Annotated in this window: 104 protein-coding genes and 1 pseudogene (2 of these 105 only partly in view); 30 read left to right on the top strand and 75 right to left on the bottom strand. The window is 33.8% G+C overall.

The annotated features are described in order from the left end of the window. The 3 genes from pbp4 to AL499_RS07470 form a co-directional block, all read right to left on the bottom strand. Positions 1 to 118, bottom strand: the beginning of a protein-coding gene (pbp4, locus tag AL499_RS07480; RefSeq protein ID WP_002491964.1) for a penicillin-binding protein PBP4. It extends 1,118 nt beyond the left edge of the window; only the first 118 of its 1,236 coding nucleotides appear in the window; the start codon lies at positions 116 to 118; its stop codon lies beyond the left edge, outside the window. A gap of 197 nt (positions 119 to 315) precedes the next feature. Beyond that, on the bottom strand, positions 316 to 1,431 hold the full coding sequence (locus AL499_RS07475) for a low temperature requirement protein A (protein WP_002491983.1): 1,116 nt from the start codon (positions 1,429 to 1,431) through the stop codon (positions 316 to 318). Between the two features lie 121 nt (positions 1,432 to 1,552). Further along, positions 1,553 to 2,245 carry an alpha/beta hydrolase gene (locus AL499_RS07470; protein ID WP_002479088.1) on the bottom strand — a complete coding sequence of 231 codons (693 nt, stop codon included), beginning with the start codon at positions 2,243 to 2,245 and terminating at the stop codon, positions 1,553 to 1,555. A gap of 118 nt (positions 2,246 to 2,363) precedes the next feature. Between AL499_RS07470 and AL499_RS07465 the strand changes: the two genes are divergently transcribed. Further along, positions 2,364 to 3,284: an ABC transporter substrate-binding protein gene (locus AL499_RS07465; protein WP_002460827.1), complete on the top strand. Its 921-nt coding sequence runs from the start codon at positions 2,364 to 2,366 to the stop codon at positions 3,282 to 3,284. A 364-nt stretch (positions 3,285 to 3,648) separates the two neighbouring features. On the opposite strand, the gene ptsG is transcribed toward AL499_RS07465, so the two are convergent. Further along, positions 3,649 to 5,640 carry a glucose-specific PTS transporter subunit IIBC gene (gene ptsG / locus AL499_RS07460; protein WP_238925189.1) on the bottom strand — a complete coding sequence of 664 codons (1,992 nt, stop codon included), beginning with the start codon at positions 5,638 to 5,640 and terminating at the stop codon, positions 3,649 to 3,651. Between the two features lie 462 nt (positions 5,641 to 6,102). Here ptsG and AL499_RS07455 point away from each other — a divergent pair, with 462 nt between their 5' ends. Next, on the top strand, positions 6,103 to 6,702 hold the full coding sequence (locus tag AL499_RS07455) for a hypothetical protein (protein WP_002460829.1): 600 nt from the start codon (positions 6,103 to 6,105) through the stop codon (positions 6,700 to 6,702). A gap of 139 nt (positions 6,703 to 6,841) precedes the next feature. Here AL499_RS07455 and AL499_RS07450 read toward each other — a convergent pair whose 3' ends face one another. Next, a complete protein-coding gene (locus AL499_RS07450; RefSeq protein WP_002479090.1) occupies positions 6,842 to 7,810 on the bottom strand; it encodes an alpha/beta hydrolase in 969 nt (322 codons plus the stop codon). Then, a complete protein-coding gene (locus AL499_RS07445; RefSeq protein WP_002491970.1) occupies positions 7,791 to 8,471 on the bottom strand; it encodes a type 1 glutamine amidotransferase in 681 nt (226 codons plus the stop codon). Before AL499_RS07445 ends, AL499_RS07450 begins: the two co-directional genes overlap by 20 nt. Before the next feature lie 194 nt (positions 8,472 to 8,665). On the opposite strand from AL499_RS07445, the gene AL499_RS07440 reads away from it, so the two are divergent. Next, positions 8,666 to 9,145, top strand: a complete 480-nt coding sequence (locus tag AL499_RS07440; protein ID WP_002460833.1) for a peptide-methionine (S)-S-oxide reductase — start codon at positions 8,666 to 8,668, stop codon at positions 9,143 to 9,145. Between the two features lie 146 nt (positions 9,146 to 9,291). On the opposite strand, the gene AL499_RS07435 is transcribed toward AL499_RS07440, so the two are convergent. Both AL499_RS07435 and AL499_RS07430 read right to left on the bottom strand, forming a co-directional pair. Then, complete coding sequence (locus AL499_RS07435; protein WP_002460834.1) at positions 9,292 to 10,923, bottom strand: APC family permease; 1,632 nt, start codon at positions 10,921 to 10,923, stop codon at positions 9,292 to 9,294. 200 nt (positions 10,924 to 11,123) lie between these two features. Beyond that, positions 11,124 to 11,711, bottom strand: coding sequence for a DJ-1/PfpI family protein (locus tag AL499_RS07430; protein WP_002491950.1), 588 nt, complete (start codon positions 11,709 to 11,711; stop codon positions 11,124 to 11,126). Between the two features lie 212 nt (positions 11,712 to 11,923). Between AL499_RS07430 and AL499_RS07425 the strand changes: the two genes are divergently transcribed. After that, positions 11,924 to 13,237: a M30 family zinc metallopeptidase gene (locus AL499_RS07425; RefSeq protein WP_002460836.1), complete on the top strand. Its 1,314-nt coding sequence runs from the start codon at positions 11,924 to 11,926 to the stop codon at positions 13,235 to 13,237. A gap of 136 nt (positions 13,238 to 13,373) precedes the next feature. On the opposite strand, the gene cntE is transcribed toward AL499_RS07425, so the two are convergent. From cntE to AL499_RS07370, 11 genes are all read right to left on the bottom strand, one after another. Further along, the gene (gene cntE, locus AL499_RS07420) at positions 13,374 to 14,564 is read right to left on the bottom strand and encodes a staphylopine family metallophore export MFS transporter CntE (protein WP_002491945.1); all 1,191 of its coding nucleotides are present in this window, start codon (positions 14,562 to 14,564) and stop codon (positions 13,374 to 13,376) included. Between the two features lie 11 nt (positions 14,565 to 14,575). Then, positions 14,576 to 15,325, bottom strand: coding sequence for an ABC transporter ATP-binding protein (locus AL499_RS07415; protein WP_002491982.1), 750 nt, complete (start codon positions 15,323 to 15,325; stop codon positions 14,576 to 14,578). Next, on the bottom strand, positions 15,318 to 16,133 hold the full coding sequence (gene cntD, locus AL499_RS07410) for a staphylopine uptake ABC transporter ATP-binding protein CntD (protein WP_002460839.1): 816 nt from the start codon (positions 16,131 to 16,133) through the stop codon (positions 15,318 to 15,320). Before cntD ends, AL499_RS07415 begins: the two co-directional genes overlap by 8 nt. Continuing rightward, a complete protein-coding gene (cntC, locus tag AL499_RS07405) occupies positions 16,130 to 16,999 on the bottom strand; it encodes a staphylopine uptake ABC transporter permease subunit CntC (protein ID WP_002460840.1) in 870 nt (289 codons plus the stop codon). Before cntC ends, cntD begins: the two co-directional genes overlap by 4 nt. Then, positions 16,990 to 17,931 (bottom strand): nickel/cobalt ABC transporter permease, encoded by a 942-nt coding sequence (gene opp1B / locus AL499_RS07400; protein ID WP_002460841.1) that lies wholly within the window; start codon positions 17,929 to 17,931, stop codon positions 16,990 to 16,992. The genes cntC and opp1B overlap by 10 nt, the downstream gene beginning before the upstream one ends. Positions 17,932 to 17,943: 12 nt before the next feature. Further along, the gene (gene cntA / locus AL499_RS07395) at positions 17,944 to 19,545 is read right to left on the bottom strand and encodes a staphylopine-dependent metal ABC transporter substrate-binding lipoprotein (RefSeq protein ID WP_002491963.1); all 1,602 of its coding nucleotides are present in this window, start codon (positions 19,543 to 19,545) and stop codon (positions 17,944 to 17,946) included. Positions 19,546 to 20,057: 512 nt separating this feature from the next. After that, entirely contained in the window at positions 20,058 to 20,279 is a 222-nt protein-coding gene (locus AL499_RS07390; RefSeq protein ID WP_002460843.1) for a hypothetical protein, read from the bottom strand. 164 nt (positions 20,280 to 20,443) lie between these two features. Then, the gene (locus AL499_RS07385; RefSeq protein ID WP_002479097.1) at positions 20,444 to 21,802 is read right to left on the bottom strand and encodes an MFS transporter; all 1,359 of its coding nucleotides are present in this window, start codon (positions 21,800 to 21,802) and stop codon (positions 20,444 to 20,446) included. Between the two features lie 129 nt (positions 21,803 to 21,931). After that, positions 21,932 to 22,732: a Cof-type HAD-IIB family hydrolase gene (locus tag AL499_RS07380; protein WP_002491972.1), complete on the bottom strand. Its 801-nt coding sequence runs from the start codon at positions 22,730 to 22,732 to the stop codon at positions 21,932 to 21,934. Positions 22,733 to 22,808: 76 nt separating this feature from the next. Further along, positions 22,809 to 25,421 (bottom strand): AAA family ATPase, encoded by a 2,613-nt coding sequence (locus AL499_RS07375; RefSeq protein ID WP_002491977.1) that lies wholly within the window; start codon positions 25,419 to 25,421, stop codon positions 22,809 to 22,811. Positions 25,422 to 25,434: 13 nt separating this feature from the next. Next, positions 25,435 to 26,163, bottom strand: a complete 729-nt coding sequence (locus AL499_RS07370; protein ID WP_002491961.1) for a zinc ribbon domain-containing protein — start codon at positions 26,161 to 26,163, stop codon at positions 25,435 to 25,437. Positions 26,164 to 26,476: 313 nt separating this feature from the next. On the opposite strand from AL499_RS07370, the gene AL499_RS12670 reads away from it, so the two are divergent. Continuing rightward, positions 26,477 to 26,635, top strand: coding sequence for a hypothetical protein (locus tag AL499_RS12670; RefSeq protein ID WP_002460855.1), 159 nt, complete (start codon positions 26,477 to 26,479; stop codon positions 26,633 to 26,635). A gap of 144 nt (positions 26,636 to 26,779) precedes the next feature. Here the strand turns inward: AL499_RS12670 and brnQ are convergent, their stop codons facing one another. Then, entirely contained in the window at positions 26,780 to 28,138 is a 1,359-nt protein-coding gene (gene brnQ / locus AL499_RS07365; RefSeq protein WP_002491952.1) for a branched-chain amino acid transport system II carrier protein, read from the bottom strand. A 312-nt stretch (positions 28,139 to 28,450) separates the two neighbouring features. Here brnQ and AL499_RS07360 point away from each other — a divergent pair, with 312 nt between their 5' ends. Then, a complete protein-coding gene (locus tag AL499_RS07360) occupies positions 28,451 to 29,953 on the top strand; it encodes an FAD-dependent monooxygenase (RefSeq protein ID WP_002491954.1) in 1,503 nt (500 codons plus the stop codon). A 198-nt stretch (positions 29,954 to 30,151) separates the two neighbouring features. Here the strand turns inward: AL499_RS07360 and thrS are convergent, their stop codons facing one another. The 5 genes from thrS to AL499_RS07335 all read right to left on the bottom strand — a co-directional run bounded on the left by thrS (position 30,152) and on the right by AL499_RS07335 (position 36,996). After that, on the bottom strand, positions 30,152 to 32,068 hold the full coding sequence (thrS, locus tag AL499_RS07355) for a threonine--tRNA ligase (protein ID WP_002491985.1): 1,917 nt from the start codon (positions 32,066 to 32,068) through the stop codon (positions 30,152 to 30,154). Between the two features lie 546 nt (positions 32,069 to 32,614). After that, on the bottom strand, positions 32,615 to 33,229 hold the full coding sequence (locus AL499_RS07350; RefSeq protein WP_002479110.1) for a metallophosphoesterase: 615 nt from the start codon (positions 33,227 to 33,229) through the stop codon (positions 32,615 to 32,617). A gap of 41 nt (positions 33,230 to 33,270) precedes the next feature. After that, positions 33,271 to 34,929 carry an ABC transporter permease gene (locus AL499_RS07345; RefSeq protein WP_002491955.1) on the bottom strand — a complete coding sequence of 553 codons (1,659 nt, stop codon included), beginning with the start codon at positions 34,927 to 34,929 and terminating at the stop codon, positions 33,271 to 33,273. A 1-nt stretch (position 34,930) separates the two neighbouring features. Beyond that, a complete protein-coding gene (locus tag AL499_RS07340; protein ID WP_002491944.1) occupies positions 34,931 to 35,953 on the bottom strand; it encodes an ABC transporter substrate-binding protein in 1,023 nt (340 codons plus the stop codon). Positions 35,954 to 35,958: 5 nt separating this feature from the next. Then, on the bottom strand, positions 35,959 to 36,996 hold the full coding sequence (locus AL499_RS07335) for an ABC transporter ATP-binding protein (RefSeq protein WP_002491988.1): 1,038 nt from the start codon (positions 36,994 to 36,996) through the stop codon (positions 35,959 to 35,961). A gap of 136 nt (positions 36,997 to 37,132) precedes the next feature. Between AL499_RS07335 and AL499_RS07330 the strand changes: the two genes are divergently transcribed. Then, positions 37,133 to 38,002 (top strand): LysR family transcriptional regulator, encoded by an 870-nt coding sequence (locus tag AL499_RS07330; RefSeq protein WP_002491968.1) that lies wholly within the window; start codon positions 37,133 to 37,135, stop codon positions 38,000 to 38,002. Positions 38,003 to 38,265: 263 nt separating this feature from the next. Here AL499_RS07330 and AL499_RS07325 read toward each other — a convergent pair whose 3' ends face one another. Continuing rightward, positions 38,266 to 39,057 carry a hypothetical protein gene (locus tag AL499_RS07325; RefSeq protein WP_002491943.1) on the bottom strand — a complete coding sequence of 264 codons (792 nt, stop codon included), beginning with the start codon at positions 39,055 to 39,057 and terminating at the stop codon, positions 38,266 to 38,268. A 233-nt stretch (positions 39,058 to 39,290) separates the two neighbouring features. On the opposite strand from AL499_RS07325, the gene AL499_RS07320 reads away from it, so the two are divergent. Further along, positions 39,291 to 39,485: a hypothetical protein gene (locus tag AL499_RS07320; RefSeq protein WP_002460876.1), complete on the top strand. Its 195-nt coding sequence runs from the start codon at positions 39,291 to 39,293 to the stop codon at positions 39,483 to 39,485. Positions 39,486 to 39,630: 145 nt separating this feature from the next. Here the strand turns inward: AL499_RS07320 and AL499_RS07315 are convergent, their stop codons facing one another. Together AL499_RS07315 and AL499_RS12665 are read right to left on the bottom strand one after the other, a co-directional pair. Then, on the bottom strand, positions 39,631 to 40,242 hold the full coding sequence (locus tag AL499_RS07315; RefSeq protein WP_002491984.1) for a hypothetical protein: 612 nt from the start codon (positions 40,240 to 40,242) through the stop codon (positions 39,631 to 39,633). A gap of 101 nt (positions 40,243 to 40,343) precedes the next feature. After that, positions 40,344 to 40,505 (bottom strand): hypothetical protein, encoded by a 162-nt coding sequence (locus AL499_RS12665; protein WP_002460879.1) that lies wholly within the window; start codon positions 40,503 to 40,505, stop codon positions 40,344 to 40,346. 664 nt (positions 40,506 to 41,169) lie between these two features. Between AL499_RS12665 and AL499_RS07310 the strand changes: the two genes are divergently transcribed. The 4 genes from AL499_RS07310 to AL499_RS07295 all read left to right on the top strand — a co-directional run bounded on the left by AL499_RS07310 (position 41,170) and on the right by AL499_RS07295 (position 43,891). After that, positions 41,170 to 41,598 (top strand): DM13 domain-containing protein, encoded by a 429-nt coding sequence (locus AL499_RS07310; protein WP_002479118.1) that lies wholly within the window; start codon positions 41,170 to 41,172, stop codon positions 41,596 to 41,598. Positions 41,599 to 41,727: 129 nt separating this feature from the next. Continuing rightward, positions 41,728 to 42,186: a DoxX family membrane protein gene (locus tag AL499_RS07305; RefSeq protein ID WP_037540730.1), complete on the top strand. Its 459-nt coding sequence runs from the start codon at positions 41,728 to 41,730 to the stop codon at positions 42,184 to 42,186. Continuing rightward, positions 42,164 to 42,844, top strand: a complete 681-nt coding sequence (locus AL499_RS07300; protein ID WP_002479120.1) for a response regulator transcription factor — start codon at positions 42,164 to 42,166, stop codon at positions 42,842 to 42,844. Before AL499_RS07305 ends, AL499_RS07300 begins: the two co-directional genes overlap by 23 nt. Then, positions 42,845 to 43,891 carry a sensor histidine kinase gene (locus tag AL499_RS07295; protein WP_002491979.1) on the top strand — a complete coding sequence of 349 codons (1,047 nt, stop codon included), beginning with the start codon at positions 42,845 to 42,847 and terminating at the stop codon, positions 43,889 to 43,891. Positions 43,892 to 44,161: 270 nt separating this feature from the next. Here the strand turns inward: AL499_RS07295 and AL499_RS07290 are convergent, their stop codons facing one another. The 8 genes from AL499_RS07290 to AL499_RS07255 form a co-directional block, all read right to left on the bottom strand. Next, entirely contained in the window at positions 44,162 to 44,740 is a 579-nt protein-coding gene (locus AL499_RS07290; protein ID WP_002460886.1) for a histidine phosphatase family protein, read from the bottom strand. A 122-nt stretch (positions 44,741 to 44,862) separates the two neighbouring features. Next, positions 44,863 to 45,627 carry a DeoR/GlpR family DNA-binding transcription regulator gene (locus tag AL499_RS07285; protein ID WP_002460887.1) on the bottom strand — a complete coding sequence of 255 codons (765 nt, stop codon included), beginning with the start codon at positions 45,625 to 45,627 and terminating at the stop codon, positions 44,863 to 44,865. Beyond that, positions 45,620 to 46,960: an MATE family efflux transporter gene (locus tag AL499_RS07280; RefSeq protein WP_002491949.1), complete on the bottom strand. Its 1,341-nt coding sequence runs from the start codon at positions 46,958 to 46,960 to the stop codon at positions 45,620 to 45,622. Before AL499_RS07280 ends, AL499_RS07285 begins: the two co-directional genes overlap by 8 nt. Beyond that, on the bottom strand, positions 46,944 to 47,804 hold the full coding sequence (locus AL499_RS07275) for a metallophosphoesterase family protein (protein ID WP_002460889.1): 861 nt from the start codon (positions 47,802 to 47,804) through the stop codon (positions 46,944 to 46,946). Before AL499_RS07275 ends, AL499_RS07280 begins: the two co-directional genes overlap by 17 nt. A gap of 13 nt (positions 47,805 to 47,817) precedes the next feature. Further along, positions 47,818 to 48,714, bottom strand: coding sequence for a carbohydrate ABC transporter permease (locus AL499_RS07270; protein ID WP_002460890.1), 897 nt, complete (start codon positions 48,712 to 48,714; stop codon positions 47,818 to 47,820). Positions 48,715 to 48,727: 13 nt separating this feature from the next. Further along, complete coding sequence (locus AL499_RS07265) at positions 48,728 to 50,419, bottom strand: extracellular solute-binding protein (RefSeq protein WP_002491962.1); 1,692 nt, start codon at positions 50,417 to 50,419, stop codon at positions 48,728 to 48,730. 10 nt (positions 50,420 to 50,429) lie between these two features. Beyond that, the gene (locus AL499_RS07260) at positions 50,430 to 51,398 is read right to left on the bottom strand and encodes an ABC transporter permease (RefSeq protein WP_002479125.1); all 969 of its coding nucleotides are present in this window, start codon (positions 51,396 to 51,398) and stop codon (positions 50,430 to 50,432) included. A 27-nt stretch (positions 51,399 to 51,425) separates the two neighbouring features. Next, a complete protein-coding gene (locus AL499_RS07255) occupies positions 51,426 to 52,544 on the bottom strand; it encodes an ABC transporter ATP-binding protein (protein ID WP_002491959.1) in 1,119 nt (372 codons plus the stop codon). 468 nt (positions 52,545 to 53,012) lie between these two features. On the opposite strand from AL499_RS07255, the gene AL499_RS07250 reads away from it, so the two are divergent. The 7 genes from AL499_RS07250 to AL499_RS07215 all read left to right on the top strand — a co-directional run bounded on the left by AL499_RS07250 (position 53,013) and on the right by AL499_RS07215 (position 59,458). Next, entirely contained in the window at positions 53,013 to 53,945 is a 933-nt protein-coding gene (locus AL499_RS07250; RefSeq protein ID WP_002479127.1) for a ketopantoate reductase family protein, read from the top strand. Between the two features lie 553 nt (positions 53,946 to 54,498). Next, positions 54,499 to 54,951, top strand: coding sequence for a MarR family winged helix-turn-helix transcriptional regulator (locus tag AL499_RS07240; RefSeq protein WP_002479128.1), 453 nt, complete (start codon positions 54,499 to 54,501; stop codon positions 54,949 to 54,951). A gap of 17 nt (positions 54,952 to 54,968) precedes the next feature. Further along, a complete protein-coding gene (locus AL499_RS07235) occupies positions 54,969 to 55,475 on the top strand; it encodes a GNAT family N-acetyltransferase (RefSeq protein ID WP_002491942.1) in 507 nt (168 codons plus the stop codon). A gap of 13 nt (positions 55,476 to 55,488) precedes the next feature. Continuing rightward, entirely contained in the window at positions 55,489 to 56,097 is a 609-nt protein-coding gene (locus tag AL499_RS07230; RefSeq protein ID WP_002491974.1) for an FMN-binding negative transcriptional regulator, read from the top strand. Between the two features lie 362 nt (positions 56,098 to 56,459). Then, positions 56,460 to 57,452 (top strand): ABC transporter substrate-binding protein, encoded by a 993-nt coding sequence (locus tag AL499_RS07225; protein ID WP_002460906.1) that lies wholly within the window; start codon positions 56,460 to 56,462, stop codon positions 57,450 to 57,452. A 15-nt stretch (positions 57,453 to 57,467) separates the two neighbouring features. Then, entirely contained in the window at positions 57,468 to 58,463 is a 996-nt protein-coding gene (locus tag AL499_RS07220; RefSeq protein WP_002491989.1) for a FecCD family ABC transporter permease, read from the top strand. Continuing rightward, the gene (locus AL499_RS07215; RefSeq protein ID WP_002491991.1) at positions 58,460 to 59,458 is read left to right on the top strand and encodes a FecCD family ABC transporter permease; all 999 of its coding nucleotides are present in this window, start codon (positions 58,460 to 58,462) and stop codon (positions 59,456 to 59,458) included. The genes AL499_RS07220 and AL499_RS07215 overlap by 4 nt, the downstream gene beginning before the upstream one ends. A gap of 351 nt (positions 59,459 to 59,809) precedes the next feature. On the opposite strand, the gene AL499_RS07210 is transcribed toward AL499_RS07215, so the two are convergent. The 8 genes from AL499_RS07210 to isdC all read right to left on the bottom strand — a co-directional run bounded on the left by AL499_RS07210 (position 59,810) and on the right by isdC (position 67,181). Further along, the gene (locus tag AL499_RS07210; protein WP_002491987.1) at positions 59,810 to 61,306 is read right to left on the bottom strand and encodes a glucosaminidase domain-containing protein; all 1,497 of its coding nucleotides are present in this window, start codon (positions 61,304 to 61,306) and stop codon (positions 59,810 to 59,812) included. Between the two features lie 73 nt (positions 61,307 to 61,379). Continuing rightward, the gene (gene isdG, locus AL499_RS07205; RefSeq protein WP_002460913.1) at positions 61,380 to 61,703 is read right to left on the bottom strand and encodes a staphylobilin-forming heme oxygenase IsdG; all 324 of its coding nucleotides are present in this window, start codon (positions 61,701 to 61,703) and stop codon (positions 61,380 to 61,382) included. Between the two features lie 17 nt (positions 61,704 to 61,720). Then, complete coding sequence (gene srtB, locus AL499_RS07200; RefSeq protein ID WP_002491976.1) at positions 61,721 to 62,443, bottom strand: class B sortase; 723 nt, start codon at positions 62,441 to 62,443, stop codon at positions 61,721 to 61,723. Beyond that, on the bottom strand, positions 62,440 to 63,219 hold the full coding sequence (locus tag AL499_RS07195; RefSeq protein ID WP_002460916.1) for an ABC transporter ATP-binding protein: 780 nt from the start codon (positions 63,217 to 63,219) through the stop codon (positions 62,440 to 62,442). The genes srtB and AL499_RS07195 overlap by 4 nt, the downstream gene beginning before the upstream one ends. Further along, positions 63,200 to 64,174, bottom strand: a complete 975-nt coding sequence (locus tag AL499_RS07190) for a FecCD family ABC transporter permease (RefSeq protein WP_002491948.1) — start codon at positions 64,172 to 64,174, stop codon at positions 63,200 to 63,202. The genes AL499_RS07195 and AL499_RS07190 overlap by 20 nt, the downstream gene beginning before the upstream one ends. Before the next feature lie 21 nt (positions 64,175 to 64,195). Next, the gene (gene isdE, locus AL499_RS07185; protein ID WP_002460919.1) at positions 64,196 to 65,086 is read right to left on the bottom strand and encodes a heme ABC transporter substrate-binding protein IsdE; all 891 of its coding nucleotides are present in this window, start codon (positions 65,084 to 65,086) and stop codon (positions 64,196 to 64,198) included. Positions 65,087 to 65,094: 8 nt separating this feature from the next. Then, positions 65,095 to 66,492 (bottom strand): NEAT domain-containing protein, encoded by a 1,398-nt coding sequence (locus tag AL499_RS07180; RefSeq protein WP_002491953.1) that lies wholly within the window; start codon positions 66,490 to 66,492, stop codon positions 65,095 to 65,097. Positions 66,493 to 66,494: 2 nt separating this feature from the next. Then, entirely contained in the window at positions 66,495 to 67,181 is a 687-nt protein-coding gene (gene isdC / locus AL499_RS07175) for a heme uptake protein IsdC (RefSeq protein WP_002460922.1), read from the bottom strand. Between the two features lie 630 nt (positions 67,182 to 67,811). Between isdC and AL499_RS07170 the strand changes: the two genes are divergently transcribed. After that, entirely contained in the window at positions 67,812 to 69,752 is a 1,941-nt protein-coding gene (locus tag AL499_RS07170) for an NEAT domain-containing protein (protein ID WP_037540707.1), read from the top strand. An 84-nt stretch (positions 69,753 to 69,836) separates the two neighbouring features. Here AL499_RS07170 and AL499_RS07165 read toward each other — a convergent pair whose 3' ends face one another. From AL499_RS07165 to AL499_RS07155, 3 genes are read right to left on the bottom strand one after another with little or no spacing between them, the layout of a single operon-like run. Then, positions 69,837 to 71,297 (bottom strand): ABC transporter ATP-binding protein, encoded by a 1,461-nt coding sequence (locus AL499_RS07165; RefSeq protein WP_062248887.1) that lies wholly within the window; start codon positions 71,295 to 71,297, stop codon positions 69,837 to 69,839. 11 nt (positions 71,298 to 71,308) lie between these two features. After that, entirely contained in the window at positions 71,309 to 72,016 is a 708-nt protein-coding gene (locus AL499_RS07160) for an energy-coupling factor transporter transmembrane component T (protein WP_002460926.1), read from the bottom strand. 1 nt (position 72,017) lies between these two features. After that, positions 72,018 to 72,602, bottom strand: a complete 585-nt coding sequence (locus AL499_RS07155) for an MptD family putative ECF transporter S component (RefSeq protein ID WP_002491958.1) — start codon at positions 72,600 to 72,602, stop codon at positions 72,018 to 72,020. A 309-nt stretch (positions 72,603 to 72,911) separates the two neighbouring features. Between AL499_RS07155 and AL499_RS07150 the strand changes: the two genes are divergently transcribed. Next, a complete protein-coding gene (locus AL499_RS07150) occupies positions 72,912 to 74,984 on the top strand; it encodes an NEAT domain-containing protein (RefSeq protein WP_002491967.1) in 2,073 nt (690 codons plus the stop codon). A gap of 306 nt (positions 74,985 to 75,290) precedes the next feature. Here the strand turns inward: AL499_RS07150 and AL499_RS07145 are convergent, their stop codons facing one another. From AL499_RS07145 to AL499_RS07130, 4 genes are read right to left on the bottom strand one after another with little or no spacing between them, the layout of a single operon-like run. Then, complete coding sequence (locus tag AL499_RS07145; RefSeq protein WP_225306489.1) at positions 75,291 to 75,851, bottom strand: K(+)-transporting ATPase subunit C; 561 nt, start codon at positions 75,849 to 75,851, stop codon at positions 75,291 to 75,293. Positions 75,852 to 75,870: 19 nt separating this feature from the next. After that, positions 75,871 to 77,892: a K(+)-transporting ATPase subunit B gene (locus tag AL499_RS07140; protein ID WP_002460930.1), complete on the bottom strand. Its 2,022-nt coding sequence runs from the start codon at positions 77,890 to 77,892 to the stop codon at positions 75,871 to 75,873. Positions 77,893 to 77,909: 17 nt separating this feature from the next. Further along, complete coding sequence (kdpA, locus tag AL499_RS07135; protein ID WP_002491951.1) at positions 77,910 to 79,586, bottom strand: potassium-transporting ATPase subunit KdpA; 1,677 nt, start codon at positions 79,584 to 79,586, stop codon at positions 77,910 to 77,912. Between the two features lie 20 nt (positions 79,587 to 79,606). Beyond that, a complete protein-coding gene (locus AL499_RS07130; protein ID WP_002491980.1) occupies positions 79,607 to 79,687 on the bottom strand; it encodes a potassium-transporting ATPase subunit F in 81 nt (26 codons plus the stop codon). A gap of 166 nt (positions 79,688 to 79,853) precedes the next feature. Here AL499_RS07130 and AL499_RS07125 point away from each other — a divergent pair, with 166 nt between their 5' ends. Both AL499_RS07125 and AL499_RS07120 read left to right on the top strand, forming a co-directional pair. After that, positions 79,854 to 82,508, top strand: coding sequence for a sensor histidine kinase (locus AL499_RS07125; RefSeq protein WP_002491965.1), 2,655 nt, complete (start codon positions 79,854 to 79,856; stop codon positions 82,506 to 82,508). Positions 82,509 to 82,512: 4 nt separating this feature from the next. Further along, positions 82,513 to 83,211: a response regulator transcription factor gene (locus tag AL499_RS07120; RefSeq protein WP_002491992.1), complete on the top strand. Its 699-nt coding sequence runs from the start codon at positions 82,513 to 82,515 to the stop codon at positions 83,209 to 83,211. Here the strand turns inward: AL499_RS07120 and AL499_RS07115 are convergent. The 8 genes from AL499_RS07115 to AL499_RS07080 all read right to left on the bottom strand — a co-directional run bounded on the left by AL499_RS07115 (position 83,177) and on the right by AL499_RS07080 (position 89,544). Further along, positions 83,177 to 83,389 carry a hypothetical protein gene (locus AL499_RS07115; RefSeq protein ID WP_131512939.1) on the bottom strand — a complete coding sequence of 71 codons (213 nt, stop codon included), beginning with the start codon at positions 83,387 to 83,389 and terminating at the stop codon, positions 83,177 to 83,179. The two genes, AL499_RS07120 and AL499_RS07115, sit on opposite strands and share 35 nt — an antisense overlap. Then, a complete protein-coding gene (locus AL499_RS07110) occupies positions 83,379 to 83,774 on the bottom strand; it encodes a PTS sugar transporter subunit IIA (RefSeq protein ID WP_002491960.1) in 396 nt (131 codons plus the stop codon). The genes AL499_RS07115 and AL499_RS07110 overlap by 11 nt, the downstream gene beginning before the upstream one ends. A 17-nt stretch (positions 83,775 to 83,791) precedes the next feature. After that, a complete protein-coding gene (locus tag AL499_RS07105) occupies positions 83,792 to 84,682 on the bottom strand; it encodes a PTS system mannose/fructose/sorbose family transporter subunit IID (RefSeq protein WP_002491986.1) in 891 nt (296 codons plus the stop codon). Then, positions 84,669 to 85,568, bottom strand: a complete 900-nt coding sequence (locus AL499_RS07100; protein WP_002460936.1) for a PTS mannose/fructose/sorbose/N-acetylgalactosamine transporter subunit IIC — start codon at positions 85,566 to 85,568, stop codon at positions 84,669 to 84,671. The genes AL499_RS07105 and AL499_RS07100 overlap by 14 nt, the downstream gene beginning before the upstream one ends. A 19-nt stretch (positions 85,569 to 85,587) precedes the next feature. Continuing rightward, positions 85,588 to 86,067 carry a PTS sugar transporter subunit IIB gene (locus tag AL499_RS07095; RefSeq protein WP_002460937.1) on the bottom strand — a complete coding sequence of 160 codons (480 nt, stop codon included), beginning with the start codon at positions 86,065 to 86,067 and terminating at the stop codon, positions 85,588 to 85,590. A gap of 199 nt (positions 86,068 to 86,266) precedes the next feature. Next, on the bottom strand, positions 86,267 to 87,199 hold the full coding sequence (locus AL499_RS07090) for a tagatose 1,6-diphosphate aldolase (RefSeq protein ID WP_002460938.1): 933 nt from the start codon (positions 87,197 to 87,199) through the stop codon (positions 86,267 to 86,269). A 484-nt stretch (positions 87,200 to 87,683) separates the two neighbouring features. Next, positions 87,684 to 88,802: an SIS domain-containing protein gene (locus AL499_RS07085; RefSeq protein WP_002491973.1), complete on the bottom strand. Its 1,119-nt coding sequence runs from the start codon at positions 88,800 to 88,802 to the stop codon at positions 87,684 to 87,686. Positions 88,803 to 88,830: 28 nt separating this feature from the next. Beyond that, entirely contained in the window at positions 88,831 to 89,544 is a 714-nt protein-coding gene (locus AL499_RS07080; protein ID WP_002460941.1) for a GntR family transcriptional regulator, read from the bottom strand. Positions 89,545 to 90,254: 710 nt separating this feature from the next. Here AL499_RS07080 and AL499_RS07075 point away from each other — a divergent pair. Next, positions 90,255 to 91,217 (top strand): L-lactate dehydrogenase, encoded by a 963-nt coding sequence (locus AL499_RS07075; RefSeq protein ID WP_002460942.1) that lies wholly within the window; start codon positions 90,255 to 90,257, stop codon positions 91,215 to 91,217. A gap of 417 nt (positions 91,218 to 91,634) precedes the next feature. On the opposite strand, the gene AL499_RS07070 is transcribed toward AL499_RS07075, so the two are convergent. From AL499_RS07070 to AL499_RS12740, 8 genes and pseudogenes are all read right to left on the bottom strand, one after another. After that, a complete protein-coding gene (locus AL499_RS07070; protein ID WP_002491975.1) occupies positions 91,635 to 91,922 on the bottom strand; it encodes a hypothetical protein in 288 nt (95 codons plus the stop codon). 2 nt (positions 91,923 to 91,924) lie between these two features. Next, positions 91,925 to 92,251, bottom strand: a complete 327-nt coding sequence (locus tag AL499_RS07065; RefSeq protein ID WP_037540704.1) for a hypothetical protein — start codon at positions 92,249 to 92,251, stop codon at positions 91,925 to 91,927. Then, a complete protein-coding gene (locus AL499_RS12660; protein ID WP_037540703.1) occupies positions 92,251 to 93,576 on the bottom strand; it encodes an alpha/beta hydrolase family protein in 1,326 nt (441 codons plus the stop codon). Before AL499_RS12660 ends, AL499_RS07065 begins: the two co-directional genes overlap by 1 nt. Further along, complete coding sequence (locus AL499_RS07055; protein ID WP_002460948.1) at positions 93,573 to 94,358, bottom strand: tandem-type lipoprotein; 786 nt, start codon at positions 94,356 to 94,358, stop codon at positions 93,573 to 93,575. The genes AL499_RS12660 and AL499_RS07055 overlap by 4 nt, the downstream gene beginning before the upstream one ends. Positions 94,359 to 94,619: 261 nt before the next feature. After that, positions 94,620 to 95,393: a tandem-type lipoprotein gene (locus AL499_RS07050; RefSeq protein ID WP_037540702.1), complete on the bottom strand. Its 774-nt coding sequence runs from the start codon at positions 95,391 to 95,393 to the stop codon at positions 94,620 to 94,622. A gap of 90 nt (positions 95,394 to 95,483) precedes the next feature. Beyond that, positions 95,484 to 96,269: a tandem-type lipoprotein gene (locus AL499_RS07045; RefSeq protein WP_002492016.1), complete on the bottom strand. Its 786-nt coding sequence runs from the start codon at positions 96,267 to 96,269 to the stop codon at positions 95,484 to 95,486. 259 nt (positions 96,270 to 96,528) lie between these two features. Continuing rightward, positions 96,529 to 96,858 (bottom strand): annotated as a pseudogene (locus AL499_RS12745) (Csa1 family protein); the annotation flags it as partial. Further along, the gene (locus AL499_RS12740; RefSeq protein ID WP_002492017.1) at positions 96,845 to 97,027 is read right to left on the bottom strand and encodes a Csa1 family protein; all 183 of its coding nucleotides are present in this window, start codon (positions 97,025 to 97,027) and stop codon (positions 96,845 to 96,847) included. The gene AL499_RS12740 and the pseudogene AL499_RS12745, both read right to left, overlap by 14 nt. Before the next feature lie 369 nt (positions 97,028 to 97,396). On the opposite strand from AL499_RS12740, the gene ausA reads away from it, so the two are divergent. Both ausA and ausB read left to right on the top strand, forming a co-directional pair. After that, positions 97,397 to 104,578, top strand: a complete 7,182-nt coding sequence (gene ausA / locus AL499_RS07035) for an aureusimine non-ribosomal peptide synthetase AusA (RefSeq protein WP_002492073.1) — start codon at positions 97,397 to 97,399, stop codon at positions 104,576 to 104,578. Continuing rightward, positions 104,575 to 105,201 carry an aureusimine biosynthesis 4'-phosphopantetheinyl transferase AusB gene (gene ausB, locus AL499_RS07030; RefSeq protein ID WP_002460956.1) on the top strand — a complete coding sequence of 209 codons (627 nt, stop codon included), beginning with the start codon at positions 104,575 to 104,577 and terminating at the stop codon, positions 105,199 to 105,201. The genes ausA and ausB overlap by 4 nt, the downstream gene beginning before the upstream one ends. Positions 105,202 to 105,360: 159 nt before the next feature. Here the strand turns inward: ausB and AL499_RS12655 are convergent, their stop codons facing one another. Then, the gene (locus tag AL499_RS12655) at positions 105,361 to 105,525 is read right to left on the bottom strand and encodes a hypothetical protein (protein ID WP_165489580.1); all 165 of its coding nucleotides are present in this window, start codon (positions 105,523 to 105,525) and stop codon (positions 105,361 to 105,363) included. Beyond that, positions 105,513 to 105,638: a hypothetical protein gene (locus tag AL499_RS12790; protein ID WP_256263132.1), complete on the bottom strand. Its 126-nt coding sequence runs from the start codon at positions 105,636 to 105,638 to the stop codon at positions 105,513 to 105,515. Before AL499_RS12790 ends, AL499_RS12655 begins: the two co-directional genes overlap by 13 nt. A gap of 502 nt (positions 105,639 to 106,140) precedes the next feature. Between AL499_RS12790 and AL499_RS07020 the strand changes: the two genes are divergently transcribed. The 4 genes from AL499_RS07020 to AL499_RS07000 all read left to right on the top strand — a co-directional run bounded on the left by AL499_RS07020 (position 106,141) and on the right by AL499_RS07000 (position 110,560). Beyond that, positions 106,141 to 107,022, top strand: coding sequence for an ABC transporter ATP-binding protein (locus AL499_RS07020; RefSeq protein WP_002492029.1), 882 nt, complete (start codon positions 106,141 to 106,143; stop codon positions 107,020 to 107,022). Beyond that, positions 107,019 to 108,134, top strand: coding sequence for an ABC-2 family transporter permease (locus AL499_RS07015; RefSeq protein ID WP_002492023.1), 1,116 nt, complete (start codon positions 107,019 to 107,021; stop codon positions 108,132 to 108,134). The genes AL499_RS07020 and AL499_RS07015 overlap by 4 nt, the downstream gene beginning before the upstream one ends. Before the next feature lie 669 nt (positions 108,135 to 108,803). Beyond that, complete coding sequence (locus AL499_RS07005) at positions 108,804 to 109,469, top strand: response regulator transcription factor (RefSeq protein WP_002460964.1); 666 nt, start codon at positions 108,804 to 108,806, stop codon at positions 109,467 to 109,469. Next, positions 109,457 to 110,560, top strand: a complete 1,104-nt coding sequence (locus tag AL499_RS07000) for a sensor histidine kinase (RefSeq protein WP_002492066.1) — start codon at positions 109,457 to 109,459, stop codon at positions 110,558 to 110,560. Before AL499_RS07005 ends, AL499_RS07000 begins: the two co-directional genes overlap by 13 nt. Before the next feature lie 247 nt (positions 110,561 to 110,807). Here the strand turns inward: AL499_RS07000 and AL499_RS06995 are convergent, their stop codons facing one another. The 6 genes in view from AL499_RS06995 to AL499_RS06970 are tightly spaced (at most 13 nt apart) and all read right to left on the bottom strand, a layout consistent with a single transcriptional unit that may run on beyond the window. Beyond that, positions 110,808 to 111,383 (bottom strand): CPBP family intramembrane glutamic endopeptidase, encoded by a 576-nt coding sequence (locus AL499_RS06995; protein ID WP_225306488.1) that lies wholly within the window; start codon positions 111,381 to 111,383, stop codon positions 110,808 to 110,810. 13 nt (positions 111,384 to 111,396) lie between these two features. Further along, entirely contained in the window at positions 111,397 to 112,722 is a 1,326-nt protein-coding gene (locus tag AL499_RS06990) for a YcaO-like family protein (protein ID WP_002492067.1), read from the bottom strand. Beyond that, a complete protein-coding gene (locus tag AL499_RS06985; RefSeq protein ID WP_002492052.1) occupies positions 112,709 to 113,638 on the bottom strand; it encodes a hypothetical protein in 930 nt (309 codons plus the stop codon). Before AL499_RS06985 ends, AL499_RS06990 begins: the two co-directional genes overlap by 14 nt. 7 nt (positions 113,639 to 113,645) lie before the next feature. Then, positions 113,646 to 114,524 carry a SagB family peptide dehydrogenase gene (locus tag AL499_RS06980; RefSeq protein ID WP_002492035.1) on the bottom strand — a complete coding sequence of 293 codons (879 nt, stop codon included), beginning with the start codon at positions 114,522 to 114,524 and terminating at the stop codon, positions 113,646 to 113,648. After that, entirely contained in the window at positions 114,521 to 114,814 is a 294-nt protein-coding gene (locus AL499_RS06975) for an LlsX family protein (RefSeq protein ID WP_002479178.1), read from the bottom strand. The genes AL499_RS06980 and AL499_RS06975 overlap by 4 nt, the downstream gene beginning before the upstream one ends. An 11-nt stretch (positions 114,815 to 114,825) precedes the next feature. Further along, on the bottom strand, positions 114,826 to 115,343 hold the 3' portion of the coding sequence (locus AL499_RS06970) for an ABC transporter permease (RefSeq protein ID WP_002460972.1). 217 nt of this gene lie beyond the right edge of the window; only the last 518 of its 735 coding nucleotides appear in the window; the start codon falls outside the window, past its right edge — the gene reads right to left on this strand; the stop codon is at positions 114,826 to 114,828.

Below are 115,343 nucleotides of genomic sequence, written 5' to 3'. Positions count from 1 at the left end.
CGATATGTTGCTTTTCCGCTTCAGCGATTTGTGTGGGCGTTTTTGCTGCATAGGTAGTTAATGGACTAAACATCATACATAAGCATAATAGAAGTACAAAGCCTTTTATTTGTCTCACCGTTTAAATCCACCTTTTTATCTCTTTTCTTTAAAATATCATGTTATATGCTGTGACACCATTTAAAAAGGATACAACTACCCTTGTTTTTCTAATTACTTTATCTATCTAACCACTCACGCAAGCCATAATCGTATCTATTAATGAAAAAACTGACAAATGCCCTTAAAGACTTCGTCAGTTTTTGAGTATGCGTACTATTCGGCTACTTTTAAATAATATATCGCTAAAATTAAACACGTCGCAATTGCTGTAACAATTACAAAGACATGTCCTACATTGATAAACACGATACTCATCATATATGCCACAATAATAATTATAATTTGATAGACAATTGGTTTTACTATTTTTAAATGTGCGTGAAAATATGATGAATTAAACCATAGTCCTGCTAAAAATAGCACTATACTTACATATAATAAGTTGATTTCAAAGAAACGATACAGCTCGTTACTATTACTATATACAAGTGCTGTATTTAACATACCTAATGCAATATTAATCACCAAATGTGTATACACAAGTAAAAATCCTATCGACTTATGCTGGTGATTGATATAGTTTTCAGTGACTAGCCAATAAATCCCAAATAGACTAACCAAAATTAGAAATTGAAATATATAAATAATGTCAAAATGTTTAATACTAAAGGTAGATGCTAAACCGACAAGCACTTCTCCAAAAATAATTATCGTTAGTAATGAAAAACGTTCAACTAAGTGCATCATATTGACTGGTGATTGATATAAATATTTTCTAAATGGAATTAAGCCTGTGCCAGCTACAAAGACACCTAAAAAGGCACTATAATAGTGAATATGTGTCGGTAAAATAAGTGATAAGCACGACAATGCTGCTACCGTAAATGCGACGATAGCAAAAGCTTTACACGTTTGGTAGTCATTAGGATAACGCGCATATCTTAGCTGCACTAGATATTGCAACCCAATGCTCATATACATGATTGTGACACATAAAAAGAATGGGAAAAATGTCTTTTCAAAACTTGGATATAAACTATTCGATAGAAAAATCAGCACAAACAAATTAAACATCATGAAGCACACATCGGTCTTAGACGTCTTACCAAAACGGTTCGTAAAGAATGTTTGGTGCGACCATAATATCCATAAGATTAAACTCATCATAATATATTTAAAAAACAAATCGGCAGAAATGGTACCGCCATGTGTGTGTAAAATAACATGCGCAATTTTTTGAATCGCATAGACAAAAATCAAGTCAAAAAACAATTCATGAAAGCCTGCGCGTTTCTCTTCTAAATGTCGTTGTATTGGTTGTCTTTCCATATATTAACTCCTTTATTTACTATTCTCATTATAATAGCACAAGTTAAATATCCATGTCTGACAAGCTCAATAAGAAACGATACTAAATTTACAGTGCTGTGATATTAACTATTTACTCATGTTAAAACACTTCCTTCAAACCACGTTTGAAAAACTTTTTAAAGTATCGCTGCCGATGAATACCACGCTTAGCTGTTTGAAATTTAAATGTCGACGTCTCGTTTGCTAAATCATTCGCTAATATTGCTTTTCCCAACAAACTGTTACCAACCATGTCTTTAACAATCTGTGTATGCTTAATGCCTTCTTTCATCCCTACATACCAGTAGACATGTACTGACGCATTAATCGCCTGCTGTTGCTTCATAAAATCTATGAATTCCGGATACCATACTGAAGGGGAAATCAAAATGTATTTCCCAAATTGTTGCGGCATGGTATACAATGCATAAAGTGACACAAGTCCACCATAAGATGCACCAGCAATGCCAATATCCTGATTATTTAATGATACACGATACTGTTCTCTCACATAAGGTAACAATTGTGTCGTTAACCAAGTGAGATACCTAGACGCTTGGCCTTGATTAAGTCTTGTGCCAACTTTTGCCGGCCACGGTGTAAAGTCTTTTGTACGTTCTTTAGAAAGAATGCCGATAAAAATCATATCTTTATTACACCGTTTAAATAACATATCGCCATCATGAACAATGAGTGCAGCATATCTTTTAACCTTCTGCTTACCATAATCCTTTGGTAATTGAATGGTAATTTCAAAGCCATCCATTTGAAAGACCTGTCGACGTTTATTCATGATAACTCCCCTTTAAAATTCTAATAATTAAATTTATTTAAAAGTTAAATATATTTAAAATTATGCTATAATTGATAACGATTATCAATACACATTTTTTAAAATAAAGGGTGATGAAATGAAAAGATTTATCATATTAACGTTATGTACCATATTATTTTTAGCTGCTTGTAACTCAAATGATAATCATGAGCGCGCTAAAGATCATAGCAATACGAAAGCCATGCGAACAGTAACGATGGATGACGGCAATAAAGTTAAAATACCTAAAAATCCTAAGCGCATCGCTGTATTACATCCCACATATGTAGGTGCTTTAGTAAAATTTGGCCATAAACCGATTGCCGTACCAAAATTTGTTGCTAAAAATAAAGTGTTAAACAAGGCCACAAAAGGCATTAAACGTATAGATAATACTAGTGTAGAGCAAGTTGCCAAAGTAAAACCCGATTTAATTATTACGTCAAAAGGCGATAAAAATTATGGGAAATTGAAAAAAATTGCCCCAACCTATGTGTTCGATGCGAATCAATCATCTTATAAAGACACTACTAAAAAATTAGCACAACTTGTTAACGAGCAACATAAAGCAAACCAATGGCTAAAACATTGGGAAAAACAATTAGCAAAAGATAAGAAAGCATTGGCACCTATGATTAAGGGGAAAACTGCTTCCGTCTTACAACAAACACCTAAAGGCATTATGGCTTTCAGCAATCACATGGGACGTGGAACAGAGATTATATATGAGGGCTATGGCTTGAAACAGCCTAAAGCATTAAAACAAGCAACTCAGAAAAAAGTAGCAACACCAATCAATGAAGAACAATTCCCAGAATATATTGGTGATATTGCTGTTATTGCTCAACAAGGTAACAAGTCACCACAGTTTGAACAAACACAATTTTGGAAGAGTCTCAATGCTGTCAAAAAACATCGTGTCATTAAATTTGATGTCAGTGAAACACAATATAATGATCCTATTTCTTTAGAACGTCAACGAGATATTTTCTATAAAGCATTAAAAGCAATGAAATAGCACAACACTTTAGAACATCAATGTGACGGACTAAAGTTATAGCCCCAAAATCCTTTCTTCGGTATAGTTTGCACCATAACATTTGAATATATTAAAACTAAAGGTTCTATTGGTAGCATATGTTGATTTTATACATAAATCACCTTGTTCATTTAGTTTAATGAGGTTCATTAAATGTTACGAAAATCTCTTATTTTTTGTAAGCATTTTAGTATAACTTCATATACAATTACACAGTATTGATTACAAAAGAAGCACAAAGACGATTTTTAATTTCAAATCATCTTTGTGCTATTATTTTGGAATTTAAATCCAATCCTGTTTTTCTATAAATGATGTTCAAACCGCTTTTATTTCAAGCTGTTTATTTAATGTTAAAAAGGCGGTCACCGAAATGGATACTGTTACCAGCTTTTACAGCTATATCTGTAATGTCACCTTTCGTCACAATAATTGGTGTAATTAAACTTTTCGCATTTTCACCAAGATAGTCTAAATCAAAGGTTACTAATTGTTGACCTTGTTCAATTGTTTGCCCCTCTTCGACATGCATTGTGAAACCTTGTCCTTCTAATTGAACTGTATCTAAACCAATGTGAATTAATAACTCTAATCCTTGATCAGATACTAAACCGATGGCATGCTTCGTAGGGAAAATCATTTGAACCTTACCATTGAACGGTGCTCGAACTTCACCACTAACTGGATCAATCGCTATGCCGTCTCCCATCATTTTCTCACTAAAGACCTGATCCGGAACATCAGCTAAATCGACTACTTTTCCTTCTAATGGCGCAACGACACTTTCACTATGTGTCTCCGCTTGTGCTTTTGTTTCTGTTACAACTACCGCTTCGTCAGAGTCATCTTCAGCTGACATAGGATGTTCGACAACTTCACCATTCATGATTTGTTGCATTTCATGTTTGATTTGATCTGATTTAGGACCAAAAATAGCTTGCATATTATTACCAACTTCTAACACACCTGAAGCCCCTAAATCTTTTAATCCTGCAACATCCACTTTCGCTTTGTCATTCACTTCAACACGTAATCGGGTAATACATGCATCTAAATGTTTAATATTCGTCTTACCACCCATTGCTTCTAATACTGCATATGGCAACTCGCTTGCTGCTGTTTGTTTAGCTGAAGCCATTTTGTCTTCGCGACCTGGTGTCTTAAAGTTTAACTTCTTAATGAGGAATCTAAATATAACATAATAGATAACTGCATAGACTAAACCAACTGGTATGACTAGCCACCAAGCTGTTTTATTAGGTAATACCCCTAAGAGTACGTAATCAATAAAGCCACCTGAGAATGTATAACCTAAGTGCAAATGAAGTAAATATAGAATTAAGAATGATAGTCCATCTAACAGTGCATGGATAACAAAGAGCAACGGTGCCACAAATAAGAATGAGAATTCTAGTGGTTCTGTGATACCTGTTAAAAATGATGTTAAAGCTGCTGAACCCATCAAACCTGCAACAACCTTTTTATTTTCAGGTTTTGCTGTATGATAAATCGCTAGCGCCGCTGCCGGCAAACCAAACATCATTACTGGGAATTCACCTTGCATAAATTTACCAGCAGTCAGATGTGCACCTTCACGAATTTGATCAATAAAGATTAGTTGATCTCCTCGTACTATATGCCCTGCCGCATTTTTCCAAGAACCAAATTCAAACCAAAATGGCGCATGGAAAATGTGATGTAGGCCAAATGGTATTAACAATCGCTTAATAAAGCCAAATAAGAATACGGCCAAACCTGTATTAGAGTCCAATAATCCTTCACTAAATGCATTCAATCCAGATTGAATCATTGGCCATACATATGCCATTGGAAACGCTAAAACAAATGACGTCGTTGCCATCATAATTGGCACGAAACGTTTACCCGCAAAGAAACCTAAGTACGATGGTAACGAAATATTGTAAAATTTGTTATAACACCACGCGGCTAAGCCACCTATAATAATCCCACCAAAGACACCTGTTTGCAACGTAGGAATACCTAATACACTGGCATAACCACTGGCAGCATCTTTTACTTCATTTGGGGTAACATTTAAGATAGCACCCATCGTTTTATTCATGACGATGTACCCAACAAATGCCGCAATCGCAGCTACACCATCACCACCGGCTAAACCGATAGCTACACCTAAAGCAAAAATCATTGGCAAGTTATCAAAGATAATCCCACCTGCCCCTGTCATCATAAGGGCAATATTTTGAATCACACCATTTTTAATAAATGGTAGATAATGCTGTAATGATTCACCCTGCATCGCAGTACCAAGTGCGAGTAACAACCCAGCAGCTGGTAAAATAGCAACTGGTAACATTAATGCTTTACCTATACGTTGCAATTGACCGAATAATTTCTTTCTCACCTTTCTAACCTCCAAGCAAGAACCCAATTAAAATAGTATTCATTATCGATTAACAACAATCTATTCAGACTGAACATGATGTATGGCCTAGCTAGATATATAAAGCACTAATGGTCCTAAAACATAAACATCACACTATCATCTGCACTAATTTGACTACTTTTGATTGAATTCGAATGAATTGTTCCCAGATATTTTAGCACGTTAAAGTAAGCGTTAACAATATAAATTTTAAATTTAATTTAAATGTTGTTGGTTTGACATAATTCAATGTAGTCATTGTTTCAAATAAATCAGTAATATTTCATTTTTAATGCTTGTTTCTATTGATATTTTGTTTATATATTAAATTTGCATAAAACAAATGTTATGCCATAATAGCTTTAAATTAATATAGGTCGGAGGGGTTGTTTGATGAGTGAGTTTATTGCAGCCATTATCGGTGGTTTGTTCACGTTAGCTGGGACATTCATAGCATTAATATTCCAATTTAGAAAAGATGAGCGAGATAAAAGAGAAGATTATCATAATGATTTAGTCAGTTCATTAGATGTTATTGCGTATAAAGCCGCAAAAGTACGCAATAATTATTTAGATTTCAATTATTCCAATTTCAACAAAGACAATACAACAGAGATTTACCAAGAGATTCACACAGATTTCAAAGGTTTAGATAAACAATTACAAAGTTTAATCTTATTGATGAGTCATCACAGTGACAATTCTAATAAAGTGCTAAGACGTTTATTAACCAGCTATGAACCAGTTGAAAATCAGTTTAATAACTTTAAAATTTCTTACAAAATCTATACTCAAAAATATGAGAGTCCTGATTTTAATAAAAACAATATTACTTTTTCAAAACGTAAGCTAGACATTAGTATTGAAGATTTCATCGCACATATTAAAAATTTTGCAAGCGAGAAATATCAACATGATTTATACGAACCTACTTTAAATAACTTAGTCGACCCAAATGATGCGATTAATAACGATAAATACTATCAGAAATAATATCATTATAAAGAGAGCGGGACTACGAATTCATAATGAATTTTGTCCCGCTCCGTTCTTCTACTTATTAAGAACCTGCTACAATCACTTATGTCATATTTTATAAATGGTGTATGTGTATGAAAACATTGTTATGTTGCTATTTCTCAATATTCTTAGCTTTAATAGATGCATCTTCATCTGTTAATGCCTGTTTTAAAGCTTGTAGCGCCGCCGCTTTGGATTGTTTACTAATAGGTGCATCTGGCGCGATAGATTCAAATTCATGATAACAGCCTGGATATAAATGAAACTCAACGGGTACACCCGCTTGAGCCAACGCTTGTACATAATTGATGGTTTCATCTCGATATGGATCCAACGTTCCTACAGAAGTATATGTCGCTGGAAGTTGGCTGAAGTCTGTTTCACGTATTGGGGCTGCATATTTAGGTACATCACCTTTAATATTTTTCAGATACATCGACCAAGCAAATTGATTTAATTCCGAAGACCATACTTTAGAATCTAAAACTTCCTGACTTGAAGGTGTGGCGCACGTATCATCTATCATTGGAAATAACGGCATTTGAAATTTAATGTTAGGCCCTTTTCTATCTCTGGCTAATAGTGTTAAAGCTGCCGTTAGTCCTCCCCCAGTACTGCCACCAACTACAGCTAATCTATCAATATCGATATTTAATGTTTCACGTTCGCTAACAATCCATTGTAATGCGAGATAACAATCTTCTAGTGCTGCAGGATAGGGGTGTTCAGGTGCTAAACGATAATCTACAGAAACGACCACACACGGTACATGTTTAACATAACTTGCACATGTAGCATCGTTACCTTCTACCGTTCCAAAGAACGTACCTCCCCCATGAATATATAGCACGACAGGCAAAGGCTGTTGTTGTGCTTTAGGCGCATACACTTTCACTCTTATAGAGACGTCACTATCTGCATATGTAATATGATGTTCTGTAAACTGTAATGATTCATCCTTATAGGGGCGAATTAACTTTTGATTAATACCTCTGATGAGTGGTAATCGCGCTTCAGTAAAAATCATTGGCGACAAGCGCTTAAATGCCGGTAATAAATCTTTATGAATATGTTTCTCCATAAGTACATCCTCCTATAAGATGATCCATAATCTTGCTTAAGACGATTTGATTGTCAGTTGGTATTTCGTGTTGCAAGATACTGTCACGTGTTTGTTGTAGTACATTCCCTTCAATATATTTGTAGTCAGCTGCAACAAGATCTTGTAATGTCTGAGACGTTGTTTCTAAATGAAATTGCAAACCAATCACACAATCTTTATAAATAAATGCCTGGTTTTCACAATAAGGTGAACAATAAAGTCGTTCTGCCCCAGGAGGTAATGAAAATGTTTCTCCATGCCAGTGTAAAACGTCTAAGGTTTCAGGCAAGAAGTTATAACGAGATGTTGTTTTTTTAATATTTGAAAATCCTACTTCCTTACCTGCTGAATTGGTATAAATTGTTGCGCCGAGCACTTGCGCAATGAGTTGTGCACCTAAGCAAATCCCTAACATTGGTTTCTGTTGCTTAAGCATAGCAATAATAAGCGCTCTTTCTTCTGCTAACCAAGGAATATCGTCATTCACACTCATTGGCCCTCCTAAAATAATAAGCACATCAACTTGCTGAGCATCGGGTATACGGACTGGCGTTTCATATAATTTAATAATATGCGCATCTAAATAAGCTAAACTCCCAGGGGTCTCAAATGGGACATGTTGTAATATATAAACCTTCATTGGCGTTCCTTCTTATCATTTGAGTATATAATCGCATCATTGCGAATGCGACTCATTTCATATTCAAGTATACCATTTTTATTATATGTACTTTGCGGACTGCATTGACAGAAACTGGTTGTATACATTGAATTATCACTACAATTTTACTATAATTCTAATTGATAATGATTTTCAATTATAGGAGGTTGTTTATGGAAACAGTATACTTAGCAGGTGGTTGTTTATATGGCGTTGAAGCATTTATTCGAACACTCCCAGGGGTTATCAATACGACAAGTGGTCGCGCAAATGGCATTACAAAATCTCTAGATGGTGAGTACGACGGTTACGTGGAAGCTGTCAAAACGGAATTTGATCCAAACGTCGTGTCCGTTACGGATTTGATGGGCTATCTCTTTGAAATTATCGATCCTTATAGTCTTCATCAACAAGGTCAAGACATCGGGTTAAAATATAGAACTGGATTCTATAGTGAAAACCCTGAACATTTAAAAGAAGCTCAAGCCTTTATCGATGCTATTGAAGACCATCATCTTATTGCAACGGAAGTCTTACCGCTGACCAATTATATTAAAAGTGCCGATATGCATCAAAATAGATTAGAACGCTATCCTGATGACTACTGCCATTTACCAAAAAGCTTAGTTTATAAATATAAAAACAATGCCTAATAAGTATTGAAATAGATAAAAGGTCTGGACATAAAGTTCTTGGACAAATACAAAGAAGCACTCAGATGAGTTGAAATTCAATTCATCTGAGTGTTATTTTTCTGTGATTTATGTCTCAGACTGTATTAATTTAAAACCTAATTTTTTTACTTGTTATTTAGTTCATTATCTTTTAAGTCTCTTGCCATCTTAGTATTTATTTTCTTCGCATGTCTAAAGTAAATACTTTCAAAATAGCTTGTTGCTCCGATGCTGTAAAAGATCAATGCAACTACGATAATCACGATAAAGTCATATGGATAGTGAATCAAATTGATACCTTTAAATTCTTTACTTCCAATAAATGACAGAATTGCCAATACAATAAGATACACGATAATCCATAAGCTACCACCAATTTGTTTCTTCGTATTTCTCCAATTCATTTTATATTCATAGAAGAAATAAATCGGTAAACCTAAAATAATAATAAAGATAACTTCAGCTGTTGTAGGCCACATTGCCCAATAAATTGCTAGTGAAGCCAAGACAAACGATAATGGTGCCATCACTTTTAGCAATGTTGCACGATATGGTCGCGTCATTTTTGGTGCCATTTTACGTAAGGCGATTACAGTTGTTGGACCAGTTAAATATGCCACAAGTGTCGCTGTTGAAATTACGGCTGCTAATGTTCCCCAATCGCGGAATAACGTTACCATAATTATGCTAATTATTGCGTTAAAAAGAATGGCAACACGTGGAATATTATATGTTTCATTCATTTTTCCTAAAAATTTAGGAATATGCCCATTCTTTTCCATAGCACGTAATACACGCCCTGTCACAGCTACGAATGATACACCAGTACCAAATGGCGAAACAACGGCTTCAATATAAAGTAAAATTGCTAGCCAATTAATGTTTAATAAAATCGCCAAATCAGCAAATGGAGAGTTGAAGTTAATACCACTCCAACCATGTGCATTAATCGTAGATTGAGGCATTGATGTAATAAAGGTACTTTGTAAAATAATATATAATGCAGCACTTAATGATAGTGAAATTGCGATACCACGTGCAATATTCTTTTCTGGATTGCGAATTTCAGACCCCATATTAATGATTGTTTGGAATGCGTTAAATGAAAAGATAATTCCTGATGTTGTCGTTGCCGCAAAAATTGGTGCACTACCATAAGGCATAAACGTACTTACAGAATGACCATAATTTCCTGTGTCAAAGCCAGACAGCATTAACATAATAACTGTTAATAATGGCACACCCAATTTAAACACTGAAATCAAACTTGTAAATGACGTTAAAATTTTAACCGACCAATAATTTAACAGTGAAAAAATGATGATGATGATATAAACTGCAAATAACCCACTTGTACTAATTGAGCCATCTTCCATTAATACCGATGTAAATTTAGCCCAATCCCAAGGCCATGAACTAATGTATTGTACAGCCGACACAGCTTCAATAGGAATAATGGTAACCAATGATACCCAGTTCGCCCAAGCTGCAATAAAGCCTAGCAACGAACCATGCGTATATTGTGCATAGTTACTCATTCCACCTGATTGTGGAAACATAGTGCCGATTTCAATATAGTTATATGAAATAGTTCCAATGACGATAAATCCAATCACCCATGAAATAATTGCTGCTGGTCCTGCGATAGATGAAGCTTCCCACGCTCCAAATAGCCAACCCGAACCAATGAGTGAACCAAGTCCTAATAGCACAAGTTGTGCCAAACTTATCTTATTGCTTTTATTTTCATTACCCATAATAACTCCTTAATTATTGTTATGTTTCATTTTTAATAAACACGTAATCATTATACGCTACTCAAAATAATAGTCAAACTCAATTATTCATATAAATGTTTAATATAGCATTATTATTATTTTGAAAAATCAAATAAACAGACTATATTACAGCGTTCGTTTCAAGTTGAACATATGTTTATCATTTTTAAATTTATATTTTATAAATATGGATTGCCATAACGCTCACAATAATCATAAAATCCAAATTGATTCATATAGGCCTGTCGTTCTATATTGTCATTTGAATCAAAGTCAATCAACTGTTGTACAGCCGCTGTAAAAGGAATGGCCGCTGTACCATTTGCCGTAACTAAATGTTTGTCACGCACCACCTGCGTGGCAATAAATGGATAAGTTGGCTGATAATTTTCGTATTGGTCTAATAACTGTACCGCATTGCCGGTATGTCGATACGTATTCAAATGTCCTTGCCGTGCTAAATAATCTACAGCACCACAAATGGCAGCAATAGGTTTGTGTTGTTCAAATGCCTGTTGAACAAAATGATTTAAAGTCTGATTGTCGATATGCCAACTTTTACCACCAATTAATACCAATAAGTCATACGCATTTACCGCTTCAAGCTGAACATCAATAAGGGTTGTTAAACCACCCATCGAACGCACTTCATCTTGGATAGATGCTGTCATCACTTCCCACGTATCACTTTGATTTAAAGCTGATGCTAAATAACTGCCTTCCCAATCTGCATATTCATCCAATAACAAAAAAATTGCTTTTTTCATATTTTCATCTCCTCTATGCTTGCAATCAATATTTAAAAATATAATTTGTATAACTTAGTCATATTTTTCATTATATATGAAAAGTTTTATTTTATACAGTTAGGCAAATATTTGAACAGTTAAGAGCTAAAAACCCAAATTTTACTACTAGTCCATAGAATAGTATATAGATTTCAAATAAATCTAAATTTTTAAAAAAAGGAGAGTCTGCTATGAACATTTCACATAAATTATTAATCGCCCTTAGCACAACGATTACTATTGCCTTACCGATTTCACAATGCGCACAAGCCGCATCCTACGTCGTTAACAATGAAAATATAGATAAAGATGGCCGCCAAGCTTATACAGGCAGCTATAATCGTGCTGCACTTAAACAGCAAACCGTGAAGCAAATGGGACCACAAAATCGCGAAGCCTTCAAAGAAGATAAATTATTTAAGGCACCAAAGAATAAACAACCGATTCGAAAGAGTGAAAACCGCAGTCAAAATGGTGGCAAACAATATAGCCTAAATGATCAGCGTACCTTTACAACAATTGATAATAGAACTAATCAAGATGAACAAACCACTGCTACATTAAAATACGATGGTAAAAAAGCCCAAGTGTGGGTTGCTGATCAATACATTACTGATAAACAAGCGCAAAACATTGGTAGAGAATTTGATGAACGTATCGACCCACTTATCGAAAACAACTTTGGTGAACCCTCTGATGTTGACAATAATGGTAAAGTAAATATCCTTGTATATGATATTAAAGATAACTATGACCAAACAGGAACGTATATTGGTGGTTATTTCCATCCAAGAGATTTATACAATGTCCGAGGATCAAACCACAGCGAAATCTTCTATATGGATACGTATCCATCAATGGGAACAGATCGTCAACATTTGAATGAATCACAAATCTATTCCACATTAGCGCATGAATATCAACATATGGTCAATGCCAACGAAAATCTATTTAAAGAACAAAGTCAAGAAGAAATGGATCCATGGTTAAACGAAGCATTATCAATGGCTAGTGAACAAATGTACTTGAATGCACCATTGAATTCACGTATCGATTATTATAATAATTCAAAATCCATCGCCTATGGTCATTCATTAATCCGTTGGGACGAACAAGGTGATACATTATCAAACTACTCATTATCTTACCTCTTTATTGAATATCTGAAAAAACAAAGTGACAATGGTGAACAAGTCTTTAAAGAACTCATTAATGATCCAGGTGATACGAATACTGCACTTCAAAATGCAATTCATGAACATGTAGACCCTAATTTATCACTTAGTAAATTCATGACTAACTTTAGAATCGCCCTTGTGAAAAAAGAAAATAGTGGGCCGTATGGTTTCAAAGGAGATGCAGACTTCAATAACGTTCATCCACAACCAATTTCTCAAATTCCAGAGACATTAGCACCTCAAGGATCTGTGTTATTCCAAACAAATCAAGACTTCAACGTACCTAATGACAAAGACGAAGATATCTCATACAATAAAGTCAATTAATCACTTGTCAGAAGTTCATTAGCTAACGATTTAAAAAGGCTACACAGTTGCCATTATACAAACGCAACTGTGTAGCCTCTATATGTTTAAACAATCCTATGCTTCAAGGCATGAGTGATTGTTTAAATTTCGAACACTATCGCTTATGACATTGTTGCTGATTCCAATTACTGACACTGGACACCATAGCAATGACAACAAAGCTCGCACATAGTAAATACATGAATTTAAATCCTAGCCAATCTGATATTGGTCCCATCAGTACACCACCTAGTGAAATACCTAGGTCTGCACAAGCAATAAATAGACCTAACAACATATTACGCTCAACTTTTGATAAGACAAAACTTAAATAAGATGTCAGTGTTGGATAAACGAGTGCTTGAGTAATACCAATACAGACAGCACCAATATAGACAATCATTTGCGGAAGCTGTGGGCCAAACGCTATCACAACGGCTGCAATAACGAGTAATGATAACACACGTAGCATAAAAACTGAATGCCACTGTCCATCAGATGGTATGTATTTGCGTAAATAAAAGCGTGACAATACAACCGCTATCGCTTGAATTGTTAAGAAAAGTCCTGCATGTACAAAGCTATCACGCACCGCATAAAGAGGAATAAATGTATTTACAGCTCCAAAGACGATGGACGTTAAAATCATGATACAACCACTTTGACATAGTGCTTTATTTTTAAATAATTGTCCAAACACAGTCACTGCATTATACGGTAAAGCCTCAATCTTGCTACTCGTATCTGGCTCTTGCTCTCCAAACGTCACACGATAGCCAAATATCGTGGTTGATAATGCAATCATTACCATGATTACTGCAAAAGCAGACATATGATGTATCTGCCAAATACCCACCGCAATTAACGGTCCAATTAAGTTAGGAATCATCGAAAAGAGAGAATATAACGATACGCCTTCAGCACGGTGTTTTTCCGGTAAGGCATCAATAATACCAAGCTGTAAGGACATTGAAAAGAAAGCCGTACATATCCCCTGCATAACCCGGGCAATAAAATAGCCTTCAAGTCCAGTAAAACCATATAAAATCAGTGCCAATGCATTGATAATTAAAATAATGCGCAACACTTTTATGGGACCTACACGAGCAATCATTTGTCCTGCCCAAGGTCGTAGCAACATGGCAGTAAGCATATAAGCGCCCATCACTACTCCAATAACTGTATTCGTTGCACCTAAGTCATGACCACGCAGTGGAATAAAGACATTTAAAATTGCATTAGCACTAAAAAATAATAACGTGAGTAAATATAATCTTAAAAATGGCCCTGATAATGCGCCTTTCATGCTTTTCCTCCTTAAAATGACAATTGTTTATTAATGAGCGCATTGGTATAAGCATTCTCACTACAATGTAATGCTGTCGTTGGCATCTGTGCTTCAATTGCACCATCTTTAAAAATAATGAGTTCATCACACAAATAAGTCGCGGCTTGTATATCATGTGTAATAAAAATATAGCTCAACTGTCTCGTTGCACGTAATGTCAGTAATAAATCCAAGATTTGTGTTTGAATTGACATATCCAACGAACTAATCGCTTCATCAAATAAAATGTATTGCGGATTAATACTGATTGCACGAGCAATGGCTACACGTTGTGCTTCTCCCCCTGACAACATATGAGGATATCGATCCATATAATCAGACGACAAGCCAACTTCAATTAAGCATTCACATGCGCACTCCTCCATCTCTGCTTTAGAGGGTTTGCCACATTGACACATCACTTCAAACATAATGTCTCTGACTGTTTGAAAAGGATGTAAAGACGAACTGTAATCTTGAAATACGGCTGCAATATGATGACGTCTTACTTTTCTTTTATAAATGGGCTGTTGTTCTAATGTCACCGAACCATTGTCTGGCTTTTCAAGTCCTAAAATCATCCTACTAAGTGTTGACTTGCCACTGCCACTTTCACCAATAATTGCAATTGAACTGTTTAATGGGCAGTTAAACGAGACGCCTTTCACAATAGATACTTGTCGATGTTGAAAACCATGCGCCGTTCGATAAGATTTTTCAACATTTGAAATTTTAAGCATTGCATTCACCTCGCATGACGCGTTGAAAGTGGTCGCTGATTTTCTTTTTAGTAGCTAAAAGGTAGGACGTATATGCATGCTGAGGATGATAGAGCACTGCTTCTCTAGTACCTTGCTCAACCAATCGGCCTGCTCGCATGACAGCAACATGGTCAGCTACGTGATTAACTACTGTCAAATCATGTGAAATAAAAATCATTGCACAGCCCATTTGTTGCTTCATATCATTAAACGCTTCTAATACTTCATATTGTGTGATGGTATCAAGTGCGGTTGTAGGTTCATCAGCAATAATCAACTTCGGTTGCAATGCTAACGCTAAAGCAATCATCAAACGTTGTAACATACCGCCAGACAACATATGTGGATACATCGACAATACTTGCTTCGGATTTTGTAATTTCATATACAACATACGTTCTACAAGAATATCTATCACCTGCTGACGTCCTAATGACGTATGTGCCTGCATGGTTTCCATCATTTGCTTTCCTACAGGTGACGATGGATCAAAAGCACGACTGCCTTGTTGCATGATCATAGCAATCTCTTTACCTCGATATTGCTTAAGCTGTTTGTCATGAAGCTTCAACATATCAACACTTTCAAAGTTAATCTGACCTTGTACCTTTAACCGGTCATCATTTAATCCAACAATCGCTTTACAAGTAATAGATTTGCCACTACCACTCTCACCTATAATACCTAAGGTTTCACCGCTGTTAACATTGAAGTTGACGTCGCTAACAAGCGCTTGGCCTGTCCATGAATCAATAATGTTTAAATGGTGAACATTTAATCTTGTCATATGCGTATGCCACCTTTCTTCACGGCCTGACGTCGTTCAACCATTGATAACCTTGGATCAATCGCAAGTTGTATTGCATCCGATAAAAAATTAAACGCCATTACAATGATGACAATCGCTATTGCTGGCGCAAACATCATTTCTGGATGTGTAAACATCACTTTTCGAGCCTCATTTAACATCATTCCCCACTCAGCAGTTGGCGCTTTAACGCCTAAGCCTAAAAATGAAAAGCCAGATATTTGTAAAATCATCGAACACATAGAACTACTTGATATAATAGCAATATCAGCTAAAGTCAAAGGCATAATATGCTTATGAATAATCTTAAAATGACTCATACCAATTGTTTTCGCAAATTGTACATGATGCGCAGTCGTGTATTGCATCACACTCGTTCGAATAACCCGGCAAAACCATGCCCAACGTGTCAAAATAAATGCCAGAATAATATTTTCTGTACCCATGCCAAACATAGCAATAAGCGCTAATGTTACAACATAGCTTGGAAATGCCAGCATAACATCGCATAAGCGCATGATAAGCGCATCGATATATCCTCGGAAATAGCCAGCAATAAATCCAAGCACAGCACCAATAACAACAGAACAAATCAGTGCCACAAAGACATACAACAAGCTTGGTCTAATTGCATAAATCAAACGTGTTAAAATATCACGTCCTAAATGATCCGTACCCAGTAGATGTTGCCAACTGATACTGGCATATTTATGCGCTGTATCAATGTGGTTGGGATCATACCAAGTCACTAAAGGAGCTAATACGCCTAACAACACATATCCCAAAATAATGACTAAGGCTAAAACGGCACCTTTATCATGTAACAAACGCTTCATTACGAGCATGATATATCCTCCCTTAACCTTGGATTCAATAAGGCATTGATAATATCTGCTAACGTGTTAAAGACAATAAATAAAATCGCGACAATTAACACATAAGCTTGAATGATTGGAAAATCATGTTCCAATATAGCTTTTAAACTAAGTTGTCCCAATCCAGGCCAAGCAAAGATATATTCAATTACAACCAGTCCACCCATAATCATTGGAATAGACATACAAAATATAGATACAGCTACTTGTAACGCATTGCGTAATACGTGACAAATTAGTTTCTTTGTAGATATTCCACATGCCCTTAAGTACAGCACATAATCCTCATTTAGTTGTTCAATCATCGAGCGACGTACATTTCTAAAATAGATACCAGCATAGGCAATTGTAATCACTAATACAGGTAAGACATAACTTTCTGGGCCTGTTAACCCTGACGTCGGCAATAGATTTAGTTTAACCGAGATATAAATAACGAATATTGAGGCAATCCAATATGACGGTAATGCCGTAAGTACAAAGGCCATCGAACGTATGCTACGATCAATCAGTGTACCTCGTGTCAAAGCACTAATCACACCAAAGATAATAGATGTCATGATAACCATAACACTAGATATTAATGTTAATTTCAATGTATTGATAAACGCTGGCGTGATTCTACTTGCAACGGGATCACCAGTAATGTAACTTGTGCCAAAATTTAATTGCAGCGCCTGTATTAGCCAATTTTTATACTGAATAAGCAATGGCTGATCTAAGCCATATTTCGCTTTCGTTTCAGCAATAAGTTGTGGTGTAACATGAGGTACGCCTTGCGCATGTAAAATAGTGACAGCTGGGTTTTCATCAGTCAAATAGGTCAGTAGAAACGTTAAAAAACTCACAACAAGCATCAAAGGAACCATCAACGCTATACGTTTTATAATAAATTTGACCATAATGACGCTCCTTTATTTATATTGCATCTCGTTAAATGGTAATTCATATTGTGATTGGGTAAATGAAACCTTTTCTAAATCTTTTGGTGCGACGACAGTCATTCTTCCGTGAGAAATTGGAATGAAAATGCCTTCATCATCCATTTGTTTCAAAATGTGTTGATATTTAGCAGAACGCTGTTTATCATTTTGTATCTTAAATGCAGCGTCTATATCACGATATAATGCATCTTTGTGCGCAATACCTGATGTCGCACTTTCATAACCATTTTTCGCTTTAAATGCAGCAATTGTACTTTGTGGGTCATATAATAAGCCCCATGTTTGATTAAACATTAAATCATAGTCACCTGAAGTTCGGCGTTCCGCAACTTTGTCAGACGTTTCACCATTAATATTTAGCTTGATACCCACCTTTTTAAATTCTGCTTGTAAAAATTCTGCTTGTTCCTTTTGACTTGATGAACCTTTGTCATAGTACAAGGCTAGTTCAAGTGACTTACCCTCTTTTTCACGAATACTACCCTCTTTAGACGATGCTTTCCAACCCGCTTTATCTAATAATTGTTGTGCTTTATGCGTATCAAATTGACGTGTAGGCATATTAAAGTTAATGTCAGTGACATTTTTTGCAAACAATTGTGTGGCTGGCTTTTCTTGTTTATCTAAAATATCTGTCGCAATCTTATTTCTATTTACTAAGTGACCTAGCGCTTGACGTACCGTTTTATCTTTTACAGCACTATCTTTACTACCTGAATTAACAACTAGCATTTTTGTGTTCATTGCTTGGCTGCGTTTCACTTGATAATTTCCGGTATCTTTAAGCTGTTTTAGTGAATCTTTGTCTAAACTATCTGTACCTCGATCGTCGGTGAATGCAAAGTTAGTTTCGCCTTTTTTCATTGATAAGAATGCCGTCTCCCCAGCAGGCATCACTTTAGCCTGTACTTGATTTAATTTTGGCTTAGTGCCCCAATAGTCATTATTTTTATTGAAGTTAGCCTGCTCATCTTTTTTATGTTTGCCCATTTTAAAAGGTCCGGTACCATCAAAGGCTTTCACACCATCTTTTGTTGTACCATTTTTAAAATCTTTCGGTGATACAAACACATATGGTCTTGGCATCGCAAGCTCAGCTAACGCAGGTTGATATGCTTCTTTTAAATGAAGTTGAACCGTATATGTATCTTTAACTTTCACATCATCAATCAATGTTGATAATTTTAGCCAGGCATGTAATTTCTTATTTTGCTGTACAGCATCTATATTTTTCTTTACCGCTTCAGCATCAAATTTTGTACCATCATGAAACTTAACATCATCACGCAAATGGAAAGTGTAGGTCTTACCATCAGCAGATATATCCCATTTCTTTGCCAATAATGGCTTGATACCATCTTTCGTGTTACGTACTAACGGCTCATACAACATACTTTCTGCCGACATAGAACCACCATATACATGTGGGTTCATATCCCCAATATCTTTAACCGTTGTATAACTCAACGTCTTCTCTGATTTCTTATTCTCTAAAGCTTTGTTATCACTGCACCCCGCCAAAATCATCCCAGATGCAAGCAACGTGACTGTTATTTTACTAAGTTTATTCATTTCTTTGCCTCTTTCTATGTTGAAAATGATTATTTCATTTCTAATCTTTTAAAACGAAATGATTCTTATTAACAATTATTAATATTTTCTATGCACTTGTCAATCATTATTAAAATAATTTAATATTTTATTGTTTTAATTCCTTTAGGACCGATAAAGGTAGTCAGATTTTACATGCTTAAATCTTGTAGGTAGATATTTCTAAAAATATAACTATCGCTTTTCATTTTGTCCCTTTTAGATAAGCATTCTTTAATAAAATTAGTTTTATGCTATTATGCTTACTAAAAGTGATAATACTCGTTATATAGATTTCAATTTGACTATACAAAATATGCATGCAGCATCAAGGTAGACAACCCGAAGTCTTACCCATTGCTATATTATTTATTGCAGTTAAGCCATATAGAAACCTAAATTAGAAAAAAAGACTGCGAACTTAGTTAAGTTCACAGTCAGTATCATTTTGATAGATGTGTCATGTTAACGATATCTATGACAGATTATATCCATTATAAATAGTTCTCAGCATACTCTAATCTAAAATGTTCATTCGTTTCTTTCTCTTTCTTAAATTCTTTTTCCGTTAGTTTCGTAATATTTTCCACAGCATAGCGCAACTTTTTGGCAAGCTGTTCTACTTCCCCTTTATTTTGCGCCACAACAAAGACCGTTAAAATATTTTCATCAACTATATCTTTATGATGTTGATAGTCTAATCTATAAAATTTCATAATACCGCCCCCCTTTTGTATATATACCCCTCATATTTTAAAACTTATCATGAAATTTTAAAAAAGCTTGAGACATCAATCACAAAATATTTTAGTTTCTATTTGTTAAAATACCTATGTAACAGTAATAATGCTGCTACACAGGTACGCATGGTATATCTTTTCTATTCTACTTCAACATTTTTCCCTACAGGTTCCCATTTGATTGCGCTTGTAATAATTAATCCAACTAATGGTACGATACTTAAGATTAACATGGTGTTGGTAAGGCCTACTGCAGCTAGAATGATAGGGAAAATAAATGTCCCAATAATACTTCCCGTACGACTGACTGCTTCGACAAATCCAGTTGCTTGCGACCGCAAATATGTAGGGAATGATAACGCGCCAATGGTTTTCCCTTGTGTCCCTGGCCCACCTGAATGTCCGAATAAAAATAAAGCAATAAGAAATGTATTTAAAATCATTGGTAATAAATGATAGAAGACACCTGTCATGACCATCGCAATTAATACTAAAGCAAAACCAATGATTGTTAGTTTACGTGTGCCTAAGCGATAAGTTAATTGTGCACCAAAGTATGCTCCTACAATACCTGCAATATTAACAATCGCCGTACCTAGTAAAACACCTAATTTTTCTTTACTAATAATGTACGTAGCTATAATAGGAATATATAAACCAACGGCATAATATTGCATGCCTTGAAGTGTTGATATAGCTGTTGCTAATAATAATCTTTTACCATATTTAGGTTGAAACAATGCGCGTGCTGATGGCTGTCGTTCTTGAGAGCTAACGTCATTCGTCTGATTAGATGCTAATTGAATATCGACATGATACTTTTGACGAATATAGTCGGCTGCTTGACCTAGTGAGTAGTGGTTAATCATCCACGTTGGACTCTCATGTAAGAATTTTAACCTTAATAGATAAAGCACTAAAGCTATAATAGCACCAAATCCAACTGCTACACGCCATAGATGACTACCTGTACCCATTAAGAAGAATGCAATCACACATAGTGATGACGTAACAATGGCAACATACCATACGACTTGCCAATAATTGACGTTACGGCCTTTTTGCGCGCGATTACTTATTTCTGCAATAAAGGTAAAGGCAACTGGGCTGTCCATTCCAATTGCCATCCCCATTAGAAAACGGCAAAGCAATAAGATTGTTAAATTTGGAGATAAAGCTGCACCTAAAGAAGTGATTACTAGCGCTAATAACGATATCGATAAAATACGTTTGCGCCCAAATCGATGTGCGAAGACACCACCAAAAATAGCACCAATCAAAGCACCAATGGGTAAAGACGTCATAACCGTGGATAACATTGTTGGAGATAAATGAAATTGTTGCGTAAGTTGATCCGTCATTGTGCCTAGAATCGTAATATCATAAGCATCTAGAAAAATCGTTCCTAAAATCATAAATAATAACATTTTGGATGTATATTGTTCATCTGCATGATCAATAATACGAAATAAATCCTCTTTTGACTTTACAATTTCCACATGTATCATTCCCTTAAATTATGATTAATTTAAGCGTACGCAACGATTTTTAAGTCCAGATGAATTGAACATTAACATTCCGTTAAGATGAACAAGTGTCTACTGAGAATCAACTGTATGAGCGATATATTATCGTGCCAATTTTAACAATACGTTTAATGTTGTAACAACACCGTCTTGATTATGATTAAGTGCAATAAGGTTTGCTTTTTCTTTTAGCTCTGGATAGGCATTATCCATCGCCACTTTATAGGCTGCATTTTCAAATAAAGGCATATCATTATATCCATCGCCAAAGACAATCGTCTCATCGGCAGGAATATTAAGCAGACTCTGTAAAAATTGAATTGTCGTACCTTTGTCAACAGCTTTATCAGTAATATCAATCCAACTTTCTTCTGCAGCTACAATATACAAGTCATCTTGGAATTCTGCTAAATCATTGACGTGGTTAAAACATTGCGCTTTGTGATCATAAATCGTAATTTTTAATATTGGTGCAGTCAAATTAGCCAAGTCATCCACAAAAGTGACCTGTTCATATGAACCAAAGACCATTGACTTATCTTGGTCTCTCACGCTATTTTCTACATAGGCCGTTTCCGGTGTACAAACAATGATAGTAAGCTCTGGATCTATCTTTTTAATTTTATTGATCAATTGTTGACCTACTGCTGAATCTAATGTTTTCGTATAGATATTCTCCCCGTTCAACTGAATACGTGTCGCACTGTCACCAATAATAAATAAATCTTGTGACAAATCTCCCACAACTGCTTCTACACGTTCCACCTGCTTCCCAGTACAAAACGCAAAACGGATACCTTGGGCTTTCATTGGTGCTAATAATGCTTGAAAATGCGCCTTATTAAACGTACCTTGTGCATTTAAAAACGTGCCATCCATATCTGTCACAACTAATTTAAACATATGTATTTCCTCCCATGTGTTATTTATTAATAAAGCCTTCATCAAAATGTGCTGTTCATCTCGATGAAGGCGTATGTTATACTTCCTGCATTTCTAGAATTGTTTCATTGCTAATTGTTGTTAAATCAGCATCAGGTGTAGCTGTTTGGATTACTTTGTTTTTATGTCTAACTAATAGTTCTTGAACGAAATTACGTGCCCAACGACCATTGGACTTTTGTGATTCTTCAATATTCGCATATCGTTCTTCCACAATTTCTCTTAATAAGGTTTCATCAAATTGCCAATCTTCTTTTATTAATGTCATTACAACAATATCAGCCACTTCTTCTGGACTGTAATCTTCAAAGTGTAATTGATAAGGAACACGTGACTTTAAGCCTTCATTTGATTCTAGAAAGCGCTGCATATCATCGTTATAGCCGGCAAAGATAGCAATAAACTTATCACGATTATTTTCTAATTCCGTAATCAATGTTTCAATTGCCTGACTACCAAAGTCATTGTCACTTTGACCTTTTGGCGTTAATTGATAAGCTTCATCGATAAATAATACTCCGCCCATTGCCTGTTCGACTGCTTGTTTTGTATTCTTTTCCGTTTGACCGATATAATTACCAATCAACTTACTGCGCTCTGTTTCAATTAAATGACCTTTTGACAATAGACCTAAATGTTTAAATATTTGTGCTAATAATCTAGCAACAGTCGTTTTCCCGGTACCTGGAGCACCAGTAAAAATCATATGATAATTACTATGCGTCGTAACTTTGCCTTGTTCTTCTAATAATTTATTGAATTTTACTTCATTAATAATTTTATCTACGTGTTGTTTGACGTTAGCTAAGCCGATGAGCTGATGTAACTCTTCTAATAAATCATGTAACGTTTCATCTGAACCATCATCTTGTGATGAAAACATCGAAAAGTCTTCATCTGTAATAGTCATTAGTGCTTCATCATCTATATATTCACCGCTTTCAGAAATACGTTGTATTTGTTCTGACGTTAATTTTTCATTGAAATTTCGAACCCAGCGTCCATTACTATTATCAAAATTATGTCGATATTCATTGGCCAAGGCTTTTTGATAGTGATCAGCGTCAAATACATAACCTTTATTTATTAAATCAGCTTCACCAATTTGTACAAGTTGAGGTAACTTGTAGTCTTCAAAATCAAATGTGTGAGGTATTCTTGAGGCGAGACCTGGATTAGAGTTTTTAAAAGTAATCATTTCATTGGTATAGCCTGCAAAAATAATCATGATTTCTTCTCTATGATCTTCCATATATTTAAGAATTGTATCTATTGCTTCTTGACCAAATCCTTTATCTCCCTCGCTAACCAAAGTATATGCTTCATCAATAAACAATACACCATTTTTAGCGCTTTCTAGCACTTCCAACGTTTGTGTTGCAGTTCTACCAATATATTCTGATACGAGATCTTGACGTGAAACTTCAACAAAATTGTTTTCTTTAATGACTTGTTCTTCATATAATGCTTGTGCCATCAAACGCGCAACCGTTGTTTTACCGGTACCTGGATTCCCAATAAATAACGAATGCATGGCTGGCATATTTGGTTGCAACCCTTTTTGTTGTTTGATTTTATTTATTTTAGAAATATTAATAAATTTTTCTACTGCTTTTTTAACACCATCCAAGCCAATAAGCTCATGTATCGCATCTAATGCACCTTGTTCTTCAGGCATTGCTTCTTCATCAAACGCATCCATAGTATCTTCATAACTATCATTCTCTGATTCATTTACTGTATCGTCTTCATAGAATTCGTCAAATTGAGTATCAACGTCTTCTTGTCCTATATTGTCATCTACATTCTGTGCATATGCTCCCTGATCATTTAACTGGCGCTGATATTCATCTCTATTAATGACTTCAAAGCCTTCTCCTTCAGCGTCTGAAAAATTGTCTATATTAACAAGAAATCCATTAGTATTTTCGGTATTAACATGTTGTAACGATAGATAGCCTTCTTCTAAATATGCTTCAGAGCTTCCCGAAACAATAGTTAGTCCATCAATATACATTTGTCCATGACTGAACAACATGATGTCTATGGTTTCCTCTGTCTTATCGATATATAAATCATTTGCGTTGATTCTACCTTCTTGCTGCGCACATACTGTTTCAGTCGATAGACTATGGTTGACTTCAATATATGCATCTTGATTCGCTGTTAATCCATTCATTAAAGACTGATTAATTTGAGCACGTGAACCATTATCTACAAATATTCCACTAATTTCCTCTTCAGCATGAGTATCTACCGTCACTTCATTAATAGACACACTGCTGTTTTGATCTATATATAGTGCAATAGCTTGCTTCCCCTTTAAAATGACATTATTTATTGTCACATGACTATTATGTATATTTAGCGCATGATCATTAGGCTGTGAATTATCAATTGTTAAATTCTCTATAACAGCATTACAGTTCTCAATATAAAACCAAGAATCAATCACTGTATCTTCAGGTAAACTGTTACCTCGTAATTTAAAGCGCATATTTTGAAATTGCATACCTTGATTGAAATAGTGCTTTTGGTCTCCTAAAGACTCAAATACAATTGTGCTGTCATCCGGGATGAGCGTTTCTAGTACTAATTTTTCAAAACTAATTCGACGAAACCCTTTGCCAACAAGTATTGGTTTTTTCATTGTTATGACTCCCTTAACCTAGTTTTTTTGCCAATGAATAGAGATAAATAAACGAAAGAATGCCAAGAATCCACGAAAAGTTCCATATAAATAATAAGAATATGTATTTAAGTGCAACTTTTCCAGTAGCTATGGCAAAACCATGTTGTTGAATATCGTATGCATAACTTGATTTCTTAAATACTTTACTAAGTACGTGATCAACAACACACATCACAAATGGGAATAATAGCACATTCAAGATAAATATTATCATATTATATGTTATATGAATGAAAAATACATAAAACACAAAAAACGCAATTGAAATAATGATACGTTTAGTCCATGCCGCGGTATCATCTAATTTAAAGATGTTTTTAACGACATCCAAAAATCCTGTTGAAACTGAATCCGTCGAAGAAGCACCAAAATCGTTCTTCGATACGTGTGATGCATGATCACCTGAATGTGCACCGAATTGCTCTTGAGACTCTGTTGAATGTGTATTCGCTTCATCTGTAGTTGATGATGCGCCAACTTGCTCTTTTACATCACTGTCATGGCTTGCTTCTTGTTGCTGATCAGGTCGTTTTTTATGCTGTTGTGCACCTGCGCCAAACTGACTTCTAATATCACGTTTCTGAGATTGCTTAGAAGTTTGTTGCTGATTTGATGTTGTATCAACTTGTATCGGTTCACCACACGTCGGGCAGTGTTGTTGGAAATGATTAAATTCTGTCCCACATTGCTTACACTTCATTAAAGTTCACCCCTGAATAAAGTCTATGTCAAATGAATAACAAGACAATTTTTGTTTTTTGAATATATATAATATTTTAATAAAGTTTTGTGCCGTTGTCAGTACCTTATTACAAAAATTATGATGCTTCACATTTAACTGAAATTTTAAAAAAACAGCGCATTCTTTTTACCAATTATTGGCAATGAATGAGCAACTGTGAAAGATGATTATTAAGTGATTACATTCGCTAATAATATAAAATCTAATCCTAAGATAGAAAATAGCGACTCTAATAATGGTATATTATTATAAAGAAGGTATTATTTAAAATATGAAAATAAATAATCACAATAGCTTTTTTATTCCATGTGGCTTGTTTTTGGGTTTAGGATTAGGATTAATATTTAAAGAAATTGTAGCAGGCGCATTTTTAGGGTTAGCTTTAGGATTTTTACTATATATAATTTTCAATAAAAGAGATAATAAGTAATATTAATGCTTCGTTATTACAAGGGAGCGGAATCGCATTCATTATGAATTCGTAGTCCCGCCCCAGCAAGGTTGACTAGGATTGAAAAAACTTGTTGAACACTGCCAATGCACAGTTATTCAACAAGTTTTTAAGTTATTTTTCTTATGTTTGTGGTTGTCTTGGTAAGCGAATTTTATAAACGATGAGTCCGATAATAAAGCCTATAAGTGCCGGCAACATCCAACCCATGCCTATGTCAAATAATGGTAAGTAATGCTCACCTAGCGCAATTAACCAATGTGCGAAACTTGTGTTTACAAAGAATTCTGGACTTGCCTTTATACCATCAATTAACGCAGCAATCATTGTAAAGAATGTCGTAAAGCGATAAACAGTTGTTGAATGATTAAATAGTGGACTGATTAATGTCAATAAGATTAATGTAATTGCTAAAGGATAAATAAACATTAATACTGGTATTGAATACATAATAATCTTCGTTAATCCTACATTCGCAAAGATGCAGGCTAGAACGCTAACTATCGTAGCAATAGCTAAATAATTTTGTTTAGGAAATAATTCTGTAAATGTCTCAGAGAATGCAGTTATTAAGCCAATAGCCGTTTTTAAACAAGCAACAATAATGATTAACGATAAAATAATAATGCCGTAATCACCTAGATAGTATTGAGCGATTTGTGCCAATGCTATACCACCATTCTCACTTACTTTGAAATGGCCTAAACTCATCGTTCCCATCACCGCTAATAACGTATATATAACACCCATTGCAACAATACTAATTGTTCCAGATTTAAAGGTTTCTTTAGCAATCGTATTGGGGTTTGAAATACCTAATTTTTTAATAGTTGAGACGATAATAATACCAAATGCCAATGACGCTAAAGCATCTAACGTATTGTAGCCATCAATAAAGCCTTTAAGTACTGCGCCATGCTTATAATCTGGACTAATCGATGCATGATTGATGCTACCCATTGGATGGATAAATGCCAAAATGACGACAATACCTAATAATATTAAAAATATAGGATTTAAAAATTTACCAATATAATCTAATATTTTAGATGGTTTTCTAGCGAACAGCCATGCTAAAACAAAGAATACAATACTAAATATTGGTAGTAATATCTTTGCAGTACTTGGTGAAATAAATGGAGAAAAAGCAATTTCAAAGGATGTTGTTGCTAATCTTGGTAAAGCAAAGAACGGTCCTATAACGAGATATAACCCGATTGTAAATATGTATGCATAACTTGTACTTACTCTTGAAGCAATTTCAAAGACACCATTGGTTTTTGATACTCCTATTGCAATAATGCCTAAAAATGGTAAACCAATCGCTGTAATTAAAAAACCTAAATTGGCCAACCAAACATTTGCGCCTGCCGTTTGACCGAGATGGATTGGAAATATTAAGTTTCCAGCACCAAAGAACAAACCAAACAACATCGAACCAATAAATATATTTTGTTTTAACGTTAATGTATGATTCTTCATAATTCTTGGGTCTCCTATTTATGTGATATTTGTTATTATACATGGTTTTATTGTCTATTTGTTCAGATTATTCAATAAATTTTTAAAAAAGATGTATTTTCTCTCAAATTGTAAATTTAATCTTACTAAATTGCATCAAAATCTCACTGAATTGACCTTTTCAACATTTTAGCTTTCATTAAATTTTAACTTCTATGTATGCCTTTTCTAAGACATTAACCTCGGTTAACATCACCTTATTCTTGCTATCATGCTTAATGTATAGTGCTTATGGGAATAATTATAAAAATATCCGAATAAGGAGAGAATGCCATGTCAAACGATGTTTTAATTGTAGGCGCTGGACCTAGTGGATTGGCATTAGCCATTGCTTTAAGTGCCCAAGGTATATCATATAAGCTGATTGATAAAAATAAAGGCCCCGGTACAGCTTCAAGAGCCATGGTCGTTCAGTCACGTGTACTTGAATTCTACCGTCAATATGGTTTCGACGATAAGATTGTTGAAGCAGGCATACCAATTCAACATTTTAATGTATATAAAGATAAACGTCCTGTTGGCAAATTACCGATTGCAAAGAAAGGAAAAGGCGTAAGTCCTTATCCATATGTATTAACTTTACCACAAGATATTCATGAACAAATTCTTGTAGAAGAATTAGAAAAAGTCGGTGGACAAGTATGTTGGGAACATGAACTTATATCATTTGATGACAACGAGACATTTATAAGTGCGACATTTCAACAACCTAATGGTGAAGAAGTAACTGAAACATTCAATTACATTTGTGGTTGTGATGGTGCCAGTAGCACCGTAAGAAAACGACTTGATATCGGTTTCCCTGGCGGAACATACACACAACTCTTTTATGTTGCGGACGTTGAAACGAACACACAATTAGATGGTGCTAGTATGGGCTTTCATGGTAATCATTTCTGTGTTGGTTTTCCTATTAGAACAACAGAACAATTACGCCTCATTGGTATTATCCCCGAAGAGGTAAAGACCAATGGTGAACCGCCTGAATCATTTAAACCACTTATACCATTTGCCGAAAATATCTTACCTATACACATTAAAAACATTAATTGGTATTCATCTTACCGCTCACATCATAGAGTAGCAGAACATTTTAGAGTAAATCGTGCCTTTATTTGTGGTGATGCAGGACATATTCATAGTCCCGCTGGTGGTCAAGGTATGAATACAGGCATTAGCGACGCCTTCAACTTAGCTTGGAAGCTAAGTAACGTCATCCAAGGAAAAGCTGATAAATCAATTTTAGATACGTATGAACCTGAACGCATTGAATTTGCAAAAAAATTAGTGAACACTACTGATACAGGATTTAAATTTATGGCGAATAGTCAAGTCGTGAAAGATTGGATTATTCCCTATATCTTCCCTACTTTATTACATTTGGATATTTTGAAGAAAAAGCTGTATAAAACGATATCTCAAACAGCTATTCATTATAAACACAGTGATTTAAGTACAGGAAATTATGGGAACATTGCTGGCGGCGATCGTCTTCCATGGATTCATATTGATTCAATCGATAATTTCGAACCTCTAAAATCTCGAACTTGGCAAATCCATATTTATGGCAAATTAACACAAGAATTAAAACAGTTCGCATATGATTCACAATTACCGATTTACCATATCCCTTGGGTTACACAGATGTCCCAAAAAGACATTCAACGTGATGCTGTATTTTTAGTACGACCAGATGGCTATATTTCAGTGGCTACAAATTCATATGATGTAGAACCACTTAAACAGATGATTGAAAAATATCACATTAAACCCTAAATATTAGGTACTTTAAACATAAGGATACCTATTGCTGAAGCTAACACATAAAATATTTTTCAGTAGTGTCTTAAAATTAGCGTAATATTAAATATTTATCCGCAAAAATGCACTCCTCAAGGTTAGATTTTCAGTCTAACTTTTGGAGTGCATCTCATTGTTAGTAGAATTTAAACTTAACACAACAGTACTTATGTCTTATACAAGTAGTGCTTTACTTTCTACTTCTTCTTGTAGTTGTGCAATAAAGGCTTGAATATCCATCACTTCATTATCTTCATGCGAATATTTTCTTGCTGAAACAACATTATTCTCTTGTTCATGGTCTCCAAGCACTAAAGTGTATGGAATTTTTTTCATTTGGCTTTCTCTAATTTTTTTACCTAATTTTTCATCTCTATCGTCAATAACCACACGAATATTATTATTTTGTAACGCTTCAAATACTTTATTCACATAGGCTGTGTTATTGTCAGACACACCGATGATATTTACTTGAACAGGTGCCATCCAAAGTGGGAACGCTCCTTTAAAGTGTTCAATTAAGATACCAAAGAAGCGATCTAAAGAACCGAATATCGCTCTGTGTAATACAACAGGACGTTCTTTTTCATTTTGTTCATTAATATAAGTAAGATCAAATTTTTCTGGCATTTGGAAATCAAGTTGAACTGTTGCACATTGATGACTTCGGTTTAATGCATCTTTAATATGCACATCAATTTTAGGGCCATAGAATGCACCATCACCTTCATTAATTGTATATTTTAACCCTAATTCATCAAGCACATTGGCTAAAGATTGTTCCGCTTCATTCCATAATTTTAATTCACCTAAATAATCTTCTGGACGTGTCGATAACTCGATACTATATGTGAAGCCAAACACTGAATAAATATAATCAATTAATTTTAGTATATCTTCTACTTCTGATTTAATTTGAGATTTCATAATAAAGATATGTGCATCATCTTGGCAAAATGTTCTTACACGTAATAATCCATTTAACGCCCCACTAAACTCATGGCGATGTACTTGTCCAAACTCTGCCATTCTTAATGGTAAATCTTTATAAGATCTAAGTTCATTTTTGAAAATTAACATATGACCCGGACAATTCATTGGTTTTAAAGCATAATCATTTTCATCTACTTTTGTGAAGTACATATTTTCATGATAGTGATCCCAATGTCCAGATTCTTCCCATAGTTTTTGATTCATCATAAGTGGTGTTCTCACTTCATCATAATCATTTTTCAATTGAATTTCTCTCAGGAAATTCTCCATTTGATTACGCACAAATTGACCATTTGACAAATAGAAAGGCATGCCAGGTGCTTCTTCAGAGAACATAAATAATTTTAACTGTTTACCTAATTTTCTGTGATTGCGTGCTTCTGCTTCTCTTAAAAATTCAAAATAGTCATCTAACTGCGCTTGTGATTGGAAAGCCACACCATAAATACGTTGAAGCATTTTGTTATCACTATCGCCTCTCCAATAAGCACCGGAAACTTTAGTTAACTTAACATGTTTCACAAATTTTGTATTTGGCACGTGTGGTCCAACACATAAATCTAAGAATTCACCTTGGCGATATACTGATAGTTGTTCACCTTGATATTGCTCAATAATCTCTAACTTATACGGATTATCTTTGAATAAAGCTTTTGCTTCGTCATAGCTGACATTTTCTTTTACAATGTCTAAATTTTCACTTTGAATTTTCTTCATTTCTTTTTCGATTTTATTTAAATCGACTTCACTGATTGATTCATCCAAGTCTATGTCATAGTAGAATCCATTGTCGATGACTGGTCCTATTGTCAATAAGACTTGAGGATATAATCGAGTTAATGCTTGTGCTAGTACATGGGCGGCAGTGTGTCTCATCGCTTCTATACCTTCAGCATCTTCTAATGTATAGAAAGTGAGTTCACAATCTTCTTGGAGCGGGTAGGTCAAATCAACTAACGTTCCATTCACACGACATACGACTGCCGCTTTAAATAAAGACGTACTGATTGATTTAGCAACATCGCGCGCTAAGACGCCTTGTTCATACGCTTTTTGACTTCCATCTGGGAACTGAATATTGATTCGTTGATTAGACATGATAATCTCTCCTTAAAAATTTGATATATAAATAAAAAACCCGTCCCTAAACAAGGGACGAGTCTATTATTACCCGTGGTTCCACCCAAAATTCCATCTTAAATAAGATGACACTCTAGTCATGTATTAACGCACATGAAACGTTACATGTTTCCATGTAAATGATATAAGGTAGTAAACTTCATTTATGATTTAGGAATCTTTCAGCTGCCATTCCCTCTCTGAAAATCGTCCATAAAGTTCGTGTCCTTTAAATAATATTGATTTTTTATCATCATATACCTATTAATAAAGATAGTCAATCTGATGTCAGAATATTTAAAAGAAAATTCATATTTTAAACAATGACTTAGGAAGCAAGACAGCATTCATAATGAATTCGTAGTCCCGCCCCAGCACGGTTGACCAGGATTGAAAAAGCTTGGTATCCAGCGTACTTTCAATCCAGTCAACTACTGCCAATATATCGTTTAGATCTTAAAAAAATGATGTTACAGATGCTTGGTTTGTCGAAGCAATTTTAACGCTTATTTTTTACAGTATCTATCACAGCATTAGATGTCGTTTACGAATCGTACCATCTTTGTGTGATACATTAACACTATAGCTGCATGCATTTGTCAAATCTACTAGTGTCAAATACATATTATGTCCTGCCCCTGTATCAATATCTATCATGCCGTTTTCAATATGGATTTCTTCTTTTGAATAACCCAATTTATAATTTGGCACATGGCCATGGATAATTGTTTTGCCTTTGATTTGATGCTGATTTAATGCTACTGAATGATGCGCAGTTACATGTTCACACTGCTGTTTATCTATGGGGACCCGCACATCGATACCAGCATGCACAAAGATGTATGAATCTAACACTTTGATATACGGCAGTCCACTCAAAAATTTATGCCAAGCCTGTGCCTCGCTATCCTGTCTTTCTAACCAACGTAATTCATGATTTCCAACAAGCGCTATAGCTCCTTTGTTGACTAATTTTTGAACTAACCGTAATGTCCCAACCGAATCTGGACCATTATTTACATAGTCTCCAAGTAATACGAGTTGGTCTGTTTCTGCATTATATACTGCCTCACTTAGTAGCTTGATTAAAGCATCTCCATGACCATGAATATCTGAGGCAACTAATATTCGTTGCGGCATACGCTTGTATCAACTCCTCTTGTACTGAGTCCATTACACATCTAAGACTGCTGGACACTGCTTTTTCGTTGGTAGACCTCTAACGCGATTAATATCACTGATGTAATACCAATGGACATCAATGCCATCGCCATACCTTGCGCAGAGTCACCTTGTTCAAACTGGCGATAGATAAATGTTGATGAAGTATCCGTATTCGGTGGTCGTAGCATCAATGAAGCGACTAATTCACGCATAGAAATACAGAATATTAAAATCCAGCCAGATATCATACCCGGTTTCAATAATGGTAATGTAATCGTTCTAAATAATGTCCAGCCATGACTACCTGAAATTGCAGCTGCTTCATATAAATTAGGGCTTAACGTTCTTTCCACATTTTTAATATTCTGTACGGCATATGGAATATAAAGTACAGTGTAAGCAACCACCAGAATAGCAATCGTATTATAAATAGGTAATATGTTGTATCGGTTATTCCAAAACAATATCAATCCAATCACAACAATAATACCCGGCACAGTATTTGGAAGCAGACTTGTAAAATCAATTAATCGACTTAGCATACTTTTGTGTTTTGTAATTAAGACACACCATAAACCAATGACAGTAGCCAATGTCGCTGCTATCGTTGCAAGCATGATACTGTTAAACAGTGCAATACCACCATTACCCGTCAATACATTGATAAAATTATTAATTGTAAAATTGCTAAAATGAAAGCCAGCAGCTAACTTTTTCATAAAGGCACTGACAAAAATGCTCGCGTACGGTAAGACAATCGTCACAAACAATTCAACCACAACAAACGCATAGCATAGTATATTCCATGATGATGCTTTATGAATCTTTACTTGATGACCTTTACCAGAATCAGCTTGAATATTAGTACGCGTTTGAACCCATTGTTGGAATGCCCATACGGTCATGCTAACGGCCAATAACAAACTCGATAACAATGCCGCACGTTGAAAATCAATCGGCCAAATCGACGCACTGTGATGAATTTCTGAAGTAAGTACGTGAAAGCCAATTCGATTCCCCATTGTAACTGGTGTTCCAAACTCTCCAATTGTTTTAACAAATACTAATAGTGCCGCCATGCTGTAACCTGAGATAAATTGTGGCACGATGATTTTTCTAAAACGATACATAAACGAACCGCCATATATTTCAGCCGCTTCTTCTTGTGATTGATGTATTGTCAGTAAAGCATTTTTTAGCATGACATATAAAAATGGCGTTAAATGGCAACTCATAATAAGTACCATGCCAAAAAAGCTAAAGAAATACGGTGTTATATGTGCAAAGATAGGACTAATTTGCTCAAGCAAACCATTGCGCTGCATTGTCAGCATCCAACCCATAGCACCAATATATGGTGGCACCATGAATGGAATCATAATCATCATATCTAACCATTGATGTTTTACTAACGTCGTTTTAGTCATAATAAAACTTAATGGTAAGGCAATAACTGTACTTAGAATCAATACTGAAATACCTAAAACAATTGAATTCCATAATATTTTTAAGTGATACCTTTCAAATAACTGTGATATATTACCTACAAAAGTATTTTCTTCAGACGGTACAAATCCTTTAAAAAGTATTAAACATAAGGGCATGATAATAAGCAAAAAGAGCACGACACTAGCTAATATTTGATTAGTTCTTAACATGAGTTTGTTTTGTGGCATATTATCTCATCAATTCCGTAAATTGTTTTAATACTTTTTCACTTTTGTCTGATAAATTTTCCCAATCATATTTATATTCTTTAATATCTTGACGTTTAGCTTTACCTTTTTTCTTTTCTGCAGCTTTATCTGCTGGAATTAAATAATGGTCATCCACTTGCTTTTGTCCTTTTTTACCAGTGACATAATCCATGTATTGTTTGGCCAGTTCTTTATGTTTTGATGATTTTAAAATAAATGCTGGTCTTGGTGAAATTGCTGTACCTGATTCTGGATATTTAATATCTACTGGTTCACCGTTCGCTTTAGCTTTATAGACCATGTAATCGACACCACCATAAACAACATCATTGTCGCCTTTAATAACTGATTCTAATGCTGGTTTATTAGCACCTGCTTGTTTCATACCATTGTCTTTTAATTTTTTATATTCATCCCAAGCTTTATCCCCTTCGTTATTCACTTTTATAGATAATAAATCTAAGGCAGTTCCTGATTCTGATGGATCTGGAATCGCAATTTTATTTTTATATTTAGCGTTAGTTAAATCCTTAACATCTTTAGGTGGTTGTTTTACTGCTTTGGTATTATATGACAAGCCTAATGCGCTACCGCTGAAACCGTAATAATAACCTTTGCTATCAATCCAATCTTTATACAATTTATTATGATTCTTAACTTTGTAAGGTTCGATTAAGCCTTTTTTCTTATAATCAAGTGCAGCAGGTAATGATGCGAGTTGTACGACATCCGCTTTCGGATTATCTTTTTCTGCTTCTAAGCGACCTAAAATTTCGCCCGTCGTCCCTTGAAAGACTTCTACTTTTTTGCCACTTTCTTTTTCAAATTCTTTTACCATATCTTTGACTAAATCATCGGGTCCAGCTGCATAAAGAACCAATTTATCTTTACCACCAGAACTTGAGTCGGACTTGTTATTGCCGTCTTCTGATTTATTTTGACATGCCGTAAGTACTAAGACTGCCGCTATCGTTAAAACGAAATATTTGATTAACTGTTTCATGTTTTTTATTCCCCCAAATGAATAAAGTAATTTTTTGGTATATCAAATGTTAAATACACCGTATCTTCAATATCATGTAATTGCGTATCATAAAACATCACAGTTTCATTAGCGAGTTGTGCAGTATATTGATATCTTTCTCCTGTAAAATGCATTGTCTTAATGATTGCTTGATTTTCTTGTTCTTCAGCATGTACATGGATATTTTCAGGTCGAATCAATAAACCATATGTACCTTCTTTTATCTCATCATTCACTGGCAACTCTAATCCTTGCTTATTAGTAAAAATATGCGTTTGAACTTGCCCTTCAATATAGGTTCCTTTGCCAATAAATGTTGCAACCTTTTTACTTTGTGGATTGTAATACAATGATTCGGGTGCGCCTTGCTGAATAATCTTGCCATCACTCATCACAGCAATTTCGTCGGACATCGTCATAGCTTCATATTGATCATGTGTCACAAAAATAGCCATCATACCATAAGTCTTAATCAGCCGCTTGATGAGTAATTGCATGTCTTCTCGTAACCCTGCATCTAATGCCGATAAGGGCTCATCCATCAAAATTAATTTCGATTGTGAAATAATTGCTCGCGCCAATGACACCCGCTGTTGTTGACCACCAGATAATTGATGAATTGCTTTATCATGTTGATCCGCTAACTTCACTTCTGCCAAAGCAGCCATAACCCGTTCTTTCAATTGATTGGTATCTTTCTTTACCTTTAGTGGATAAGCTACATTTTGAAACACTGTCATATGTGGCCACAACGCAAAATCTTGAAAAACCATGCCTAAATCTCTATCTCCCGGTGCCATAAAAGCGTGTTGCTGTGACGAGAAATACACATCGTCATCATTAGTAATCACACCATTATCCGGTGTTTCCAAGCCAGCTATCAATCGCAATAACGTCGTTTTCCCACAGCCAGATGTTCCTAATAGTGACAAAAATGTTCCCTGTTTTACAGTCAAATCAATTCCTTGAATGACTTGTTTTGAATTAAAGGACTTTGTAATATCACGTAATTCTAAAACCACTTTCTCACCTCTTTCACTTATAACTATAGGAAAATATTGTTAACGAAGTTTAAATATAATATTAACGTCTCCTCAAAAAAGTATATGTAAGCTATATAGATATATAGATAAAATTTATATTTTGGAGTGTTAACCGATGAATACAAAACAAATGCTTATTTTTAAACATTTTGTGGAATATCAAAATGAAAATATGGTCGCAGAAAAACTGAATATTACACAACCTACTGTCACATTTCACCTTAAAAATTTAAATCAACGCTATGGCACACCGCTATATCATAAAAAGGGGAAGCATTTTAAACTCACTGAAGCTGGAGAATTACTATTTCGTAACAGTAATAAACTATTGTATTTAATGCAGGAAACAGAAGATATTTTGGAAGACTACCGGCAGTCTAAGCGTGGCACTTTAAAGATTGGCGCAAGTCATGCACCGGTTTATCACATTTTGCCGCATATACTTAAAAACTATCTTCAAGCTTACCCGCATATTCAAATTGATTTGATAGTTGATACTGCACCCAATATTATAGAAAAGCTACGTCATCGAGAAATAGAAATCGGCGTTATTTCAGAAAAAGGCTTTTATGACGACGATATCAAAGTCAAGCGCTTTACTGATAATCCTTTAATGGTCGCAATGGATTGCCACCATCCACTCGCAGCTCAAGAACATTTAACATTGACCGATATTACACAGTATCCGTTTATATTACATAGCGGGGGTTCTACTAGACAAAGTATTGAAGAATGGCAAACAGAAAATTTTGTGGATTTACCAGTACGTATGCAAGCCAATAGTGTAAGTAGTATTTTAGAAATGTTGAAAAACGCAGATTATTTAAGTCTAATTAGTGAGCGCGCATTAAGTAACAATCCATACATCACCGCTAAAACACTTCCCCATGCACCCGCTCCTAGACACATTTCATTAATATATCGTGAGGATCAATATATGACACCTATTATTCAGAACTTTATATCATTAATGTACGAAAGTTAACATGCATTTTAGATAAAAATCAAAACGGGTTAACATGTTTAGAAAAATAAGACACCATCGTCTCATTTAATAAACACTACTAAATTAAATGAACGAGGTGTCTTATATATAAAATCGATCACGTAACGCAACATACGCTATCAATAGATATTGCCGTTTTCATACATTCAAATCATACCTCTTACTATCATAAGGATATTGAGGAAATCCTGCTCGAAGAAAAGATTTTTTGCTGTAATTTTGCACTAGACCTCAATGTCTGTCTAGTAATTATCAAATATCAGATTTGTTTTAAGTTGATCACGTTGCTCGTGTATACCTAAATCATTGAGCTTATTAACGATGTCCTTTTGAGCTTTTTTGGCTTCTGCTTCTGTTTTCACTTTAGTTGATATTTCAACGATATTTTGATTTTTTACATCCCAATTTTCAATTTTAATATCATGATTATTGATAGTACCTTTGTGACGTTCGAAATGAACTGGACCAATTAATGTTGGTTGTGTGATTGCTGCAAGCTTATTTTTGTATGGGCTCGTGGCAAATGATTTAAATAATGTTAAGCTTTGAGCTGCATTAGGCATTTCTAACCCTTTTAAATCTGTATCTGCTTTGGCTTCCTTTGTTACACTTAGTGTTTGACTATTCTCGCCATACTCAACTTCAAACTCGTCACCATTGTAACCGTCTGCTTTCGCTTGTTTAATTGCTTGATCTACTTGATTATTTACGATTGGATAACGCTTTTTGTACTGTAATGCATATTTTTTATCCTTTTCACTTTTTCGCAGTCTATATGTGACTTTATCTTTGTAATTTGAACGTTCTTTGTTATCAAGAAAAGCGACGTTAAAGTCTTCATCTTTATCTTCAGAACCCAGTGCTTCTAAAACATCATGTTTAATATGACGATTATCTTTGACCACTTTATCACTATCGACATATACTTTCACCTCATATTGATTTGCTGCAGCATATGTATAGTGATGTGTAATACCGCTGCACATCAATAATACTGTTGTAGCTATACCCACTTTTAAACCTTTCAATTTCATATACATTCCTCCTTTAATACTAATGATAGAAGAATAATATGACCTTAGTTTAAGATTTTTGTTAAATCACCACTAATTTTTATAAACATATTCTATAGTTATATTTATTATGCCGCGAATGCATTTTTAATTATTTAAGCGTGTCTTCCATTTTTGTGATAAAAGTCAGTATAGAAGCAAATTGCACTGTTTGATATAACGTGATAAATTTTTAAAGGGAGTTGTTTTTATATATGAAAATTAAGATGTATATTTTTTCTTTATTGATTTGTTTTATTGGATTCTTTGTCACATATTATTTGTTTGAATTAATCGTAGGTAACCCTATTACAGTTGGGGAAGGTTTAGTAGGCGCTCTAGGATTTACATGTGTTATTGGTATTTTTTCACTCTTGTCTCTTTTTTTAAAAAGAAATAACGATAAATAGTTCTGTTAAAAGTGATTACCATGAATACGCAAACGCTATCGGTTTCTACTAGGATCATTTTCCACGTCTATGTTTCATGTGAAACTTTATTATTTTCTTACTAATTTTGGGCTAGACAACTACTGCCAATATATAGTTCATAGCATCAAACATAATTATGTTTCGAACTGATTTTATCCATAATATAACTAACGGTTGAAAAAAGAAGTAAAAACATTTGCTCTTCAGTTGATGTTAAGTAGGTTACAATTACTGCTATAAGGAATATGATTACATAGCCTAGCCATTGATTGTGCACTATATTCATAATCAATTTAGTACTATAATTACACGTAGCAATAAATGTTATCACATACAGTGCAATCACAATTATACTAGGTATTTCAAACTGGTAGTGCTTAACTATTTTTAAGCCTAACCCTAGCAGCACAATCATTGGAAATAGTGCAAAATAAATAAACTGACTACTTGGAATATCAATACTTTCTTTAAATTTTTCCATATTAAAATCTGGTTTATCTTTTTCTTGCATAAACAAAGTATTGATATGATTGATTTGTTGCATCGTACGCCTGATATATAAATAAAAAGGTACCATCATTATCATGAATAACACATTGATACTAATATACTGCAACCATGATTGTGTATTTATGAAGTCTTCAAGCCACACATCTAACTTGTGATTTAGACCAAACATGTAATAACAGCCTAGCGTAACGAATATAACTAACATCATGCTGTATTTACCTTTCATGGTTGTTCCTCCTTTAAATTTAAGGTGCGTCATAACACACTTTGAATCTTCATTACCTTCATGATTGCAGTCAATGCATATCGTTTCTATCAGCTGATTCGTCATTTATTATGCTGATTCATCTCTTTTGTCCATCTAAGTACAAAGACAATAACAACAACACCAAATATTGCCGCAAATAACCAATCTTGCTTTACAATAAAGACAATTGTCGAAATAACAAAAACCATGGCAATAAGCATTCTTAGTACATTTTTAGACATCGTTATCCTCCTTTGATGAGAGACTTTAGCTTAATCATATGCTTTATATCTAACGCTGAACATTTGAATTCAATATAAAGCATGTACTTTTCCATTTAAGTATAAGATATATGCAACTCGTATGTTGTGACTTAAATCATAATACATACAATTGTCATTTTATATTTACATAAATTACAAATAAAAATGGAAAGCATATTTTCAATCCCGTCAACTACTGACAATATAGCGTTTAGCGCCTAAAAAAATTATATCCTAGACTTATTTTAATCCCTATAGCTATGCGAATACCTCAGACAATTCAGTGGTGGTATAATGGGCAGCACTATCTTTAAACTTATGTATTGCGTGTCTCATGTATGTTTGCTGTTCATCTTTACTTAAACACTGCCAACCCAACCTTCTTCGCTCAATCCAACGACTAAACTTCCTTTAATAACACACCTTCACAGTAATATTGTAAAACCAATTACACCCTTTTCATAATAAGTCCACAAAATAATTTAAAGCTAAAAATCATACATATGTTAAATTAAAATTTTATTTTAACAATCCTTATATTTAAGAATTAGTTAAGAATTATTAATAGTTAGTTAATGTGATTTTGTATCTTTTCTTCGTATGATTAAGCATGTAAACATCACAAAGAAAGAAGGAATAGATTATGAAATTAAAAACTTTATTATTATCAACAGCACTTGCAACATCACTATTATTAGGCGCATGTGGAAATTCAAATCATGACAGTGATACAAAAAAAGATGAGAAAAAAACGGAAAGTCAAAAATCTAACCATACAACTGCAGAAAAAGGAATGTTTAAAGGAGAAAACAAAGAAACCGTTGAAGGAAAGGCAATGATTAAAGACAACAAATTAATGCTGACAGACTTCAAATCTTCAAAAGGACCAGACTTACATGTCTATTTAACAAAAAATGGTGATATTAAAACCGGTAAAAAAATCGATGCAGTTAAATATGATGAAAAAGAACAAACATTTGACTTAAAAGGCATCGATGTCAAAGCGTACGATACAGTAACGATTTATTGCGATAAAGCACATGTTGTATTTGGAAATGCCAAAATAAAATAACAACATCCTTTTAATAACATATAGATTAATCATACAACTGATGAGATAGACGTCTATCATTAAGGCATGCTATCTCATTTTTTAACAGCAAAGGAGACAAACACGATGACAAACACGATAACAAACGCCATGACAATGACATGGAAGATCATCATACTTTTACTTAGAATGGGCAGTGGTTTCGTTATACTAAAGCAAGGCTATGAAAAATTGACGGGAGGTTTTGCCGTTGATGGGCTTGTTCCCGTTATTAAAGAAAACCAAGATTCCCCAGAGTGGTATAAATACTTTTTTGAACATGTCGTCGCACATCATTTAGACCTATTTCAATGGATGATCCCCATTGGTGAAATCGCCATAGGTCTAGGCTTATTATTTGGCGTTCTATCTTATACAGCTAGCTTTTTCGGCACATTTGTGATGTTAAATTACATTCTCGCAGATATGATATTTACGTATCCATTACAACTATTTTTCTTTATAATATTATTAATGAATAAAGAAACATTACAATCTCTTGAATTAATGCATTTCTTTAAGAAAAAACAATCAAGGAATGATGTAAATGGAAAGAATCGCCATCATTGATGATGAACCTGATATTAGAGACATATGTAGAACATACTTTGAATTTGAAGGATATGAAGTGTTGACTGCTTCAAATGGTCAAGAAGCATTAGATTTGCTCGAACAAGACGTGGACTTATTTATTCTAGACATCATGATGCCAGAGAAAGATGGCTATGCCGTTATAAAAGAAATGAAGGCTAGACAATTAGATATTCCTTATATTTATCTTACCGCTAAGACAACAGAATCAGATACGATTTATGGCTTAATGTTGGGTGCAGACGATTATGTCAAGAAGCCCTTTAGCCCTAGAGAACTTGTAATTCGAGCTAAAAACATCTTATCTCGCACGGTTAAACATTCATCCGCACAAACACTATCTTTTGGGGCATTAACACTTGATAACTTAACTAAAACAGCGACAATTAACAACGAAACTATCACGCTTAGAATTAAAGAATTTGATTTACTTTGGTATCTTGCAACCCATGAAAATGTTGCATTATCTAAAACAGATTTACTCGAACAAGTATGGGGTTATGACTATTATGAGGATATGAACACGCTTAATGTTCATATTCATCGTTTGCGAGATAAATTAGAACAACATCACTATAAAGACTACATCATTTCCACTGTTTGGGGACTTGGTTATAAGTTCCACAGGGGGTATTAAATGACGATACGTAAACAACTTATTATCTCGTTTTTTACATCGATCACGTTTTCAACTCTATTTTTATTTGTACTCAATGAATTAATGTGGTTTGACATGGCGCAGACACTGCTACTTACGCTGTTCTCTCTTATTTCAAGTATGGTTACAATGATGATCGCTATGACTTTTTCAATACCCACCATTCATAAGATTGAAAAGTTAAACCATGAAACACAGAAAGTAGCCAATGGCAGCTTTGAAATAGAGCCATTAGATATTCAATCACCTTTAGAATTAAAAGAGTTAAATGATTCATTTGAAACCATGGTCACCAAAGTACGCGAGCAGATGGAACGCATTAAGAGTGAAGAAACTGAAAAAATTCATATGGTACAAAATTTAGCACATGATTTAAAAACCCCGTTAGCTACAATTAAATCGTATTCTGAAGCTTTAAAAGATGGTGTCATAAACACAGAAGAACGACAACAACATGCTTATAAAGTATTAATTTCCCAATCAGATAGATTAAGCCATATGTTTGATGATTTAACTACAATGATGACGGTAAGCGGCCATTCACAAGACCTTGGTTACTTACAAATCGATCAATTATTATTGCCAATCTTAGAAGCTTATCAGCAACAAATAGAACAGCAACATCGTGAACTTATTGTAGATGTAGAAAAAGGCATTCCTCGCTTCTTACAAGATGGAATGGCTATTGAAAGAATCTTATCAAATTTTTTAGATAATGCTCTAAAATTTTCTAAACTAGAAACACCTATTGTTGTCACTACTAAGACAGTCGATACGACGCATGTGTCGATTGCAGTCACTGATCAAGGCTGCGGTATCGCTGAGCACCATTTAAAACGCATATTTGAACGCACATATCGTATCGAGCACTCACGTAACCTCAAGAGTGGTGGCTCGGGTCTTGGATTATACATTGCTCAAATGCTTGCTCATCAAATTGATGGTCATATTACGGTGGATAGCAAGCTCAATGAAGGTACAACCATGACGCTAACTTTTAACACACACAAGAGTAAACTTAACTGATATGCTTAGAACTTTCACTAGCTTAGTTAGCAGCTGTTACAGGTACATTTATCTTTTTATTTAGACATCCTTTAGTATACCCGCACACAAACGTCAGTGTAACCTAACAACAGTTTGAGGCATAAATATAACGGATTAAAAAAAGAAGCCCATGGGTCTGGACATCATTATGTTTTAGACTATGAACGTTATATTGGCAGTAGTTGACTGGATTGAATATGCGCTTATACCAAGCTTTTTTCAATCCTAGTCAATCTTGCCTTCCGTTGTTTATGCTGGATGATGTATTGATTTAAAAGTAAATGCACCATCTTCATAGTCAAATTTTAAGATACAGCAGTTCGTAAATTTCATTTCACTTGCTTCCGCTAATGGTAAGCATGTATGCGTAAATAACGATAAAACATCCCCATGACTTACGACTACAACGTTATGCTTGTTCGTTTCATTAAGTATTTCTTGTAATGTATTAACTGTTCGTTGTTGTACTTCATCTGCCGTTTCTCCACCATAGTCTGCAAAGAATGAACCAAAATCTATCACACTATCATGTGGCGGATTTAACAGCTCAGACTCACCTTCATATATACCATAATTCCATTCTTTAATGCCTTTTAATCGTCGATAATTTTCATTAGGGAAAATAATTTCTAACGTATCCGAAGCACGTTCTTGCGTTGAAGAGAATAACTCATAGTCACTTAAATTTAATTGATTAAAGTATGTTTTGGCTAGCGCTGCTTGTTGTTTTCCTAAATCCGTTAATGGTGAATCAGATGCGCCTTGGATTTGACATTTTTTATTAAATATTGTTTGTCCATGTCTAATTAAATATAATGTTTTTTTCATATCAATACCCCTTTAAGTCCTATTTTTTATTTTAGTATCGCCCTATCTGTGTAAAAAATGCTTGATACCTAGTTTTTCAATCCAGATAGAACATAAAATACCTATCCACAATGCACTAAAGCTTAAACTTGTAACCAGTGGTTGTTGTCAAATTCAACATGATCTGGCTTAGCATAATCCGTAATCATATAATCTATTGCTTTAAAATCATTAATGACAAAAGATGCGTTATTATCACGTTTAGTACTATCTGCAACCAAGAAGGTTTCACTACTCTTCTGAAGCATCATGTTACTCACTAAAGCCTCTTCTAAATCATATTCATAAATTTGAGATGTATCAAAAGCGCCACAAGATAAAAATGCTTTATCAAATTTAAATTGTTGTAATACTTGATTTGTTAATGAACCACGTACAACATCTTGCTCTGTGTTGGATATTCCTGGAAGCATAATAATCTCTGCTTCGATACGTTGTTCCTCAACTGCTTTATTTAATTCCATAACTGTCATAAATGAATTTGTAACAAACGTACAATTTGATAGATGATTTAAATACTTGGGAATACGGCCTATCGTTGTTCCTCCATCTAGCACGATAATTTCTGCATTATTAATAAACTGAGCTGCTCGCATTGCTAAACGCTCTTTAACTTGCGCTTGCTTTTCCCATTTATTTGTATAAGACTGCTCTTTATTCAAATAGTTATATTTGACCGCACCACCATGTATTCTTGTCACTTTTTTATCTTCTTCGAGTGTTTCTAAATCTTTTCTAATGGTCTCTGGTGTAACTTCAAAATATAATGCTAAATCACTCACAAATACCTTTCCATGCGTAGCAATTCGCTCACAAATCACTTCAAGTCTCGATTTCTTTTTATACATGCAAATGAACTCCTATCTGTGCTAGTTTCATTTTCCAGTGTCCCTTATCCCATCTTCGAATGATTAATATAAAGCGCACACCTTCTTCAAAAATATTTATTAATATAATACCAATATATCCCCAGCCTAAGACAAATGCTGTAAGATATGATAGCGGAATTAACAAACACCAAGTTGTTATGACATTCACGCATACTGGATAGCGAACATCTCCAGCGACGTTAAGTATATCGACAATAAAGTTATTAATCGCTCTTATAGGCTCCAGTGCAATAAACAACATTAAATACGATAATGTTAAATGATACACACTGTCATCACCTGAGATATAGCGCCCCAGACTATAGAACACACCAACAACCGAAACCATAATGACTGCTGAACGCAACACATTGATGGCTAAACCCTTGTATACACTACGATGTAATACATTGAATTTCCTGCGCGCAATTAATTTCCCTAAATATATTTGACTAGCTAGGCTATATGCCATCGCAACGCAAAATGATACATTGCTAATAGCGACTGTTAGTGATTTAGCTGCCAGAACTTCGGTTCCTAACACCGCAATAAAGGCCGTCGTAATCGTCTGTGCAAAGTTATAAGAAATTTGTTCACCAGCACCTGGTAAACCCAGTAAAATTACTTTTTTAGTCATGAACATATTTAACTTTAAAAACTTTGCCTGTGGTTTATATTTTTTAATTAAATAATAGCCTCCATATAGCAATCCCAACAATCGACTCATCAGTGTGGCAACAGCTACAGCTAAAATAGGGTTACCTACATAATCTGTAAAGACAAACAAGATGCAACAACTTAATATGATATTGATGATATTAATACCTACTGTGATTTTAGCTGCAATGTTAGCCATATATAAAATTCTTAATATCGTGCTGACCAGCATCTGAGCTGTTGTAATAGCAAAACCAAGTAGTAAGATCACGCCAAATTGATACGTTAGTTCAAAAATGTCTTGTGAAACCTGCATAAGCATCAAAATCCAGCGATAACAAATAAGTGCAGTAATCCCAAGAAACGCTGAAAGCACTAAATTCAATGTCAGGCTATGATATAGTTCCGATTTAATCGCTGTCATATCCCGTTCCTTTTGATGTACTAAGCGAATAGAAACACCCACATGGACAATCGTAATCACAAAAGTCAACAGTGTTAGTATTTGGGTACTTATCCCTGATACTGCAATCGCTTTGGTATCATAAGCACTCAGCATAATCACGTCAGCTTGACCCATCAACATCATAAACAGTTGCTCTATTAAAATAGGAACATATATCTTTTGAAAACGAGATTTAGAAACACTGGTCATATTCTACAATCTTTGTTTCATATGGTTTGTTTGGTGATAATTCAATTAGACGCGCGCCCCTAGTAATATCACCATAGCAATGAAATCCGCTGATGCGACCATAATTTAAATGAATGCCATAATGATTGAAGCTAAAATCATTGTCATGATCATGACCACAAAACATGCCTTCAATATTGCCAGAATGCAACATTTGTGCGAAAAGTCCTGAGTTCATTGTTGGACAACCTATCTCCTCATTAAAAATACCATGATACAATTTAGTTTGTGAAATGGCTTGATATTCTGGTATAGGAATATGCGTAAACAACAAGTTATGCTTAGGCATGATTTGATCTTGTTGCTCATAATAGCGTTCTACTTCAGCAATCCATGCCACATGGTCTGGGTGAATATAAGCATATTGACCAATCGCAGTTGTGCTATAATCTCCGCCATCAATAACGTAAAGCAAATGTGATAACTGGTCATTGTCATATACTTCTAACACATATGCTTCTTTATCATTAACAATCTTCGAATGCTTCTTACATGCATAGTTGTTTGCAAGCTCGGCTTCAATTTGTCTTAAATCACTGCGACTTAAATGATTTTCTGTATCGTGATTACCAAATGTCGTCGCAATGCTAGTGTCAAATTGATTTAAAAATTCAATCAGATTTCGGTATACCTTTTCAGAATCCATCACACCTTGAGACCATATTTGATCACCCGTAAACATACATAAGTCTGGTTGATATGTGGTAATGAGTTGTTCAAGCAATTGATACGTCTGTTGATCTTTGTCATTATTTTTCGGACTTAAATGTAAATCTGTAAATTGCATGATTTTGAATTTTGACATTGTCTATACTCCTTTATTCTTTGGTCGAACCGATATTAACACCTTTAACAAAGTGTTTTTGGACAAACGGGAAAAGTAACAGTACAGGAATAATTAGCAACACAATCATTGCCATTTGTAGTGAGTCCCCTGTAATCGTAATGCGCTCAATCATTTGATATGCACCTGACTTTTGTTTCAACGCATTGGCGATAGAATCCTGGCTCGTCAACATATCTTGTAAGACGGTTGCCAATGGCTTTAACTGCGGATTTCTAACAAAGAATGCACCTGTAAACCAATCATTCCACTGACTTACCGCATTAAAGAGTGTAATTGTCGCAATAACAGGTTTACTCATCGGCAAGATGATTTTCCAAAATATTTGCCAATCATTACAGCCATCTATACGTGCCGCTTCAATCACACTAATTGGGATTTGATTGAAGAATGTACGCATGATTAAAATATTATACACGCTGTATAGCGATGGAATAATATAAACCCAAAATGTATCTGTCAGGCTTAGTTGATTCAATAAGATATATAATGGCACTACACCTGCACTGAATAACATCGTAAAGACTAAGAAAAAAGAAATTGTTCTTCTAAACGGTAGCGACTTAATCGTTAATGCATATGCAGCCATAGCGGTTAATATAACGCTAAGCACTGTACCAATAATCGTTTTAGCCAAACTAATAAACAACGCATTCAAAATGGTTCCTTGTTTAAATATTTCCTTAAAATTATCTAATGAGAACTGACGCGGCCAAAAGGTAATACCACCCTTTTGTGCATCAGCCCCACTATTGAAAGCTAATGCAATAATATTAATCATCGGCAACAGAATTGATAATGCAAGGGTAATAATAATCACCCAAGAAATACTGCGAATAATAATACTGCTCCAATCTCGCTTGATTTTCATTCATTGTCATCCTTTAGAATCGTATTTTTTCGCCATTTTTTATTTTCTTTTCAATCATTTTTTCAAATTCTGGGAGACCAGCTTGGTCTAATTTCTTTTTCGCATCTGCTAAAATTCGTTCAGACTCTTTGTCAGTTTTAGCATAATACGCGCGTTTTAAAGATTCATCGTATTCATCCAAGGCTATTTCCAATTCTTCACCTTTATCAAACTTTGGTAAGAAGGATTTAACTGTTAAACCATCAATAACTTTTGCATGCTTTAATTTTTCATCATAATGCCATGATTCGGCCATTTTCTCTGGATTTGTTTTACCTTGTTTTTTTCGAGCATTGTCGCCATACTCTCTTTCACCAAAATCATCTAGATTATCTACATCGGTAAGTCCTAAGTGGTCAGCCCAGTATGAACCTGCACCACGGAAACCTCTTTTTTTCGCTTGATCTGGATGTTCATCTATTTCTTTTAACACTTCTTTTTTCACAACAGGGTTGCCTTTTTTGTCTAAATTATAATCGCGTCCCTTAATACCATATTCACCTAATAATTTCCCTTCACGACTGGCTAAGAAATCCGCTAACTTCACTACATCTTCAGGGTGTTTTGTACTTTTAGGAATTGACCAACCGCCATATCCTGATTTATAAGACATTTCCATTTGGTACTTTCCTTTAACCGTGTTTAAAGGCCCTAGCGGAATGTATTTCATACTTTGGTTTTCAGTCACGTAATTGTGCAAATCTGACACAATGCCCCATGAACCATTTACAAGCCCTTCTTTAGCTTGGTTTTCAGACATAGTATAAAAGGCTTTATGCATCAATCCTTCATCCATTAATGACTTCACATATTTTACACGTTTCATACCATAATCTGTATCTGATTCATGTTTCACCTTATCATGATCTATTTGGAACTTTTCATCTGCCCCACCAGTCCATACTAAGTCGTTATAAAAAGCCGTACGATCACTACCGCCCCATGCTGTAGGTCCTATAGGTGTAATTTCTTTACCATTGTCATCTTTGAAGTGATGATTTTTAATTTTTTCAGCTAATGCTTTCATGTCTTTTGATGTTTTAATAGAGCTTGGATCTAAATTTAGTTGTTCTGCAATATCTTTACGAATATAAGGACCGCCAACTACTTTTCTGCCTGGATCACCTGGTTTACGGTTAATACCCATATGCACAAAATACGTCCCGTCTAAATCTTTAGGAAACATAATATTGTCACGCGTATCTTTAGGTAAATAATCTTTCTTTAAGTACTTTTTATACACATTTGTATCTTTGAGTAATGGTTTTAAATCTGTTAATTGCCCTTGTTTCGCAGCTTTATTTAATACTTTCATTTCTGGACGACCACTATTATCTAAATAATACACAATGAAATCTGGTAAATCTCCAGAAGCTAAACCAGAAGTTAGCGCTTCTGTAGAGTCATTTCCCGATGCCGTTTGTAATTCAAGCGTAATACCAGTCTTCTTTTTTAATTCTTTTTCAATTTCTTTATTCATTTCTGGTGACACGTCATTCTTACTTTGAAAGACGAGCCCTTTTAGTTTGCGATCTGCAATCCATGTTTTAGGTTTTCCTTTAGCGTCTGCGCGTCGTTTCTCTTCATCTTCATCTTTGCCACAAGCAGTCACAAATACAAGTAGTAACACCAATAATAAAATACTCAATTTTTTTATATGTTTCATTGTCTTCTCCTTAATATAATGATGTGTTGAATTTTCTATCTGCAAAACGATTCACTACAATGACCAAAATCAAGCCAATCACACCTTGTAACAAACCAATTGCTATTGAATAACTGAAATCCCCTTGCTGAATACCAGTACGAATCACGAAAGTATCCAAAATTTCTGCGTATTTTGCATTACCAGGTGTTTTTAATAAGTAGATTTGATCAAAACCAGCTTTCAAAATATCCCCTAACGATAAGATGAATAAAATAATAATCGTCGGTGTCAACATCGGTAGTGTGATATGAATAATTTGCTGCCAACGATTAGCGCCATCAATTTTAGCTGATTCATAAATTTCAGGATTGATTCCCATTATGGCAGCAAAATAAATGATAGAGTCCCAACCCACGTTCTTCCATAAATAACTTGAAAACATAATTGTATGGAAATATTCAGGATTCATCATAAAGAATGTAGCGCCATTGCCACCAAATTGCTGAATTAATTGATTAATCAATCCACTATCAGGCGCGAGTACTTTTTGAAAAATACCAACAACAACAACCCAAGATAAGAAATGTGGAATATACATGACCCCTTGGAATAAGCCACGGAAGCGTCCTAACTTCTTCGTATGTGAGATTTCATTAAACATAATTGCCAGAGCAATCGGAAATGGCAAAGCGAGTACTAATTTCATTCCACTGATAATTAAGGTATTGATAATAATTTGGTAGCTTTGAGAATCAGAGAAAAATCGCTTGAAATATTTGAAACCTTCCCATTGTCCACCGAAAATCGTCGTATCAAAACGGAATTCTTTAAAAGCTAAGACCAACCCTGCCATTGGAATATAATTGAAAATTAGAAAAAAGAGGAGGCAAGGAAGCAACATAAGATACAATACTTTATGCTGCCAAATACGTTGTAGCAAAGTCACTTTATGCTGCTTAACTGGGTGTGCATGATTGACGTGTAGCGTTTCTTTCACTGTACTTACTCCAATCTGTTTGTTTTGTTATATACTGACTGTTTCTGAATTCATCGCTTGCTGCTGAGGCGTAACTAAGTCACCTGTTTCACGATCAAATAAATGACAGTCTGCTAATTGCATCCCTAAATGAATGGTTTCCCCTGGCTTTAAGTCCATTTGATTATCAGTAGAAACAACGATATGTGTTTCCCCATTCACGCAATGAATTAATTTTGTAGCGCCAATTAGTTCTACTAACGTCACCTGCCAATCTGGCAATTGTAATTCATAGTCTTTTAACGCAGCGCTTTCAGTAGAAAATTGAATATTTTCAGAACGAATACCTAAATTTAAAGCATTATGCTCAAATACTCCCAATACTTGAGCATCAACAACAGGTTGTTGATTGAACAACCAACTTTGATCTTTAATGTCTAACGGAATCATATTCATTGTTGGATTTCCAATAAATGTGGCAACAAACTGATTAATAGGATGATGATAAATCTCTTCAGGCGACCCAACTTGTTGAATCACACCATCCTTTAATAACACAATTTTAGTAGCCATTGTCATCGCTTCTGTTTGATCATGCGTGACATAAATTGTAGTAGCACCCATTTTCTTATGTAGCTTAATAATTTCCGTTCGCATATGCGTTCTTAACTTTGCATCTAAATTAGATAAAGGTTCATCCATTAAAAAGATTTTCGCATCACGGACAATCGCACGGCCAAGTGCTACACGTTGACGTTGACCACCTGAGAGTGCTTTTGGTTTCCTATCTAACAAATGACTAATTTCTAATATTTTCGCTGCATCTTGAATACGTTGATCGTATTCCTTTTTATGAATGCCGCGCATTTTCAATCCAAATGCCAAATTCTTGTACACAGACATATGCGGATATAACGCATAGTTTTGAAACACCATTGCAATACCACGATCTTTAGGTTGAACTTGATTTAATAACTGATCGTCTACATAAATCTCACCTTCACTAATTTCCTCTAATCCAGCAATCATACGTAATGTTGTAGATTTGCCACATCCAGAGGGCCCTACAAAAACAACAAACTCTTGATCATCAACTTCTAGGTTAAAATCTTTAACTGCATAATGATTCCCGTCATAAACTTTGTTCAAATGTTTGAGCGTTATCATATTTTCACTCCTTAAATGATCTTACAGTTAAATTCTAGAATGCTTTTGTTAATTAAATATATTTGTTTGATAAAAAAAGATTAAAGTCCAAATTTTTGATTATAAATTTTCAAAAATATTCATCTTACGAACCATTGAAATAACAGAAAAAATATCTATTTTTAAAACAAAGATTATTCAAAAATATTTACACTAGAATAATAAAATTCACATAACACTAACAAAATATATTGAAAACCCCGTTGCCACTCATCAACTTGCGTCCTCACAATTATTTGGAAATAAGACAAACATAGAAAAGCCCTTTCATCTTGACCATCAAAAATAAATAACGTAATCATGATGGACTGTTTTGACCACTTAGGTTCAATGTTCGATACTTTTGTCCTTAAGTTTGTAAATGTTTTTTTAATAATGAATTGGGATATATCACTTGTGAAATAAAAAATAATTAAGGAGTGTCTAATCATGTATAAAATTGCAATCGCGGGCGCAGGTGCCATGGGTGGACGAATTGGCGTTTCCTTAAAACAAGCTGGCTATGATGTCACGTTAATCGATGATTGGCAAGAACACGTCAATTGCATCAATGAAAATGGTATGGAAGTCCAAACAGAGATGGATACTTATACTGTCAATATTCCAGCAGTTCTAACTAAAGATGTATCAGGACAATTTGATTTAATTATCATCTTAACGAAAGCCATGCAATCTGAAAAAATGTTACAGCATTTACAAGAAGCTAATACAATTCACAAAGATACAGCAATACTAAGCATGATGAATGGGTTAGGTCACGAAGAACGCTTATCTAAATTAGTGCCATTATCTCAAATTTATCTAGCCGTAACGATGTGGACAGCAGGTTTAAGAGGCCCAGGACAGCTACTTTTAGAAGGTGAAGGTGCCATTGATTTACAACGTGCAGATGGCGAAAAAGATTCTCGAACTGAAGTTATATTAAACATGCTCAATACATCTGGCTTAAATGCACAAATCAGTTCTGACGTCTTCAAATCCATTTGGTCTAAAGCAACTTTGAATAGCGTGTTAAATCCTTTATGTACCATTTTAGATAAAACGATTTATGAATTTGGCTGTTATGAAGATGCGCAAGATATGATTACGCCAATTGTTGACGAGATTATATCGGTAGGACAGGCAAAACATATTGACTTAAATCGACAAACGCTCTTAGACAAAATTGAAGCCTCTTATCCAAAAGAAGCACAGGGCCTACATTACCCTTCAATGCATCAAGATTATAATAACGGCCGCTTAACAGAAATCGACTATCTTAATGGTCAAATCGTTGAATATGGTAAAGTATTTAATATTCCTACACCTACAAATGCATTAATCACCCATCTTATTCACCAATTAGAAATGAAAAATCACTAACGATACCTATTCCTTGGCGATTGATTGCAGTCAAATCATTGCAGTTCATAATACAACTCACAATGCTTGTTCCTTTCTCTCTGTTGAGGGCCTACCCCAACTTGCTTTGCTTGTAGAATTTCTTGTTGAAATTCTCTCTGTTGGGGCCCCACCCCAACTTGCTTTGCTTGTGGAATTTCTTGTTGAAATTCTCTCTGTTGGGGCCCCACCCCAACTTGCTTTATCCGTTGGGCTTGGAACATGTTTTAAGCTGTGAACTAAATATTGGCAGTAGTTGACTGGATTGAAAATACGCTTATACCAAGCTTTTTTCAATTCTAGTCAACCTTGCCGGGGCGGGACTACGAATTCATTATGAATACTGTTCCGCTCCCTCTCTGTTGGGGCCTACCCCAACTTCCTTTGCTTGTGGAATTTCTTGTCGAAATTCTCTCTGTTGAGCCCCCCACCCCAGCTTCTTTTGTTAGAAGAAACTGGTTTAGTCGATTTTTTTGTGCTATATTATTGTTGTTATATACTTGCAAATGCAACAATTTTATTAGGGGGTTGTTATGTGGAAGATATTTTAAGAGATATCGGTGTTATTGCTAGAGCACTGGATTCTATTAGCAATATTGAATTTAAAGAAATTGATCTTACTAAAGGGCAGTTTATTTATTTGACTAGAATATGTGAAAATCCTGGAATTATCCAAGAAAAATTAGCTGAAATGTTAAAAATTGATCGCACTACGGCTTCTAGAGCTATTAAAAATCTCGAAAAAAATCATATGATTGTAAAGAAAAATGATGCTACTAATAAAAAGAACAAATTGCTATTCCCAACCGAAAAGGGTAAATCACTTTATCCATTCATTATTAGAGAAAACAATCATTCAAATGCCGTTGCATTACAAGGTTTTTCCCAGAAAGAAATTACTGATTTATCACTGGCATTAAAAAGAGTAAAACAAAACATATCTGAAGATTGGTCCAAAGTAAAAAAGGGTTACAAAAGAAAGTATTAGTTAAGGGTGTAATTAAAATGATCAGATCATGTACTATTGATGATGCAGTTCAATTACAAAAGATCGCTTATCAAACATTTGATGAAACGTTTAGATTTCAAAATAAAGAAGAGAATATTAATCAATATCTAGCTGAAAATTTCACTCATGATAAAGTCATCGATGAATTAAATAACCCCCATTCCTTTTTTTACTTTATTTATGATGAAGATAAATTGGCAGGATATTTAAAATTAAATATCAAAGATGCCCAAACTGAAACATACAATGACAACGATTTAGAGATTGAGCGTATATATATCTTAAGCACTTTTCAGCATAAAGGGCTAGGAAAAGCATTATTCAATCAAGCGTTAACATTAGCAAATCAACTTTCTTGTGACTCTATTTGGTTAGGTGTGTGGGAAAAAAATGATAACGCCATAACATTTTATAAAAACTTGGGATTTCATGTAATTGATAGCCACATATTTTATATGGGAGACGAAAAACAGACAGATTATATTATGATGATGCATATATAAAGGAGAGAGTATCATGTATATTCCAAAGCACTACCAAATGAAAAATGATAACAATATTAAAAAATTTATGGAAGAACATAACTTTGTCACAATAGTTACCGTTGATGATCATATTCCTATTGCTACACATGTACCCGTAATGATTGAATACAACGAAGACACGATGTATTTATCCGGACATTTTGCAAAAGGCAACCCGCAATGGAAGACGATACAAGATAATTCAAATATACTAGTGATCTTTTCAGGTCCTCATAGTTATATTTCTTCAAGTTGGTACGAAGAAGAAGATGTACCAACATGGGATTATCAAAGTGTGCATGCTTATGGCACTGGTGCGCTATTAAACGAAGCTGAATTAACATATGCATTAAAAAGTATGCTTAATAAATATGAAGCGCATCGCGAAAATGGTGCTACTTGGGATAAACTGTCTAATCAAACTTTAAAACAAATTAAAGGTGTCATAGGATTTAAAATCAAAGTAAACCGATTGGAAGCAGCATATAAATTAAGCCAAACTCGAAGTGAAAAGGAAAAAGAAAATATTATTTCTAAACTTAAGCAAAGTAATGACAATGTACAAATTAACTTAGCCGATGAAATTGAAAACTATAAATAGAAGACATTCTATAATAATTTAAACATTTAACATATATTCGTTACCCCTTCAAAATCAGCATTCATAGCTCCATTTTGAAGGGGACATTTTATATCTAATAGCACATAAGCATTTGCTTATTTGACATATTTGACTTTAGACAATCATAAATACTGCTCCAAAATCCCCGTATACTATAATATTAATCAACAATAATTTTTACTACATAAAACTTTAACATTTATATTTTTTTATATCTATATACTAAGTTTAAATTACATATAAATTATAAAATTTTTGTTGACTTAGAAAACCTAATCATAGATACTATTCTTGATAATGATTATCATTGTCATACATCATGAAGGAGGCTCATTTAGTCAATGAATAAAGTTGTTAACATTATAGTTACTGCACTTGCTTGTATTGTCATTTTAGCAGGATGTAGTGGAAATTCTAATAAATCAACATCAGATCAGTCAGACAAGGACACAATGAAAATTAAACATGCGATGGGAACCACAGAAATTAAAGGTCAACCTAAACGTGTGGTTACATTATATCAAGGTGCCACTGATGTCGCTGTCTCTTTAGGTGTTAAGCCTGTAGGAGCTGTTGAATCATGGACACAAAAACCAAAATACAATTATTTAAAAAAGGCGTTAAAAGACACAACGATTGTTGGACAAGAACCTACGCCTAATTTAGAAGAAATTTCTAAACTAAAACCAGATTTGATTGTCGCTTCCAAAGTTCGAAATGAAAAGGTTTATGATCAATTATCTAAAATTGCGCCAACCATTTCGACTGATAATGTCTTTAAGTTTAAAGATACTACAAAGTTAATGGGTAAGGCTTTAGGAAAAGAACGTAAAGCAGATAAATTACTTAAAAAATATGATGATAAAGTCGCAGCATTTAAAAAGGATGCTGAGGCAAAATATAAAGACGCTTGGCCATTGTCTGCTTCAGTAGTCAACTTCCGTGCAGATCATACTAGAATATATGCTGGTGGTTACGCTGGTGAAATATTAAGTGATTTAGGATTTAAACGAAATAAAGCTTTACAAAAAGAAGTAGATAAAGGAAAAGACATTATTCAGCTAACATCAAAAGAAAGTATTCCATTAATGAAAGCGGACCATATCTTTGTGGTTCAGTCTGATCCTACCGCAAAAGATGCAGGGTTAGTTAAGAAAACAGAAGATGAATGGACGTCAAGTAAAGAATGGAAACATTTAACTGCAGTTAAAAATAACCAAGTATCAACCGACTTAGACGAAATCACTTGGAATTTAGCTGGTGGTTATCAATCTTCGTTAAAACTCATCGATGATTTATATGACAAACTCAATATTGATAAACAATCAAAGTAACTAAGGAGTTATTCAATGCTACTTAAACCAAAATATCAAATCGCACTTGCTGGTTTCTGCCTTGTTATTGTAACTATCTCTAGTTTGATGATTGGAAACACGCTTGTATCACCTATGACGTTGATACAAGCGTTATTCAACTTTGATAGCGCGAATGAGCTACACCACATTGTTACTGGAACACGAACCTCTAGAACAATCATTGCATTGCTTACTGGTGCTGCACTAGCCATAGCAGGTTTGTTGATGCAAGCACTCACACGTAACCCTATTGCCTCTCCAGGATTATTTGGTGTAAATGCGGGTGCAGTATTTTTTGTTATCTTGAGCATTACTTTTTTCCAGATTCAATCATTTAAAGTAATTATCGTTATTGCATTTCTAGGTGCCATTATTGTAACCATATTAGTTGTCACATTAGGAATGTTTAGACAGACTCAATTCTCACCACAACGTGTAATTCTAGCCGGTGCTGCAATATCTATGTTATTTACAGCGTTCACACAAGGCATTTTAATCATGAATGAAACAGATTTACAAGGCCTATTATTTTGGTTAAGTGGTTCTGTATCATTACGTAATATTTGGGATATGACATGGATTATTCCACTCATTTTAATACTTATACTTATCGCATTCAGTATGGGTGCGCATATTAATATCTTGATGACAAGTGACGATATCGCTACTGGTTTAGGACAAAATATTAGAGTAGTAAAATGGCTCATTATACTACTGATTAGTATGTTAGCAAGTATTTCCGTTGCTGTGGCTGGTTCAATTGCATTTATTGGCTTAATCGTCCCCAACATAAGTAAAAGACTATTGCCACCAAATTATAAATACCTCATACCATTTAATGCACTTGCTGGCGCGAATTTAATGCTCTTATCGGATATGATTGCACGAGTAATTATCCAACCGCTTGAACTACCCATCGGTGTTGTAACCGCTATAATGGGCGCAAGTGTATTAATTTATCTTATGCAGAAAGGACCACATCGCTTATGACAGAAAGGATTAAAAAGAAAGACTTTTATTACCTTATCATTGCGCTTATTTTCTTAATAGTAATTTCAGTTATTAGCATGATGGCTGGTTCCAGTTATATTTCTTTGCAACGCATTGTCATGTATTTTTTCAATCCAGCTGATAGTATTGATCAGTTTACGATAGAGGTATTGCGCTTGCCGCGAATCATATTAGCCATTTTAGCTGGTATGGCTCTCGGTATAAGTGGTTTAATACTGCAAAATGTGCTAAAGAATCCTATTGCCTCACCCGATATTATCGGCATTACAGGAGGTGCGAGCTTAGGAGCAGTCATATTTATTAACTTTTTTAATCAAATAAGTATACAGGTGCTCCCACTATTCGCAGTCACTGGAGGGATGATCGCAATGCTGGTTCTACTCATCTTTCAAAAGCAAGGCCAAATTAAGCCAACAACATTAATTATTATTGGCATTTCTATGCAAACGCTCTGCATAGCATTAGTACAAGGCTTGCTTATAACGACCAAGCAACTATCAGCTGCTAAAGCTTACACATGGTTAGTGGGAAGTCTCTATGGCGCAACATTTAAAGATAGTATTGTTCTAGGTAGTGTCCTTATTGCGATTGTTCCACTGCTTCTGATAATCATTCCTAAAATGAAAATATCCGCATTAACTGACCCTTTAGCTATTGGTTTAGGTTTACATGTACAGCGCATGAAACTAATGCAAATACTAATAGCTACGATATTAGTATCCATAGCCATTAGTCTAGTGGGAAATATTAGCTTCGTTGGATTAATTGCCCCACACATTGCTAAGACAATCGTTAAAGGCAGTTACGCTAGCAAATTGTTGATGTCAGGAATGTTAGGTGCCATCTCAATAGTCATTGCCGATTTAATTGGACGTACCTTATTTCTTCCAAAAGAAGTTCCTGCTGGTATATTTATAGCCGCTTTTGGTGCGCCATTCTTTATATATTTATTACTAACTGTTAAAAAATTATAAAAAAGTAGTCAACCTTCAGACATACCGCACGCTAAATTATAACTAAATGCATCGCCATGCATAGGTGTGTAACTTATCTATAACTGCAAAGTATTTTGGCAAGACTTATGAAGAAACAAGACAGGCTGAAACTGTCCTCTAAGAAAGCCAACAATACGAAGCATTGTACTAAACCAAAGTACAACTTTTGGGGTGCACATCACATTGAATAAAAAAGAAGCACTCAGATGAGTTGAATTTAATTCATCTGAGTGTTATTTTTCTGAGATGTATGTCCCAGCCTGTTCTTTTTCAATGACTCGTGTCCCAAGATGATACTTTATAGCACAACACTTGCATTCACAATGCTTCTTAAGGTTGAATATATTGTAATGTCTCAGCTTGATTAGCATTGATTTTACGATATGAAATCACACCTAAGCCTTTGACATTGCTTTCTGAGATAATAATTGAACCATCGCTATTTACTTTTTCGACAAACGCAACATGTCCATAATAGCGATCCGCATTAAGCTGCCCTGGTTTAAACGATACTGCTGTATGTTCTGATGGATGATTTGACACTTGATAGCCTTTATCACGAGCACGCACAGCCCAGTCTCCGCCATTACCCATTGATCCATCTACATAAAGATTAAATTGCTGCAAACGATTATAGACATACCAGGTACACTGCCCTTGTGGGTAAAAGTTTTTAGACTGACTGTCCATTTCTTTAAACGGCTTATAGTCACCTTGATTATCATCGTAAGACTTATTGAAAAATGCTTCATCTAAAATAGGCATTTCTTCTCCATCCAGTTCCGTTAGACGATATTGTTTAATAATACTATTTAATTTTTTATCGTAATCAGGATCCGTTGAATACGTACCTATTAAACTTTTTGTAGCATCTTCATATGTCATGCCAGGTGTCTTCCAACTACCTTGATAAATATTGTTATTCCCGTCGATACCATAACGAATTAACTTAGCATAATCTTCTAATGCTGCTTTAGTATCAGGATAATTGCGAAATGCTGCAGTTGTTTGATACATTTTACCTTCAGAATCTGCTTCTAATGTATTGAAGTTTGTAGTTTCTCCTTGATAAGCACCTTTCACGCCAAATAAATTGTTATGTGGCGCACTTGCAAGCGCACTATTACCAGAATCAGATTCTAATATGGCTTGTGCAATCATTACAGAAGCATACAAATGTTCCTTTTGTGCAACATGATGTGCATCTTCAGCAATGTTTTGTATAAATTCACGCGTGTCACTACTCTGAGCAACTTCATACTGTGTTTCATCTTTATCATCATCAGTATCTGGCGCTTGCTGCAATATCGCTGTATCGCGATAACCATTTGTAGATGAATCTCCCTGCTTCGTCACAACTTGTGCTGCTCTCCTTTGAGATGACTCATTTTCACTCGTCTGAGGATTGTTAACTTGCTGATGTTGTGCCTTAGACGTCGTTAACTGCTTAGATTGTACATCGTTCGATTCTTCATCATGTTGCATACGTTGAATCAATGTTTCATCATCATGCTGAGATGCAACTGTTGACGTCTCATTAGGTGGTAATAAAGTTACTTTAGGTGGCTTATGCTGATTGACGCGTTGATGCGAGGCAACCACTTTAGGCAATGGTACTTCTTCTTCAATATCATTGATTGGTACTTCCGTTGATTCAATGTGCTTGTCTTTTGGGCTAAGATACGCATCCTCATCTTGCTTATGTACCTTTTTATTTTTATGTTGATGCACTTGCGTATCCATCGCATAGGAACTTAGTGGCGTACTTATCAATTGCGACAATGCAGTGACGGTAATTACACAAAATATTAATTTATTTCTGCTCACTTATTTACCTCCATCAATTCTCTATTCCCCAGTGCTGATTGCATGAATAAATTTCAAAGCAATCTGATTCACTTTACTTTAAATATTGATAACCAATGTCATATTTTATTACAGTATTTTCTAAGATTGGACTTGAACTATCTTGTGATTGATGACGTACATGTTGGTGTGCTTTGCGAAAAACATCTGATTGTAACCAATCTTTAAAATCTTCTTCAGTGTCCCATAATGTTAAAATTTTCACTTCATCATAATCTTCTAATTCATGTGTTTTCGTAACAAACATGCCTTTAAAGCCTTCTAATGTCTCTATCCCATGTCTAGTATAGAATCGATCGATAATCCCTTCTGCTGTACCTTTATCTAACTTTAATTTGTTTTCTGCCATAAAATTCATTGCTACATGCTCCTTTTCTATTTTAATTCAACTAATTTTGTGACCACTACAATACGGCCAGATGTTTGACTATACGCATCTTCACATGTCGATAACGTTACAATCTTATCTTTAGCTGATACTTCTGTAGTAGTATTTATTACCGACTTGCGCATCGTTTCTTTTAAAAATTTGTCATAGGCTTGCTGCGTTTTAAAATATGTTTGAATATAATTATCTTTCGTCGTTGTTTGATAAGCACTTAAAACTTCTAAGCGATATTTATGATATTTTGTATCGAATTGAATGCTTTTATGCTTATCATAAAATGATTGTTTTAAATATTTTTCTAATACATCAAACATGGTGTTATCACCAACATGATGTCCATAAATGACAGTGTTTAAATCAGGCTGTGCTATCGCATTACGATAATCCATAAAAATACTACCTTTGCGACTTGCTTCATGCTCAAAATCATGCTGTAAATAAGTCTTATTATCTTTAGCCTGCAATACCGGATAATTTAAAGTTGAATCACTAAGGTGAATCCAGCCAACAATATCCTTGTTCACTTGTTCTAATTGTGTAAACTGTGGTCTGACCTCATTATTTGCTGATTGCGTAGTATAGTTTTGTTGTAAGTTCTTATATCTTTCTTCAGCTTGTTTATCTGCTAAATGTAAATGATAAATTTGATAGACTGAAATGACGATAACTGCTATTAGGATGATTTGACATAATCGAAGCACTAATTTCATTTGTTGTGTCCGCCTCGTTTTTTGACAATGACCGTGCCGCAATCAGGATCTTGAAGTATCTTTGCATCAATGTGGTACATGTCTTGAATTAATGTGTGGTCAATAATATCTTTAGGTCGCCCTTGCGCAAGTAATCCTTTATTGCCTAGACAAATCAGTTCGTCACTATATTCAATCGCTTGATTAATATCATGTAGCACCATAATAATCGTCATTTGATATTCCTCATGCAGCCATTTAATGATATCTAAAACTTGATACTGATAATGAATATCTAAAAAGGTTGTTGGCTCATCTAACAATAAGTATTGAGGTTCTTGTGCTAAAGCCATGCCAATAAATACACGCTGTAATTCACCACCAGATAGGTTCATCACTGATTGATGTTCAAATTGTGTCAAATCTAATTGTTGAATCACCGTATTCACGACACTATCTTTGCGTAAATCTTTCTTAAACAGACGTTGATAACTATAACGGCCTGTTTCAATCACTTGTCTAACAGTAAAATCTTCAGGTACCTTACTTTTTTGATGTACCGTCGCTAATCGCTGAGCTAACGCTTTCTGGCTATATTGATTTAATAATTTGTCTTGAAGAAAAATCTGACCACTTTTTGGCTTGAGATTATGAGATAAAAGTTGCAACAAAGTAGATTTTCCTGATCCATTTGGCCCAATAATGGTAGTTATCGCATTCGACTTAAATTCGAGTGAAATATCTTCAAAGATTGGTCGCTGTAAGTCGTAATAAAAGTTAAGATGTTCTATGCGCATGACTTACCGCTCCTTTACAAATCATATAAATTAATATTGGACCACCTAGCATCATGGTTAGCACATTCGCTGGTATTTCAAGTGGTGGATGACTAGTACGGCCAATGATATCGGCTAACAACACCAACCATGCACCCATCATAGCTGAGTATGGCAATACTTTTTTATAATTACTGCCAATACATCTACGTACAATATGTGGCACAATCAAACCTACAAATGCCATTTGTCCTACTATTGCTGTTGCACCACTTGCTAAAAAGACAGCGACTAATCCAATCATTAATCGATACTTCGTAATATTAAAACCGATATTATTTGCCTGCTTCTCATCAAAAGCCAATAAGTTTGTTTTTTGTGCCAAAATCAAAGCTAAAGTAATACCGATGATTGCAGTAATTGCAACAATGTATACATCATTCCAAGTTTTCATAGTAAGACCTTGTGGAATCTTCATAAACGGATCTTGAGCTAACAGTTCTAGTATGCCATTTAACATTGCATATAATGCCACACCTACAAGAATCATTCTCACTGGCGCTAATTTATATTTCGCAATAAGCACAAACAACACCATAAATGGTATAACACCACCAATAAAACTTAGAAATGGCGCGTAAAAATATAACCCTGGAAATAGTAAAAGCACAAGACTGCGAACCACTAACGCACCTGATGAAACACCCAAAATATTTGCTTCTGCGAGTGGATTTTGCAGAACAGCCTGTAATAAAGCGCCTGATACTGCTAATATAGCCCCCACAAATAATGCAATAAATATCCTTGGAAACCTTAAATCGATAACCGCATCAACATGCTGTTCGCTACCAGTAGTTACTTTAGTCATTACTTGATCAAAACTAATTGGTATTTTACCAACAACCACAGCAACATATGTTGTCACAATGAGCAATGCTAACATGATAACCATTAAAAATGCTGGATGTTTTTTCATATCCTCTTCCTCTTTTAAAACTTAATGTTGATTATAAAAAACGTCATATAATTGCTTCATGGCATCATCAGCATCAACATTTGCAGTAATGCCAAAAGGTATCTCTTCTAAATCATACACACGGTCTTCTTTAACTGCTTTAAAATGTTTCCAAATGTCATTTTGCTTAAATTCTTTTTGGAACATCTTTTTCACTTCATCTGGCATACCATGAGGCAAGCGTAAAATAATGTCTGGATCGACATTCACTAGATTTTCAGTATTAGAAGATATATATTGTTTTGATGTATCTTTAATCACATTTTCTCCACCTGCAATTTTCACTAAATCCCCAATATATGATTTATCTGTAGCTACTAAATAACTTCCAGGAACCCCCATTAAAATAAGCACTTTAGGGTGTTTCTTTTGTTTAGCAGCTTTGTCTTGAATATCCTTTTTGACTGAATTGATGTGTTGATTTAATGCTTTTGCCTTACTTTCACGATTAAATTGATGTCCCAATTGCGTGATGGATTTTTCCATGCCATCTAAACTATCGTAATCGTAATAATATCCCTTCATATTCAATTGTTTATAAAACGGCTTCATTTCATCTTTAATCGTACTTACACTTAATACATGCGTTGGATTGACTTGTTTCACTGCTTCCACACTTGGTTGCATCGGTTGCCCAACTTCTGGCACGTCTTTATAACGCTTAGGCAATGTTTTATATGTCGTTGGCTTTCCGACAATAGGAATGTCCAGTTTATCTAGTGTCATCGTTAAAGCCACCGTGGTTGGTACGATACGATATGCGTTACCTTGTTGATCTACATTATCACCTTTTGTATGTTTACTACTTTGACTACATCCAGTAAGCAACACAAGCAATATAGCTAATGATGACATTATTTTGCTGATGTTCATTTTGTTACTCACCGCTTTCTATTAATGAAATATGTAGCAATTAAACCTGCTACTGAAATAAAAATTAAAATTCCGAATATAATATAGTCTTTCGTATGTTTTGGCAAATTAACGTTAGGTTGTTTATTGCCATCTGTGTGATAAGATTTATCAGCATTTCTATCAAATGCTGGTGTTCGTTTATTTTTATCTTTGTGCTGTTGCGCGGCGTGCGCTTTATTTTTTGATGCAGCTGTTGTTACTTGTTTCTTTTCACCTTGTTGTGCTGACGATTCATGTGAAGATGGTGTTGGTGTTGAACTTGATGATTGCGTTGTCGTTTCACTATTATTAGACGGCGTTGTTGTTCTACTTGAAGTATCTTGATTGTTGGATGCATGTGTATCATTATTTTGCTGTGTTTGTTGTTGCTGCTTAACATGCGCTTGTTGTTTTTCTGAAGCTGGAGGTACTGACTTATCTCCGGGGTCTTGCTGATGTTTATCTTTGTTACGTTTTTCCGCTGATGTATCTGATTGACTATCGTCTGTTTCATTTGGATGTTTTACACCTAGCACAATATACGTTGTGTAGTGATGATCATAGTTTAATTCTGGAATGACAATGTGGATGCGTGCTTCTATCTCTTTAGTATCTTCTTCTACAGGTATGCGCACAGTGGCTTCTTGAGTATCACTATTTTCATAGATGACCTCATGTTGTAATTTCGTATTTTGATGATAAAATTGATAACTTTGCCACCAGTCTATATGCGTTAACGTCATTTCAAAATAACGTTTCCCTTGAATCGTGACGTAATGTCCTGGGTGTTTCACATAATCATCCATATGTGACAGCTTATTTTCTTCTTTTTTACGTACATAAAAATTAACTGCTCGCTTATTAACCTGATGACCGTCTTCTTGCGCTGTTGATGGTGTAATATTGAATAGCAGTTGTTGCTGTTTTTCTTGCCCATTCTCTATAGTTGTAACGTTAACTTTATAATGCGTTTGTTGCTTATTTAAAGGTAACAATACATAATCTTTAGTTGGCTGTGATGGTGTGGTATGTATGTTAAGTAATCTCATTTGCCCTTGATCTTCAACTTGAAGTTGCTTCCACAATCCATGTTTAGCAATGTTAATTTTTGCTACAAGTCGCCCATGATCTTTAATGATTTGAACACTTGGATCAACCATCTTATTGTATGATTGCGCAAGTGTCTTGCTATCTGCATAATAAATACTTAATTGAGCGTTGCTTGAATGAGTCCATTGGTTTGTGTCTATATGAGAAGGAGCTGATGAATAACTCGAATCATCAGCTCTAACATTAAGCATTGCCGCATTACTATATGAGCCAGTAACAACAGACCATGAAAAAATTAATGACGTAGCCAATAATAATTTCAAACGCTTAGACATTATTAGTGGTTACCTTTTCTGTTACGTTTTAAAATTGCAACAGATAGCATTAAGAATACCACGGCTACAACTGGTATTAAATAAACATATGCCGGTGTACCAGCACTCGTTTGAGGATTTTCAACTGAAGATCCATCAGTAGATGCGCTGTTACTATCTGAGCTTGTACCATTTCCTGCATCACTTGCTGCTGAGCCTGTACCGCCATTTTCCGATTTATTTATTCCCGGTGTTGCTGCACTAGAACTACCACTATCTTTGCCGTTAAATTTATATGTAATGTTATAGTGGTGGTCATATTTAAAAGGTTTACCATTTACTTTTTCATTTATATAAACTGAAATTTTACCGTCTACTTTACCTGATGTTTTACTTACTTCAAATTCTGACGTACGTTCATCTTTTGCTTTATTGGTATTGATGATTTTTTCATTTTTACCTTCAATACTCATTCCGGTAATCCAGTGACTATGATTAACTGTTATTTGAACATATTTCTTACCATTTCTTTCAACTACGGTTGCTGGTTTATTAAAATAGTCATTCGCAATCGAAGTATCATTGGTATTATATTTTAATACCTCATAATTAAGTGACTGACCCTCTGCGAACGCGCTGCTTGATGACAATATCCCAAATGAGAAAATACATAAGAATATAAAACTAACTATTTTAAATACTGTTTTCACGCTTATTTTGCCTCCTTTTCACGATAAAAATATAATCATTTTGCTCACTCTAGTTCTACTTATTAGATTAATTGAAAATGATTATCAATGTCAATTTATTTTTTAAATTTTTTCTTAATTTTTTAAGGCATTTAAGAAAATAAAAAACTGATCGCACCACATTAGCAATTAAAATGACAACGCTTAGCTCATACTCCATACATAGAACGTTTTATCGCAATTCCTTATATATTAATGTCTTTATCTAGATTGTATTAACAAAGTTATGGTAGTCGTGACATAAGAGATTGAAGCGTGCTTAAACAGTTATATCATTGCTAACCTATAATGAAAGTATCTTCCATAATGGATTTAGTTGTATTTTCATTTAGTGTCCATTTCCTTCATTGTAATAGCATATAATTTAATCAATGTTATTTAATTTTATTATCAAAACAATTATTAAAAAAGCAATATTAAAATATTTATACCTTGTTGTAAAATGACATGGAACTGATATAATCAATAATGATAATCATTTTCAATAAGTGACACATTACATTATTCATACCACATGACTTACACACTACTCTCTAGTTCTGATAATCATCTTTAAAAATTTAAATTATATTGATACAAGGAGACAAACACATGAAAAAACATCAACGTACACAAACTAATAAATTTGGCTTTATCGCTAACCACTATTCCATTCGCAAATTCTCAGTAGGTACGGCTTCAATTATCGTTGGTTCACTACTCTTTTTAGGTAATCCTGCACATGCTGCTGAAGCTAATACCACGCAAAATGAACCTGCTACGCATCAAGAGAACAAAGTAGAAACAAACATTGATCCAATTATTATCGATCAACCTCAAAATCAAGCTGCCACAACTAACCAAACGCCAAAAACAGAGCAAAATCATACACAAGCAAATAAACAACTGGCTAAAAGTAATCAAGCTGCAGCAGTAACATCGGACAGCAAGTCACAAAATGATGCACAAGCATCACCTAAACAATCAAGTACATCGAAACAAGACGCAGTCAAGCAACAAGCAACCCAAGCAAATACTAAAGCACCTGCTCAACCTGCGACACAACAAACAAGAGAAGCTCAACCAGTCGTACGTTCTGTTAAAAGCGCTACTTCAGAAACAACTGAAGACTTCGAGTTTCAAGTGAACAAAGATAAAACAAAACAAAAATCTACAATGAATCAATATATGAACCATCCAGGCAAACTCGTTCATGCGAATAATAAATACTACTTTGAAGCTGAATTAAACCATGCCAAATGGTGGAAATCATTTGAATTTTATGACGAAAATAATAACAAGCTTAATACCGTAGTAACTAAAGATGATACAAGTAAAAATATCAAGACAATCCGTGTCGAAGTGGCATCAGGTACACAACAACTGATTTCGAAAGTACATATTATTGTCCCAGTGATTAATTATGATCATGAATATACAACTCAAATCGCATTTGCTAAACCTGTTCCACAGCCTGCCAAAGCACAAGCAAGCAAAGCACAAGCGCTTGATGTACAATCAACTCAAAAAAATGCTGTTAAACCAGAAACATTGGCACAAGCTAAAAATGTAGCTCGTCCATCTGTTATGACTTTAAGTGCTAAAAAACCTGCTTCACAACAAGCAAAATCAGCAGCAGTAACACAAACTGCGAAATATAAAGTACAAAAAGATAAATCAACAGAAACATCTGTTATGGATGGCTACATGGAACACCCAGGTAAATTCATTAAAGAAAATGGTAAAACTTACTTTGAAGTTACATTGAAAAATGCTGACTGGTGGAAATCATTCCAATTCTTTACACCACAAAATAAAGAATTAACAACAACCGTTGTCAAACACGATAAAAAAGCAGATACTAAAACCATTCGTGTCGAAGTAAAACCAGGCATGAAACAGTTAATTTCTAGAGTGCATATCGTTGTCCCAGCCATTAACTACGACAACAAATACCAAACGACACTATTATTTGAAACACCTGTACCTGAATTAACTACAGCCAAACCAGAAACACCAAAAACCAAACCAGCAAATAAGACAAATAAAGCTAAAACATCAACTACAAAGCCAACAAAAGCAAATAAAGAAAATAAAGCTAATAAAACTAAAAAAGTTGATAAAGCTAAAAATAATGCACCAAAAGTAGTTCAACCTGCAACAACAGTAAATCAACATTCTAAAGCAGCTGCTACGCACACGACAATTAAACCGAGTCACGTATCTACTACAGTCAATCATGATGCAACAGCAACACAACATCATACACCAGTTGTAGCAAGCACTTATAAACCAGCTAAGGATGAAGTTAAGGCACAAGCTACAATGGCACAACCAACAACACAACAACATGTACATTTATCTCAAAACAAACATGAAGATAAACAACACGTTGCCATGACAAAACCACAACCAGCTCAACAAAGTCATATGCATTCATTGCCAAACACTGGACAAGAAAATGCGACAACTTCAGCATCAATTTTTGGTAGCTTATTGGCCCTAGGTGGTTCTATCTTACTATTTGGTAGAAAACGTAAAGAACAACGTTAATATCACCCAAATAATTAAATGAACGTGATAGACAAAGACGAAATCTCAACAGAAAACTGAGATTTCGTCTTATTTAATATTTATTTAATTTATAAATAGTGGCGCAAGCCGCATTTCATTTTCAGAATTCAAAACAAATTGAGCCACTAGTTGTCCATGTGCAATTTCGATGACTTCATCCGTACAAGCCATCAGTAATTCATAATCATGCGTGATTAATACGATCGTGTATCCCTTATCAGCTAATCTGTTTAATAACGCTGCCATCTGTCTCATGTTAGCCCCATCTAACCCACTTGAAGGTTCATCAAAGATTAATATTTTTCTATTAGATACGACTGCACTAGCCACAGCTAGACGCTGCTGTTGCCCACCAGATAATGCTAACGGATGTGTATCTGATTGATGCGCAATATTAAATATCTCCAAATTATGCTGGATTTCTTCTGCAGTCAACGTCTCATCACTTAAGCGCAATTCTTCTTCTAAATCTTCAGCAAATAACTGACGGTGTACATCTTGAAACACCATAAAGACATTTTTCAGACGTGCTTTGCGCTTTAATGTTAACTGCGCTTCTACAACTGTACCTTTAAAATGTCGTTCTAAACCGCATAAACAACGTGCAAAGGTTGATTTACCAGCACCATTATGCCCCACTATAGCCGTGACTGCCCCACGTGCTAATGATAAGTCGCCTAACTGTAATGTTGTCTTATCCTGTTTCTTATATTTAAAATTAAATTCATTCAATTGCAATCTGTTCTCGCTGTCAATATGTCGCTGATGTGATTTCCCGGGTAATAAATCTAGTCGAGTTGCGCGTAACCCTAAGCCTGCTAATTGTGTTTGAGTTAACTGCTTCAGCTCAGCTGATGTGTAACTATGTGCCACCGCACCTTGTTCCATGACGACTAAGCGATTCACAATATCGTATAGATAATATAAGCGATGTTCTGCAATAATCACTGTCTTCCCAGCTTGTTTCCATCGAAGGATTAATTGCTTTAACTTTTTGATTGTCTCATGATCTAAATTGGAAGATGGCTCATCTAATATAATGATGTCATGTTGACAAACTTCAATTGTGGCACAAGCCAACAGTTGCTTTTCACCACCCGATAATTTAAAAATATCTCTATCTAACAAATGGCTTAAGTTTAAATCTGTGGTTCCTTTACGAATTTGCTCTGTAATATACTGTGGATGATAGCCATAATTTTCTGCTTCAAATGCCATCTCACTCGTACTATTCAGACAAAAAAACTGTGCGCGAGGATTTTGAAATACCGAACCAGTTTGTTGAGATAAATCATAGATCGACTGTGTTTGCGTTGACATTCCATTTATGATGATTTCCCCTGTTAACTTGCCATTAAAAAAGTATGGAATCAAGCCATTAAATAATCTTAGTAAGGTTGTCTTCCCACAACCTGATGCACCAGTAAAACAAATGACCTCTCCAGATGAAATGAGTAAATCAATATCCCTTAATGATGGCGTTCCGTTTTCATATGAAAATGACACATGTTTCAATTCAATCATGGTCCTTCACCTCACATTACATAATAAAGAATAACTAAACTCAATGTACCCAACAGCATCATCCAATCTAACAGCGTCATTTGTATATGATGTATAGACGTGCGGGCATTCGTTAAATTAAGTCCTCGAGTGATTGCTGACATGGTTAATTCATTTCCAATTTTTAACACACTATTAATCAATGGGACATAACGATACTCTATATATTTTATCGGATGTTTCCCTGCCGATTTAACATCAATTTGACGCATGGTCATCGCATCTTTGACCGCACTTGATTCTTCTTTAATAGTTGGAATAAAACGAAACATAACTGCTAAAGGCAGTGTTACTTTTCGCGAAACTTTCAATCGCTCTAAGCCTTGAATCAGCGTTTCAACTTGAGTTGTTTGAACAATAAAATAACCCATAGCTAGCGCCGAAGCAAATTTCGTAATAATGATGACAACAATAAATAATAACAACTGTGTTCGAATAGACATAAATGCTTCTATATACCAACTCATCCCAATCATAATGCCCAATATAAGTCCTTTATAATAAAAACCTACACCAATTAGCAAACACACCGGTATTAACATTAAAAATAGTCTAGGATATTTATGTAACCCTAAACTATTTCCAGTCATTGCTACAAATGAAATTAACAACATCAACGTTATTTTGACACGAGGATCGAAATTAAATATACGCGGCTTGTTACTTATATAACCTAACATTTTAAATCATACCTGCACGTTTAAAATGTTTACGTAAGACTGTTGTAGCAATAATGTAACCTAGCCATGCACCAATAATTGTTAAAATAATTAAAACTGGAATCATTTGATATGAAAATAACATTGCTACAGTTTGTTCATAATGACTGCCATGTCGTTCAGCTAAATGTGCTAAAAATGTTTGTCTCATAAAGTAAAACGGTAATAAATTACCGATGGACCACATTGAAAAAATAATATAACCTAGGGCATTTAATTTCGTATTCTGATAATGACCACGCGCCATAATATAATCTGCAATAACCGTCACTGGAATACTGTAGATTAGTGCAATCCAAGGATGCCCGCCAATAATCAATAAAATATTAATAATAAGACATAAAATAGTTAGCGCTCCAAATTTTTGTGTTTTAGCAATTAACAACATAATTGGTATTGCGCCTAAAAAGCCAATCATGGCAGGTAACAATAACATAAAAATAGGAATGATACCCAATATACCTGGTATCGCAATGACCATGAAATAAATAGCTGTAAATATCCCAATATGTATTAACTCTTTAACATCTAATGTTTGTTTCTTCATTTGTCACACTCCTTTAATGTAAAACAATCATAAAATATCTTCTTACAATGATATATGGTACGAAGTATAAGTGTACTATAATTGATAATGATTATCAATTAAGCACATCTTTCTTAGATAATTACAACTTCATTCCGTATTAAGCACTTGTACTGTAGAATATTATATTCTAAATTTTTACAAAAATTATTTTAACTTAAATTCTATTTAAAAAATACTACCCAATTACATAAAAATTATGTATAATCATTTTAACTCAACTGATAATGATTATCAATTGAGAAAAATAAATTGGGAGTTGTTAAAACCATGAAAAACAACCACGAAAATAACAATGCAAGACCAAATCAGCATTTTTCAATACGTAAATTCTCAATAGGTGCGGCTTCAATTACATTAGGCACATGCTTATTTTTAAATGCCGAACATCAGGCACAAGCTGCAGAGAACGCAGTAGAACCAGCTCATTCAGCTGTTGCATCAGAAAATAATACACCTGCACAAAGCAAGCCAGTTGCGCCGACAGTGGAAACGAATGCGCAGCCTAACGCTGATCACACTGACAAGACAGTAGCTACAACTACAACGAATGATAAGTCGCGTGCTCAAGCAAACGATAAACAAACGGTTACACCTGCAACTAACGTCTCTAATACGACACAACCTAAAGCTGCACCTGCGCCAACAGCATTAACTACAAACGCTGTTAATCCTAAGTCTTCTACTGCAGTGTCAAATCCAGCTAAACAGGCTGTAGATCAATCTATTAAAGATGCTGTTAAAGATAAGACATATACAAACAAGCCACATGATACTTCAAACAGTCGACCTGTATCATTCGAAATGAAAAACAAAGACGGTGACCTTCAGTTCTATCATTATGCAAGTACAATTTCTCCAGCCAATGTTTATTTCAACAAAGATAAAAATAAAACAACTGTAGAATTAGGATTAAAAACCGCTTCAACTTGGAAAAAATTTGAAGTTTATGAAAATAATAAAAAGCTGCCTATTGAACTCGTTACTTATAACCCAGAAACAGACGATGCGTATATTCGCTTCGATGTATCCAATGGCACAAAAGAACTCGTTATAAAATCATCTACACAAATTTATAATGATCCTGAAACAAACTATGACTATACGAAAATGGTTTTTGAACAACCCATCTATAATGATGAAAGTAAATTCAAAACACGTGAAGATTTCGAAACAGAAGCACTATTAGCAGATTACAACAAAGCTAAAACTTTAGAACGTAAAATTTACGAACTCAACCGTGTTAAAGATCAACTACCAGAAAAATTAAGAGCACAATACAGTCAAAAATTAGAGCAACTAAAGAAAGATTTAGACCAAGAAGTTGCCTCTGCTAAAGTGGAATTCGAACACGCACCCGTTAAAAAAGTTCAAATAACGAACAGCAAAGCGCTGGACATTTCAGTATTACAAAGTGATGATGACGACCTTTCAACGATGGATGGCTTTGTTGAAAAACCATTTGAACTTGTAGAAGTAGACGGTAAAAAGTACATTAAATTAACAACAACAATAGATTCAATTTGGAAAGATTTCCAAGTCGAAGGGCAACGTGTGATGACCATTGATAAAGATACGGTCAATGATAAACGTACTGTACTCTTCCCATATGTAGAAGGTAAAGAGATTTATAATTCGATTGTTAAAGTAGATTTCCCAACAATAGGCTATTCTGGTCAATATCATGTGCGCATTAAAAATAATGCGATTTCTAAAAAAGCAGACGCGGAAGCACCAACAACACCAAACAATAAAAAAGATGCTAAACCTGACATAAACCAAGCAGATACAGCAACTTCTAATAACAAGAAAGCAGATAAACCAATCGTAAAACCAGCTGACACTACAACAGACCACAAAAAAGTAACCAAACCTGTAGTTACAACAACACACGCACCGGCAAACCATAAACAAATGAATAAACCAACTGTGAGTGTAGCTTCAAACACTGGTCATACTAAACAAACTGTAGTCCAACAAACAGCAGCGCACAATCATACACACAGTAATACATCACATCAAAATGTAAGCACTGAAACACAAATAAGCACGCTAAATGTTGCTAAACATTCAGTACACAATCAAGTGCAACACAACAATCAACGAAGTCACCACACACAACAACAGGATGTAACCAAACCTTTATCACATGCACAGAACAATCGTACAGTGCAATCACAGACATCACATATGCATAAAACAGCAGCACCTCTGTCACCGGTAGCACAACATACATTACCAGCTACCGGCCAAACAACAAATCATGCAACATTGTGGGCATCATTAGTTGCTATTTTAGGTGGTATAATGTTCTTAATACGCCCGAAAAAGAAACATCAATAAATAAAGCACTGAAAGATACCACCGCAAAATGTATAAGGAATTGTGCAGTTAGAAATTTTTAGTTTTTATTATATAATTCATACCTCTTCCAATATACATGCTGCACCTTGAAATATAATAAGTGCATTACATTCATCACTGTTTAGGCTATAAAGTTTAATTATAAATAGGCATAATAAAATGTAGGAAAATGGCAGCTTCAACCTGCTGTTTTTCCTACATTTTTTTAGTTATAAACGATATCACAACATGATGTTAACGTCCGTTCACCTTGACGTAAGCTAAATATTAATATACTTTCACGAGTTATTTCAGTTTATCTAAAGCAATATTCATCTTTAAAACATTGACATAATCATCAGCCATAGGCAAAGATTTTTTATTTTCTACAATCACATGATTGACTTTAGACACATCAATATCACGCGCTTTTGCTATTCTTTGGGCCTGTTGTTCAGCATTCTTAACGGTAATATCCGGATCCAATCCTGAAGCAGAAGCTGTGACAGCATCGACAGAACGTGCTTTACCCTCTTGTTGAATCATCTCTTTCACACGTTGCTTCAATTTAGGATTACTATTGCCGAAATTCGATCCTCCTGAGGCAGGCCCACCATTGCTATTTACTTCTTGATTATTCATATTATAATTCACAGCACTTATACGACCATGAAAGTATTTCCGACTCTCCCATTGTTGACCAATCAATTCAGAACCGACAACTTTACCATTTTTCGTGATTAAACTTCCATTTGCTTGATGTGGAAATATAATCTGTCCAACAGCTGTTACAGTCAACGGAAATAACAGTCCACATAATATCAACATGACAATGACGAGCCTAGTACTTTTTCTTATCGCTTGTATCATTTTATTATATTCTCCTTCAAACAATAAATTGAATGATTAAATCAATCAGCTTAATACCAATAAATGGTACAATCATGCCACCTATTCCATAAATCAATATATTCTTTATTAATATCATTTGAGTTGAAACACCTTTAAATTTCACGCCTTTCATTGCAATTGGAATAAGCAACACAATAATCAAGGCATTAAATATTAAAGCTGAAAGTACGGCTGATTCTGGTGAATGTAAATGCATCATATTCAAATGATTCATTGCAGGCATAGCAGACATAAACATTGCAGGTAAAATGGCAAAATATTTAGCCACATCATTCGCAATACTGAACGTTGTTAAAGCCCCTCGCGTCATGAGTAATTGTCTGCCTATCAATACAACTTCCATTAATTTAGTTGGATTTGAATCTAGATCAATCAAATTGGCAGCTTCTTTCGCACTCATCGTACCTGAATTCATCGCTAGCCCCACATTAGCTACAGCTAAAGCAGGTGCATCATTTGTACCATCACCTGTCATCGCGACGATATGACCTTTTGCTTGTTCTTCTTTAATAACATTAATTTTATCTTCAGGTTTACACTCGGCAACAAAGCGATCTACACCCGCTTCTTTCGCAATGGTTGCAGCAGTAAGTTGATTGTCTCCTGTACACATCACCGTTTCGATGCCCATCGCACGCAATTCTTGAAAACGTGCCACTAACCCTTCTTTAATAACATCTTTTAAATAAATAACACCTAATATGACGTTATTTTCAATGACAACTAATGGTGTGCCACCTTTTTTAGACACTTCATTTACATACGTGTCTAAATCATCAGGAATATGGCCACCTGCTTCTTTAACACGTTTAATCATGCTATTAGGTGCACCTTTATAGACTTCGCGATTAGAAAATTTCACACCACTCATGCGTGTTTCAGCAGTAAATGGGAAATATTCTCCTCTGTCTGTTGGTAAATCAATGTGTTGCTGACGTGCTAACTTTACAATACTGCTACCTTCTGGTGTATCATCTTCGACAGAACATTCGTATGAAGCTTTTACCAATCTTTCAAACTGCGTCGATGCAACCGGAATAAATTCACTAGCCATACGATTCCCATAAGTAATTGTCCCAGTTTTGTCTAATATCAAAACATTAACATCCCCACATGTTTCTACTGAACGCCCGCTTTTAGCTAAAATATTAAATTGTGTAACGCGATCCATACCCGCGATTCCAATGGCAGATAATAAGCCACCAATCGTTGTTGGAATCAGACAAACAGTTAAAGCAATCAGCATTGCAATAGATAAATTGAAATGTAAAAATGTCGCTAAAGGATACATTGTTAAAATGACAACTAAAAAAACAATTGTTAAGGTCATCAATAATGTAAATAATGCGATTTCGTTAGGTGTTTTCTTTCTTGTCGCATTTTCAACCAAATAAATCATTTTATCTAAAAATGATTGACCTGGATTTGATGTGATTTCAACCTCCAACCAGTCGGAAGCTACAGAAGTACCTCCAATAACATTATTGAAGTCTCCTCCACTTTCTTTAATAACTGGTGCAGACTCACCTGTAATTGCAGATTCATCTACGGTAGCTAATCCATTAATAACTTGACCGTCATTCGGAATTTGCTCGCCCGTTTCTACACGTACAATATCTCCTTTTTTCAATTGGCTAGCATCAATGATTTCATAACTACCGTCAGACTTAATACGTCTTGCAGTCATTTCAGTTTGTGTTTGGCGCAATGCTTTTGCCTGTGCTTTACCACGTCCTTCTGCTAAAGCCTCTGAAAAATTTGCGAAAATTAACGTTAATAATAATATAAAGAAAATACTAAATAAATACGTTCGTGATACATTTTCATAACTAAATAAATTTGGTGCCATTGTTAAAATTAAAGAGAGCATCATCCCTACTTCTACCACAAACATAATAGGATTTTTAACCATGCATACTGGGTTTAATTTAATAATGCTTTCTTTTAAAGCCTGTTTGACCAAACTGGATTCAAATATTTTTTTAGTTTCAATCATTTTAGACCTTCCTCCTATTAAGAATGTAGCAATAAGTGCTCTCCTATTGGTCCAAGCATTAAATCTGGTAAGAACGTTAAACCACTAAGTAAAATAATAAAGATGATTAATACACTACTGAAAAATAAATTATTGATTGGTACATCTTCTGTTAGATTTTGATATGTTTTTTTATTTACTAAACTTGATACAATGCTTAACTGTAAAATAATTGGAATATACCGTGCTAACAACATGACAATGCCTGTTGAAATATTCCAAAACGTTGTATTATCCTTCAATCCCTCAAATCCTGAACCGTTGTTAGCAGATGAAGATGAAAATTCATACAGCACTTGTGATACACCATGGAACTGTGGATTAGTGATGGCATCTGTTGCACCCGGTACTATAAATGCCAATGCAGAGAAAAATAAAATAAGCAATGGATGTATTAAAAATGAAAGCGCAATAAGCTTCATCTCTTTTCCTTCTATCTTCATACCTAAATAGCTTGGTGTCTTTCCAATCATTAAACTACACATAAATACTGTGAGCATGACATAAATCAACATATTCATAAGTCCCACACCTTCGCCACCAAAGACCGCATTCAACATCATTAATAATAATGGGACAAGACCGCCTAAAGGTGTTAAGCTATCATGCATGTTGTTTACACTGCCCGTTGTAAAAGCCGTCGTAATCGTTGTAAATAGCGCTGAAAGACCTACACCAAATCGTGTTTCTTTACCTTCCATATTGCCACCAGTAATTCCTAAATGCTGTAAGACGGGGTTCCCTGAGAATTCAAAGTGTAGACACATCACTAAACATGCGATAAATAGAACAAACATCGCAACAAAAATCATTACAGCATGAGGATGTACTTGCTTTTTATTTTTTAACATTCTGCCATATAAGAATACTAAAGCCCCTGGTATAAGCATCATACTTAAAGCTTCAACGAAATTAGTCCAGTAGTTAGGATTCTCAAATGGCGTCGAGGCATTTGCGCCTAAAAATCCGCCACCGTTTGTACCAAGATGTTTAATCGCTTCCATTGATGCGATTGGACCATAAGCAATCGTTTGTTTAACGCCTGACAAAGTTTCTATAACAAGGTTTCCTTTAAATGTTTGAGGTGTCCCTTGACTGATTAAAAATAAGCTGATAATAAATGAGAACGGTATTAGAACGCGCACAATAAAACGTATGATGTCTTGATAAAAATTACCAATGACATCTGTCATACCTGTCAACCTTCTCAACATTGCAATACATACGGCATAGCCAGAAGCAGCTGATGTGAACATTAAAAATGTTATGACCGTCATTTGCGTTAAATAACTTAGTCCCGTTTCTCCTGAATAATGTTGTAAATTCGTATTCGTTATAAATGAAGCCATTGTATTAAAGGCCAAAGATATGGATTGGTTTAAATTGTGATTCGGGTTTAACCAAAGCCATTGTTGCGTCAATAATAATATCAATGCCACTATCCCTGTTATTCCGTTGAACCAAAAAAAGTGTTTTAAATATGTTTTGCCTGACATATGCTCTAATTTAGTATTGATTAGTCGATAAATTACCTTTTCAATAGGATTGAATAGTATATCTATCTTAGATGGAACAATTAGAGCTACTATATATAAGTAACGACTCACGATATATGTCAACGCAATAAAGATCATTAAAAATAAAATTATACTCATTGCGATTCCTTCCTTCGTTATTAGAATTTTTCACTCCAAAATAATGCGTAAAATAAATATAAAATTAATCCGATTACAACAAATGCTAATAGTGCAATCATTTTGTTCTCTCCTCACTTTCAAGAAAAGCTTAGCAAGAACTGTATAATCATAGTATTAATATTTCAAAAAAGATATTAAGAAAATATAAAGATGAGCCATAAAATAAAAATATAAATGGATAATTATTTTAGTATTAATTAATATATACTTAAGAGGTGTTAGCATATGGAAAGTTCATATAAAAAAAGAGGAACTCTGACCATTTATTTAGGTTATAGCCCTGGCGTTGGGAAAACGTATGAAATGCTTTCAAATGGTATCGACCAATATAAAGAAGGGGTGGATGTTAAGATCGGATATATTGAGCCACATCAACGTCCTGAGACAAATGCGCTTGCCAAACAACTTCCTGAAATTACAACTTCTAGCCATAAATTCGGTAGCCATATGTTTCAGTTTATCAATGTTGAAAGAATTATTGAGGCTCAACCCGATATCGTATTGATTGATGAACTCGCACACACTAATATTTCTAAAAATCGTCATTTGAAAAGATATATGGATATTGAAGAAATACTGTCTCACGGTATCGATGTGTGGACAACACTAAATATCCAACATATAGAAAGTTTAAGTGGACAAATTGAATTAATGACAGGTATTCAAGTGACAGAACGCGTACCCGATCAATTTATTATGTCGGCAGATGCATTTGAAGTTGTAGATATTTCGCCGAATATGCTGATACAACGTTTAAAAGCTGGAAAAGTATATAAAAAAGAACGTTTAGAAACAGCGTTTTCCAACTTTTTTTCTTATGAAAATTTGACTAGATTGCGTGAACTTGCGCTCAGAACTGTAGCAGACATTATGAGTCAAAAAGAACAACAATGTAATACAAAACATACAGATATCACGCCTCATATTGCCGTTGCTGTCAGTGGTAGTATTTATAACGAGCGCGTTATTCGAGAAGCAAGACGTTCTGCCTATAAAGAACATGCCAAATTTACAGCTATTTATATCGACACCTTTGAGACACCTTCAGAAAGCAAAATACAAGACCATTATGTGCATAAAAATCTTATGCTCGCCAAATCGTTAGGTGCAGAGATTAAAGTTCTTTATGCACAAGACGTTGCAAAAGCATTAACAGATTGGTGCGATAGCGCATTTGTTACTAAGTTAGTTCTTGGGCAATCAGAAAACCCAAAATGGAAACATTATTTTAAAAAATCACTTATTGAAGAAATTAACCATGCGCCGCATTATTTCAAATTAGAGATTGTGCCTATCTATTATATAAACTCAAATAAGCAAGAACGTACACAATCAATGAATAAACCATCTTATCAAATAGCATTATCTGTAGATATAATGAAAATGCTTATTATTCAAACATTTTGTGTTCTCCTTGGTATGTGGATTTACACAATTGATAAAAATGAATCAAGCGCAATTATTTTACTATTATTCTTTATTGGTATTATCTTATTATCCATATGGACGCAATCTTATCTCATTGGATTCTTTACATCGATATTAAACGTTTTTATTTTTAATTATTTCTTTACCGTGCCAAGATTCACTCTAGAAATGTATCGATTTGAATACCCTATTACATTTGTAATCAGTATTTTTGCAAGTATTTTTACGAGTGCCATTTTAAAAAATTTAAAGTATCAGCACTCATTAACAGAGCGCCAATTATATCGTACTGATATTATGTTACAGTTTAATCAATCTATTAAAGAATCTTATTCTATAATGAAACTGTTAAATATAGCTGGTGAACAAATCCATCAATTGTTACATCAAAATGTTACGGTGTTTTTAGTCGAATCAAAAAAAGTAGTCAAATCATCTTCATTTGGACATCCATCATTTAAAAACACAAAAAATATGGAAGATGTAGAAGATGCAGAAACATTGGCTTGGGTCATCGAAAACGAACATCGTGCCGGAAGACTTACCGATACCTTCCCCGGAAGCAAATATCTATGTATACCTATAGGTAGTAATCCCGTAAAAGGAATCGTGTCCATTCAATTTGATGATAAAGATTATATCGATATGTATGACAATTCAATATTAGACTCTATGTTAAATGATTTAATGCTGGCAATAGAAAATGTATATTTACTTAAACAAACAAGACAATCGATGTTAACAGCTGAGCGCGAAGCAACACGCTCTAATTTCTTACATTCTATTTCACATGATATACGGACACCACTCACATCTATTATTGGAAACTTAGATGTGTTGAAATTTCACAGTAAGAGCTTAGATAACGCTGAAAAATTAAAACTATTAACTGCTTCATATAAGGAAGCACAATACCTGTATACACTTGTTACTAATATTTTATCTCTCACTAAGTTGGAAAGTTCTGATATAAAAGTAAAACGGACGGCTTATCTTATAGAAGAACTGTTAGAAGAATTCGAGCAAGGGTTGATTCGCAGACACCAAAATCAAAAGGTAACGATTGAAACCGAAGATACCATGGCATTCGTTCACATTGATAGCAAACTAATACTGCAAGTTTTATTTAATCTCGTTGATAACGCGTTGAAACACTCTGGGACCACTTCAGAAATTAAACTTTGCATTCATCTACAGCCATCTCGTGTACGCTTTGAAATGATTGATTTTGGGAAAGGGATTCCTGAAGAAGAACGACATTTAATTTATAAACCTTATTATTCAGGGGATTATTTTAAAGACAATAAAAAAGACAGCTTAGGACTGGGACTATATTTAGTGCAACTCATTTTAAAACAACATGATAGCCAATTAGAATACCAACCTAATCATCCACATGGCAGTATTTTTTATTTTTACTTAGATATAGATCAAATAGATATGAAAGGGTGAGATGATGAAATCTACACTTTTAGTTGTTGAAGATGATGCTGCTATTTTACATTTAATCGATGTTACTTTAACCATGAATTACTATAAAGTAATCACAGCAAGAAATGGAAAGGACGCAGCCTTTCGTATTCGAACAGAGCATCCAGATGTTATATTACTTGATTTAGGTTTACCTGATATTGATGGCTTTACTCTAATCAAGCAAATCAGAACAGATATCGATACACCAATTATTGTTATCAGTGCGCGTACAGAAGAACAAACAATTGTCAATGCGCTAGACTGCGGTGCGAATGACTATATGATTAAACCGTTCAATGTCGACGAATTACAAGCACGTATTAGAGTCGCACTGCGTGTCTCAAAAAAAACAACAACCGAAGAAAACAACTTCAAAAATGGTCCGCTTACGGTTGATTTCAATGCTAAAATGGTTTACATTAACGACCAACCAATTCATTTAACACCAAATGAATTTCAATTGTTAAAAATTCTAAGTCATCATGTTGGTAAAGTGTTAACATACCAAGTCCTTTTAAAATCAATCTTTGGTTACGTTAATAAGTGTGAAATGGCATCACTACGTGTACATATGGCTTCATTACGTAAGAAGTTAAATTACAGCGAAGACGATGCGCATATGGATAAGAAGTTAATCATTACCCATCCTAGAATTGGCTACCAAATGCAACATTTAGTTTAACTATAAATACATGTGGCGGTTGTTCATTTCGGTGAAACATAGATGTTTTGTCTATTGTAGTCATTAAATTTTCTTTTTGAAACATAAAACAACACGCTTCAAAGTAAACATATTTAATGTTCACTTTGAAGCGCGCATATTCATTATTTATACCTGATTCGCTATCTCTATTCTTCATCGTCATCATGCGCTAACAAAGCATTGACATCGATGATACCATCCTTTGCTTTTTGAGCAATATCTGCTGGCTGACCAATCATTTGTGCATTAATATAAGCTATAATCATCGGCAAATTCATTCCTGTATACAGTTGATATTTAGCACCTTGCATGATGAGCTTTGAAACTGTATTAGCTGGTGTACCACCTTGTAAATCTGCAAATACCACTACATCGTCGTCATCTTCTATCAGTGCTTTAAAGTTTTTTTCAAATGTTTCTTGTCCTTGCTCCGGTGTTAAGGCTACAGTGTATATATAATCTTGAGCTCCAAAAATCATCTCAACACTATTTTTAATACCTTCACAAAATGAACCATGACTTATTAAAATTAACTTTTTCATAATTGTATTTCACCTTTTTAAATATTTTTTATAACACCTAATGCGGATAAAATAATCGATACAATAATCACTAAGAAAATGGCACGGGTTGAATTCATTTTTTTACGTCCAAGTAACCAGTAAATTAAAAAGACAATGACTAGCGGTAACAGACGCGGCAAAATCATGTTTGCACTGTCTTGAATATTAACCGTTAAATCACCAATTTTAGGCTTCCATGCAAACTGAACACGTATCATCGTTGCAACGAGTGCACCTACCATAAAGACCCCTAATAATGTTGCGGCATTCGTCAGTGATTCTAAACGATGTTGCATTGTTGTAACCAGTGCTACGCCCTCTTTGTATGCAAATTTCAATTGTTTCCATCTAAACACAATAACTGCTAATATTGCGATAAACCATAACAATGCGCCAAATGGGTTACCATCTTGGGCCATGTTAGCAGCTATCGCACCAAAAATAGTTGGCACTAATGATGCAAATATAGCATCTCCAACTGCTGCAAATGGTCCCATTAAACCAACTTTGAACCCTTCAACGGATTCTTTTGCAGCAAACTGTTCCTTTTCTTCCATCGCAATATCAATACCGGTAATAATTGTGTTAAAGAAATTACTCGTATTGAAGAACTGTGCATGTGTTTTCATCATTTCTTTTAATTCTGGTGTATCATCACCATAAATTTTGCGTAGTTGAGGTAGAATTGTAAATAAATAACCTGATCCTTGCATACGTTCATAGTTCCAACCCCATTGGTAGAAGAACAAACTACGCATATTAATTTGTCGAAAGTCTTTATTTGTTAGTTTATAAGGCGTTTCAGGCGCCTTGCCTGTTAATGGCTTTGCATCCTTATGTACATGAGTTTTTGAAGTATCCTGTTTTTTATGGTTAAAGTTCGTCATCATCAATCTCTCCTTCATCATCAGCATGATTCAAATCTTGTTTTCCTGATGCTGACGACATAGCTGTTAGCGTAGATGTTCGTTTGTACTCTAAGCTGGCAAGCGCAAAGCCAATGGCTGCAATGGCAAGCATTGGTAAAGATGAGAATGACATTGTAAACTTGTCGTCTAAATGCGCAACAGAAGTTCCTATACCTGATAAACCATCAAACACTGTAACCATAAGCGCTGTAATAATAAAACCTAGGATGAAATACGGATAGTGTTTTTTCAAAGGTAAATAGCGCAATAAAATTGCAAAACCAACTGCAGGTAAGACTGCCCCCGCAACTGTTAAACCATCACCTAACCACTTTAGGTCACCATTCAAGTAATTGACAATGTTTTTTACCACACCACCGCCAAAAAACAATCCTAAAAATACTGGAATCGCTCGAGACAATGCCCATGGAATTGCGCCATATAAGTAGTTTCTTTGAATACCTTTATAGTCCATTTGCTCAATTTTAGCATCGATACGATGTGCAAAGAATGTATTCGTAAATCTTGCCAAAACATCTGTTTGAATCATTAGACTTGCTACTGGCACAGCCAATGTCGCTAATGCTTGTTGTGGGTTCATTCCTAAAGCTACCGAATAAGCTACCGCCAAAACAGTACCTGAATTGGCATCAATACGAGAGGCCCCACCAAATGTACCTACACCAAGAACTGTTAATTGCATACCACCACCGATAATTAAGCCCGTCTTAATATCTCCCATAATCAATCCAGAGACAATACCAGCAAATACGGGATGACCAAAAATATTAAATTGTAAATCGTCTAAAATTTGATAGCCTGCATACAATGTTAGTAGTAAAATTTGCCACCACATAATTTCCAAAACAAACACCTTCCTTCATTTATGCTTTAATTAATGACATGAAGTCTACAGCTTTATCATTTGGAACCATTTGAGAAGTGATTGTAACGCCTGCTGATTGTAGTTTTTCAAAGTTTTCGACGTCTTCATCCATCACATTAATTGAATTAGTAATTGAACGTGTTTCATTTGTTTGTGACATATTTCCAACGTTTAAATTATCAATTTGTACGCCTTGATTCACTAGTTCAACAAAACGATCCGGACGTTTCGCAATAATCATGACGCGTTGAGAATCGTATTTACCATTTTTTATATTTGTTGCAGCCTTTTCAATAGGTAGTACACTTAGTTTAATACCAGCTGGCGTTGCAAGCTTTAATGCTTGTTTATCAATATCACTTTGTGCTATTTCGTCATCAATAATCATAAAGCGTCCAACGTTTAATTTTGTTGCCCATAAATTTGCAACCTGTCCATGAATAAGTCTGCCATCAATTCTGTTAGCAATGATTGCCATTTCACATATCTCCTTTCTTAATTAAAAACATTTTAATATTACTTTCACAGCATTTTTTTAATAACCAAAACAACGATTGTTCAGTAAGTGCATAACGAATATCATGTATGTCGTTTTTTTAGATTCGTGTGTATTACTAGGTCAAACGATGGCTTGGTATCGGCTAAAAGCTTGGTATATGATTTCTTAATACATTGTGTTAAATCGGTGTTGCTGTTTGTTGATTAACCTGATTCAATGCCTTAAGATTTTTAATTCCTTCTGTCTGAAGCCATTCACGTGCTGCTACTTCTCCATCTTTAGCAAGCACTTCTGTCGCACCTTGCCACGTCGCACGACCACATAAAACACCATTAAATGTTGAACCATTTTCTGCGGCAAATTGTAATGATTTATTAAATAATTGCGAATCCATACCGGCACTCAAGTAAATATAGGGTATATGCGTTGAATTCGCTTGTGCTTTAAAGGCTTCTGCTGCTTCTTGTTGAGTCATGCATGCTTCATGACCATAGCCTTGAACAAAGTTCATATTTACCGGCAACTCAACTTTTAAAGTATCAACGCCAAATCGTGCTTCGCTAAATAACTTCATTGCACTATTGACTTTATGCGGTTTGACTAACGCGAAAGCGTCACCTTTTTCATCACCAATCTGATCATCATAAGTCAAGATTTCTAATAAAAATGGCACATGCTCAGCTTTGCATTCTGCCCCTACACGCTCAATCACTGCTTGCTTTTTTTGATTAATTTCATCTGGTTCATCAACGTCGTAGTAAAGCAAGAATTTAATTGCATCTGCACCCGCTTCAACTAGACGTTTCACACTTTGACCCTCAATCAGTCGAGGCAAACGACCTGGTTGATCTTTAATGTATCCGGTTTGTTCATAAGCTAAAATCAAACCTGCTACATTGGCTTTTGCTGCTTCCAAGCCAAACTCAGGATCTACTAAAAAGCTGGAACTCTCTGGAGTCAGTACTTCTGCAACTAATTTTTTAAAGGATGCTAAGTTTTGCGCTGTACCTTGCTTACCTAATAATTTTTTCAAGGCACCGCGTTGATCGACAGCCACTGCCGAATATATGCCGTTCTTATCTACGAGTCGACTTAAATTTTTTACAGTCATCTATACGCCCTCCTTATTTTTTAGAGTTACTATGATTTCACTTGTTTCATACCAATATATTGTGTAGGTAGGTATGTATAAGAAATTAGACCTCCCGCAGTCTAAATACTCTTAAATTTAATCCTTGTTTTCACGATGCATGATATATGTGTCATAGATAACGTATTCATTTAACTACAACGCGTTAAATTGATATTTCAATCCCACCATCAACTATTTAAATATCATTAAAAGCTGCATCTTTTTGTCGTGTGCTTTAATTTTTTGCATCAATCATTGCTTTAAATCTGCACATATTAATAATTTCAAAACCCTTGATAATCACGCCTTAGTTAAAGCGCTTTCAAAAAATGCCACGTTTTATTTTTATATACTTTGGATGTAGCTACATTGCCTCTCTTACTAAGCTGTTAGATTGCGCTCCGCTCATTTATTGAACTTTGCGCAACACATAGTCCCCTTGAATACACGTCAAATTTCGACGTTAATGAGATGCTTGAACTGGATAAATTGTGACACCTTTAACCACGCGATTAATAAAGCCATCAGGGCTTGGATTGTCAGGGTTCAGACCAAAAGCAACTGATTTTTTAGCAGCAAGTAATTGACCAAACATCAAATATTCTAAGGCCAATTCTAAATCTGTAAGTTCCGTTGAATTCGGCAACGTTATCGCATGGGTTTCATCTGTTAATTGACTTTCTAGTGTCAGAATATGATATTTCCCTTTAACTTGATTGACTTCTGCAATAATATCCTGTTCATACTGACGTTTATATGGTTGATTACTACGAAGCATAATAAAGATGGCATTATCGCTTAGCCCTGCTTTAGGACCATGTCGAAATCCTAGCGTTGTTTCTCGTGCAATTTCAACACGTCCTGCCGTTAACTCATTCATTTTGAGACTTATTTCTTTTGTCAATTCACCAATAAGACCTGTTCCAACGTAAAAGACCTTAGAAAAATCAAGCATACTCACTTGATCAACCTGTGCTTCGATCCATTCAAAATTTTCTTTAGCTTTATCAAAAAATGAAGTATTGTATTTACCACCGAATAGAATGTAAATTGCAATTAGCATAGAAGAAAAACTGGATGTCATTGCTAAAGATTGATCATTCGTTTCGTCTGGCAAAACAATTTTGAAAATACGTTCACTTTCTTCTACAGTACCTAAAAAGCCATCTTTGTTGTTGGTAATGAATAAATGATATGCATTATCTGTAAGTTGATTTGCAATTTCTACCGTCGCTTTTGTTTCCGGACTATTGCCAGAGCGTGCAAATGATACAATTAAATACGCTGTTGCATCATCTATGTATACTTCTGGACTCGTGACAAAATGCGTAGTAGGTACTGATTCAAAGTCAAATTGAGTGAATTTTTCTGTGGCACATGCCATTCTAGCTATATCTCCAACATAGGCACTAGAACCTGCACCAGTAAATATCACTTTCAACTTTTTATCCTTATTGTTGCTTATCATGTGATGCATGAACGTTTCAAAGGCATCCTGTTTTTGCGCCACAATATCAGCTGTGCGGCGCCACATATCAGGCTGCTGTTTAATCTCTTGATAAGTATATGTTTCATTTAACACTATGAAAACCTCCCGTATCTAAACAAAATCACATCAGTTTTACCTTATATTTATACTTATGACCACTTGCGATACTTTGGGTATACTCTATGAGCACATCCCCGTAGTAACTAAAGCGCTCAATATACATACAACTATCATCTACTTCTCCGTTTAACAAAGCTGCATATTTTTTATTCAACTTACTTGCAACTAGATTTTCGTAAGCGTTGGTAATTTGAATGTTATAATGTTGATTCAAAGTCTCATATAATGATACATTGTTGAAATCAAACCGCTCCAACCCCTCACAAAATCTTAATGGTAAGTAACTCACCTCATAGATTAAAGGTTTGCCATTAGACAATCGTAACCTTGTTAATTCATATACATATTGATATGGTTCAAGGTTCATTTTTTCTTGTAAAAAGGGTGTAGATACTTTAAGTTCAATGTTTAACATTTTCGTACTGGCATCATCACCGTTTTTTTCTATTTCATCCTTAAAACTATACAATTTGTTTAATAATTGTGTATATTGACTTCCAAGTACAAATGAGCCTTTACCGTGTTCTCTTTTAATTAGATGATCTTTCTCTAATCGGTCTAAAGCCTCTCTGACGGTAATACGACTAACGTTATATTCTTCACAAAGTTTGCGCTCGGAAGGAAGTTTATCTCCCTCCTGATAAAGTCCGGACTTTATACCTTTATGAAGTGTTTCATAAATTTGAAAATATAACGGCGTGTTCGCTTTCTTCAATTTTATTCCTCCTACTGGTTATAACCACTTGAATTATAACCTTTGCTTAAAAATTTGTAAAGGTTTTCATATAAATTGATATTATTTTAATTCTATAGCAGTTAAATTCACACTTAATACAATAGTATTCATATTATTTTAAACGGAATTACCAATATTCAGTTATACTTAAATTTTTTTACATATCGATTTATCTGGATATAACCACTTTTTAAATGTCCAGTAATGAATAACTTTTGATGCTTTAGCACAAATGTTATCCTTGAAATGCATTGTTCTTTTTTTACTTACTATGGCCATTTTATGTAAATTTATAATTGATACGCTTTACTCAAAATTGCTATTGGGAACATACAATACTTTTTTTAGATCATAGTTAAAAGTATTTGAGACATCATTATATTTTAGTCTATAAACTAATATTGACATTCAGCCTTGCCGTAGTTCTGAACCGCGCTCTATAAATATCATAAGTATGTTCTGAAGTGCTATACTAAAAATTGTCACAAATTTTTAGAGGTATAGATATAACCCCTTGTTGCAGTATTTTGAAAGGGTCAAGTGTAATTTAACGCTACTTTCTAGCAATGCTATCACTTGTAAATTTTTAGCAAAACATTATACTGAAAGAAAATTATTATTATTTATTTTGAATAGATATTTTTAATATTGTACATTCAAATTAAATCAAATAGTTAGGAGAATTAGTTATGAAAGCATTTGGTAAAAAAGTTGTATTAATCGGGGATGGATCAGTAGGTTCAAGCTACGCATTTGCAATGGTAACGCAAAGTGTAGCTGATGAATTTGTGATTATTGATATTGCAACGGATAAAGTCAATGCTGATGTTCAAGATTTAAACCATGGGACAGCCCATTGTCCTTCTCCAGTTAACATAAGTGCGGGTACATATTCAGACTGTAAAGATGCTGATTTAGTGGTCATTACAGCTGGTGCACCGCAAAAACCTGGTGAAACACGTTTACAATTAGTAGAGAAAAACGCTAAAATCATGAAAGATATTGTGAAAAGCGTGATGGATAGTGGCTTTGACGGCTACTTCTTAATTGCAGCAAATCCAGTTGATATCCTAACACGCTTCATTAAAGAATATACAGGCCTACCAGCAGAACGCGTTATTGGTTCAGGCACTGTACTAGATAGTGCACGTTTACAATATTTAATCAGTCGAGAATTCGACGTGGCACCTGCAAGTGTAAATGCTAGTATTATCGGTGAACATGGTGATTCTGAATTAGCCGTATGGTCACAAGCTAACATCGCTGGTATGCCAGTATTCGAAGCACTAAAAGAAAAAACCGGTAGTGAAGCCAAAGCTGAAGAAATTTATGTCAATACTCGTGATGCTGCCTATGAAATTATACAAGCGAAAGGTTCAACATATTATGGTATTGCTTTAGCATTAATGCGTATTTCAAAAGCAATTTTAAACAACGAAAATAACGTATTAAATGTATCAACACAACTTACAGGCCAATACGGTGGATATCGTGACGTGTATGTAGGTGTGCCAACATTGGTCAATCAAGATGGAGCAGTTAAAATATATGAACTGCCATTAGATGAAAAAGAAAAAGCGCTATTTGATCAATCTGTCAAAACATTAGAAGATATATATAACTCAATTAAATATCTATTAGAAGATAAATAACACTACTGAAAACAATCCACATAATCAATGATTTGAGCCCAACACTGTCGATGATCGATAATGTTGGGCTTATTTATAATACTTTATATTTCATATATACAACTATTTCAAGTACATTCCAGCTTGCATCATTGTCTTTTTTACCCTTAAACTGATTGTCTGAAAATAATCTAAATTGTTATCAGTGATTACCGTTTGGCCATACTTTGAAGTTAAAAATATGATTGCACTTTTTCATATATAGCGTTTTATAGCCTTCATTTTTAAATTCATAGCACGTTTACACGAATATCAAGTTGAAACATAATGATATCATTGGATAAAGCAAAACTGCAGAAAAACAACATGTTCATTTGTTATTTCCCTACAGTTGATAACTAACATATATCCTAACTACATCCTTATTAGACAACATCATCATACTTCGATATCCTGAATATGCTTTAAATCATCGCTTATATCATTTAATTCAGACATTGCACTTTTCACCCAATCTCCTTGAGCCGCATTTTTAAATTCACCTTCAAATTTTTTAAAATGATTCACCATTTGGTCAAGTAATATTTTTTCATCACTTTTTAGCTTATTCTGATGGTCATGATGCATTCGATCATGTTCTGGTGCAATAACCGTTCTAATTTGTTCTTTTTCCATCATTCCTCCCATTACTGCTAAATCTGGTATGGCATTCGAACCTCGTATCATGCTTATTCATCTCCTTCAATTCTGGCAGATTGTTTTAAGTAGTCTCTTCTTAATGTATCTTTATCATCTTCTAATTTCATTTCTTGATGTCTGATACGCTGATTCATTTCTCCATCAAATGCTTCTATAATACGCATCATCTTGATAGTAGCTGCTTCACTATAATTCAGTTTATGTTTGAGATATAAGAAGTGATCATACATTTGTTCACATTTTCGGCGCGTTTGATGTTTTAGTTCATAAAGTTGATTTAATTCATCATTTAATTTTTTTCTTTCTACATCAAAGGCATTTTCAAGATCACTTAATTTTTTATATTCTGTAAACATCACATAATACCACCTATTTGACTTGCTAACGCTTTATCCTTTTCAACAATTGCATGAATGCTCTGTTTAATTTTAGCTATATAATCATCACAATTTTTAGAAACATCATTTAATTTTTTTAACTTATTATCTATTTTTCTTTGGGGATCCGTTTCAAGTTTACTTTCATACGCGCCACCTGCCCGTAATTCATCTATGACCTCTGCAAAGGTTAGTTTTTCAGCAATTTCATTCCCAGCTTCTTGAGCTTTTTTCCAATTTTCTCCAAACTTATGTGCCATCGATTGATACATTTTTTTCAAATGTTGACTCTCTTCATCAACCAATTGGCTTAATCCTTGGGCGATAGTTAATGCCGTTAAAGATTCTAATAATTGTTGTTGAGATGAAGAGAGCGCCCCACCATTCGTTTGAATCCAATTCGCTCTCAGCGTCTCTACTTTATCTAGTCTACGTCTCGTTTGCTTACGAACTGATTTAAATGATTTATTATTTGCGTCTTGGTATCCTTTGACTCTTTTTAATTCGGCTAATATTTTAGCTTGTGTCCCTTTGATTAAAAAACCATCCATTGAATGGCCTTCTCCATTTTTTATCACTATTTTTTCTCCGGCAGTTTCATACATAAGATCGCGAACACCTGCATCTAATATATCTTGATTAGACACGAATCTCACAATATGACCATCATACTTTTCAATCATTTTTTTAAGTTCTTCCCCATCGTCATAAAGTATACTCACATCTTTGACCGCCAATGGTGCTGGATTATACACAACGATATGTTTAATGTCATTACTCGTACCTAAAATTATCGCATCTCTACCACCTAAAGAATGTCCTGTAATTGTATCAATATCATAGTCTTTTTTGATTCCTTTAATAAAGTCTTGGGTATTTTTATAATGTGGATCTTTATCCGTGACGGAATGGAGTCCAATATTGATATCTGCCCGAATATCATTTAGCGTTTCATACACATCTCTATAGTCTTGAGGAGAAGCAATGCCAAACGCTTGTTTTAACATTGCACCTTTGTGTAAATTGGTGCCTGTCATACCTAAAGTAACTTTTCCTGTCTCTTTATTTAAAAAAGCACTTGTGGTCGTACCTGTTTTTGGATCGGTATAACTATCAACGTATTCTAAGTTCCCAGGAAAATTATTATTTCTTTTTAAAGCTTTAATTTGCTTGTTAATTTTGCCTTTGTCTAAACCATTATCATTCGCATTTTCTATTTCATAACTTATTTTGGATACCGAACTTGTTTCTTCAGAGTTACTTGTTATATTGCCAGGGTTTATTTGATATTCTATCTGACTCATGATTTATTATCCTCACTTGGGGTAAATTGTACCGCATCTGCAAAATAGATGTTTTCTTTTTTATTTTCTACAAAGGTAAATTCAAGACTTTTAGATCCTACGGATGAGCCTTTTAAATCGCCATCGCCTTTCAATTTTAATTCAGGCGCTTGTTTCGTTGGGATATTATATCGTTTTCTTAACTGTTGTACATTATAATCATCATTATTCAACTGATATTTGGCGGAATAACTTGGCACATTTGGATTGTATGAAATATCTCCATTTTTATAATCTTTAAAATCTTTAAAGCTACCATATTGTACAAAAAACTTAAAGTTTTCAATTTCTTTTTTTAACTTATCATTCGGTATTGGCTTCGTTGGAATAATTTTATTATGCGCCATTTTCACTGGATATCTCTTTTCATCATCCTTTGGTCTACCGTTATTATCATATGTTGTTTCACTTATAAAATAATACCCTTTTGTTGTTCTAGTATTACGATTTATATAGAGCACCATTCCTCTAGATTCCATATTCTTACCTTTTGGTCCAATAACCATTTCAGAATTAACGATCCAAGTGCCTTTATCTCCTTTATCAAATTCTTGATCTCGAAAGCCTTCTTTATCGTAAAAATCTTCAAGATTTTTAGTTGGATATACACTTAATGTTTTATTAAATGTTTCCTTAATTTGAGCATTTCGACTATTTGTTTTTGTCAATATAACACAACCTCCAATAAATATAATAAGTAGGATCAAACATATACCGAGCTTTAACTTCCTTGACTGTCGCATCCCTTCACATCCTTATATTTTCTATATATAAATGATATATTCATACAAATTTTTTAATGATACCAATTTCACTTTCATATTAGCAAACAATGCATAAGCAATCAATTTAATTTATTTTTGTATGATTTATTTATAATTATATTACACAAAAAAGCGCATCATTTATGACACGCTTCTAATCAATATTCAGTTTTGATACACTATTTGTTTCTTCAGAGATACTCGTTATATTGTCAGACTTTATTTGATATTCCGTTTGATTCATGATTTATTATCCTTACTTGGAGTAAATTGTACAGAATCTGTAAAAAAGATATTTTCTTTTTTATTTTCTACAAAGGTAAATTCTAAATCTTTAGATCCTATGGATGAGCCTTTTAAATCGCCATCACCTTTCAACTTTAATTCAGGAGCTTGTTTGGTTGGGATATTATATCGTTTTCTTAATTGTTGTACATTATAATCATCATTACTCAACAGATATTTTGCGGAATAACTTGGCACATTTGGATTGTATGAAATATCTCCATTTTTATAATCTTTAAAATCTTTAAAGTTGCCATATTGTACAAAAAATTTGAAGTTTTCTATTTCTTTTTTTAACTTATCATCTGGGATTCGCTTTGTTGGAATAATTTTATTATGCGCCATTTTCACTGGATATCTCTTTTCATCATCCTTTGGTCTACCGTTACTATCATATGTTGTTTCACTTATAAAATAATACCCTTTTGTTGTTCTAGTATTACGATTTATATAGAGCACCATTCCTCGGGATTCCATATTCTTACCTTTGGGTTCAATAACCATTTCAGAATTAACTATCCAAGTTCCTTTATCACCTTTTTCAAATTCTTGATCTCGAAAGCCTTCTTTATCGTAAAAATCTTCAAGATTTTTAGTTGGATACATACTTAATGTTTTATTAAAACTTTTTTTAATTTGAGCTTCTTTGTTAAAAGGTCCACACCCTCCAACAAAAATGACTAAGATAAACAAACTTGCACATAACTTTAGTTTTTTTGAATGCTCCATTTTTTCACACCCCCATATTATTCTATATACTACGCTTGGTCTGTTTAGAATAACCTATTATGTCTCTAGATTTGATATTCAGAGTTTGACTCATGATTTATTAACCTCACTTGGAGTAAATTGTACAGAATCTGTAAAAAAGATATTTTCTTTTTTATTTTCTACAAAGGTAAATTCTAGATCTTTAGATCCTATGGATGATCCTTTTAAATCGCCATAGCCCTTCAACTTTAATTCAGGGGCTTGTTTGGTTGGGATATTATATCTCTTCCTTAACTGTTGTACATTATAATCATCATTATTCAACAGATATTTTGCAGAATAACTTGGCACATTTGGATTGTATGAAATATCTCCATTTTTATAATCCTTAAAATCTTTAAAGTTACCGTATTGTACAAAAAACTTAAAGTTTTCTATTTCTTTTTTTAACTTATCATTCGGTATTGGCTTTATTGGGATAATTTTATTATGTTCCATTTTCACTGGATATTTTTTATCTTTATTATGCACATATCCTTTTTTGTCTTCTGTTATCTCGCTTATTAAAAAATATCCTTTCGTTGTTCTAGTATTGCGATTTACATGTAGCACCATTCCTCTAGATTCCATATTTCTACCTTTTGGCTCGATAACCATTTCAGAATGAATGATCCAAGTGCCTTTATCTCCTTTATCAAATTCTTGATCTCGAAAGCCTTCTTTATCGTAGAAATCCTCGAGATTCTTGGTTGGATACAAGCTTAATGTTTGATTAAATGTTTTCTTAATTTGAGCATTTCGACTATTTGTTTTTGTCAAGATGATACAACTTCCAATCAATATAATAAGTAGGATTAAACATATACCGAGCTTTAACTTCCTTGACTGTCGCATCTCTTCACATCCTTATATTTTTCTCAACATATGATATATTTATAAAATTTGATTTTATGATACTAATTTCTCTTTCATGTTAGCAATCAATTCATAAGCAATCAATTTAATTTGTTTTTGTATGATTTATTTATAATTATATTACACAAAAAGCGCATCATTTATGACACGCTTCTAATCAATATTCAGTTTTGATACACTATTTGTTTCTTCAGAATTACTTATTAATTTTCTGTTAATGTTGGATATTCAGTTTTGCTCATGATTCATCACGCTCAGTAGGTTTGAAATTAATACTATCCGTAAAAAAGATATTTTCTTCTTGATTTTCTACAAAAGTGAATTCTAGGTTTTTATGCCCTACAGATGACCCTTTCAAGTCGCCATCACCTTTCAACAGTAGTTTCGGTGCTTGTTTCGTTGGGATATTATATCGTTTTCTTAACTGTTGTACATTATAATCATCATTACTTAACTGATATTTGGCGGAATAACTCGGTACATTTGGATTGTATGAAATATCTCCACCTTTGTAATCATTCAAATCTTTAAATTTGCCATATTGTACAAAAAATTTAAAGTTTAGGATATAGCTTTAATGTCTTATTAAAGCTTTGTTTGATTTGTGCCTCTCTGCTAAACTCTTTTTTACTACTTTCTGTTTTAGTGTTTTCTTTTTGGCTGCTTCCACATCCACTAATACAAAATATTAACAGTAAAAAAACGATACTCAGACTTAATCTCTTTAAATGTTTCATCCTTCCACCCCTTTTTTACATTAATTTCTCTTTTATAGTACCAAACAATATTTATATAATCTATTTTAATTTTTATATAATGCGTATTTAACATAAAAGTGCACCTATAACAATACAAATGTAGTCTGAACTACTACGTTTTAAATAAATATGTTTTAATATTCAATTATTAAAAATACGAATACTATCAAACCTTACTGAGATTATCATAATTAATTTTTTAAAAAGCTTTTATTAAGATTTTATAAATTTTTTAATTAGGTAATTGTTTTTATGCAGGTAAATGTATTATGATATAGACTGTCTAGACAAGAAGATGTGAATGCTTAATTATGTTTATTAAAGAATGAATATGAAAGAAGGACTTAAATGAACAAACAACTATTGAATTTTCAAAAGTATTTTTATCTTAAATATTTAAAACAATCATCCTCAACACATCGGATGACATATTGGGTAAAATTGGATACCCGTATTGATTGTCATCAACTGATGTATGCATTATTAAATGTCGTACAACGCCAACCTGTATTAAGATCACAATTCAATATTGATGATTCGGATGATTTATGTGTAAGCATTCGAGAATTTTTCCCGTTTATTGAATTAAAAGCTTTCGATGACTATTCCAAAAATATTGATATCGAAAGTTTCTTCCAACAAAAATTGAATTCATACTATTTAAATCAATTACCTCAATTTAACTTTACAATTTATCAATTTCTTGATGAAGCATACTTACTTTTAGATTTCCATTCTATGATTTTTAACGATAACCAATTACAAATATTTTTATCAGAATTAAATAAGGCTTACAAACATTCACTCAATCAGCATGCTGGAATATCTCAATTCTATATGACGGTACAAAAGATAAACGAAAAAGCATGCAATCCAAATGCACCAAAAGACTTTAATCAATTTAAAGTACTTCATGCAGATAATGAAAATTATGCCTATATGCCTGTAAAAAATGTCTCTGATAAAAAAGAGATGCGCTATGTACGTACACAACTCTCATCATTTGATATCCATCGATTAGCTGTTAGCACATATTTGGCACATCACTTTATGAGTCAATCAAACGAAGTGGCATTGAACATCCACTTCCCAGTAGCGAATAAACAATCAGAGTTGTTGATGGTACCGAATTCAAATGTGTCCCCAGTATGTTTATACATTGACCAACACGCATCCGTAGACAGTCTGTTAACAGCTTGGACATCCGCAATTCATTCATTACAAAACCATGGTGCGTCATTCATTACAGAAGCAAATGCTGACGTCATGGAATTAGAAAGTATGTTTCATGTAACACCAGTTGTTGCCGACTTTGAACTTCATCAAGTTTCACATGAGGTACATCGTTTGTACAACAATAAATCTTCATTAGCGAATATTGAAATCTATCCACTCGCAAATGGTGGTTTTGACTTAGTTTACGATGCAAATGCCTATGATGATTTAACGATTCAAACATTACGCCGTTTAATTACAACCATTTATATGCAATCTGTAAATCAACCAACTATGTTAGTACAAGAGATTCAATTAAATGATCAAACTGACTTACAATTATACGAAAGAATAAATAGTCATAGTATAACCCAACTGAATGGTAATGATGCTTATCAAACTGTAATGAGCCGCTTCGAATATCAAGTTAATCAACATCCTGATGCAATCGCCTTACAATTTGAACAGCAATCTATGACATACCGTCAGTTAAATCAACAAGCCAATTACATTGCACACTTATTGAGAACGACTTATGGCATTCAACCAAATGATACGGTCGCTTTAATTATGGAACGCAGTATGGAAATGATTGTAGCTATATTAGGTATTCTAAAATCTGGTGCTGGCTATCTGCCTATTGATCCAGACTATCCACAAGAAAGAACACACTATATTCTTAAAGATGCGATGCCTAAAGCGATAATCACATATCATATAACACTGCAGTCAGACTTACCTCTTATCAAAATGGAGGAAATCAATTGGGATGAATGCACGTATATTGATAATCTGCCACACATTAATACACCAGAAGACACTGCCTATGTCATCTATACTTCTGGAACAACCGGTAAACCTAAGGGAACTGTCATCGCACATAGAGGTATCGATCGCCTAGTTCACCAACCTAACTATGTTGAACTTAACGATGATACGGTGATTTTATTATCAGGAACGATTGCCTTTGATGCTGCAACCTTTGAAATTTACGGAGCTTTATTAAATGGTGGTCGCTTAATTATCACATCAAAAGATACTTTACTTGATTCTAAGCAATTGGGCCAAACCATTGCAGATAAACAGGTCAATACAATGTGGTTAACTTCATCACTTTTCAATCAAATTGCCAGTGAGCGTATCGAAGTGTTAGAATCTCTCAAATATTTACTTATCGGTGGAGAAGTGTTGAATGCTAAATGGGTAAACCTATTGAATTCACGTGCACGACACCCACAAATAATCAATGGTTATGGTCCAACTGAAAATACAACGTTTACGACCACTTATGCTATTCCACCAAAATTGCCTGCACGTATTCCAATTGGTAGTCCGATTAATGGAACGACTGTCTATGTCATCCAAGGTCAACGATTATGTGGTGTAGGTGTGCCTGGGGAATTATGTATTGGTGGTTCAGGTTTAGCAAAAGGTTATTTGAATCAACCTGAGCAAACGCAACAGAGCTTTGTTAAATCTCCATTAAATGGGGAAGCGATTTATAAAAGTGGTGACTTAGTTCGTCTACAAGAAGATGGTAATATCGACTACATTAGTCGCATCGATAAGCAAGTGAAAATTCGTGGTTTCAGAATCGAATTATCAGAAATTGAAAAAGCAATCGAAGCGATACGCGATATTAATAAAGCTGTCGTCGTTGTGCATGAACATGAGCAAGATCGTGATAAACAAATTGTGGCATATTATGAGGCTTCTCAACCACAATCAACAAGCACATTGAAGAAGTTATTAAGTCACACGCTACCTAATTATATGATTCCAGTTCATTTTATGAAAATAGACAAAATTCCTATTACAATCAATGGTAAGTTAGACACACGTGCTTTACCAGATATTGATATGATTGATGAATCCAATTATGTTGCGCCACGTAATGAACTTGAACGCGTCCTTTGCCGCATATTTGAAGAAATTTTACATGTTGATCGCGTAGGTATTAAAGACAATTTCTTTGAACTGGGTGGTCACTCATTGAGAGCGACATTAGTGGTTAATCGTATTGAAGAACAGCTTCAAAAGCGCCTTAAAGTTGGAGATATTATGAAGTCTCCTACTGTTAAAGCCCTTAGTCAACAGCTTAAAGAGACTCAAAATGAACACTATGAAGTGATTCCTAAAGCTTCAGAAGATACGCAATACGAATTAAGTGCTGTTCAAAAAAGTATGTATTTATTATGGAGTGTAAATCCAAAAGATACCGTATATAACATCCCATTTTTATGGCGCCTTACTTCAGAATTAAATGTCGATCAATTGCAACGTAGCTTGTCACAATTAATTCAGCGCCATGAAATATTACGTACTCAATACATCATTGATCATAATGAAGTTAAACAACGCATTGCGAAAGATGTTATTCCGGACTTTGAGGAAGTAACTACAGATTTAACGGATGAACAAGATATCATTCATGCCTATACGCATCCTTTCAACTTGGAAAAACCAAGCCAAATACGCATGAAATATATTCACTCTCCTGAACATCACTATTTATTTATTGATACGCATCACAGTATCAACGATGGCATGAGTAATACAATTTTATTAGCAGATTTGAATGCGCTATATCAAAATAAATCTTTACCTCAATTGTCATTACAATATAGAGACTATAGTGAATGGATGGCACAACGTGATTTATCAACACAACGCCATTATTGGCTTGAACAATTTGAAGATGGTGTACCTGTGTTAAATATGCCTACAGATTATCCTAGACCAAGCATTAAAACGACACATGGCCATATGATGACATTTCATTATGACCAAACATTCAAATCACAACTCAAGTCTTATGTTGAACAACATCAAATTACTGATTTTATGTTCTTTGCGAGCGCAATTATGGTGCTGCTTCATAAATATACACGACAAGACGACCTTGTTATTGGTAGCGTGATTAGCTCACGAACACATCGAGATACTGAGAATATGCTAGGAATGTTTGCCAACACACTCGTATATCGTGGACAACCGACAAATGACAAGCCTTGGGAACAATTTATTTCTGAAATGAAAGAGACAAGTTTAGCTGCTTATGAACAACAAGAATATCCATTCGAAAGCCTAGTCAATGATTTAGTTGGCGACCGAGATCCTTCGCGTAACCCATTATTTGATGTGATGCTTGTGCTTCAAAATAATGAGACAAATCACGCTAACTTTGGTCATAGTCGCTTGACACATATACCACCTCAATCCACGACAGCAAAGTTTGATCTATCCTTTATTATCGAGGAAGATTATAACGACTATACCGTGAACATTGAGTACAATACTGATTTATATAGTAAAGCAACCATTCAATTGATGGCACAACAACTTGAAAATATTTTCAAATATGTGATTACTACTTCAAATCCAAAAATTAAAGAGATACAAGAAGATCCACATATCTTAGATTGGATAAACACAAACGTTAATTGTTATACACGAGACGATACAACCCATGAAACGGTTCAACAGCGCTTTAACCGTGTTGTGATGCAACATAGTAAAGATGTAGCACTTAGAATGAATGGCCAATCAATGACCTATCAAACATTAGATGCCTATGCTAATCAACTCGCATATGAATTAACGGTAAACGGCGTTCAATCTGGGGACCGTATCGCATTACTCACTGAACGCAGCTTTGAAATGATTATTAGCATGGTGGCTGCGATCAAGGTTGGTGCCTCATATGTTCCAATTGATGTGGCACATCCAGATAAACGTATCGATTATATGATTAAAGATGCCCAAGCATCTGCCGTTATCACATATGGCAAAGATATACACATGAATATACCAACCATTGCGCTTGAAACTTTAGAGCTGACAAATAATAACAAACGTCCATTTTCTGAGTATGCGGGCAGTCTAGAAGATGAAATATATTGTATCTATACGTCAGGAACCACAGGTATGCCTAAAGGTGTGTCCATTCAACAAAGCAATATACTTAATTTAGTAAACGCATGGACAGATCGACTTGAGCTCTCAGAACATGAAACAATTATTCAATATTCAAATTATGTCTTTGATGCATCTGCCATGGATATTTATTCTAGCTTATTAAATGGGCACACACTTGTTATTGCAAATAAAAATGAACGTACTAATACCGAGCTGTTAGAACAACTGATTACAAAGGAAGCAATAACGGTAGCATCCATACCACTTCAAGTATTAAATGTGATGCATCAATTTTACATTCCTAAAATTATTACTGGTGGCGCTACAAGTACACCTTCATTTGTACAGCACATTGCCAAACATTGCGATACGTATTACAACGCTTATGGTCCTTCTGAATCAACCGTTGTAACAACAACTTGGTCACACGCTAAAGGAGACCCAATACCATCAACCATACCAATCGGGCAGCCTTTAGCTAACATTCAAGTTTATATCGTTTCTGAGATGCAATTATGTGGCATCGGTATCGCAGGAGAATTATGTATTGCAGGAGACAGTCTTGCTGCAGGCTACCTTAATCAACCTGAACTGAACGCTCAAGCATTTATAGACAATCCTTTTGGTACAGGAAAACTATATAGAAGTGGTGATTTAGCACGATTTACTCCTGATGGCAACATTGAATTTTTAGGTCGTATCGATAAACAAGTTAAAGTCAATGGTTATAGAATCGAATTAGAAGAAATTGAAAATGTAATCAATGCGCTAGATGGTGTCGATGATAGTGTAGTAATCATTCGTCAACAAGGCGGCCATGATTTATTACACGCCTACTATGTGGGTAATCATGATATAGCATCGCATCTACTTAAACAATTAACTCAATACTTGCCAAAATACATGATTCCTAATACATTCACTGCCATTGATGAAATTCCATTAACAAGTAACGATAAAGTTGATGAATCTAAGCTACCAAATCCTGAAATGCATCACCATCAATTTGAGCCACCAAGAAATGACACCGAGCAAATTTTCGCCTCAATCATGGCAGAAATACTAGATATTTCTGAGATAGGCATAGATGATGACTTCTTTAAATTAGGAGGCAGTTCCTTAGATACTATGGTCCTTATTTCTAAACTTAAAAGGAAACATATTCATCTTACTATGCAAGATATTTATCAATATAAGACAATCCGTCATTTGTCAGCACACTTAGAACAACAAAGTGACGAATCGTGCGTTACTTTACCGGATCACTTACCTCAATTACAGTCATTAATCAAACAACGCTATCAAATGCGTTCAAAACCAATGATAGTAAGACATCTAGGTCATGTGTTATTAACAGGCGCAACAGGTTTCTTAGGCGCATATTTAATTAATGAATTAACCGGTTATACTGATAAAATTACTTGCGTAGTGAGAGGACAGAATAAGAAAGACGCACGTCAATTAGTAGAAGAAAACTTAAGTTGCTATTTTGATCCTGCACATGTTGCTGACTTAATGATACGTGTTGAAGTCGTATTAGGTGAATTCTCCAACTTAGATATATTAAACATCACAAGTCATATTGACACCATTATTCATGCAGGTGCACGGACAGATCATTTTGGAGATGATGAGGCATTTATCAACGTAAATGTGAAAAGTACAGAAGATTTATTAACACTTGCTGAAACACATAAAGCGCGATTTATTTACATTTCAACAATTAGTGTAGGAACAGTATTTGACTCCCATGCCGAGGATTATACTTTTTCAGAACAAGATTTATATAAAGATCAGCTATTCACATCTCCTTACACAAAAAGTAAATTCTATAGCGAAATCAAAGTGTTAGAAGCAATAGAAGCTGGTTTAGATGCTAAAATCATGCGATTAGGCAACTTAACAAGCGCATATACTGGAAAACTAAATATGAAAAATTTAACAACAAATCGTTTCTCAATCGTTATGAATGATTTATTAAAATTACCATTTATCGGTGACAGTTTTTCACAAACAGAAATTGAATTTTCATATATTGATATCACTGCAAGAGATATCGTGACATTAGCAATCTCAAATGCCACACCTATCATCTATCACGTCTATTCACCACATGTACTCACAATGAAAAACGTGTTAGAAGAAACAAAAGATACCGACTTGCCACTGATCAATGATGAGGAATTTGATAAAGCCTTACATGAATTAAACATGCATGAAGTAATTGGATTAAATAGTCAAGCATCCAACCAAATAACTGGTGTCACCCAGTCATCAATGACTCAAAATTTGCTTAGAGATTTAGACGAAGTATGGCCTAAAGTTACACAACATTGGTTATATCAATGGCGGGAACTACTCAATGAAAAATTTGAATGTAAAGAATACCATAGATGAAATTATTTATTACCAAAATGAACCATACTTATAAAGACATTGCGCACTGGATGTCTCAAAGTCATCGACAATTGAAAAAGCCCGAACGTCTAACATATCGTTTTTCTAAGGATAAATGGATGCATCGTATAGGCGACTTATTGATACAATACAGCATCGAACACACCCATGGACTCATGCCAAGCCAATGGTCATATGATATCCAGCCTAATGGACACGTCAAAATTGCAAGCCCAATCGACATCTATGTGAATCTTTCATACAGTTTCCCTTATATTATCTGCGCAATAGACCATTTGCCTATAGGTGCAGATATTGAAGAAATAAAAGGCATGGATGATTTAAACATCGCCAAACAGTTTTCAACAAACGAATTCAATCAAATACAAACACTTGAAGACTTCTATACAATTTGGACCAAAAAAGAAAGTTATTCAAAAATGATAGGAGAAGGTCTAATACGAGGATTAGCATATTACGATGTGACAAAACCATTATACTATCAGCACCACACCATAAAGTTCAAACAACATCTTATAGACAACTGTATCATTCAACTCTGTCATATAAGTAGCAATCATCCATTCGAAATAGTAGATGTGCCTTTAAAACAATTATTTTAATGACAGGAGCGGGACAGAATTCACAATGAATTCGTAGTCCCGCTCTGGCAAGGTTGACTAGGATTGAAAAAACATGGCCTAAGCGTATTTTCAATCCAGTCAGCTACTGCCAATATATAGTTCAAATCCTAACAAATAATTAGATTTCTCATATTTAATTTATTTTTCTTCATTAAATACAAACAAATTCAAAAATAATAAAAATAACGGTGGAAAAATAAAGAACAAAGAAAATACCCCAATGATAAATGGCAATGTAAAACATGCTAAAATAATACCAAAAATCATCAATAAAATTGATTTACTTTTTTTTAATCGAAACAACTAGTAGCTCCTCCCATTTCTCCAGACACGACACCTATCGCAGATCCAGTTCCTACACTGACGGGTGTTGCACCAATAGCTCCGTAACCAACACCATTTAGCAATTCCACCACCAAGTTCAGCACATTTTTCCCAGTTCGCTCTGAGTGCAGTGCCTTTGTTATTCTCAAGTAATTTAATGTCTCCAACTATATTATTATTCTTTAAAATTACCCCTATATAAATCACATAAACAATATAATAAAATCATTCACTATCCATAATCTCGTGAATTTACTCATATCTAAGCAGTAACTCAGTATATTCTTTCACTTGTTGACTATTCCAACTTCCTGTTTTAATAACCACTTAAACACAGCCAGTTATCTGGTCTCCAAATGAATGTTTGTAATATCTAATGCTACAGTTTTCTTAATGATCCCTTTAACTTTGTTTTTAAAATATGCTTCTTTCCCACTTTTTTCATAATACATTCAATCACCTCAATCTAAGCGTATCAATTATTTTTCATTTTTGCTTAGCCAAGTATTCATAAGTGTCTTTTTTGTGACATTCATATTATTGATATTTTCTTGATTTCTTTTTGATAACTTGAAGTTAAAGGAGGCGGTCATATTGAACAATATAGTGATTAAAGATGTAAATAAAACATATGACGGTAAAACGTATGCACTTAAAAATATTAACCTTGAAATCAAAAATGGTATGTTTGGGATTTTAGGGAGAAATGGATCTGGTAAATCGACTTTAATGAATATGCTTTCAACCATTCTTCAACAAAGTAGTGGAACTATAGAAATTAATAATATTTCTTTAACTCAAACGAAACAAATTAGAAAAATGATCGGTTACTTACCTCAAGATTTTGATTTTTATCCGAATATGAAAGTAAAAGAAACATTGCATTACTTAGGAATTTTATCTGGAATTCCTAAAGCCAATTTAAAAATAAACGTTGCTGCATCATTAGAAAAAGTTAATCTTGTAGAACATCAAAATAAAAAAGTTAAAAGTTTATCAGGAGGTATGAAAAAAAGATTAGGTATCGCGCAAGCAATTATTCACAATCCACAAGTGCTTATAGTAGATGAACCTACAGCAGGACTTGATCCTGAAGAAAGGGTACGTTTGCGTCATTTATTATCCAATCTAGCTAAAGATAAAATTGTCATCATTTCTACTCATATAGTGAGTGATATTGAATCAACCTGTGAAAATATCGCTATCCTAGACAAAGGAGTAATCGCTTATAAAGGATCGATTAAGAATTTAATTGAGCTTAGTGACAATAAAGTTTATGAGATTACTATCTCCCCTTCAAAACTAAATCAACTGAAAAAAAATAATATTTTTATTACAAAAATACAAGAATATGAGCATCTACTAAAAGTCAGATTTGTATCAGAATCAAATCTTGAAGGAACTAGAAAAGTTAAACAAGACTTTGAAGATGCTTATATGTATTTTTTAAAAATGAATCAAGGAGGTAAACGATGAATCTATTCTTGATAGAAATAAAGAAACTACTTTTTAGTAAAATTTTTATTTTTTACTGTATTCTTGTTATTTTTTTCGTATTTGTTAACTGTAACCAAGTGATTGATAAAAATATTAACTCTGATATTTATCAACCAAAATCTATGACTACTTACACTACAAATAATAAAGTAATCATGAAAAATGCGATAGATAACTTAAAAAAAGAGTTACACAGCAATAACTTCAAAGTGTATCAGTTTGGCTTCTTGAAACAAAAGAAATTAAATAAAGATAAAATAGATAAAATCAAAACCTCTCTAAAAAACATGGAAAATTCTAAAGATTTTAAGAGATTCAAATACTACTCTAACAAGGTTTCTCATGAAATAGGATGGGGATCTAATTATTCCGAAAAAAATTTATATTTATTTGGGACTAAACAAATGAGTAAAGAAGATTTTTCAATGGAGAAGAAGATGATCAAAAACAAAGACATTTATTTCGGGGCATATAGCAGATATCTTTCTGATATTGCAGGAGTAATAATAGGAATACTCCCATTCTTTTTAGGTGCTCATATTTATCTTTTAGATAGAAAGAATCATGTATTTAAAACAATAAATTCTAGAAACATATCGTCATTTAAATTAATCCTAACACGCGTACTGGCATTAATCATATTGTCATTTTTACCAATACTATTATTCTCTGTTTATTTCCTAATTAGTTTGTCGGTTGTTCACCCTATTTCAATTAAGGCAATTTTTATATTTTATGAAATTTTATTTATGTGGACTACCCCCACTCTATTAGTAGCATCTATTTTAGGACTATTGATTACTATGATTTTTAATTCTTATTTAGGTTCCCTGATTCAAATAATCATTTGGTTTATTAATTTGAATATAGGTTCTAATTATGTTGAAGGTCATTATGGCAGTTTACTCATTCCTAGACATAATTCACTTTTCAATACTTCATTCTTTTATAATCATTTAAATGACATTCTTATTAATAGAATCAGCTATTGTTTCATAGCCATTCTTTTGCTTTTAATTAGTGTTTGGCTATTTGACTTAAAAAGAAAGGGGCTAACTAGAAGTGGGAAAATTACTCTTCTTAGAAATTAAAACTAACCTTTCAAAGCTTTATCTTGGTTGCGTGATATTTTTTATTTGTAGTTTATTTATGTTTGGGGTGAGCAATCTAACCCATGATAGAATAATACAATTTATTGAACTTATTTTTACACTTCTGGGGATTATTTTATTTACCACAATATATGCAATTGATAATACCCGTAATACGATTTTAATCATTAACTCAAAACGATATCATTATAGTTTTTTATTGTTATTACGCCTATTTTTAACAATTGTGTTCACTATATTGCTGATTTTAATAGGTTTAGTAACTTTTAAAATATGTAACTCTAATGTTGTATTTATACAAGATATATTCATAGCACTGACAAATACAATGTTCATTGGTTCGTTAAGTTTGTTCATAAGTATGATTAGTAAAAATGCCTTGATTGGTTATATGTTTGGCTTAGTTTATTTCTTATTATGTCTAGGGTTTAAGAATATGAGTTTTATGTATTTATTTTCTGAGACCTTTGGCTTTCCGTTTTATTTCAAATTAATACAATTTTCAATTAGTATACTAGTTTCAATAATAACGATTTATATCACAAAAAAAGTAAAAATTTAATTATTTTTAGATATGTGATTGTGTTTTATAGTACATTAATTATAGGTAATAATTTCTTTTAATAATCCGATATAAGGTGATAACTTATGTATAATATTATGATTGTAGATGATGAGGAAAATATTGTCTCTTTTATTCAAGAAAGTCTTAAATTAGAGGGGTTTAAGACCACTGTCGCATATAATGGGCGTGAAGCTTTGGAAAAAATAAATGAGCATATTCACTTAATTATATTAGATATTAAAATGCCCTATTCTGATGGCTTTGAAGTAGCTCAATCACTTAGTCAGAGTAATATTCCTATTATTTTTTTGACCGCTAAAGATAACCTTGATACAAGACTTAAGTGTTTTTCTTTAGGTGCCAAAGATTATATAGCCAAACCATTTTACATGGAAGAATTAATAGTAAGGATTGAAAATATTTTAACTCAAAATAATAGCTATTCCAAAAATAAAAATATTAAAAAAACTAAAGATCTCATTATTAATTATGATACCTTTAGCGTATATGCGGGAGACCATTTATTAGATATTACGAGAACAGAATTTGAAATCATAAAACTGCTATCTTTGAATTCTAATTTTTATTTTAGCAAAGATCAAATTTATGACTCTATTAATTTTAATAAAATAGGTAATACCCAGGTTGTCTCAGAACACATTCGAAAAATAAGGAAAAAGTTGCATCAATATAGTGACTTTGAATATATAGATACAAAGTGGGGAGTTGGGTATAAATGGCTAGAATAGAAAGTATCAAAACAAAATTACATCGTCTAAATATATCAGTTGTGATCATCAGTATAGTCGTTATTTTTGTCTTACAATTATTGCTTAATATACTTGAATTTTCAAATATAGGACAGTCTCTATATCATGATTTCTGGCATCAACCGCATTACCTTTTTACGATATCTAGTATTTGTATCAATTTATTTATTCCACTAATAGTTATTTATATGCTCACCCGATTTTTTTATAAAAAGCATTTATCAAGAAACATTGATTATTTAAATCATATTATTAAAAGTTTAAAAAGCGACGATATCGATTTGAAAGTTACAACCACAAATATTAAAGAATTTAATGATGTGATTAACGAAGTACAGAACATTAATACGTTTCTTAAAAAAAGAATAGCGGATCAGTTAACGATTCAAAACAATTTCAAAAAAAAGCTAGAAATCTTTGAACACGACTTAAAAACACCTTTAACTGTCATGCAGGGTCACATTGAACTTTTAAAAAAGATAAATAATTCAGAACTGCCTAATCAAGAAATTAAATCCAAAATTAATAGTGAAACTAAAGTAATCTTTAACGCTCTTGAACGCATTAATAATCAAATAAAAATTCACATTAATAATGTAAAGTTATTACCTAATCATTCAGACAAAATTAATATTGAAAAGGTTATCTCAACTATCAATGAAAGCTATAATAATAAATATATTTTGAAAAATAAAACGATGGACATACAAGTAGACAATAAATTACTTCATAATCATATATTTTTAAATAATCAAATTCTATATCATGTGATAGATAACTTAATTAATAACGCTTTGAAGTATGCTAACAAAGAATTAAGTATAAACTTCAAATGCCTAGATCAACGTTTATTGCAGTTCTCAGTTATTAATGACGGTAAACAATTTACAGAAGATGAACTAAAATTTGCTAAAGAATGGGGCGTTAAAGGTAAAGCATCAAATGGCTCAGGAATAGGCTTGTATTTTGCTAATGAAGTTATTAAACAATATAATAGTGAAATCATTCTAGAAAACATTGAAAATAAAGCTAAAGTTAGTTTTATCGTGGATATATCTAAAATGACGTGACAGAACAAGTTATTTACAACGACGACGTATTTTATGCTGCTTTATGTTCATTTTTTAACGAAGGTCACTGAAAATATTAGCTCAAAGGATATTTAACAAACCCTCGATTATATATTTTAGACTTATAACACGAAATCCCCTCACGCTTGAAAGTCATGAGGGGATTTTTTAAGTGTTTATACCTAAGAGACCGCTTATATCAATCCATTCTGGCAAGATGTCATTTTTTAGCGGAGAATCTTCCCTATTACTTTATTATTCTTGAATGATTTAATTTCTTCATTTGGCTACTGAACACTAATATATTAAACATCATATGAATAATAATATTGATAAAAATATCTCTAAAATACAAATAAATCATTGCTTGTATTGTAGCAAAAAAGATTTTTACTATGGAAGACTTTCCTTGATATAGAAAATGAGAGAACACAAAGGTTAGTACTGATAAGATGATGTACTGAATAAAATGATAATGATATATTAAGCTGAAATAATACAAGAAGTATCGGAAATTTAATTCTTCTAGTATTGGGTAAGCAAGTAACACACTTAAAATAAATTTGCTGTTTTTGTTATAAAAGTCGAACAAATTTTTGTTAAACAGTAATGATTTTTCTGTAATATAAACGATTACTGGTGTAATGATAATAACAGATACACATAAGTAAATATTTGTATTACTTAAAAATAAACACGTATCTATTAACAATACGACAATAAGTACCAAAATGTACTTGTAAAATTCAGTTAGATATTTAAAATACGCTACTTTTCTAATGAAAATAAGCAATATACCTGGGAAGCAAGTTAGAAAAAACATTAAACCAATCAGACTATGCCAAAGGATGAGGAATATCATTTATTATTCCTCCTATTTCTTTATATCTTGGATGTAGATAAGGTGGATATGATGGTATGGCTATCGTCAATAATTCAGGTATAAATGTTCTAACGACAACTAAATTTTTATTATAAAATTCTACAGGTGTGATATCTAAATAACACGCATAATGACTTAAATGTTTTAACTCATTGATGATTTCGTATAAATTATTGGCATTTTTAGTATTTTGGAAGGTGTTTTTTCTTTTCTGCATATTAAAATTCAAACCATATTTGGCATAGTACATAACATTATCATCTAAATTATCAATAGGATGATTTTCAATATTTTCTGTGACATTTTTAAAATGTGTAGTATTATTCCAAACCTCAGTCATTGTATACTCTAACACGGTAACACATTCCAATAAGCTTCTATAGATACACTGCTCTAAGTTCATATCGCCTTGAACCCCAACGACATATTTAGGTAAGCTTAAATCTTTAGCTTTAGATTTAACCTCACAGACAACAACATGAATAGGTTTATCAAAGCTGATATCAGTGAAAGACACATCGAAATTATCAAGAAATTTGTGCACAATGCTCGGCCGTTTAAACCATTCATTTAGTTTTTCAGCAATATTTACAGAAATCGTCTTTCCTTCAATGCCTCCGTACCACCACAAATTATATGAATCTATTTGTAAAATCTCAATAATAGAATTGGTTAAACTTTTCTCAAATGTTTCATGACTAGCTGTACCGGTTGAAACACCGCTATTCGTAAACTGTTTTTCATCTTTAAATATCGTTTTATTAAATAGAACAAGCATTTGTAAAGGTACTAAAACATCATGATCTGGATGATATAGAGATTTCAGTGGAATCCATTGAATGACGTCATCGTCATAAATATAATGTTTGGCGTCTTTTTCCTCAAAATATATATTAATTAATGCTAGAGGTAGTACTAAGCTATTTGTATTTTTTAGTTGTTCTGAAATTTGTGCATGTGACGCATATATGATTTTGCCTTTTAAATTTTGATACAACAGCGTAAAGGCATATCTTTCTGAACTTTCTCCTAAGAATGACGCTAGTGCTTCATTATAATAAATACCATAACCACTCAAATGATAATTCACTTTGAAATCTTCACTTAAGAAGTTTTTTTCAAAATTATTAAATTGAGCCGTGACATAATGATAATTCATAATTGGATATGAATTTAATCCTAAGAAAAAGCTGTTATCTTTCCATATTCCTGCTACATTTCCACCTAATAAGTTTTGTCTATACAGATTAAAATTCAAATTATTTTTAAAGGTTATCATTCTCTAACACCCTTTTTAAAATATTTGCTGACTTCATATTTTGCTCTTTAAACAAAACATTATTTATCGTTGAACATGTAGAACAAGTAGACTGACGCTTATTGAAATTAAAGTTGTATTCATATGTGGGTAAATAAAAATGGAGTACATTCCCTATTAGCGTTGAATCCCCGTAAATTTCTATATTATTAATTTCATTTATCATTATACTTAATATATAACTGTATAATTTGAGATTGTACATGTCTTGATTTTGCGCATCCGGAACAAAATAATTTTCTATCGTACCAGGAAACTTAGAAATTAATTGTCGTTCTAAGCATTCATAACAACCCGTCTCTCCATGATGAATATTTGTGAAAAATACATTTTCATTATCATAAAAAGCTAGGGTATATGTCATATCCAACAAGTTTGTTAAAAAGTTAAACGCTTTAATAAAAGGTTGATTGGCATATGATAAAATAACAAAAACATTCATATCTGCAAACTTTGATTGCTGTTTTTTTACAACTTCATTTATAGATAAATTATTTTTTTGATTATTCAAGATTTCAATTTCATGTCTTTCTAGAACTTCATTAAACTCATATATTTCATCAACTTGATCGAGATGATCTTTAAAAAATGCTTTGGCTGCCTTGTCTGTAATAATACAAATTTTATTAAAAGTATCGATTTTTTGATGTATTAAATTCAATTGCGTTAGTTTATTAAAATCTTCTATAATATCGTCATTTTCATTTAATTCTATTTGATTTTCAGCTATTAACGTTTTGAAATTGTCTATAAAATTTTTGCTGCTTTCTTCTTTATCTATAGCTATTGAGTGTTGATGTAAATATCCCTTTTTTAATATATACTCACTATTGTTTTCTTCGACAAACAAATCTTTAGGTTTAATAAACGTTTTCATTACTTAACTATTCCTTCCCACATATATTCGTAAATAGTATATGTTCATTAACATGATCTAATTCAAGTAATTTTTCTATATTATTTTTCTTAAAGCCTGCTATTGGGCATCCTGTATAGCCTAATGACGTAATGACTAAATCAAAATTATGCGACATACAACCAATCTCTATCAAACTATTTAATAACGCTAATTCCCCGTATTTCAAAAAACTAGAATTAAAATTATAGCCAAAAAAGACTAAAAAACTACAATTTTTGATATCTATATTATTGCCTTCTAATAAATCATCTGTGTTTATGTCCTTTTGAGGCACAATTTTTAATAATGAGTGACTTATCGGTTGGTATAAATAAATGCCTTTATCATAATCTTCTACATTGTTGATATAAAGATATATATCAATCGGATATAACCCGCCTGCCGATGCATAAAACCGCGTGCTTGTTTTTATATCCCCATATTCCACTTTTCTAGGCGCTATCCCAAAAGAAAATTTAAGTATTGTTGATAATTCTTTACTAGCCATTTCAAAAGATGTGAATTCCCTTGTACTTTTTCTGTGATTTAAAACATTATAAAAAGATTCTTTTATTTTCTTATCACTTTTAGGAAGTGATCTTGTATCTTCATCCTTAATTTCATTCAACATTTGATGTTCATTAACTAAAGCTGCATAATTCGATTCATTATAAGCTAACATGCTTTTGAAATCACTAAGTCTCTGATGATTTACATTTAATAAGTACTTTAAAGATTCTGATTCTTGATTCCCTAAAATAATTTGAGCAAAGTTATTTCGATTATCATTATTTGCAATATTATCGTCATTTAATTTAAATAACGAATGCTGATTAAACATTCCCTTTAACTGATAATTAATCATTGCTTTTTACCTCTTTTTTTAGTTGCTACAAGCAATTCAATAATGATTACTAATAATATGGACAGGGCCACACCTAAAAACATAATATTCGTTATAATTGGCTCTCCACTATCGCCATGATTGTGTATTTTGTATAAATTTAATCCTAATAAATTTACATCAAAATGCGCATAACCATTTTTATTGATAATAAAATAACCTATTGAAATTGAGATGGCTGTGATGATGGCAGATAAAACAATACCTGCTAAAATTTCAATAATCACTCGCATTTCTTGTCTCTTCAACATCATTATTCTCCTCATTTCTTAAACTTATAAATACATAAACTTAAAACACCCGTCACTACGATATACAATGAATTTAATTTTAAAAATGATACATCCCACATACGTTCATTTGTCCAAATTGAATAAAAATCATTTGTAGCATATTTGATTGGTATCCAATTTCCTATTTCCTTTAAAACATTGGGGAGTTCCCCATACTGTACAAAAACACCAATAATCATATAAGTAAGAAAAAGCAATATCATTCCAAAAGGTAATAAAACCTTACTCTTTCTTATTAACAAAGCTAAAAATGTTCCTATCATTAACAGAGCGATAATGTTATAAAAAATTTGTAAAAAGAAGGCTATAAAATATTGCGTGTTTGGTAGCGTTAATGAGAAAAATACTTTACCAATAATGATATTTAAAATAACACTAAATATCGCTAAGAAGCAGTATGAAATAATATTAGAAACGATTAAACTACTAATATTTACATCAAAATATTTTAATCGTTTCAGTGTGTCGTTCTCGATGCTTTCACTTA

The sequence above is a fragment of the Staphylococcus lugdunensis genome, assembly GCF_001558775.1.
GTDB classification, from domain to species: Bacteria; Bacillota; Bacilli; order Staphylococcales; family Staphylococcaceae; genus Staphylococcus; species Staphylococcus lugdunensis.
This window is presented reverse-complemented; position numbering and strand designations above follow the sequence as displayed.

Bases quoted from the DNA above. Each gene is read 5' to 3' on its own strand.
- AL499_RS07475 (WP_002491983.1), bottom strand. From the start codon at position 1,431: ATGGAAAGACAACCAATACAACGACATTTAGAAGAGAAACGCGCAGGC.
- AL499_RS07470 (WP_002479088.1), bottom strand. From the start codon at position 2,245: ATGAATAAACGTCGACAGGTCTTTCAAATGGATGGCTTTGAAATTACC.
- AL499_RS07465 (WP_002460827.1), top strand. From the start codon at position 2,364: ATGAAAAGATTTATCATATTAACGTTATGTACCATATTATTTTTAGCT.
- ptsG (WP_238925189.1), bottom strand. From the start codon at position 5,640: ATGTTACCAGTTGCTATTTTACCAGCTGCTGGGTTGTTACTCGCACTT.
- AL499_RS07455 (WP_002460829.1), top strand. From the start codon at position 6,103: ATGAGTGAGTTTATTGCAGCCATTATCGGTGGTTTGTTCACGTTAGCT.
- AL499_RS07450 (WP_002479090.1), bottom strand. From the start codon at position 7,810: ATGGAGAAACATATTCATAAAGATTTATTACCGGCATTTAAGCGCTTG.
- AL499_RS07445 (WP_002491970.1), bottom strand. From the start codon at position 8,471: ATGAAGGTTTATATATTACAACATGTCCCATTTGAGACCCCTGGGAGT.
- AL499_RS07440 (WP_002460833.1), top strand. From the start codon at position 8,666: ATGGAAACAGTATACTTAGCAGGTGGTTGTTTATATGGCGTTGAAGCA.
- AL499_RS07435 (WP_002460834.1), bottom strand. From the start codon at position 10,923: ATGGGTAATGAAAATAAAAGCAATAAGATAAGTTTGGCACAACTTGTG.
- AL499_RS07430 (WP_002491950.1), bottom strand. From the start codon at position 11,711: ATGAAAAAAGCAATTTTTTTGTTATTGGATGAATATGCAGATTGGGAA.
- AL499_RS07425 (WP_002460836.1), top strand. From the start codon at position 11,924: ATGAACATTTCACATAAATTATTAATCGCCCTTAGCACAACGATTACT.
- cntE (WP_002491945.1), bottom strand. From the start codon at position 14,564: ATGAAAGGCGCATTATCAGGGCCATTTTTAAGATTATATTTACTCACG.
- AL499_RS07415 (WP_002491982.1), bottom strand. From the start codon at position 15,325: ATGCTTAAAATTTCAAATGTTGAAAAATCTTATCGAACGGCGCATGGT.
- cntD (WP_002460839.1), bottom strand. From the start codon at position 16,133: ATGACAAGATTAAATGTTCACCATTTAAACATTATTGATTCATGGACA.
- cntC (WP_002460840.1), bottom strand. From the start codon at position 16,999: ATGCTCGTAATGAAGCGTTTGTTACATGATAAAGGTGCCGTTTTAGCC.
- opp1B (WP_002460841.1), bottom strand. From the start codon at position 17,931: ATGGTCAAATTTATTATAAAACGTATAGCGTTGATGGTTCCTTTGATG.
- cntA (WP_002491963.1), bottom strand. From the start codon at position 19,545: ATGAATAAACTTAGTAAAATAACAGTCACGTTGCTTGCATCTGGGATG.
- AL499_RS07390 (WP_002460843.1), bottom strand. From the start codon at position 20,279: ATGAAATTTTATAGATTAGACTATCAACATCATAAAGATATAGTTGAT.
- AL499_RS07380 (WP_002491972.1), bottom strand. From the start codon at position 22,732: ATGTTTAAATTAGTTGTGACAGATATGGATGGCACGTTTTTAAATGCA.
- AL499_RS07375 (WP_002491977.1), bottom strand. From the start codon at position 25,421: ATGAAAAAACCAATACTTGTTGGCAAAGGGTTTCGTCGAATTAGTTTT.
- AL499_RS07370 (WP_002491961.1), bottom strand. From the start codon at position 26,163: ATGAAGTGTAAGCAATGTGGGACAGAATTTAATCATTTCCAACAACAC.
- AL499_RS12670 (WP_002460855.1), top strand. From the start codon at position 26,477: ATGAAAATAAATAATCACAATAGCTTTTTTATTCCATGTGGCTTGTTT.
- brnQ (WP_002491952.1), bottom strand. From the start codon at position 28,138: ATGAAGAATCATACATTAACGTTAAAACAAAATATATTTATTGGTTCG.
- AL499_RS07360 (WP_002491954.1), top strand. From the start codon at position 28,451: ATGTCAAACGATGTTTTAATTGTAGGCGCTGGACCTAGTGGATTGGCA.
- thrS (WP_002491985.1), bottom strand. From the start codon at position 32,068: ATGTCTAATCAACGAATCAATATTCAGTTCCCAGATGGAAGTCAAAAA.
- AL499_RS07350 (WP_002479110.1), bottom strand. From the start codon at position 33,229: ATGCCGCAACGAATATTAGTTGCCTCAGATATTCATGGTCATGGAGAT.
- AL499_RS07345 (WP_002491955.1), bottom strand. From the start codon at position 34,929: ATGCCACAAAACAAACTCATGTTAAGAACTAATCAAATATTAGCTAGT.
- AL499_RS07340 (WP_002491944.1), bottom strand. From the start codon at position 35,953: ATGAAACAGTTAATCAAATATTTCGTTTTAACGATAGCGGCAGTCTTA.
- AL499_RS07330 (WP_002491968.1), top strand. From the start codon at position 37,133: ATGAATACAAAACAAATGCTTATTTTTAAACATTTTGTGGAATATCAA.
- AL499_RS07325 (WP_002491943.1), bottom strand. From the start codon at position 39,057: ATGAAATTGAAAGGTTTAAAAGTGGGTATAGCTACAACAGTATTATTG.
- AL499_RS07320 (WP_002460876.1), top strand. From the start codon at position 39,291: ATGAAAATTAAGATGTATATTTTTTCTTTATTGATTTGTTTTATTGGA.
- AL499_RS07315 (WP_002491984.1), bottom strand. From the start codon at position 40,242: ATGAAAGGTAAATACAGCATGATGTTAGTTATATTCGTTACGCTAGGC.
- AL499_RS12665 (WP_002460879.1), bottom strand. From the start codon at position 40,505: ATGTCTAAAAATGTACTAAGAATGCTTATTGCCATGGTTTTTGTTATT.
- AL499_RS07310 (WP_002479118.1), top strand. From the start codon at position 41,170: ATGAAATTAAAAACTTTATTATTATCAACAGCACTTGCAACATCACTA.
- AL499_RS07305 (WP_037540730.1), top strand. From the start codon at position 41,728: ATGACAATGACATGGAAGATCATCATACTTTTACTTAGAATGGGCAGT.
- AL499_RS07300 (WP_002479120.1), top strand. From the start codon at position 42,164: ATGGAAAGAATCGCCATCATTGATGATGAACCTGATATTAGAGACATA.
- AL499_RS07295 (WP_002491979.1), top strand. From the start codon at position 42,845: ATGACGATACGTAAACAACTTATTATCTCGTTTTTTACATCGATCACG.
- AL499_RS07290 (WP_002460886.1), bottom strand. From the start codon at position 44,740: ATGAAAAAAACATTATATTTAATTAGACATGGACAAACAATATTTAAT.
- AL499_RS07285 (WP_002460887.1), bottom strand. From the start codon at position 45,627: ATGTATAAAAAGAAATCGAGACTTGAAGTGATTTGTGAGCGAATTGCT.
- AL499_RS07280 (WP_002491949.1), bottom strand. From the start codon at position 46,960: ATGACCAGTGTTTCTAAATCTCGTTTTCAAAAGATATATGTTCCTATT.
- AL499_RS07275 (WP_002460889.1), bottom strand. From the start codon at position 47,804: ATGTCAAAATTCAAAATCATGCAATTTACAGATTTACATTTAAGTCCG.
- AL499_RS07270 (WP_002460890.1), bottom strand. From the start codon at position 48,714: ATGAAAATCAAGCGAGATTGGAGCAGTATTATTATTCGCAGTATTTCT.
- AL499_RS07265 (WP_002491962.1), bottom strand. From the start codon at position 50,419: ATGAAACATATAAAAAAATTGAGTATTTTATTATTGGTGTTACTACTT.
- AL499_RS07255 (WP_002491959.1), bottom strand. From the start codon at position 52,544: ATGATAACGCTCAAACATTTGAACAAAGTTTATGACGGGAATCATTAT.
- AL499_RS07250 (WP_002479127.1), top strand. From the start codon at position 53,013: ATGTATAAAATTGCAATCGCGGGCGCAGGTGCCATGGGTGGACGAATT.
- AL499_RS07235 (WP_002491942.1), top strand. From the start codon at position 54,969: ATGATCAGATCATGTACTATTGATGATGCAGTTCAATTACAAAAGATC.
- AL499_RS07230 (WP_002491974.1), top strand. From the start codon at position 55,489: ATGTATATTCCAAAGCACTACCAAATGAAAAATGATAACAATATTAAA.
- AL499_RS07225 (WP_002460906.1), top strand. From the start codon at position 56,460: ATGAATAAAGTTGTTAACATTATAGTTACTGCACTTGCTTGTATTGTC.
- AL499_RS07220 (WP_002491989.1), top strand. From the start codon at position 57,468: ATGCTACTTAAACCAAAATATCAAATCGCACTTGCTGGTTTCTGCCTT.
- AL499_RS07215 (WP_002491991.1), top strand. From the start codon at position 58,460: ATGACAGAAAGGATTAAAAAGAAAGACTTTTATTACCTTATCATTGCG.
- isdG (WP_002460913.1), bottom strand. From the start codon at position 61,703: ATGAATTTTATGGCAGAAAACAAATTAAAGTTAGATAAAGGTACAGCA.
- srtB (WP_002491976.1), bottom strand. From the start codon at position 62,443: ATGAAATTAGTGCTTCGATTATGTCAAATCATCCTAATAGCAGTTATC.
- AL499_RS07195 (WP_002460916.1), bottom strand. From the start codon at position 63,219: ATGCGCATAGAACATCTTAACTTTTATTACGACTTACAGCGACCAATC.
- AL499_RS07190 (WP_002491948.1), bottom strand. From the start codon at position 64,174: ATGAAAAAACATCCAGCATTTTTAATGGTTATCATGTTAGCATTGCTC.
- isdE (WP_002460919.1), bottom strand. From the start codon at position 65,086: ATGAACATCAGCAAAATAATGTCATCATTAGCTATATTGCTTGTGTTG.
- AL499_RS07180 (WP_002491953.1), bottom strand. From the start codon at position 66,492: ATGTCTAAGCGTTTGAAATTATTATTGGCTACGTCATTAATTTTTTCA.
- AL499_RS07170 (WP_037540707.1), top strand. From the start codon at position 67,812: ATGAAAAAACATCAACGTACACAAACTAATAAATTTGGCTTTATCGCT.
- AL499_RS07165 (WP_062248887.1), bottom strand. From the start codon at position 71,297: ATGATTGAATTGAAACATGTGTCATTTTCATATGAAAACGGAACGCCA.
- AL499_RS07160 (WP_002460926.1), bottom strand. From the start codon at position 72,016: ATGTTAGGTTATATAAGTAACAAGCCGCGTATATTTAATTTCGATCCT.
- AL499_RS07155 (WP_002491958.1), bottom strand. From the start codon at position 72,602: ATGAAGAAACAAACATTAGATGTTAAAGAGTTAATACATATTGGGATA.
- AL499_RS07150 (WP_002491967.1), top strand. From the start codon at position 72,912: ATGAAAAACAACCACGAAAATAACAATGCAAGACCAAATCAGCATTTT.
- AL499_RS07140 (WP_002460930.1), bottom strand. From the start codon at position 77,892: ATGATTGAAACTAAAAAAATATTTGAATCCAGTTTGGTCAAACAGGCT.
- kdpA (WP_002491951.1), bottom strand. From the start codon at position 79,586: ATGAGTATAATTTTATTTTTAATGATCTTTATTGCGTTGACATATATC.
- AL499_RS07130 (WP_002491980.1), bottom strand. From the start codon at position 79,687: ATGATTGCACTATTAGCATTTGTTGTAATCGGATTAATTTTATATTTA.
- AL499_RS07125 (WP_002491965.1), top strand. From the start codon at position 79,854: ATGGAAAGTTCATATAAAAAAAGAGGAACTCTGACCATTTATTTAGGT.
- AL499_RS07120 (WP_002491992.1), top strand. From the start codon at position 82,513: ATGAAATCTACACTTTTAGTTGTTGAAGATGATGCTGCTATTTTACAT.
- AL499_RS07115 (WP_131512939.1), bottom strand. From the start codon at position 83,389: ATGAAGAATAGAGATAGCGAATCAGGTATAAATAATGAATATGCGCGC.
- AL499_RS07110 (WP_002491960.1), bottom strand. From the start codon at position 83,774: ATGAAAAAGTTAATTTTAATAAGTCATGGTTCATTTTGTGAAGGTATT.
- AL499_RS07105 (WP_002491986.1), bottom strand. From the start codon at position 84,682: ATGACGAACTTTAACCATAAAAAACAGGATACTTCAAAAACTCATGTA.
- AL499_RS07095 (WP_002460937.1), bottom strand. From the start codon at position 86,067: ATGGCAATCATTGCTAACAGAATTGATGGCAGACTTATTCATGGACAG.
- AL499_RS07090 (WP_002460938.1), bottom strand. From the start codon at position 87,199: ATGACTGTAAAAAATTTAAGTCGACTCGTAGATAAGAACGGCATATAT.
- AL499_RS07075 (WP_002460942.1), top strand. From the start codon at position 90,255: ATGAAAGCATTTGGTAAAAAAGTTGTATTAATCGGGGATGGATCAGTA.
- AL499_RS07070 (WP_002491975.1), bottom strand. From the start codon at position 91,922: ATGATACGAGGTTCGAATGCCATACCAGATTTAGCAGTAATGGGAGGA.
- AL499_RS07065 (WP_037540704.1), bottom strand. From the start codon at position 92,251: ATGTTTACAGAATATAAAAAATTAAGTGATCTTGAAAATGCCTTTGAT.
- AL499_RS12660 (WP_037540703.1), bottom strand. From the start codon at position 93,576: ATGAGTCAGATAGAATATCAAATAAACCCTGGCAATATAACAAGTAAC.
- AL499_RS07055 (WP_002460948.1), bottom strand. From the start codon at position 94,358: ATGCGACAGTCAAGGAAGTTAAAGCTCGGTATATGTTTGATCCTACTT.
- AL499_RS07050 (WP_037540702.1), bottom strand. From the start codon at position 95,393: ATGGAGCATTCAAAAAAACTAAAGTTATGTGCAAGTTTGTTTATCTTA.
- AL499_RS07045 (WP_002492016.1), bottom strand. From the start codon at position 96,269: ATGCGACAGTCAAGGAAGTTAAAGCTCGGTATATGTTTAATCCTACTT.
- AL499_RS12740 (WP_002492017.1), bottom strand. From the start codon at position 97,027: ATGAAACATTTAAAGAGATTAAGTCTGAGTATCGTTTTTTTACTGTTA.
- ausA (WP_002492073.1), top strand. From the start codon at position 97,397: ATGAACAAACAACTATTGAATTTTCAAAAGTATTTTTATCTTAAATAT.
- ausB (WP_002460956.1), top strand. From the start codon at position 104,575: ATGAAATTATTTATTACCAAAATGAACCATACTTATAAAGACATTGCG.
- AL499_RS07015 (WP_002492023.1), top strand. From the start codon at position 107,019: ATGAATCTATTCTTGATAGAAATAAAGAAACTACTTTTTAGTAAAATT.
- AL499_RS07005 (WP_002460964.1), top strand. From the start codon at position 108,804: ATGTATAATATTATGATTGTAGATGATGAGGAAAATATTGTCTCTTTT.
- AL499_RS07000 (WP_002492066.1), top strand. From the start codon at position 109,457: ATGGCTAGAATAGAAAGTATCAAAACAAAATTACATCGTCTAAATATA.
- AL499_RS06995 (WP_225306488.1), bottom strand. From the start codon at position 111,383: ATGTTTTTTCTAACTTGCTTCCCAGGTATATTGCTTATTTTCATTAGA.
- AL499_RS06990 (WP_002492067.1), bottom strand. From the start codon at position 112,722: ATGATAACCTTTAAAAATAATTTGAATTTTAATCTGTATAGACAAAAC.
- AL499_RS06985 (WP_002492052.1), bottom strand. From the start codon at position 113,638: ATGAAAACGTTTATTAAACCTAAAGATTTGTTTGTCGAAGAAAACAAT.
- AL499_RS06980 (WP_002492035.1), bottom strand. From the start codon at position 114,524: ATGATTAATTATCAGTTAAAGGGAATGTTTAATCAGCATTCGTTATTT.
- AL499_RS06975 (WP_002479178.1), bottom strand. From the start codon at position 114,814: ATGTTGAAGAGACAAGAAATGCGAGTGATTATTGAAATTTTAGCAGGT.